Origin of the sequence: Mycobacterium intracellulare ATCC 13950, from assembly GCF_000277125.1 — a bacterium.
In the GTDB taxonomy this organism is placed as follows: Bacteria; Actinomycetota; Actinomycetes; order Mycobacteriales; family Mycobacteriaceae; genus Mycobacterium; species Mycobacterium intracellulare.
In genome coordinates this window covers 2512851-2628193 of record NC_016946.1, presented here as the reverse complement: position 1 = coordinate 2628193, position 115343 = coordinate 2512851, and the positions used below count along the sequence as shown (strand labels likewise).

Below are 115343 nucleotides of genomic sequence, written 5' to 3'. Positions count from 1 at the left end.
TACTGGGCAAGTGGTTCTGGTGGCCACAGCACGTGCGTCAACGGCCGGTCCCCTCGCCGTGGCCCAAACCCGCCCCCAAAGAGCGCGAATCCGTAACCGCGGACGCCTGACCCTCGAGAGTGCACCTGCCGACGGTCCCACCCGGGAACCCGTCGGCAGTTGCACTTTCGCGCAGAAGACTCCTACGTGACCCAGTCCGGCTGCGCGTCGGTCTCCACGTTGGCGAAGTCCTTATGCCCCAGCCCGGCGGTGGTGCCGCCGTCGACGACGAACTCCGAGCCGGTGGAGTAGCTGGACTCGTCGCTGGCCAGATAGACCACGAGGTTGGAGACCTCCACGGGTTGGGCGGCCCGGCCCAGCGCCGTTTGGAAGATGTCGTCGGGGACCCAATCGGTCATCGGGGTCTTGATGAGCCCGGGGTGAATGGAGTTCACCCGGATTCCGCTGGGCCCCAGTTCCAGTGCGGCCGACTTCGTCAGCCCGCGCACCGCGAATTTGGTTGCGGTGTAGCCGTGGCAGGCGATGGTGCCGGCCATGCCTTCGATCGAGGAGATGTTGATGATCGATCCCCGGCCCGCTTCCTTCATCGGCTTCACCACGGCGCGGATGCCGAGAAACACCCCCGTCAGGTTGATGTCGATAATGCGCTGCCACTCCGAGAGCGCGTAGTCCTCCAGCGTGCCGATGTTGATGATGCCCGCGTTGTTGACCAGCACGTCGATGCGGCCGAACTCGCCCAGGGCGGTGGCCACCGCCGCGTCCCAATCCTCGGGTTTGGTCACGTCGAGGTGCAGGTAGCGGACGGCTTGGAAATGGGGGTCGACCTCCGCGGCCACGGCCTTGCCCTCGTCGTCGAGGATGTCACCGAAGACCACCTTGGCTCCCTCGGCGACCAGCGACCGCACGTGCGATGCGCCCATCCCCCGGGCGCCGCCGCTGATGAGGGCGACCTTTCCCGCCAACCGTTCTGCCACTGCGCTTCTCCTGTCCTCTGAGTTCGTCTCTGCACCATACGTTCCGGAGGCAATGTATGGCCATAGCCAAACGCCGGGTCAGGAGTCGTAGGCGCGCAGCAGCGCCCGCGTGCGGGCCCGGCCCTCCGGTGACGGATCGAATGCCGCCGCAACATACTCGTCGACGCCCGCGGCGCGCAGCTCGTCGAGCCGGCCTCGCACGGTGTCCTCGTCGCCGATGATGGCGGCATCCTGCGGCCCCGCGTAGCCCTCGCGGTCGAGCATCGCACGGTACGACGGCAACTCGCCGTAGATGGCGAACTGTTCGGCCGCCTGCTTGCGGACGGCGTCGACATCGTCGGTGACGCTGACGGGCAACGACGCGGCGACACGCACCTCGTCCTCCCGCCCGGCATCGGCGGCCGCCCGCCGCAGCGTCGGGCCGACATGTTCGGCCAGCGTTTTGGGGCCGGTCATCCAGGTGCAGGTGCCCGACGTGCGCCGGCCGGCGATCTTGAGCAGCTGCGGACCCAGGGCCGCGATGTACACGTCGGGCTTCGGCGCCCCGGTGATCATCAGGGCACCGCGGGTGGTCACCGTCTCCCCCGCCGCGGCGGCGGGTTCACCGGCCAGCAGGGGCAACAACCCGTCGAGGTACTCGTTCAGCCTGCGCACCGGCTTGTCCCACGGTATGCCCCACATCCCCTCGGTCACCGCCTGATGGGTCATGCCGAGCCCGAGCGTGAACCGGCCACCCGAGGCGAGGCTCAGCGTGAGGGCACGCTGCGCCATGAGCATCGGATGCAGATTCTGGATCGGCACCACACCGCTGGCCACCTCGATCGTGTCGACCTCGTGCAGCGCGATGGCCAGAATCGTGAGAAGGTCTGGCTCATAGGGCAATTGGCTCATCCACACCCGCGTGAAGCCCTCGTCGCGCAGCATAGCGAGGTTGGCGATCGTCGCGTCGATCGGCGATTGACCGCCCGATCCGCTGAGTTGCCCGAACATGGAGATCTGCATGACCATCACGCTCCTTCGCGTCGCCTTCGGGAAGGTTATCGCCCTTCCCCGGGGCGCGCCCGAGCGGAGGTCGCCGAGCCCGGCTCAGCCGACGACGTCGAAGACCGCGGCAGCGGAGGTGACGGCCTTGTCGGCGTTGCCTTCGTCGTGCAGCAGCATGCGCACGCCGACGCGCCCGGGCCCGCCAGGATGCGCGGTGCCCTCGACCCGGAATGGACCCACCTTGCCGCGCGACATGAACATCACGTGCCAGCTCACGACCTGCAACTTTCTGGTTCCCGCGACCTCGGCGGCCAAATCGATTGCGGCGGTCTCGAGGACGACGTGCTGGGGCCCGATGTGCAACGCCGCATCCGGTGACGCGAGTTCGGTGCTGAGCTCTGGCAGGACCCAATGGCCGTCGCCGCGACGGCTGGCGCCGAAGGCCCGCCACAGCGGCGGCAGATCCGGAGAGTCCTCGATCACCAGCTCCGTGCCCGAAACATCCATCCTGTCCAGGCCTTCGGGCGGGATGCCGATGATCGCTCCCTGCCCCTCATTGAACGCGATCACCCGCTGCGGGTTATCGGCGTCGACGATCGTGCAGCGCCCGTAGCCCATGGTGCGGCCCTGGTGCACGATGCCAGACCCGACGATCTCCACCCGCGTCACGTCGTAGCCGGGGTCGACGATCTGTACCGACGCGATCACCGGGTTGGGCACGGCGACCATGTCGGTCTGACAACCCTCCGGGGAGGAAATGGCCAACGGCGCCACCATGATTCCGCCCGCCTCGTTGCGCATGTCGCGGCGGATGGTGACGGTGTCGTCGGTCTCGCCGAGATTCATCGACGAGTGTTTGCGGCCGATGTAGCGGTAGCTCAGCAGGCCCGTCCAGCGTCGGTACAGTTCGTCGCGGTAGGCGTCGGTGTCCCCCGCCAACTCTCGGATGTCACGAAGTTGGTCGCTCAATTCCGTTCTCCTCCCGGGCTTTTGCCGCGTCGCACCTGATTGAACGGCACGCCCCGGTCATCGGCGCGCTCGCGCGGAAAGTTCAGCACCCGCTCGCCGATCACGTTGCGCGCCATCTCGGTGGTGCCACCACCGATGCTGGCGGTCTGCCGGCCCAGATAGCGCGTCCCGATGTCGAGGAGTGCGCCGTCGTCCGCGACCACGGCCGACGTCCCGGACACGGCGAGGGCGGTGTCCGTTTCGACGTCGTGCACCGCGGCCATGGAGAGCCGGATGATCGATCCCGCGGTCGGCGGCAGGGCGCCGCCGGCGACGGCATGAAAGACGTGCTCGCTGAGCTGGCCGTGGACCGTGCGGTGAACCAGGGCCCGACCGATCATCTCCCGGACCCGCTCGCTGTCGTGCTGGTCGGTCTTGTCGACCAATGCCAGCAGGTCGACCGAAACATCTTCGGCCTCAGCGATTCCCGGCCCGCTGGTGTACTCCGAACCGTCGCCCATGCTGCGGCGCTCGTGGTAGAGCTGGCGCGACGCAACCTCCCAGCCCTTGCCCGGCTCGCCGACAACGGCGTCATCCCCCACGTCGACGTCGTCGAAGAACTCTTCGCAGAACTCGATCGACCCGTTGACCTGTTCAACGCGGTTGATCGTGATGCCGGGATGCCGAAGCGGCACCAGGAACATCGTGAGACCGTCGTGCTTGGGCACGTCCCAGTTGGTGCGGGCCAGGCACAGCCCGTAATCGGCGGCGAATGCCCAGGTGCTCCAGGTCTTGGCGCCGTTGATGATCCACCGGCCGTCGCGGTGTTCGGCGCGGGTGATGACGCCCGCCAGGTCCGATCCCCCGCTGGGCTCCGAGAGCAGCTGCACCAGTACCTCGTCGCCGCGCAGCGCGGCCGGGATGTGGGTTTGCTTTTGCTCCTCGCTGCCCATATCGAGGATCGTGGCGCAGCAGATGGCGAAGGACGGGACGTTGAGCAGAAGCGGCGTCTCATAGCCGAGCGACTCGGCGTCAAAGGCCTTCTTGTATTCGTAGCTCAGCCCGAGGCCGCCATACTCACGCGGGAAACAGATACCGGCGAATCCGCCCTCCCACAGGAGCTTCTGCAATTCGCGGGCCCGGTGCCAGGCCGGCAGCTGATCTCGCTGAAGCGACACCGCCTCGGCCGGATCGAGTCGCGGCATGTTCGCGGCGAGCCAGGCCCTGGCCCGGCGCCGAAATTCCTCGACCGACTCGGAAGTCACCGGCTGGCCTCTCACTCGACCGTCGTCCTTGTGCTGGGCGACTGTACAGCAACGGCGACGGCGCTGTACAGGTGGCGCCCTACGACCTGTTCAGGTCGACCGCGGCCCGAATGAGCGCCTTCAACGCGTTCTCGTCGATCGTGTCGCCCTCGTGGAAATCGATTGCGCGTCTGGTGTTGCCGTCGAGGCTCGAATTGAACAGACTCGCGGGATCCTGCAGCGACGCCCCCTTCGCGAACGTCATCTTCACGACGTTCTTGTACGTCTCGCCAGTGCAGATCATCCCGTCGTGATACCACACCGGAACGCCACGCCACTTCCACTCTTCAATTACGTCGGGGACGGCCTCCTTGATCAGTTGCCGGATCCGGGCGAGCGTCTCGCCGCGCCAATCCCCCAGTTCCTCGATCCTGGCATCGATCAACTCGGCGGGAGATTTGGCTGCGGCTTCGTGCTTGGAGTTGGTCATCGCGGTTCGCTTTCGTTCAGGCTGTCGCTCGCCGGACCGTATCAGGGGAGGTGAATCGCCGGTCGGGTGCAACGACCCCGTGTCCAGCGGCGAGTTCGACCGCAAGTAGTCTGCCGTCGACCAACATGACCGACACACATCCCTTCGACGAAGCCGTCCGCCTCGACACCGTCAGCGCGGACGTCCGACGCGGTAGCACGCACGCGGAGTGGGCCAACATGGTCGGGCCATTCGGCGGGATCACGGCCGCCGTCATGCTGGCCGCCGTCGAAGGGCAGCCCGACCGCATCGGCGAGCCGCTCGCCCTGACCGTCAACTTCGCCGCACCGATCGCCGACGGCGGCTTCGACATCGCGCTTCGGGCCGCGCGCACCAACCGCACCAACCAGCATTGGGTTGTCGAGCTCAGCCAGGATGGGGTGGTCAAGACCACGGCGACCGCGATCTTCGCGATCCGGCGCGAGAGCTGGGCCGACACGGAAGCGCACCCGCCGAGCGCGCCGGCCCCGGAGCAGTTGTCCGCCGTCGATCCGGGCCTCGTGCGATGGACCGGCCTCTACGACACGCGCTACGTCGAGGGGGCGATGCCCGGCAAAGGCGGGGACCCCAGGCCCTCTTCGACCACCACGCTGTGGGTGCGCGACCGCGCGCGCCGCCCGGTCGACTACGCGGCGCTCGCGGCGCTGTGCGACATCTTCTACCCGCGGGTGTTCCTGCGTCACGGCGGCTTCCTCCCGTCCGGAACGATCTCACTGACCGCGTACTTTCACGCCGATCAGCAGCAACTCGAGGCCGTCGGAGACGACTTCGTGCTGGCCACCGCCCACGCCAACCGCTTCGCAAACGGCTATTTCGATCAGAGCGCGCAGGTGTGGACCCGGGCGGGCGGACTGCTGGCCACCACACATCAGATCGTCTACTTCAAGGGCTGACAGGTTTACACTTCGCCAGTGAAACGTCACGCCGGGGCCCTTACGGGCAGAATCGAGCCGCAATGACAGAGCGCGCGGAAAACCTGGTCACCGACGGCTTGCCCGCGATCGAGTCCATCAAGCAGCTCAAAGCGCGCTACTGCCGCTACCTGGACACCAAGGATTGGGCGGCCTGGCGAACGATCTTCGCCGACGACTTCGTCAGTGACACCTCCGAAGCGGGCGGCAAGGTGATCGCCGGCGCCGACGACTTCGTCGCCTTCACCCGCCAGGCCCTGGGCCGACCCACCCAGGCCACCGCGCACCAGGTGCACACCCCCGAAATCGAGCTCACGTCGGCAACGACGGCGCGTGGGATATGGGCGCTGCAAGACGTCGTTCGGTTCAGGCCCGGGGCAACCTTGGTCGGCTACGGCCATTACCACGAAACCTATGAAAACGTCGCGGGCCGATGGCTTATCAAGAGCTCCAAGCTAACTCGGCTCCGCGAGGACATCGTGACCCCGCTATTCTCGATTTACGTGTCCCCCCGAATCCGCACGGCGATCGCCAAGATCGCCGGCCGGCTGATGGATCGGTGACGCGTCGTGGCTGTCGACACCGTTCTGGTCACGGGCGCATTCGGACAAGTCGGTAGGCGCTGCACGCAGCTCCTGCTCGACCGGGGGCACACCGTCGTTGCGATGGATCTGCGCAACGACAACACCGTGACCGTCGAGAAAGAACTGGCCGCCGCGGGCCAATCCGGGACGCTGATCCCCGCCTACACCGATCTATTGGACGCCGACGCGGTGCGTGATCTGGTTGCGGCCCACCGTCCCGGGGCCGTCGTCCACCTGGCCGCCATCGTCTCTCCGCCGTCGTATCGCAACCCCGCATTGGCCCGGCGCGTCAACGTCGGCGGCACCGAGAATCTCTTGGCCGCCTGCGCCACGCTCCCGCGCCCACCGCTGTTCCTCATGGCGTCCAGCGCAGCGGTGTACGGATCGCGAAATCCCTTCCGCCAGCCCGGGCGGATCACCCCGGATACCCCGGTGAATCCCATCGATCAATACGGCCAGGACAAGGTGCTTGCCGAGGCGGCGATCCGTGCCAGTGGCCTGCCCTACGCGCTCTACCGGCTCGCGGGTGTCATCTCGCCGGACACCCAGGCCGGTATCAACGGTGACTACCTCGTCCTGATGCGGTCGATGCCGAGCGATAACCGCATTCACGCGGTGGATGCGCGCGACGTGGCACTGGCGTTCGCCAACGGCGTCGACCGCGAAACGGCCATCTCCGGCAAGGTGTTGCTCATCGGCGGCAACGAGACGTATGTGATGCTGCAGCACCGGCTGCAAGACGACCTCATGACCGCGGCGGGGCTGGGCCCGCTCGGCCCCTCGGCCGGCCTGCCCGGCGACCCGGGCGACGATCGCGGCTGGAGTTTCACCGGCTGGTACGACACCACCGAAGCGCAGGCGCTGCTCGAGTTTCAAGAGCATGACTGGCAGCAGACGGTGGCCTGGCTCGCCGACTCGCAGGGCCCTGTGCGCAACGTGCTGCGGCTGCTTGGCCCGCTATTGCGGCCGATTCTGCGCGCCGTCTTCGTGGTGCAGCGCCGGCTGGAAGGGCGCGGCCCCTACGCCGACCCCTGGGGATTGATCGAAAAGAAGTACGGCACGGCGGCATTGGCCAGCGCCGACTAGCGCGACGCAAACCAGACGGCGGCCTTACGGATCGAGTCCTCGACGGGTTCGGGCGTCCATCCCAGTTCGCGGGTGGCCTTGGAGTGGTCCAGCGGCGACATCAGTTCGGCCATCCGGATTCCCGCGTAGGCGAACGGCAGGTCGCGGCCCAGCAGCCAAGCCGCCGCGTCGTCCACCCGCGCCCCGGCCCGCAGCACCGACATCGGGATGCCGATGCGCGGCGATCGCCTTCCGACGGCGGTGGCGGCGATCTCATGCAGCTCCCGGATGCTCATGTACCTGTCGGACACGATGTAGCGTTCGCCGTCGCGCGCGTGCTCGGCGGCGAGAAGCATTGCCCGGGCGGCGTCTTCGATGCCCACCACTTCGGACGAGTAATCGAAATAGAACGGAAAACGGCCCTTGGCGACCAGGGCGAGCAGCGCACCGTGCGGGGTCGGCGCCCAGTCGCCCGGCCCGTAGGTGGTGGAGATGCACATCGCCACGCCCGGCAGGCCCTTGTCCCGCGCGTACGACAGCAGCAGGTCTTCGCCGGCCACCCGCGCTTCGATGTAGGCGCCGCCCTGATCCCAGTTGTGCGGGTCCTCCTCGGTGACCGGCTTGCCGTCGCTGATCGCCAACGAGCCTGTGGTGCTGGTGTATACGAATCTCTTCAGGTCGGCGCCCAGGGCCGCGTCCAGAACATGGCGCAGGCCCTCGACATTGGTGCGGAACAGCGGCGCCGGATCACGCAGCCACATTCTGGCGTCGACGACGCAGTAGTAGACGACGTCGCAGCCCGCCATCGCGGCGCGCAGCGCGGCGTCGTCGAACACGTCGCCGTAGCAGCGCTCGACGTCGAGATCGTCGATGCCCGCGGTGGAGCTGGTGTGGCGCACCATGACTCGTACGTCTTCACCCGCCGCCACCAGTTGCCGTGTGACATGTGATCCCAGAAACCCGCTCGCGCCGATCACCAGCTTCTTGTCGGCCACTAGCGGTCTATCCATGCCATTTGCGCCTCGGCGTGATGCCCTCCCACGGGTGGGGTGAGGCGGTCGAGCCGCGCCAGTTGGTCCGGGGTCAGCTCTAGCGCGTCGGCCCCGACGTTTTCTTCCAGGCGGGTGACCCGTTTGGTGCCCGGGATGGGCACGATGTCGGGCCCTTTCGCGAGCAGCCACGCCAATGCGACCTGGGCCGCCGTGGCGCCGACGTCAGCGCCGATTTCGCGCACTTCGTCCGCGCATCGCAGGTTGTGCTGGAAGTTCTTGTCGAAGAACCGCGGATTGGTCTTGCGGTAGTCGCTGTCGGGGAGCTCCTCGGTGGAGCGGACCGTACCGGTGAGGAAGCCGCGGCCCAGCGGTGAGTAGGCGACGAAACCGATGCCCAGCTCGCGCAGCAACGGCAAGATCGCCGGTTCTTGGTCGCGCGTCCACAGCGAATACTCCGATTGGACGGCCGTGACGGGATGCACCGCGTGCGCGCGGCGGATGGTGTCGACGCCGACTTCGGAAAGGCCAATGTGCCGGATCTTCCCTTCGGAAACCAGCTCGGCCAGCGCGGACATCGTTTCTTCGATCGGGGTCTGGCGGTCGAGGCGATGCTGGTAGTACAGATCGATGTAATCGGTTTCCAGCCGCCGCAGCGAACCGTCCACGGCCAGGCGGATATTGGCGGGGCTGCTGTCGAGCCCGTCACGGCCGGTATGCGAGATGAGACCGAACTTGGTTGCCACCACCACCTGATCGCGACGGCCCCGCAGGGCACGCGCCAGAAGTTCCTCGTTGACGTAAGGGCCGTAAACCTCAGCGGTGTCGATCAGGGTGACACCCAGGTCGATGGCGCGATGGACGGTGCGGATCGATTCGGCGTCGTCGCTGCCGGCGCCGGCATAGGCGACCGACATTCCCATCGCGCCCAGTCCGAGGCGCCCGACCCGCAGCTCACCGAGTTGAGCCTGTTTCATGGCCCTTCTCCTGTTCTTGACGTGGTTCAGCGAGGCCTCGCTGAGCGCTGGACGGTACCGTGGCGCTGTGTCCCGCGTCGAGCTTCCCCCGATCTGATGGGCGGCGCAAACAGCCCGCGCCCGGCCCGCGATCTGGCGGTCGACTATTACCGCGTATCCGGAGTGGTGCTGATCGTGCTGGGACACTGGCTGGCCGGGTCGGTGACCTACCACGACGGACAGTTCGGCCGGCAGAACCCGCTCGTCGACATGCCCTGGACCCAGTGGCTGACCTGGCCCTTCCAAGCGGTTCCGACGTTCTTTTTGGTTGCGGGTTACGCCGGCGCGGTGTCGTGGACGCATCGGCGCGACACCGGCGGAGTCTCGCGCCAGACCTGGTTACAACACCGGCTGGCCCGGGTGCTCGGGCCGACCGCGGCGTACACCGCGTTGGTGTCGGTGGCGGTGGTTGTGCTGGACGCGTGCGGTGTCGCGGGCTCGGTGCTCGAGTACGCCGGCTGGGCGGTGGCGATGCACCTCTGGTTCCTGGCGGTGTATCTGGTGGTGGTGTCGTTGACGCCGGTTGGGATTGCCGCACACCGCCGTTGGGGCCTTCGGGCGCCCGCGGCGCTCGTGTTGGGGGTCGCGGTCGTCGATGCCGCCAGGCTCAGCACTCACGTGCATTACCTCGACTGGCTGAACTACCTGTTGGGCTGGGGAGCCCTGTATCAGCTCGGAATCGCCTGGCGCGGTGGGCTCTTGACGGGCCGCAGGCCCTGGTTGCTGGCCGGTGCCTCGGCGGCGGGCCTGGCGGGGTTGATCTGGCTGCGGGTCTATCCGGTCAGCATGATCGGCGTTCCCGGCCAGACCATCGACAACACGACACCGCCCACCGTGGCGCTGATGGCCTTCAGTGGCGCGCAAACGGGCATCGTCATGGCGCTCGCGCCCATGCTCAACCGCGCGCTGCGCGCGGCCCGCGTCGAACGGGCTCTGTCCATCGCCAACAACAACATCATGGCCCTCTATCTGTGGCACATGATTCCCGTCGTGATCGTGGCGATCGTCGGGTATCCGGCCGGACTCTTGCCGCAACCCCCGGAAGGAAGCGCCGCCTGGTGGCTGGCCCGGCTGGAATGGGTGGCCATCCTCAGCGTCGTGACGGCAGCCGAGATCGCGCTGTTATGGTGGGCGCGAAGGATTTTCGCCGCTCCCCTGCCACTGCTCGGTGTCCCGCTCAGCGAGCGCCGCGCCGAGCCCGTGATGCTCACCGGCGCCGCGATGACCGCCTACGCCCTGGCCGTGGTCGCCGCCGAGGGCTTCGCCCCAGACGGGCGGTTTCCGTGGGTGATCGCGGTGGTCTTCGCCGCCGGGACGCTCTTTGCGGCGTTGCGCCCCACGGCCCGCCGCACGAACGCTACATGACGACCCCGGCAGTCAGATCTGGCGGTGCTGCAGCCGCGCGATGATCCAGAACGGCAGCGCCACGAAAACCGTACCCCCGATGAGGTTGCCGACGGTGGTGATGCCGATGTTGGTGAGCAAGCCGTGCGCACCGAATCCCCAGCCGATCGCGCCGCGGTGCGCGCTCGGATGGAAGAGGTTGAGCAACAACGGAAGACCGAGGAATCCGACATTGGCGATCACGTGCTGGGTGCCGCCGATCACGAATGCGAACGGGCCATAGAACGCGAACGTCATCCTCGCGACGTCGCTGCGGGCCTTGAAGAACATGCACATCGAGGTCTGCAGGAACCACGTGCAGACGACGGCGAGCAGGAGCGCGGTCCAGAAGGGCTGGCCCGCCTTGAGGGTGCCGACGGTCGCGGCGCGCTCGGCAAAGGCGCCCAGGTAGGGACCGCCGGCCGCGGCGCAAATGGTGACGAATATCAGTGCGCCGGCGATGTTTCCGACGAGTCCGACGGTCACCAGGAGGGCGTAGTTACCGACGCTGAGTGTGCGTTTGAGCACGGCGAGGAAACCGGCGGCCATGTCCGCGGTGATCAGCGACATGCCCGACACCAGGATGAGGACGAAGGACATGCCGAACGCCAGGCCCATCAACAGGCTCGCCACCCCGGGTGTCTTGACGCCGGTACTGACCACCAGGGCCAGCAGTGCCCCGAACGCCACCATCACGCCACCGACCAGGGAGCGCATCAGAAAGGCCCACGGATGCGCGGCTTTTTCCACTGCCATGGCCGCTACCCGATCCACCATCGCTCCCACCGTCAGCGGCTCGAAGGGATCCTCGGGCGCGCGGTCGGTGGTGACGACGCCGGTGGGCAACGCGGTGACCGTGCCCGCCGTTGCCGAGCTCGGCAGCGGCTGCGCTGGAGCGTTGATGGTCATCCGTGTTCGCCTTTCCGTAAGGTGTTGATCGCGTGGAGGACTCCAGAGACGTGGTCCTCGGTGAGGCGCTCGCCGTCGAAGACGTGGCTGAGCAGGATCTTGAGGTCGAGCATCTGTTGCAGGTAGACCAGGCACGGGGGGCATTCGTCGAGGTGCTTGGCCACGATCGGTCCCCATTGCCGCGGGTCGGAGTCGACGAGATCGTCGACCAGGCGGACGAAGTCGACGCAATCGATGGCGGGGACGGTGTTGTCGTGAACGGTCATCGTTGATACCGCTTTTCCAGTTCGTTTCGGAGATTTCCGCGGGCGCGGTACAGCAGTGCCCGCTGCGCCTCGGCGGTCAGATCGAGGAGCTCGGCCGCCTCGTCGGCGGGGGCGCCGACGATGTCGCGCAGGATGACCAGTTGCCGTTGCCGCTCGGGCAAGGCGTCCAGCGCCGCACGGACGTACCCGACGAGTTCGCTTTGGACCGTGTGATCTTCCGGCAGAAAGCGCCGCGACGGCGGCTCGCGCCAGTGTCCGGCATCGGGATGGCCGTCGGGGTGCATGCGGCCCGATAGGGGGTCGGCATCCGCGGTCGCCAGCATCTCGTGATGGCGGATCCGCGATTCCCGGCGCCGGTGGCGCGACGCGGTGTGCTTGACAATCCCGAACAGCCAGGTGCTCACCGACGAGCGCCCCTGGAACGAATCCGGCGATTGCAGCACCTGCACCCACGCCTCCTGCACGGCTTCTTCGGCGACGGCCGGCGAATCCACCATGGTCCGGGCGAAATTCACCATGGGGCGGTGGTAGTCGCGCACCAGGCTGGCCAGCGGAACCCCGCCGACCAGCCGTTGTGATCGGGTGCCCTCCGGCGGCACCGCCACCGGGGTCACCATCGGTCCATGCTCAGGCGCATCGGGCCAACTCCCAGCGCAGCTGGCCCTCGGACGGCGACTGGACGGGGATGAACGCGGCCTCCCGGTAGCGGCGACTCACCGGGGTCCGGCTCGCATATCCCTTCCCACCAGCGGTTCGCATCTCCAAATCAGTGCTAGCGCTCGATAATTCGGCCGCGGTGAGCCTCAGCGACAGCAGCTTCTTCTTGGCCGGCGACCGGGGGCCGCCCACCGCGGCGGCCAAGTGGGCCAACGTCGCCTCGGCGTCGGTGAGCCTTTCGCAGACGCGGTCGACGTCGGTGCCGAACACCGCGTTGACACCGCCGAGCCCCAGCCTGGCCTGCTCGATTGCCGCCCTGGCCAGTCCCAGACACATCGCCGACTGCAGCACAAGGAAAGTCGGGCGGACCGCGGGCAAAAAGCCTTCGAAATCGCGCGACAGCACCTGGCCGTCGGGCACGTGAGCGGCGTCCAGGTTCAGATACGACGAGGCCGTGCTCCCCATAGCCAACAGATCGAAGTGCTCACCCAGGATCACCCCGGGTGTGTCCAACGTCAACGCGACGATCAATCTCTCGCCGGCATCGGTGCGCACCGCCGTCACCATGGTCGAGTCGGCGTAGAGGTTGCTGGCCCACCTGATCGGGCCGGACACCCGGTAGCCGCCGGCTACCGGTGTGGCGGTCAACTCCACGCTGCCACAGCCCGCGGCCTCTTTGAACGCCGCGGCCATGCCGGTGACTCCCAGCACGGTTCCCGAAAGCAGCCGGTCGGCGGCGGCCGCGCCGAACGGTGTTGCGGCCGTGAGCAAATACTCGACCGCCATGCGATGGGCCCACAGCGAAAAGCCTGTGCTCATGCACGTCCCCGAGATCAACCGGATCACCTCGGCCATCGCCGGGAGCCGGCCGTCGGCGTTGGCCGGGGCGCCGATGCCGAGCAGACCCGCCTCCCCCAGCGCGGTGAAGCTGCGACGGGACCGGTGCTCGCCGCCGTCCAATGCCGCGGCGTGGGCCCGAATGTCTTCCAACAGGCCGACATCCAGCCGGCCGGCCGCGGGATCCAGGGTCGCCGTCATTTCGCCACCTCCTGCGCCTGCTCGGCGGAGTGTTGCCACGCGTAATCGAGGAACTTGCCGTCGAATGTGACGACGACTCTGTCGCCCTGGGGGTGCGGACGGCGCTGCACGCTGAGCTGAAAGTTGATCGCGCTCATGATGCCGTCCCCGAATTCTTCATGGATGAGTTCTTTGATCGCCGGACCGTAGACCGCCAGCGCCTCGTGGAACCGGTAGATCGTCGGATCTTTCGCTATGGTCGCATCGGATCCCCGGTGCGGCATCATTTGCAGAACGGCCACCGCCTCCTCGTCGAGGCCGAGGAGCGATGCCACCGCCCGGGCGTCGCCGGCCGAGAGCGGATGCTGCCCGAGCAGCGCGGCGACGGTCCATGCCGGGTCCTTGCCGATGGTTTCGGCGATTTTCGCCCAGCTCAGTCCGTGCTTGACGCGGGCGAGCCTGATCGTCTCGGCAAGGTCGGATTTGGTCAATGTCTTTGCCATGGTTCTGGTTTGAGGTTGCGATGCTTATCCGGCGCGCAGCGTCGATTCGAGGCTCACCGGAGTGCGAAACGTGTTCACGACCGGCGACCACGCGATGGCGTTGTCGTGGATCTCCTTGAGCGTGGCTTCGTCGGCGTCGCCGGCGAGGCTCACCGTGCAACGGACCGCGCTGAACCCGAGGCGCTTTCGTTCGGGGGTGTCCCCCACGCCCCACACCGCGGAGATGTCGATGTCGCCTTCCATCTCGACCTCGATTTTGGTGAGGGTCACGCCACGATGTGTGGCGTTGGCCAACAGCCCCACGGACACGCACGAGCCCAGCGCGGCCAGGGCGGTTTCGGAGGGGTTGGGTGCCGAGTCGTCACCGAGCAGCGCGGGCGGCTCCCCCACCAGCATCGGCGCCAGGTCGCGGACGTAGGTCATGTTGCGAAATCCGGTCTCACACACCGTCTTGGCCTTGAGCGTTTTCTTGCCGGTCTCGGGGTTGGCCTTGGCGTTACACGACAGCCGGTCGAGGCCTTCGGCGTCGATGACGAGCGCGTCGGTCATGGGTGTTCTCCGTTTCTCGCTGATTGTGCGGTTTCACGGAGTTAGTGTTTGGCGGGCACCGATGCGTGACGGCGGGTGGGATTGATTTACCCGCGCGCCACGAAACGTCACATGGGTGAAACGCGGCGGCGCTCAGCGGCCGTCACGGCGCGGCGAAGTTTGCTCAGCGGAACAGGCTTTGCCCGATGTAGTGGCCTTCAGCGGGCGCGGGAGGAACCGCGAAGATAGCTGATCCGATGTGGCGGATGTATTCGTTGAGTAGGTCGTGGGCGCCCAGGCGGTTCTGCAGGCGGATAAAATCTTGCGGATCGTTTTGGTAGGAGATGAACAGCAGACCGGCGTTGAGTTGGCCGTTGGCGTCCAGACCGTCCGTGTAGTTGTAGGACCGCCGGCGGATCATGATGCCGTCGTTGTTTTCGCGGGCGGCCAGGCCGACGTGGGACATCGGATCGATGAGCGGGTTGCCGTCGGCGCCCTTGGCGGTGAAGTCGGGTGTATCGAATTCGGCCTTGCCGCTCAGCGGTGCGCCTTCGTCCTTGGTTCGGCCGAAGATCCTCTGCTGGTTGCCGATCCGGTCGACGTCCCATGTTTCGAGCAGCATTCGGATCTTGCGGACGACCTGGTAGGTCCCGCCGTTCATCCAGGGCTGGTCGCTGTTATCGACCCAGACGAATTTGTGGTATTCGGCGTCGGTGGCGACATTGCGGGTTCCGTCTTTGAATCCCAACAGGTTTCGCGGCGTGTGCTGGCCCGGCCCTGCTGAGGCGCGGCCGAATCCCAGCACCGCCCAGAACGGGGAGACGATGTTGCGTCCGAGCCGGGCCAGGTTGCGCACGGCGTGGTAGCAGACCTGGGGGTCGTCGGCGCACGCCTGCACGGACAGGTCGCCGCCGTGCAGGCGGGGATCGAGGTTGTCCCCGTTGAGCGGTGGCAGGTCGGTGAATCCGGTGGGGCGTCGCGCGGCCAGTCCGAAGCGGTCACCGAACAGTGCCGGGCCCAGGCCGATGGTGACGGTCAGGCTGGCCGGGCTCAGCCCGTGAGCCTCCCCCGTGTCGGCGGGTGGCTGCACATCGACCTGCGGCTGCACGGTACCGACCGGCTTCCCCTGCTGCAGGATTGCGGCCGCGGCCGACCATCGCGCCAAGAGGGTTTGCAGCTCGGCGCGGCCGGCGCCGGCGGCCAGGGAGAACGACATGAACATGGCGTAACGCTGTGGCGGGGTGTCGATTCCGCCCTGGTGCGCCTGCCCGTAGAACGGGTAACTGCGACGCAGGTCGACGGTGTCGTCGTCATCGCCGCGCTGTCCGGCCGCCATCGCGTGCCCGGCGAGGCCTCCCCCGACGGCGCCGAGGGCCGCGCCGCCGAGCCCGGCCAGCATGGCGCCGCCGAGCGCGCGCCGGCGCGACACCGCTGCCGAGTCCGGCTGTGCCCCAATGCCGTCCGGGCCGTCGTCGGCCAAACCGGTGCTGTCGTCGGTCACGATCAGCCGCCCGCGACGACTTTTTGGGCGACGGTGGACAGGCTCTGATGGAGCGGCTGGATGACCGCGGTCAGCTTGGGCGCATCGCTGGCCTTCAGCGCGGGGGTGTAGGTCCGGTAGCCGCCCAGGGCGGTGGGGTCGCGGTACCCGTCGAGCGTGGCGAGCACGTTGCGAAACTGCTGATCGATCTGCTTGACGAGATTGGCGTCGATCCTGTCCAGGCCCGGGCGCAGCGACGCGTACGCCTGCTGGGCGCCTTCGACGTTGCCCGAAAAGTCCATCAGGTCAATGTGACTGAACGCCTCTTCCTCGCCGGTGATCTTGGTGTTCTGGATCTCTTCGATCAGGTCGCTGGCGCCGTTGGCCAAGTCCTCGGGTTTATACGTCAGGGTGGTGATGATGCCGTTCAATTTGCCGACGTTGCCGACCAATTCCGTGCTGAACGCCTTCGTTGCGGGGGTGATCGCACCGCCCTGCCACAGGTCACGCTCGATGGCGTGGAAACCCCTCCACCCGACCCTGGCGTCGACCGGGGTGGACTCGCGCATGTCGATCAGATAGTCGAGGCTGCCGGCATTGTCACCGACCGCATAGCCTGGCAGCACGAAGCCGTCGACGGTGGACTCCGAACGCTCCCAGAACAACCGGGCTTTGGCGTAGGACGTCTTCGCGGCGTCGAGGTCGCCCGACTGCACCGCGGCGTCGAGGACCTTCACGCCGTCGTTGAGTTGGGCGATCTGATTGACGACGTAGGCCGCATAGTCCTTGGTGCCCTGGCTGAGGATGCTGGCCACGGTGCCCGTCGGCGTCGCCGGCGCGGTACCCGTCACCGTCAGGGTCTGGTATTCGGTGCTCGCCCCCGGGCAATAGAGCTGGTAGGCGCCGCCGTCCAGTGTGACGGTGAACGACACCGGGTCCAGGCCCGGCGCAAGGTTCTCCTTCTCGCCGATAATCCGCTGGTCCCTGAGCAACTCGACTTCGTTGATCCCGGGGGCGTTCGCGTTGGCCACCGTGAAGGTCACCGGGCCGGCGGGCACGGTGGCGGTGTCCAGCGCGCAGCCGTCCTTGCCGGCGTCGTTGGTCATGGTGACCTTGACGGCGCCGGTGCCACCCGGCCTCGGTTGCGCCGCGGGGCCCGAGTTAGTGCCCGGGTGGCTGCAGCCGGTCGTAGCCGACAGTATGCCTGCTACCAAAGCCATTGCCGCCAAACGCATCTCAAAGGTGTGGTGCCTCGCGGTACGCTTCACCATCAATCGTTCCCTCTCGTGTGGCCGGCGTGCCGGCGCCGCATCGAGGCTATAGCGCCGAGACCGCAGAGCAGGGCGAAACCGCCGAGCGCCAACGGAAGCCAGACATTCCAGAGCTGCCGGTCCGCGCGATTGCGTCCGCTGGTGGCGATCTCGGCCGCGGTCGAGTGGTCTTCGGCGCAGGACGTGGACCAGTCGGTCGCCAGCCCGCCCAGACTCACGGTCTTGGCGCCGGTCAGCCCGCCGCCGGTCAAGATCGCCGTGCGGTTGCTCGTCGCTTGCGCACTAACCACGACATCACCCCGGGCGAGCACGGTGTACACCGTGGTAGTCGACCATTGACCCTGAAACGGCCCTGGAGTGCGGCCGACCCCGAGACCGACGGGCAGCCGACCCCCCGTCATGCTCAGCAACTGATCCAGCGTGACCTCCGGCGCACCATCGGCACCGGCGGCCTCGGAAGCCTGCCATACCTGTACGGGCACGCCGTCCACGGTTTGGTGGTCCGCCGGGACGAGCACGACGCTGTGGACGGCCGCGGCGCCCGCGGGGGCCACGGTCAGCTCGCGTCCGTGCGGCCCGGTCCCCATCGACACCGCGGCGGTGTGGCCCGAACGGTCGGTGACGGTGCGCGGCCGCGTGTTCGGCGACGACCCACCGGCGGGCGCCATGATCGCCAGCCCCGCCGCCGCGACGAGCAGCAGCGTCGAGGCGGTCGCCAGCAGCCGGCTCCGGGCTCGCGGGGCGGCGGCGACGCCGGCGGGCCACAGGAACACGATGAGCACCGGCACGGTATACAGCAGCCAGCCCAGCACCTCGATCAGGCGCGGGTCGGCGGGGATGCCGAATACGCCGGCGGTCACCGCGCCCAGGACGGAATTGCTCGGTATCCACCCGGACAGGTCGAGCACCTGCTGCTGGCCGATGCTCACCCAGCCCGCCTCGTGTGCGGTGCGCAGGGCGCCCACCACCAGCCCGGCGGCGATCAGCACCAAGAACACCCCGGTCACCCGGAAGAATCGGCCGAGGTTGAGTCGCACGCCACCGAAGTACAGGCCCACGCCGAGCCCGATCGCCGCCGTGATGCCCGCGGCGCCGCCGAGCAGGGCGAACCACCGGTTGCCGTGCGACGTCTCGGCGGCGGCCAGCAGGAACACCGACGTCTCGAAGCCCTCCTTGAGGACGGCGAGAAACGCCATCGCCGCCAGCGCCAGCGCGCCGCCACGATGGACCGCCCGCCCGGCGTCGCGCTCGAGTTCGCCCTTGAGCTGCGCGGCGTTGCCGTTCATCCAAATGATCATCGACGTCACGAACACCACGGCGATGGCGTTGATGACGGTTTCCATCATCTCTTGCTGGACCTGCGGCAGGCTCGCGGCGAACAGGTCGAGGCCGACACCCACCGCGACGCTGAGCACCACGGCCGAGGCCACACCGGCGAACATCGGCCGGATCGTCTGGCCGTTGCGCTTGAGGAAGGCGGCGACGATGCTCACGATGAGCGAAGCCTCGAGGCCTTCGCGGAGGCCGATGAGGAACGTGCCTACAAATACGCCGAATACGCCCTGCATGCGCCCTGTTTCTGTCCCGCCGATCTGCGGCTTAGCGTAGCCGACCCGAAAGGCCCCTGGCGGCCTGGCCGTTCGGGCGCCGAGGTCAGCGGGCCGGATGCGTCACGAAGTCGATGAGTTCCTCGACCCGGCTGATCAGCGCCGGCTCCAGATCGTTCCAGTCGCGTACCCGCGAACGGATATGCCGCCACGCCCGGGCGATGTCGGCCTGATCGGCATGCGGCAGGCGCAGCGCCTGGCACGCACCGTGTTTCCAGTCCACCTGCCGCGGCACGTCCGGCCAGGCGGCCAGCCCCAGCCGCTGCGGCTTGACGGCCTGCCAGATGTCGACGTACGGGTGACCGACGACGAGGGTGTCGGCGCCACCCGGGCCCCGCCGCACCGCGTCGGCGATGCGGGCTTCCTTGGAGCCGGTGACAAGGTGGTCGACGAGCACTCCGAGACGCCGCCCCGGCCCGGGAGCGAATTCGGCGACGATGTCCACTAAATCGTCGACGCCGCCGAGTTGCTCGACGACGACACCTTCGATCTTCAAGTCCTCGCCCCACACCTGCGCGATGAGTTCGGCGTCGTGACGGCCCTCGACATAGATTCGGCTGGCGCGGGCGACCCGTGCCCGGGCACCGGGCACGGCGACCGAACCCGACGCCGTCCTGGTCGCGGTGGCGGGCGCCGCCCGTCGCGGCGCGGTGAGGATGACGGGCCGGCCTTCGAGCAAATACCCAGGGCCCAAAGGAAAGCCGCGCACATGACCTCGCCGGTCTTCCAGATCCACCCGACCGTATTCGACGCGCACCACCGCGCCCACATAGCCGGATTCGACGTCCTCGACGACCAGGCCCAGGTCGGCCGGGTGTTCGGTCGAGCGCGGCTTGCGTCGCCCCGCGGCCAGCACATCGGTCCCATAACGATCCACCACGCGGCAATCCTAGAAAGCCTTGCGGCCAAACAGTGTTACGGCGCGCCAGGGGGTGTGGCGATAGTCGGCAAGATCACTCTCGGCGCACCAGCGCGGGCGCCCCGCAAACCTGCGTTTAACTGTGTGGCGTTACCTGGCTGATCGCGTCGGCGATGGTACGTTGCTAGCTATGGCAAGCACTGCCGCTCATGCGCAACTTGCGGCGGTTAGCGAGGTGGACGTATGGACTTGTCGCATTGGGTGACAAGCATTGTCGCGTTTGTGCGGGCCGGCTACCCCACCGGCATGCCGGGCCCCGGTCACGTGCCGTTGGTGGCCCTGACGCGCCGACGACTCTGCGGCCACGACATCAGCGCCATCGCAAGCGATCTCATCGCGCGTCGCGTCTGGCCGACCAACCCGATCGACATCGGGGTGGAGATCACCCGGATCACCAACCAGCTGCCGACACCCGAGGACGTCGAGCGTGTCCAGCGTCGCGTTCATGTGATGCGATGCTCGCGCGGGTAGCCGCGTCCGAATTCAGCGCCCTCATGTTGATTTAGGCACCGGGCCGCCGCACGCGGCGAGATAGTCGGCGTAGTTCCAGGTCTGCAGAAACTGTTGGCCCGCTTGCAATCCTCGTTGGTAGAGGGCCTCACGCTGCTGCACGGTGATGTCGAAGTCGATCGGGCTGACTTCGTCGGCGGCCACGAAGACGGTGCGCCGGACGGTGCAGGGATCGTCGATGTAGGCGTTGTCCTGGTTACTCACCAGCGTCTCTATCGCGGCGAGCCCCAACGACACCGGGCCGTGGACGGGATGCGTGGGCGGGATGCCGGGACGTGCCGATAGCCGGATTCCGAATGTGGGCCAGCGTGGTTGGCCATCCGGCCGGTCAAACAACTGGACCGGAAAGTCCGACAGCAATCCGCCGTCCACCCATGTGGCGCCGGCGACCCGAACCGGTTCGAACACGTACGGGATGGCCGACGACGCGTGCACCGCGCGCGCGACCGAAAAGTCATCGGGGTCGATGCCATACGTGCTGAGGTCCCAGGGGATTCGCACCAGCCGGCGCCGTGACAGGTCGCTGGCCGTCACCACCAGGGACCACGCGAACTGTTCGGGCTGTTCGCCGGTGCGCAGGTCGCCGAACGTCCGCACGCCCAGATCACCGAGCAGCCCGGCGAGCAGCTGCTCGAGATAGGCCCCCCGATACACACCGTCCGACGTCAGCAGGGACAGGGCGCCGCCGATCAGCGGAACCCGCCCGATCAGGTTGCGGTCGAGGAACTTCCGGTAATCGATGGAGCGCATGATGTCGGCCAACCGGCTGATCGGCTCACCGGCGACCTGCAGGGCGGCCACCAGCGAGGCGACGATCGCGCCCGCGCTGCTTCCCGCGACCCGGGGAAACCGGTACCCGGCCTGGTCGAGCGCGTCCACCGCTCCCACCAGTCCGATCCCCCGGACACCGCCGCCTTCGCACACCAGGTCGGCACGCACGTCACTCACTGCCACCAGCCTAGCCGGACCGGGCGGAGCTGTCCCGGCGCGGCACGCCGAAAACCGCGAGCACGATCAACACAGTCGGCGACCATCCACGCCGAAGAAATGCACGTGTCCCGGCTCCGGGTGCAGGCGCACCCTGCTGCCCCTTGCCGGTGGATTGCGTCCGTCGGCGCGCGCCACGATCGGCGCATCGATTACCTTGCCGGAGCCGGTGATTCGCCCGTACAGGTAGGCGTCCGCACCCAGTTCTTCCACCACGTCGACCTCCATTTCGACACCGAGGCCGCCCACCTCGAAGTGTTCGGGACGGACCCCGACGACGACCTCCCCCGCGGCACCGGCGATCTCCCGCGGCACCGCGACGGGCCAATCACCTAGCGACACGGCGGAATCCACAAGCGGCAGGGTGAACAAATTCATTGCCGGCGACCCGATGAAACCCGCCACAAAGACGTTGGCCGGGTTTCGGTAGAGCTCCCGGGGTGGGGCGAACTGCTGCAGCACGCCGTCGCGCAGCACGGCGACGCGGTCACCCATGGTCATCGCCTCGACCTGATCGTGGGTGACGTAGACGGTGGTCGTACCCAGCCGCCGTTGCAATGCGGCGATCTGGTTGCGGGTCTGCACCCGCAGTTTCGCATCGAGATTGGACAGCGGTTCGTCCATCAGGAACACCTGCGGCCGGCGCACGATCGCGCGCCCCATCGCCACTCGCTGACGCTGGCCGCCGGACAGGTCCTTCGGTTTGCGATCGAGATACGGTTGCAGGTCAAGCAATTTCGCCGCGTCCAACACCCGTTCACGGATCTGCGCCTTCGGGGTTTTGGCGATCTTCATGGCAAAGCCCATGTTTTCGGCCACCGTCATGTGCGGGTAGAGCGCATAGTTCTGAAAGACCATCGCGACGTCGCGGTTCTTGGGATCGACACGGGTGACGTCCCGGTCACCGATCCGGATGCGTCCGGAGTCCACGGTTTCCAGCCCGGCCACCATCCGCAGCGAGGTGGTCTTGCCGCATCCGGATGGCCCCACCAGAACGACGAACTCGCCGTCGCCGACAACGAGATCCAGGTTGTCCAGCGCCGGGCGATCCGCTCCGGGATAGCGCCGCGTCGCCTGCTCGAAGCTCACCGAGGCCACGATCAGCCACCCATCCCGGTGACCGCGATGCCGCGGACAAACGAGCGTTGCGCGAACGCGTAGATGACGACCAACGGCAGCATGATGAGTATCGAGGTTGCCATCAGGACCGGCCACCGGGCAACGTATTCACCCTTCATCCGGACCAGCCCCAGCGTCAGCGTGGCCAGGCTGTTGCGCTGAATCATCAACAACGGCCAGAGAAAATCGTTCCAGACGTTGACCCAGGTGAGGACCGCGAGCACCATGACCGCCGGCCGGGCGTGGGGCAGCAGGATGCGCCAATAGACCTGCCATGGCGAACAACCGTCGAGTATCGCCGCCTCCTCCAGATCGGTCGGTAGGGTCCGGAAGAATTGCCGCATCAGGTACGTGCCGAACGCGCTACCGAAGAAGCCCGGCACGATCATCGCCCACGGAGTGTCGACCCATCCCAGGGTCCGCATGACGAGGAACTGCGGGATCACCGTCACCGTCAACGGCACCATCAACGTCCCCAAATACACCACAAACAGGGCGTCGCGGCCACGGAAATCCAGTCGCGCGAACGCATATCCGGCCAGCGAGCAAAAGAACACATGCCCCGCGGTGACGCACCCCGCGTACAGCACGGTGTTGAAGAACATCCGCCCGAACGGCAGCAGCGCGAACACTTCGGTGTAGTTGGACCACCGCGGGTGCGCCGGCAGCAGGGTGGGCTCGCTGACCTCGCCCTCGGTTTTCAGCGAGCCCGACACCGCCCACGCGATCGGGAACAGCGCGCACCAGGCGATGCCGAGCAGCGCGGCATAGACCATGCCGCCGCGCAAGGCGGTGCGCCTGATGACCCCCTCACTTAAGCCCACGCGAAGTCTCCAAAGAACGTCGATGGCTCACTTTCAACTGCACCACGGTCAGCACCAGCAGGACGGCGAACATCACCCACGCCAGCGCGGACGCGTATCCGAACTCGAGGAACGAAAACGCGTGCTGGAACAGCATGATGCCCAGGACGTAGGTCGCCGATTCCGGTCCGCCGTTGGCGCCGGTGAGGACGTAGACCATGTCGAACGCCTGAAAGGCGTGGATGACCGAGATGATGACCACAAAAGAGATCGATCCCCGGATCAACGGCACCGTGATCGAGACGAATTGCCTTATCTCGCTTGCTCCGTCGATTTTGGCCGCCTCGTACACCGTCCCCGGGACGCCCTGCATCGCGGCCAACAAGACGACGGCGGCGAACGGTACGCTGCGCCACACGCTGACGATGCACAGCGAGACCATGGCCCAGTGGGGCTCGACCAACCATGGGACGGGGCCGAGCCCCACCCAGCCGAGCATGATGTTCAGCAAGCCGTTGTCGGTGTTGAAAACGAACTGCCACACGACCGCCATGACCACCGACGAGATGGCCAATGGGAGGAAGACAATGGTGCGGAAAATGCCGATGCCCCTGGCTTTCTGGTTCAGCACACCGGCGACAACCAAACTGATGACGACCGTGGGCACCACCGTCCCCAGGGTGAAGATCACCGTGTTGCGGATCGCGATCAGGAACAGCGGATCCGCGGTGAACAGCTCCCCGAAGTTCTTCAGCCCCACGAATTTCGGCGGTGTGAACACGTCCCACCGCTGAAAGCTCATGTACAGCGAGAAGCCCAGCGGAAAGAGCATGAAGACGGCGACGGCCACCAAATTGGGAGCGACGAACAGCCGGCCCGCCCACGCGTGGCGGCGCCATGGGCTCGGGTTTTCCGGGACCGTTGCGCCCGCCTTCGGCGCAGGGGTGGCCGCGCCACCCGAATGAATCGCGGTCATGGGCTGCGCAGCACTTCGTCGACGGAGCGGGACAGGCCGGCCAAGGACGTCGCCGGTTGGCGTCCGCGCAGGACGGGGCCAAAGTTGCGGTCGATCAACGCGTTCACCTTCTCCCAGGCCGGGGTGATCGGCAGACCCTGCGAATACGCCGGGCCCTCGGTGAGCACGCTGAGATTGCCGATCCGCCGATGGGCGTTGGCGAATCCTTCCGAATTGAGCGCCGACCGCAGCACGGGAACGAACAGGCAGGATTCACCGATCAGCGCCTGGCCGACCGGACCCGTCGCGAATTTCACGAACTCCCAGGCCTGATCCTTGCGTGGACTGGTCGACGAGATGCCCAGCCCGGTGGCGCCGATGTCCGAACACGCCGCACGCCCGTTGGCGAGCGCCGGGCCGACCGGCAACGGCGCGACATCGAAATCGAGGTCCTCGGCGCGAAGGTAGGTCTGGTAGCGCCAATGCCCGCCCAGCGCGATCGCCGCCCGCCCCACCGCGAACAGGTTGGGGGTGGACATCGACTGCGTCTCCGATGCATTGGGCGCGACCCGGTGTTCGTTGGCCAGGTCGGCGTAGAACTGCACCGCCTCCTGGAAGGCGGCATCATCGAAATTGAGATGGGTCGGATTCAGCCGCGGGTTGGACCAGGGGACGCCGTTGTTCATCGCGAACAGTCCCGCCGAGTAGGTCGACACCCAGGTGTTGACGAAGCCATACTGCGCCGCCCGCCCGGAGGTGTCGCGCTTGGTCAGCGCTCGGGCGGTGTCCAGGAATCCGCTGAAATCCCAAGGCCGTTGCCACGTGGTGGGCGGGGCGGGCACCCCAGCGTCGGCGAACAGCCGCTTGTTGTAGAACAGGTAGTTTCCCGACCATTGTTCGGGAAGGGCGAACTGGCTTCCGTTGAACGCAAACGTCTCATACAGCGCCGGGATGCTGTCCGCCTTGAGCTGCTGGGCGAACGCTTTGTCCCGCGCCAACAGAGGATTCAGATCCAGCAGCACACCGCGGTCGGCGAGTTCGGCGTAGGACAGTTCCCACGTCATCAGCACGTCGGGGCATTTGCCGCCGACACAGAACGTCGAAAGCTGTTGCATGACGCCCGGCCCGGACAGCACCGCACGCACCTTGATGTCGGGATGGCGGCGCGCGAACTCGTCGATGATGCGCATCCTCGCCTCACGCTCGTCCGGATTGGCCGCGAAGAAGAAGGTCAGCGCGTCGTCGTCGGGAGCGCAGCCGGCGGACCACGGTGCCAGCGCGACGGCGGACAGCGCGCCGGCGCCCCGCAGCAGGCTGCGCCGTCCGAACGGCTTGTCGAGCATGGCTCTCCCGGTCTAGCCCCGTTCCCGGCCGCTGGCCGGTTGTATCTGACGTCCTTGGTACCCGACGAGCTTGTGATGTTCCTGGATCGGCCGGGCCGGCAGCGTAAGCGCCGCCCGGCGGATGCGCTCGGCATCGCCGGTGATGTCGATCGTGTGGATGCGGTCGTCGGCTCCGATGCCGATCACCAGCAGGACCTGAGCGCGCCCATGGGTGGCGATCACGATGCCCGGTGCCCCGTCGATGAGCATGACAGCGCCGGCGCGCGCCCGCCGGGCGAAGCGGCGGGTCTCCTCGGCGACCTGCCGGGCGCCGCGCACCGTGGTGGGCACGTCCGCGGGGACCAGGGAGCGGTCAACCGTGCGCACGACGTCGGGTGCGAGCAGCTCGAGCAGGCTGGCGATGTCGCCACCGCGGGAGGCCGCCAGGAACGCCTCCACCACCTCGAGGTGACCGGCCGTGCTGCGGGGCTGGGCGGCCGGGGCGGCCTGCAGCCGGCCGCGGGCCCGGCTGGCGAGTTTCTTCGCCGCGTCCGGCGACCGATGCAACAACTCGGCGATCGTCTCGAACGGCATGGCGAACACGTCGTGCAGCACGAAAGCGACGCGCTGTGCCGGTGAGAGGCGGTCGAGCACGACGAGCAGGGCGCTGCTCACCGACTCCGCCAGCAGCGCGTCCTCGTCGGCAGGCGCCGACGCCGCCTCGGCCAGCCGGTCCAGCTCGTCGGGTTCGGCGAGGGGTTGCTCGGCGCGGCGCTTGCGCGCCCGCAGCTGGTCCAGCGCCTCGCGCGCGGTGATCGTCGTGAACCAACCGGAGAGGTTGTCGACGGCCCGAAAGTCCGCGCGGCTGGCCTTCAGCCACGCCGACTGCACCGCATCGTCCGCGTCGGCCACCGAACCCAGGAGCTGGAACGCGACCGATCGCAGGTGCCGCCGATCCGCGTCGAAACGCTCCGCGAGAGCCACCAAATCCGTTGTTGCGCCCATGGGTCACCTTTTCTGCACGGGAATCGTCAAGGAGATGACCGCATCCACTGGACTTCCTGTTGCGAAGGAGACCAACACCATGACCCTACCGATTGTGCGCCGCGGCGCGCTCAGTAACCAGACAATTCGCCGCGGAACTCGCTGCGCGACAAGGGATTGATCCACATGAACACCGCACTTGTCGTGATCACCGTGTCGACCGCGGCCGTCACCGCCGCGATCGCCATCGCCGATCTCGTTCCGGCTCGATTCGTGCTGGCGAACTCCGCCCAAGTCGGGGTGCCGCGTTCGTGGTTACCGGCGTTGGGCGCCGTGAAGCTGGCCGGAGCCGCCGGGATCGTGGTCGGGCTGCTGGGCGCACGCGAACTGGGCATCGCCGCCGCCGCAGGCCTGGTCCTGTTTTTCGTCGGCGCGGTGTTGACGCATGTGAAGGCGCGCGTCCTGTACAACATCGCGTTCCCCGGGGCCTACTTGTGCCTGTCCGCAACGTCGCTGGCGCTGATGCTCGCCCGCTGAACATCGTCGGATCAGCAGGGAAAGTACCGGATCCGCTCGATCGTGTCGCCGCGCCGCGTCACATCGGCGAACATGATGGCGCGCCCGTGGCCCGAGTTGATGGAGACCGCGACCGTCGGGCCGGCGCTCTTGGTCTTGGTCGCGCCGGCCCCGTCCAGTTGTTCCACCAATTCGGCCAGCTCGAGCGGATCGCGATCACCCAAAGTTATTGCGGCCGTTGATGACAGCGCGCGTGCCGCGGCGAATGCGTCTCCTCGCGCGGAGGCGGCGAGGAAAGTCCGCACCAGCCGTTGGTGGCGCGCCCCCGCCCGACGGAATCCGGCCATGAATCCCGCGCTCCCCCGCCATCCCTGATTGGTCAGCAGGCCTTTGGACAGGTGCAGCGCCGGGCTCACCGCCCCCGGTCCGGTGCGCAGGAACTGCGCCATCATGGCGGGCAGTTCCCAATACGCCCGTAGTTGGCCGATCAGCCACTCGCCGTTGGCTTCTCGGAGGTCGTAGCGCAGGAATGCGGGGATGTACATGGTCACGGCGGGGCCCATGGCGACCTCGAGCTCGAGATCGCGCAAGACCGTCGTGCCGACGACGATGTCGAGATCGCGGTGGAATTTGATGTCACGCGGGCCGATGAACGTGTCGTAGAAACGGCCGATCTGTTCATGCCCCACGTGGGGACGCGAGCCCACCGGATCCTCGACGCGGCCGTCGCCGGTGAACAGCCCCACCCATCCGGCCCGATCGTGCGCGGCGGCCGCCTGCGGTGAGCGCTCCACCGCCGCGAGTAGACGTTCCCGGTCCAGCGGCACCACCATTACGATCCCCCCACCAATTCGACGCCGACGGATTCCAATTCCGCCAGCGCCTGGGCGGCCGCATCCGCTGTTGTGGCCGCGGTCAGGTCGACGAGCACCCGGGTCTTCAGGCCCGCCCGCGCCGCGTCGTCGGCGGTCCGCCGGACGCAATGGTCGGTGGCGATGCCGGCCACGTCGACGTCGTCAATGCCCCGCTGCCGCAACCACTCCAGGAGGGGGGTCCCGTTCTCGTCGGCACCTTCGAACCCGCTGTACCCCGCGGAGTACGCGCCTTTGCGAAAGACGGCATCGATGCGCGCGGTGTCCAAGTCGGGCCGAAATTCCGCGCCCGCGCTTCCGGCGACGCAGTGCGGCGGCCAGGTCGAGGAATAGTCCGGCCGGTCGGAGAAATGCCCGCCCGGGTCGATGTGGAAGTCCTGGGTGGCCACCACGTGGCGATAGCCCGGCGCGCTAGACAGGTAGGCGTTGATGGCGGGCGCCACCGCGGCGCCGCCGGCCACCGGCACGGCGCCGCCCTCGCAGAAATCGTTTTGCACGTCGACGATGATCAACGCTCGCACGGGCTCCACACTATCCCGCTGGGCCAGAGCGCCGCCCTAGCTGCGCAAATCGGCGTCACGGTTTGCTCGACAGGCAGTCGGGTAATACACCGGCCATGGTGATCAGGAGAATCGCGCGACCCCTGTTGTCAGTCGCATTCATCGGGCAAGGAGTCAATTCACTACTCAACCCCAAATCGGCGGCCCAGGCGGCGGCGCCGGCAGTGGACGGCTTGCAGGCATTGCCGGATTCGGTGAGCGCCAACATTCCGAGCGACCCCGAGACGGTCGCCCAAATCACCGCGGCCGTCCAGATCGGTGGTGGCCTGCTGCTCGCCAGCGGGAAGCTTCCGCGCATCGCTTCGGCCGCGCTGGCGGTGACGGTGTTACCGGCCAACATTGGGGCGCACTCGTTCTGGAACGAAAGCGATCCGGCGGTCAAAGCCCAGAAACGGCAGCAGTTTCTGACCGACCTGAGCCTGTTGGGCGGACTGTTGATCGCCTCCGCCGACACCGCGGGTAAGCCGTCGCTGGGGTGGCGTGGACGCCGCGCGGCCGAACGGCTCTCCGAGCGGGTGTCGTCGGCGTGGCCCGGATCCGACGATTCCGCCTTCGACAGCGACTTGTCGGAGCTGGGCGACCGGATCGCGCACGGCCTGCACGTCGGCGCCGAACGCGGCCGCGAGCTGGCCAGCACCGCGGCGGAACGGGGTGCGCCCTACGCCGAAGCCGCGCTGGAACGCGGCCGCGAATTGGCCAGCACGGCGGCGCAGCGCGGTGCGCCATATGCCGAGACCGCGCTGGAGCGCGGCCGCGAGTTGGCCAGCACCGCGGCCGAGCGCAGCAAGCCGCTGGCGAAGAAGGCCCGCAAGCGCGGGGAGGAATGGGCCGATGAGGCCGCCGACCGCGCGGCCTATCTGGCCGAGAAGGCGCGTAAGCGCGGCGAAGAGCTCGCCGATGAGGCCGCCGATCGGGCCGCACCGCTGGCGAAGAAGGCGCGCAAACGCAGCGAGAAGCTCGCCAAGAAGGCGCGCAAGCGCAGTGAGAAGCTGGCCGACACGGCGCGGGCGCGCTCCGAGGAACTCGCCGAGACCGCGCGCAAGCGCGGCAGCCACTTGGCCGACACCGCACGCGAGCGCGTCGGCGGGCAGGTCGAGACCCGTCGGCGCAAGCTGTCCTGGTGATTGCGTCGGGCTGGTGCAGCTAGTCCGGCCAGCGCGACCGCAAGATCTCCGGAGCCCACGCCGGCCAGTCCGGTGAACCGATCGTCATGCCGCCGCTGAGGCGGGCGACAATGCGCGGCCCGCGCAGCCGGCCGTTGTCGTAGACGGTGGCGACGTCGGAGAGCGCGATGGCGTCGGTGACCGGTGTCCACAAGCGACGATGGCGCTCGCGAACCTTGGTTTCCGGTACGTCGTGGCCGCCGGCCCGCACGCGGTGCCGGACACGTTCGACGGCAAGGTCTTCCGGGATGAGCATCGCGTGCAGGACGACGGTGAAGCCCGCTCGGTGGGCGGTGCGGACGAGGTCCAGCTTCGACGGGTGGGAAAACACGGTCTCCGCGATGAACGACCGCCCCAGGTCGATCAACTTCGCGCGCGTGGCGGCGGCGATTTGCGCGGCGTCGTAGGCGCGCCCCGCCGCCTCCCCCGGCCAGCGCTGCCTTGCGATCTCATCGGCGTTGACGACCGGGCTGCCGGGCAACAGCGGCGCCAGCGTGAACGCGATGAAGGTCGACTTGCCGGCACCGTTCGGCCCGACTACCAGGTCAAGTCGCTGCATCGGACCGCGCCGGCGAACGCCGGGTCAGCGCCCGCGCGCCAGCACCACGGCGGCGCCATCGGGCCGGTGCTCGACGATGTCGCCGTCCTCGTTGAGGGCGACCGTGGTGACGCCATGCCCGGCCAGCGTCGCCCCGTAGTCGGCGTGCACCAGGCTTTCTTCGATGGCGGCGAAGATCTCGGCGTTGAACACCACGCCTTCCTCGACGGTGAGTTCGCCGGTCGCCAGCTGGCCGGCCAGCGCGGCCTCGACCCGCCGCCGCGAGGCGGTGTGCTGGCTGGACACCGCGCGCCCGACACGCGCCCAGTGGTCGAGTTGCTGCTTGGCCGAACGGCTCTGGCGGGCGCCTTCGGAGGCCGCGCTGTCCATCAGGTCGGACGCCACGCGGGTCACACGATCGGGAGCGTCGGCCATGACTTCCTCCGTGATGCAGCACCCCGTTACAACTTGTAGCAAGATGCTACACGGGCGTCACCGGATCTGTCGCTGCCCGTACCACACCCCCTCCGGGGCGCCGATCGCGCCGGCTTTTTCGCGGGCTGTGGCCAGTTCCCGCGAGGTGGCGAATTCGCGTGCCTTGTCGAGGTCGTGCATGTCCATGACGACGATGACCGTCCTGGCATCGGCGGCATGAACGTAGGTCCCGGTGACCACCAAACCGTGATCGCGGCGCACGGCATCGAGCGCCGGATCGCGGAAGACGGCGCTCCATTGCTCGACGCTGGCAACTTGTTGTATGACGAGCATTACCCCGGCCATGACGAATCCTCCTGACAGCGTTGGCTTTTACGGCGTGGTTTTCGCTGCGGTGACCAGCCAGGCGCGGCTGGCCCCGTCGCGGCCGGATTCGAATGCGGGCGGCGCGTTGCGGCCGTAATCGGCGGCGACCTGACCGACGTCGCGGATGTCGCCGCGCCAACCATGTTGATTCAGCCAAGGGCCGAGATCACCCGACGGGCCGCCCCGCCACATCGAGACGAGCTCGGGTGAGATCGCCGCGCGCGCGGCGCGAAGGAGCTCGGAGTCCTCGTTGTGATCCAGCGCCAGGATGCTGCCGAGGATCGAGCAGGAGCTGATCCGACCGAGCAAGCCGTCCGCGGCATCGGCGTCAAGAGCGTAGAGGATCCCTTCGGCGAGCCAGGCCGTCCGCTTCGCGGGTTCGAACCCCGCTCCCACCAAGCGTGCCGGCCAATCGGTCCTCAAATCCGCCGGCACGACGACACGACGGCAGCGCGGCTGGGCGTGCATCTCTTGCAGCACATCGGATTTGAAGGCCAGAACCTCGGGCTGATCGATTTCGTAGACCGTGGTGCCGGCCCGCCAAGGCAGACGAAATGCCCTGCTATCCATGCCGCAGGCGAGCAGGACGACCTGGCCGATGCCGGTCGCCGCGCCATCGAGAAGCGCTTGATCGAAGAATCGGGTGCGCACCGCGACTTGCCCGGCCATGAGCCGGAAAAAGTCACGGGCCAGACCCGCGGCGTCCCACATAGATCCGTCAGGATCAGCGCGGTCGATGAATGCGCGCGCATACGGGTCGTTGAACAATCGGTCCGTGCGTGAGCTTTCCTCGGCCCGCAGCACCGCCACACCGAGGGAAGTCGCGCCGATGCCCGTTGGTCCTGAACCCGTTTGCGGACGCTCAGCCATACGGTCACCCGCCTTCGATGCCTGGCCGCCGGCCTGTCCGGCGGCAATGTCTACAAACGTAGACATTGCCAATGTTATGCCGCGCCGGCCCATCATGTCTACAGTTGTAGATAAATTTCTGAGGGAGCACGATGAAGCGCACGTCGACCGGCGTCGGCCCGGACGGGAGCCCGCCGCGGCGCGATGCCGCCGCCACAAAAGCGCGCCTGCTGACGGCGGCGCGCGAACAGTTCTTGCGACACGGTTATCGGGCCACCTCGCTGCGTGCGATCGCGGCCCAAGCCGGCGTCGACGTGATGCTCATCAGGCGCTACTTCGGTTCCAAGCAACAGCTATTCGACGAAGCCACGAACATTTCCGGCAACGTCGAAGCCATCCGCCGGGCCACCGACAGCGCGGTGGGCCAGACCCTGATCGAACGAGTGCTACAAGCCCGGCAAGACAGCGACGCCCCGCTGTTCGCGCTCCTGCGCTCGAGCGGGGACCCCGACGTCGTCGCACGCCTCAACGCCCAGCTCGAAAACGGCTTGACCCGCAACCTCTCCCGCCGGATCCGGGCCGACGAACCTCGACTCCGCGCCGATATGGTCGCCGCCCTGCTTCTGGGCATTGGCGTCTTGCGCGTCCTCCTGCACAAGGAGCCGATCGCCACCGCCAGCGACCGCGACATCGCCGCCCTGTTCACGGAGGCATTCGAGGCATTGACCGAACTGCCCCAGGACGCCGGGGGCGCCGGCCACTAGCGGCAGCGGACTATCGCCGCTAGTCAACGCGAATCGCTTTCACCGGTAGGTATTTCGATCGACCCCGTCGTCAGGGGTCCCGCTGACCTCAAGACGGCGTCGATGATCGCCTCGACGTCTTGGCCGGCGTCGACGGTCATGCCCGCCTCGTCCGGGCCGAGGGCCTCAAGGGTGTCCAGTTGCGAGCGCAGCAGCGCGGCCGGCATGAAGTGGTCGGTCCGGGCCGCCAGCCGGCCGGCGATCAGTTCCGCCGAACCGGACAGATGCAGGAACTCGACGCCCGGGCAGTGCGCCCGCAGCCGGTCGCGGTACTCCTTTTTCAGCGCCGAACAGCTCACCACCCCGCCGTCGCGGTGAGCCGCCAGCCATTCGCCGACCTTGTCCAGCCAGGGATAGCGGTCGTCGTCGTCGAGCGGTTCGCCGGCCGCCATTTTGGCGATGTTGGCGGCCGGGTGCAGCGTGTCGGCGTCAACGAACGGGACCCGCGTGCGTCGCGCGAGCGCCGCCCCGACCGTCGACTTGCCCGATCCGGATACGCCCATCACCACGACAGGGGCCGATCGGCTCACCCGGATTGTTCGCCGAGGTTGCGGTTCCATTCCAGCCAACCGACGCCGCTGCGCGCGTCGGCGGTGGTGATCGTGGCCCAGACGCGGGGAAACTGGCTGACCCGCCCGTCGGCGGCGACAAGCCGGACCGGCGCCTGGCCGCGGACGTCCACGTTGGCGGTGATCTCCCCCGGGTTGAGCGTCAGCGTCGCCTCCAGCGGTAACCCGTTGTCGTCGAAGGACTCTCGTGAGTCGACGGTCTGCAGCTCGGTGACCCGGCCGTCGGCGCGCTGGGTGTAGCCGATGCTGAATGCCGGTGCACCCGGGATGCGGATGTTGACGCCGTGCAGATGGGTGCCGTCGTTCAGGTGCAGTGCGCTCCAGAGCCAATCCATGCTCCACCAATCGCGCACACCCCAGGAGTGATCGCGCTGGCCGGGCACCGCGTCGAGGCGGTAGCTGGTGTCGCCGATCGTGACGGTGCCCGAGACGGTGCAGGGAATCTCATATCGCGTCGTGAGCCCGTACTTGTACGGGGTGCCGTCGGTGTCCCACACCAGGTTCATGGACATCGCGACGGGCGTGCCGGATTCCCCACGCAACAGCGCAGCCGGGTCGGGGTAAGCCTGAGCCCTCGCCCGCACATCGACGCGGTAGCTCTGCAACGGCGTACCGGCGGAATGCCCGAGCTCGAACTCGTCGGTGCGCACCGTCCACGGATCCGCCGGCAGCGGGACCTGCGCGTCGACCGCGACGGTCGGCATGTCGGGGCCGCACAGCAGCACGTGCACCCATGCGGTTTGCTCGTTGGCCACCAGGCCGAGGCGGAACCAGCCGCCCAATCCCTGTGCGGTGTCGGCGAAGTCGGCGTACCAGCTCTCGCTCCACAGCGGTTCGGCGGTCGGATCGTGGGCGAGCTCATCCTCGGGCACCGGTTGCAACGGCTCGGATGCCACCGCCGCCGGCAGCGTCGCCAGCGCGTCCGTGTCAAGGACGTGATCGCAGTGCCGGCGCAGCATCGTCATGAACATCTGGTCACCACGGTCGGTGCGCTCCACCAGCATCGAGGAGACGATCGCCATCATCACGCCGAAAAAGCTCTGCCGGCGCACGCCGTCGGCGACGTCGGCCAGGGTCAGGGGCGCGTCGGGTCCCAGCGCCTCGTGGTATGCCCGCAGCAGCGCGTCGTAGTGCTCGCGGCGGTCCTCGGTGGGCAGCGCGCACCCGAGGAAATAGGACAGGTCGGTCAGTGCCGGTCCCCACGACACCGTCTGCCAGTCGACCACCGTCAGCGCGCGGTCGGCGCCCGAGGTACCGAACAGCATGTTGTCCAACCGGTAGTCGCCGTGCACCAGGCCCTGTATCCCGGACGCCTGGGCCTCCTGGTCGAGGTAGGCGTCGAACGCGGCAACCAGGCGCTCGCACACCACGCGGTGCTCCGGTGCGATCTGGTCGCCGTAACGGTCGACGAACCCCGCGTACAGCGGGGTGATCATCGCCTGGTTCAGCGGCGCGTCACGGTTGAGCCACGGCGCTTCGGCCAGCGAGACATCGCCGAGCAGCGGGCCGTGCAGCCGTCCCAGCTCGACGGCGCCGAGGCGGGCCTGTTCGATGGTGGCGCCGGCGATTTCATCGCCGACCACGGCCGGGCCCGCGTCGCCCAGCAGCAGGTCGAACACGCCCGTGGAGGTGTCGACCGCCGCGTGATAGCAGGGCGCGATGGGCCCGCCCAGCCGCGGCGCGATGTCGCCGTAGAAGCGGACCTCCCGCTCGTAGAGTCCCAAAGCCAGCCCGGTCTGCCGGCTCACCGGGTCGGTGGCGGCGACCTTGAGCACCACCGACGCGGGCCCGCCATCGGCCTGCGCGTAGTTGAGCCGGATGCGGTAGCACTCGCTCATCTGCCCGGTGCCGATGCGCTCGACCGAGAAGTCGGCGATGGGTCCGGCGCCGATCACCGCGGCCAACCAGGAGGCGGTGAGGTCACTCGGGGTTTCGATGACTTGCTCGGTCTCGGCGTGCATGAGGGTTAGCGTGCCAGGTCAGTGCGCGAGTGAGAAGCCGTCCCAGGCCATCCGGCGGTGCGGGTGTGGATCGAACTCGATCCGCGATTTGCGGTCGAAGACCATCACGGCGCGGTCGGTGGCGTTGTAGCGGGGCCAATCCTCGCCCGGGACGCCGGTGCGGCTGAAGGCGCGCCACCGCCGTTGCACCTGGTTGCTGACCCGCAACGCGGCGCGCCGGTCGGCCGCCGCGGTCAGCAGGGCGCCGAATCTGGTGCGGTAGACGTCGAAGACGGCCAACAACTCGGTGGCATGGGTGGCGCCGAAACCCGACCAGCGCAACGTGCGCGGGGCGTAGTCATACCGGTAGAGGTAGGTCGGCGCGTGCGCGCTGTGGGCCTCGGCGATCTGCCAGGCCGCCGATCCGAACGCGAAGTCGCCGCCGAGCTGGATGCACGCCGCCCGCCCGGGGTAGTCCGGGTACGCGGCGGTAATGCGTTCGCGGATAGCGGGTTCCGCCTCGGCCAGCAGCTCTTCGACCATCGATTCGTTGGTCGGCAACATCGCCAGGAACCGGGTGAACAGCCGGCCCTCTTCGGCGTTGGTGCCGACGATCAGCGGTACCGGATGCGCGTCACCGCGCCGCATCGCCTCGACGGGATCCATCGGCAGCACGTCGTCCCCGACGACCGGGCCAATCGGGAAGGCGCCCAGCCTGTTCTGCATGCCCTCGTCGATCAATGCGTGCTGAGTTTTCACCAGTTGGGCGGCCGACGCCCGCATCAGAGCGTCGGCGGCGTCCTGCTTGCGCACGCCCAGCAGGCCGGCGAAGCGGTTCGCGAACTCGGCGGCAACCTCTTTGGATCGCGTCAGGCCCGATGCGGGACTCTCCGAAATGGCCCGGGCGAACAGGCCTTTGGCGGACGGCACGGCCAGCAGGGAGGCGGTGATGCACGCGCCGGCGCTCTCGCCGAAGATCGTCACATTGTCCGGGTCACCGCCGAATCCGGCGATGTTGTCGCGCACCCACTGCAACGCCAGCACCAGATCGCGCAGATACAGGTTGCTGTCAATGGTGATGTCGGGCGTCGACAGCGACGAGAAGTCCACACATCCCAGCGCGCCCAGCCGGTAGTTCACCGACACGTACACGCATCCCCGGCGTGCCAGGGCCGCGCCGTCGTAGAGCGGTGTCGCCGAGCTGCCCAGGAAGTACCCGCCGCCGTGGATGAAGACCATCACCGGCAGCGGCCCCTCCATGGCACCCTCGGGCGCTACGACGTTGAGGGTGAGGCAGTCCTCGCTCATCGGCTGATAGCGGCCGCCCAGCCCGGACAGGCCGAGCAGGGTGTAACGGCGCTGCTGGGGTGCGCAATTGGCGAAGCCGTGGCAGTGCCGCACTCCCGACCACGGTGCCGCCGGCTGCGGCGCCCGGAAGCGCAGGTTTCCCACCGGTGGACGGGCATACGGGATCGACCGCCACCGATTGACCCCGTCCCGGGTGAAGCCCTCGACGGTGCCGGTGGCCGTGTGTGCGCGGACAGTCCGGTGATGCATAAACCCGACGGTAACCGACATGACGGCGTTAACGCGCGCGCAGCGCCTTATTGCCCGGCGCGGCGGTTAGCCTGACTGGATGCGGATAGCTGCGATGATCGCCGCGTCGGTACTGGTCGCCGGCTGCTCACACACCACGGGCAACCATTCCGAGCCGACGCCGAGTTCCACCCAGACCTCCGTTGGGCCGTCCGGAAGCAAGACGCCAGGAGCATCCGCCGCGCCGGCCGCCGGCGCCGCGGTCTCCGACGTCATCGCGTGGATAGAGGCGGCCCACCCCGCCGATCCTGGCCGCTACCACACGGCGGCCCGCGACGGTGTGGCCACACCCCTGGGCAGCGACATCGCCCTGGCGGCGGTGGGCGGCAAAGTCTCCTGCATGACGGATGCCGCGCACACCGACGGCGCGCTGAATTGCCTGGTGAACCTGGCCACTCCGGCGCCGGCACCCGCGACCGCCTATGGCGAATGGCAGGGCGGTTGGGTCACCTTCGACGGGATGCACCTGCAGGTGGGAGCCGCGCGGGCCGACCCCGGCCCCTTCGTCAACGGCAACGGACCGGAGCTGGCGAATGGCGACTCGCTGTCGTTCGGCGACTATCGGTGCCGCGCCGACCAGGCCGGCCTGTATTGCGTGAACTACGCGCATCAGTCGGCGGCGCGTTTTGCGCCCGCCGGCATTCAGCCCTTCGGCTGCCTGAAGTCGGTGCCGCCGCCCGACGGGGTCGGCGCGGCGTTCAGCTGCTGAGGATTTCGCTGCCCAACGTCGAGTTGTTGCGTGAAATCGCGGCATTCGACACCAACAACTCCACGTTCGGCGGTTCACCAGGTGACCGGAAGCTCTTTCATGCCGTAAATGTCGGCCTCTTTGAACCGCAACTCCTCCGGCGGAACGGCCAGCTTCAGCCCGGGCAGCCGTCGCGCGAGGGTGGCGAACGCGACCTGCATTTCCACGCGGGCCAGGTTGGCCCCGATGCACTGGTGCACGCCGTACCCGAAACCCAAGTGTCCGCGCGTGTTTCGATGGATGTCGAAACTCTCTGGGTCGTCGACGAATTCGGTGTCCCAGTTTCCGGCGGGCAGGTTCATCATCACGAACTCCCCCGCCCGGATCAACTGGCCACCGATCACCAGATCTTCGGTCGCCACGCGGTCGACCTGGCTGTGCACGATGCTCAGATAGCGCATCAGCTCTTCGACGACGTTCGCGATGAGGGCGGGATCGTCGGTCTGGCCGAGCCGCTCGAAGGCGCTCGGATGTTGCAGCAGCGCAACCGTTCCCAGTGAGATCATATTGGCGGTGGTCTCGTGACCCGCCTGCATCATGATCACACTGTTCATCGCCGCGGTCGCGTGGTCGAGTTGACCCGTCGCGACGTACTCGGTGATCATGCGGCTGATCAGATCGTCGCCGGGCTCGCGCTCCTTGCGTTGCACCAACTCCTGTATGTAGGCGTACATCGCCCCGAAGGCCTGTCCCTTTTCCGCCTCGGACGTCTTCTGGTCGAGCCCGGCAGTGGTGTTGCGCTGGAAAAGCTCGAGATCTTCGGGCGGCACGCCCAGCAGCAGCGCAATCACCAATGATGGCACCGGCAAGGCGAATTCACGCACCAGATCGGCAGGCGGCCCCACCGCGATCATCTCGTCAAGAAAATGGTCGACCATCTCCTGGATCTGCGGCCGCATCGATTCGCAACGCCTGAAGGTGAAGTTGCCGGTCATCATCCGCCGGATCCGGTGATGCTCGGGATCGTCGGTGCGCGCAAACATCACCGGGACCTCGTTGTCGGCGTTGGTGGGCATGATGGAGTCCGGAATGGTCTTCGCGGACAGCCGCGGATCGACCAGCGCTGCCCTGATGTCGGAGTAGCGGCTCACCACCCAGACCGGATTGCCGTGGAACATCGCCTGTCGTAGCCCGGGCTCTTCCCGCCAGCTCGCGAACTCTACCGGCGTCGCGAGCGGACAGTGGGCGGGACGCGGCACGGGCAGTGCCGGAAGCTCCGCGTCCGAGCAGGAGTCGGACGCCTCGAAAGATATTGACATAAGCCGCGTTTCCCATTAAGTGTCAGTTACCTGCCAGTTGTAGAGAGTAAAGGGACCGTTGTCGGTAGTCAACTGTCGGTTACGCTGTCACGATGACCGCGGTGGAGGACCGGCCGTTGCGGGCGGACGCGGCGCGCAACGTCGAGCGCATACTGCGCGCGGCGCGCGAGGTCTACGGCGAGTTGGGCCCGGACGCCCCGGTGGAGGCGGTCGCTCGCCGGGCCGGCGTCGGCGAACGAACCCTCTACCGCAGGTTTCCCACCAAGGCGGATCTCGTCCTGGCGGCACTGGAACAGAGCATCGCCGAGGATCTCACGCCGGTGATCGACGGCGCCCGCCGTGCGAAGGATCCTCTGCGCGGTCTGACCCAATTGATCGAAGCGGCGATCTCGCTCGGCGCGCGCGAACACAGCCTGCTGGCCGCCGCCCGCCGGGCCGGGTCCCTCACGTCCGACATCTCCATGTCGCTCAATGCCGCGCTCGCCGAGCTTGCCCGCGAGGGCCAGCGTCTCGGCAGGATTCGCGCCGACCTGGTCAGCGACGACCTGCCTCGGCTGATCGCCATGCTCTTCAGCGTGCTCTCGACGATGGATTCCGACAGCGACGGCTGGCGACGCTACGTCGCCCTGGTCGTCGATGCCATATCGGTCGATGAGCGGCGGCCATTGCCCCCGGCGGCCGAACTGCGCTACACACTGCAGCCGGACGGCTGGCCGCTGTGAAGGAACGGCCGCTCAGCTAGCCGGCAGACCCGCCTTGACCGCGGCGTCCTGTTTGCGCGCGAGATCGAGCAGGATGTCGGCTGGCGTGGGATTGCCTATGACACAGTCGAATTCCATATCGACCATGGCCCTGCCCTCGACGAATACCGCCTCAGAGATCTCCATCGGATTGGCCGGGTCGGTGCTCTGCCCGATCACCATGAATCCGTTGGTGCCGACGTCGATGGGCTGCTGCTCGCCGCTGACCTTCTTGCCGACGACGTCGCGCATGTTCGCGGCCGTCTTGTCGGCCGTCGCCGCGTCGGGAAAGACCGCGATCGTGTCGATGATGGTGCGCTTGCCGTCGGGGTTCTTGAAGACCTGCCCCACGCCGACGATGCCGCCCGGATTCTGACTGGGCGGCCCGTCAGCGGTGGCGTGCGGGCCGACGTCGGCGGCCTGGATGAGCAAGGAGCTGTAGTTCGCCGGCGCCCCGGGTGAAGACGGGGCGCTCGACGAGACGGCCGCGCTCGACGACGCGGCCGGACCCGATGGCGCCGTCGAGTTCTTGTCCTCGCCGCAGCCGGCGATCGCGGCGCTGAGCAGCATCGCGGCGGCGGCCAGGCCGACCGCGGACGTCCGGACCTTGGTCATGAGCCCTCCTTTGTGAGGTCAGCTATTTGTAACCCGTACCCGGGCCAGCCGCAGCGTGAACACGCAAACTATGTGGGCCGGCGGGCAAATCGCCATCGGACGAGTTTCGCTTCAGTTGATGGTGACGCCCGCGTCGACCTTGAACTCCAGCCCGGTCACGTATCTGGACTCGTCGGAAAGCAGGAACAGCACTGCGCTGCTGACGTCGGCGGGCTCGACAGCCGGCGTGGGCATCGCATTGACGAAGATGGGAATGAGATCGGAACGCTGCTCTCCCAGGAGAGGCCCGAACGACGGCGGAACCATCCCGGTGGGCACGCCCGTGGGAAGCACGGTGTTGACACGCACGTTCTGCGCCGCCAGCTCGTTGGCCAAGGCCAGCGTCAAGCCGACGACGCCGTGCTTGGCCGCCGTGTAGGGCGTCTGCAGCGGGAATCCCTTGATGGCGCCGGCGGAGCTGATGTTGACCAGGCTGCCTCCACCTTGCTCGAGCAGGTGCGGTATCGCGGCCGCACAGGTGTTCCAGACGCCGATCAGGTTCACGTCGACCACCGTGCGCCACTGTTCGGCAGTGGTCTTGTCCCACGGCGCCACCGTGAGCACGCCGGCGTTGGCGACCGCGCCGTCCAGGCCGCCCAGCTCGCCGACTCCCTCGTCGACCGCGGAACACAGTTGCGCCTCGTCGCGGACATCGACAACGCGACTCACGCATCGGCGACCGAAATCCCGTATCAGCCTTACTGTCTCGGTGAGGTCATCCTCGGTGGCCAAGGGATATTCAATCTGCGGCATGGATTGGCAGATGTCGACGAGGATGAGGTCCGCGCCCTCCTGCGCAAGCCGCAGCGCATGGCCGCGCCCCATGCCGCGGGCGGCGCCGGTGATCAGAATGCGTTTACCGGCAACGCGTCCTGGAGCCGGGGTGGTCAGTTCAGTGCTCGTTCCACATCAATCCGCGCATCGTCGCTGACAATGGGATGTCCTCGACCCCGATCAGCCCTTGGGGCGCGCGGCACACCCAGTCGATCGCGTTGACCGCCCGGCCGGCGGTGGAGATGCAGCCGGCATCGGTGGAATCGTAAAGGGGGTGGGATACATGGGTGTTGATCTCCACCCGCGGCTCGCCCTCCACGACGACGCGGTGCACACCGGTGTGGCCATCGGGCGGCAATTCCCAGTCGGGCGCGGCGGCCGGGGTGAGCCTGGTGACGTGCTCGAGGGTGATGACCGGCTTGCCGTCGCGCACGCCCTCGGTGGCGAATCGGACCGCGGCCATCTGCCCCGGCTGGACGGTCATCATCGTGCATTCGATGCGTTCGGGCGTGTACCACGGCTCGCAGCGCTGGCGCACGTCGTCGAGCGTGATCCCGAGATGGTCGGCCAGACTGCGGACCTGACCGCCCCACATCGCCACGATCACCCCGGGCAAGAACATCATCGGCGAGTCGTCGTCGGGCGTGGTTCCGAACCCCATTGCCGCACCGGTGAACTCGGCATCGTCGTAGTTTCCGTAGTCGAAGATCTCCTGCACGGTGATCGACGAGATCCGCGTGGTCAGGCTGGCCGCCGAATGCACCAGCGTATCGCCGGAGAAGCCGGGGTCGATGCCGTTGACGTAGAGCGAGGCGTTGCCTGCCGCGCACGCGCGCTCCAACGGCTCGCGCAACCAATCGTCGGCATGGCGGGGTGTCACCAGCCAGACCATCGATGTGCCAACGACGTTGATGCCCGCCGCGAGGAACTTGGCCATCTGTTCGATGGCTTCCATGGGTCGCGTCTCACCCTGAGACGTGTAGACGACGCAATCGGCGCCAAGATTGAGCAGTGCGTCGATATCGTCGGTGGCGATGATGCCGGTCGGCTCGTCCAGCCCGCAGAGCTGCGCCGCGTCCTTGCCGATCTTGTCGGCGCTGGCGGCGTGCACGCCGACCAGTTCCAGATCCGGTCGGCCGATGATGGCCCGCAACGAGTGCCGGCCCACATTCCCGGTGGAAAACTGTATGACTCTGCGCACTTACCCTCATCCTTCCGACCGTGGGCGATGACCCATCATGGCGCGTTGCGTCGCGGTCCAAGTCAGTAATCGGGGATTGGAAGCGGCGAGTTGTTCGAGTCGATGCCGCCGTCGACGTGGAAGATCGCGTTCGTCGCGTAGCAGTCGCGCGTGCACAGGTACACCGTCAGCCGCCCGAGATCCTCGACGTCACCGAGCCGATGCAGCGGGGTGGCCTCCTGCATTTTCTCCAGCGATCCGGGCATCAAGTCCAGGCTGCCCCGCAGGCCGTCGGTGGCGAACGATCCCAACGCAATGGCGTTGACGCGGATCTTCGGCGCGAGTTCCTGTGCCATCGCGCGGGTGAGCGCCTCGAGGCCGCCCTTCGCGACGCAGTAGGCCGTCAACGCGCGGATACCGAACCGGGCGGAACCGGACGAGATGTTGACGATGGACCCGCGTCCCGCGCTGATCATGTGCGGGGCGACGAGCTGGCTCATGATGAACGCTGATGTCACGCACCAGTCGAAGGTGTGCCGGAAGTCTTCGTCGGTGATGTCCAGAAAGCGCGCATAGGTGGAGCCGCCGACGTTGTTGACGAGAATGTCGATGCGCCCGAAGCGTTCCATGGCCGTGTTCACGACGCGCTCGCCGTCCGGGCGGCTCATCGCGTCCGCGACGAGCGCCAGCCCCTTGCCGCCCGAGGCCTCGATGCCCTCAATCGTGCCAACGATATCCGCCTCGGTACGCGCGGTCCCGACAACCGTGGCGCCGGCCTCCCCCAACACCCGGGCAATGCCCGCCCCGACGCCTTTCCCGGCGCCCGTCACGATCGCGACCTGCCCATCAAGCTGGAACTGTTCCAACGCCATGCCGAGCTCCTTCGATCGCGCGTGGGGTGCGCCGTTCAATCTATGAACTGGGCTGACTAAAGTCAACGAATTCGCGTGATCGGCGTCCGCGGTACCGTTGAGTGTCTGAGAATGATCAAGTTATGCAAGCGTTTTTGGCGCGGACACGGCATAATGGGCCTTTGAGCCCCGCAACACTCGCATGAGTCGGGTCAACTGTGAGGAAACACATGGCTGTGACGGATCGGCTGTCGACCCGAGAAGCAAAGCGTCTGCAGACGAGGGAGCGTTTGATGGGGGCCGCGATCGCAGAGTTCGCCCGGGCCGGCATGGCCGAGGCGGACGTCAGTGCCATCGTGGCCGCCGCGGGCGTGGCGCACGGGACGTTCTTCTTCCATTTCCCCACCAAGGAGCATGTGCTGCTGGAGCTCGAGCGCCGCGAAGAGGACCGCATAGCCAAGCAGTTCGCCCAATTCCTGAAGTCCAAGCACGATCTCGCTTCCGCGTTGGGCGAGGCGGTCCGCCTCGTGGCCGGGTTGGAACGCCGGCTGGGCGATCGGCTCTTCAATGACTTTCTCGCGCTGCATTTCTCGCAGACCCGTCCGCAGACCGAGGACGGCCGCGATCACCCGTTGATCGTCTTGGTCGCCCAGGAAATCGCGCTTGCGCAGGAACGCGGTGAGACGGATCCGCACGTCAATCCCATGAACAGTGCGGTGTTCTTCTTGCTGGGTCTCTACGCCCTGTTGATCACCACCAACCACTGGCCGACCGGCCATGCGCTGCTGGAAGACTACGTCGCGAGGACGTTGCGAAGTTTGAAGCCCTGACCCGCCGCTAGGGGCGTATGACGCCGCGCAGCGGCATCAGGCCGAGTTCCTTGTGGGACATGAACCCCGGCGGAGCGTCGCAGACCGCGGGAATGGCGTTCGCGGGGCCCATCGCGGTCCAGGTGTATCCGGGCAGCGCGTAGCCGCCGTTGGGGTCCTGCGCGCCCTGCAGGATCAGCTCGGTGGAGGAATCGCCCTCGATCACAATGCGGTAGTGGTAGTGCTGGGGCCAATCCTCCTGCGGTTCAATGGCGTCGAAGGTGTCCATCGTGTAGATCTCGTGAAAGACGATGAGGGGTCTGCCGTCCACCCACGCCGTCCACTTGTGGTGCTGGCGAGCGACAGTCCCCTTTTTGATCACGCCCTTGAAGCCCGGCATGTCGCTGCTCTCCCCTCCCTCGAAGGGGATGTCGCGGGTGGCGCTCCCGAGCTCCACCTCGGTCGTGTATCGCTCGACTGTTTTGCCCAGTCCCTCGACGACCATCGCCATCGACTGGGCGAACAACGGCCATGCCTGTCCCAGCAGATTCGGGCCATCTTCGAACCCGGCCGGGTCGCTGCCCATCCCCATCTCGAACAGGTACTTCAGGGTGTCGCGCCCGAAATTCACCACCTCGTAGATGTGAATTGTGTCGATCTGACTGATGATTCGGGCCAGCGTCAGGACGAGCAGGTCTCCGGCGAACCCAGGGTTGACACCACCCGCATGAAACGACGTGCCGCCCTCGTGGCACGCGGCATCGATCTTGTCGATGTCCGCCTGACTGTGCTCGGTCCGATACCACCACGCCCCACCGGAAGCGACGACATTCTTGCCGCCGCGCAGTAGGCGGCACACCTCGTCGGGGTCGGACCATAGCGGCGCATAGAACACGCAATCGGCGTCGAGTGCCTCGATGGCATCCTTGTCGGTGGTCGCCCGCACGCCGGTCGGCGGTTTGCCGCAGAGCTCACCGGCGTCCTTGCCGACTTTCTCCGGTCGATTGCACAGGACGCCGACCAGTTCGTAGGCAGGGTTGTGCACAAAATGACGCAGCGCGATCGTTCCGACATTGCCGACGCCCCATTGGATTACACGATATTTCTTCTCGACCGGCGACTTGAGCGTCATCGCTACTCCTTTGCATGGCCAGAATGCCTGAGCGCTCGCTGAGCGTAGGCGTCTGGCAACGGGCGTGTCAACGAATACCAGCTGACTTTCGTCAGTGCTGTCGCTCCGCTGGTGGGGCGTGGACAGACGGCGTGAACTCCGCATTAGCCCTGTGGCACGCACGAACTGCGGGAATTGGGGCGAATCTCGCTGACGGTTCGTCGCCGACCCGGTGGGCGTCTTCTGCTGACTGTAGTCAGCCTGTTATAGTGCACTCGCCGATCCAATCAGTGTCGATGGCGGGGAGGGTTCGTGAATTTGCCGAAGCTGCATCAGCGCGACGCCGGGATAGGTGCAGCCACGCGCTCGCCCGGCTCTGCCCCATCGCCGGGTCTGGCCATCGACGAGCACATGGAACGCTCACGGCTCGCGCAGCAGCGGGCGGACAAATGGCTTATCTCCGGCAGCCTCCTGATCGGCACGGCGGCCCTGGGTGTTTTCGGGCTGCCGCTGTTCCTCTGGGGGGTGCGGTTGCTGCGCCGGGCGCAACGCGACGGCCTCTCGGTCCGGCCGATGCTGGTCACCCTGCTCGGCTATCTCGTCATCATCGACGCCGCCATCAACACCGTAGGGTGGGCGCTTGATCTGGTGGCGAACCACACCATCCTCGCGCGCGTGCTGCTCAACGGGTGGGGCAACATGTTCGACGCCGGCTACTTCTGGCACTACAACGAGCTGTGGGTCGGCGGCGCGGCGGGGCCCGGCGAGAAAGCCCTGGAGGTCGGGCTGATCCTGACCGTCTTCACCATGCGGATCGCCGCTGCCATCGGGTTTCTGCAGATGAAGCGGTGGGGCCACCAGTGGATGGTCATCACCTGCTGGATGGGCGTGGTCATTTGGATCACCTACGTGTTCAACATGACGATGTTCGCCGACGTGCGCTTCGCCGGCGTTGTGCTCCCGGTCGTCGGCTGGTGGCTCTACGACATCTTCTACATCACCCCGTTTTTGGCCATCCCCTATCTGCACACCGTCAACCGCGAACTCTTCTCCGACTGAAATGCCCGACGCGCCTTCGGTTCACGAGAGTTCTCGACATCTCAGCACGCATCAACTGACCACGGCACCGAGGAGGTCACATCGTGGGCTATCTGTGGGAGATCCTTCGCTATGTCGCCGCGTGGGGCGGCACCGGACTGATCATCTGGTTCTGGTACTGGCTGTTCTCCAACATCGGCACGTTCTGAGCCGGGGTTCGCGCAGCGCGGGATTGGGCTGATGACTGAGCATTCCGACGGCCATGCGATGGCGCTGGAACGCAGTTGCGCGGTGACGGCGGTCGCGCTGAGCGAGCAACGCCGAGAAGGGGTGCGGCTCGTCACCGGCGAGCGGCGGGGCTTCGGGTTGAACGCGGGGCTCACGTTCGTCCACGTCCCCTACCCCGCCCCCTCCGACTGGACACGCAGAACCCTGACCTGCGGCGTGGCCCTGCAATGCTCACCATCGAAGGAACGCGTCACCGAATTTCGGCTGAACGAGCTGTCCGCGCGCGAACTGCGCGCGCTCACGCTCGTCGAAGGCGGCGTCGCGCTCGGCTGGATCGCGTCGCGCTGGCCCGGCCTGCTTCCCGAGGTCCAACGGCTGCTCCCCGACGTCCACCCCGAGGCCGCGGACATGGACGGCGCCCAGATGCTCGACAGGGCAATCGGATTGGCGGCCACCGGCCGGGAGTTTGCGGTCCCACCGCTGCTGGGCGCTTTGCCGCTGGCCTACACGGCGCCGCAGGGATTGACCGATAGGTTGCGACGCAGCTTCGGGAGGATGCCGTGGACCACGACGCAGAAGCGTCTTCCGCGGCCGTACTCGGTTCCGGTCGGTGGTGACGGGGGCGTCCGCAACCCGAACCTGCCGCCGCCGAGCCGGCCGCAGGACAACGATCTCGACGTCACACCCCAACACCGGCCCGGGATTCCCTATCCCGAGTGGAACATGTGGACACAGCGATTCATGCACGACCACGTCGCTGTCGTCGAGCACGCCGACGGCCGGCGCCTGCGCCGTCCGGTGCCGGTGGCCGTCGACGTCCGCAAGTGGTTCGAAGAACACACCCACCGTGCAATGACCAGCCGACTCGAAGACGGCTCCGACCTCGACGTCGACCAATACGTCAGCCACTACATCGACCTGACGACGGGCGAGGCCAAGGAGCCGCTGGTGTTTCGCGACCTGCTGCCCAGCAGCCGCGACGTCACCACCGCATTGCTGCTCGACGGCAGCTCGTCGCTGGGGGTGCACGGGGGCCGGGTGTTCCAGCTCGAATTGGCCTGTGCCGACGCGCTTTCGCGTGCCATGACGCTGGCGCGCGAACGCCATGGCGTTTTCGTGTTCACCGGCAACACCCGGCACCGGGTCGAGGTGCGGTGCCTGAAGGACTTCGAAGACCGCCGGTTCGTGCCGCCGAGCGGGCTGGGCCTGTCCACCCGCGGCTACACCAGACTCGGTGCGCCGCTGCGCCATTTGACCAGCCGCCTGCTAGCCCAGGCCTCCGAGCGGCGCCTGCTGATCATCATCGGGGACGGGCTGATCTCCGATGAAGGCTACGAGGGCCGTTACGCCTGGGCCGATGCCGCGCACGCCGTCGAGGAGGCCAACGAGGCCGGGGTGTCGATGTATTACGTGGGCGTCGGGCCGACCCGGGTCGACCCCCTCCCGGAGGTGTTCGGGCCGCGCCGGTCGCAACGGATCCGGCGCATCGAGGAATTACCCCGGGTATTGGCCCATGTCCATCGCGAACTGGTCGCAGCGTGAATGCCGACCGATTGAGGAAGAGATGACCACCGACACATATTTCGCCAACGGCAACGAAGTTCAGCTGTTCGAACAGGCCTTTCAGCGGCGCCTGCCGGTGATGCTGACCGGCCCGACCGGGTGCGGCAAAACCCGGTTCGTCGAACACATGGGCTCGCTGCTGCAGCGACCGGTAGTCACGATCAGTTGCCACGACGACCTCACCAGCTCCGACCTCGTCGGCCGCTTCATGGTGACCGGCGGCGACGTCGTCTGGACCGACGGCCCGCTCACCCGGGCCGTCAAAGCCGGCGCGATCTGCTACCTCGACGAAGTCGTCGAGGCCCGCCACGACTCCTTGGCGATCCTGCACTCGCTCACCGATCACCGACGATCGTTGTACCTGGACCGCGCCGGCGAGGTGGTGAAAGCCCCCGAAGAGTTCATGCTGGTGTGTTCGTACAACCCGGCCTATCGCAGCTCACTCAAGGAGCTCAAACCCTCGTTCCGCCAACGGTTCGTCACGCTGGCGATGCACTATCTGCCGCCCGACCGCGAGGCCGACGTGATCGTCGCCGAATCCGGAATCCCGTTGGCCACCGCCCAGCGGCTGGTCGGGTGCGCGGTCGCGATCCGCACGGCCGACGATGCCTTCCACTTCGAGCCGCCGTCGACCAGGGTGCTGGTCACCGCCGCCCAGCTGATCGCGGCCGGCGCAACCGAATTGGACGCCGCCGACGCGTGCATACTCGCGCCGCTGAGCACCGATGGCGCGGTCACCGACGGTCTGCGTGAAGTCGCGGCAGCCAGCCTGGCCACCTCGAACAGTTCGCCCTAGGGAAAGGAGCAACCGGCATGGACCGACAGGAGGCGAAGCGCAAAAGGGCGCTCATCATCTTCCAGATCTTCATCTACGGCTATCTGCTCGCGATGTTCGGAGTCCAGCTTTACATGTCGTTCGCGCGGGGCTGGTGGGATCTGTGAATGTGCCGCTGCTGAAACGGAATTCGGGAGACGCGCCGGAACGTGCCGACGGGTCGCGCAGCCTTGAGGATCACCACGACGAATCACGCCAGGCCCAGCGCCACGCCGACAAGTGGATGATCGTCGGCGCCGCCCTGATGGGCATGTGGGCACCGGGCCTGATCGGATTTCCCATCTTCATGCGCGGGGTATGGCTGCAGCGCCAGGCCCTGCGCGCCGGGCTGTCGGTGCGGCCCATGATCGTGACCCTCATCGGCTATCTCGTCCTGATCGACGGGATGCTCAACAGTCTGGGCTGGGCACTTGACCTGGTCGCCAACCACACATTGATCAACAGGGTGCTGATGGTCGGGTGGGGCAACATGTTCGACGCCGGCTACTTCTGGCATTACAACGAGTTGTGGATCGGCGGCGCGGCGGGCCCGGGCGAAAAGGCCTATGTGGCAGGCCTGATCCTCACCGTATTCTCGATGCGGGTCGCGGCAGCCATCGGGTTTTTACAGATGAAGCGTTGGGGCCATCAGTGGATGGTCGTCACCTGCTGGATGGGCGTGGTGATCTGGTCGGCCTACGTCTTCAACATGACCATGTTCGCCGACGTGCGCTACGCCGGTGTCGTGTTCCCGGTCATCGGCTGGTGGCTCTACGACATCTTCTACATCACCCCGTTCCTCGCGATCCCGTACCTGCACACCGTCAATCGCGAAATCTTCTCCGACTAAAAGGAGCAGTGCCATGACTAGTCCGTCCGTACCGTCCCCCACCGAAGACAAGGACCCGGCAGCCGATCTCGAGCCCGGGACGACGCCGTACTACGCGCGCATGCACACCTGGATCAAGCGCGCCGTGTTGGTGTGCCTGGTAGCGCTCGTGATCGAGGGCGCCTTCACGCTGCCGTTCATGGCGGTCTACTACGGGTACCCGACGCTGAGCCTCACCCAAATCTGCAGTGAGCTGCTTAAGATCCGGTACTCCAACGACACCTTGGAGTGTAAGTACCCCTACCCGCCGTTCGGGCCCCCGGAGGGCGCCGAGGGCAAAGCCACCGCGCAGGACGTCTGGGGCATCCAACCGATACCGAAGTACCACCGGCTGGGGTTCCGCGAACTCGTCAAGATCCACGACGAACGACTCGCCCGCCAAGCGCAGGCGGCGACGCACCCATGACGGGGCCGGCACGGTGACCTATCGGGTCGTCCAATGGACGACCGGTAACGTCGGCAAGAGCTCGGTCCGGGCGATCGCCGCGAACGCGACGCTGGAGCTGGTCGGATGCTATGCCTTCTCGCCGGAGAAGGCAGGGCGCGACGTCGGCGAGCTGTGCGGGATCGAGCCACTGAATATCAAGGCCACCAACGACATCGAGGCGCTGCTCGCGCTCAAGCCGGACTGCGTGGTCTACAACCCGATGTTCGCCGACGTCGACGAGCTGGTCCGCATCCTCAAGGCCGGCATCAATGTGGTGGGCACCGCCGAGTTCATCACCGGCCACTTTCTCGGCGCGGGACGCGAGCGCATCGCCGAGGCCTGCGAGGCGGGCGGATCGAGCATCTTCGGCACCGGCATCAACCCAGGCTTCGTCCAACTGTTCACCATCGTGTCGGCGGGACTTTCGGAGCGGGTGGACAAGGTGTCGGTGCTGGAGTCCTTTGATACCACGATCTACAACTCGCCGGCGACCGAAATCCCTATGGGCTTCGGCTATCCCATCGACCGTCCGGACCTGCCGGCTGTCACCGAGAAAGGATCCGGCATCTTCCGCGACGGCGTGTTGCTGCTCGCCGACGCCCTCGGCGTCGAGCTCGACGAGGTCCGTTGTGAAGCCGAGTACGCCCAGACCACAGAGGATCTGCACCTGCCCGGGGACTGGACCATCGCGACGGGCTGCGTGGCGGGCATCCACGTTCGCTGGAAAGGGATTGTTGCCGGCCGAGAGGTCATCGAAATCGGCGGGCAATGGCGGAAGGGGCAAGCGCTGGAACCGGATTGGCCGCTGGACATGGGCTACACCGTCGAGGTGCAGGGCCGACCGACGATCAAGACCACGCTGAGCTTCCTGCCACCGCCGGACTTCGAGGGCACCACCTTGGACGACTACATCATGTTGGGCCTCACTATCACCGCCGTGCCGGCGATCACTGCGATACCCGCCGTCGTCGCCGCACCTCCCGGCATCGTCACCTACAACGACCTGCCCCTGCTACTTCCCCGCGGAGTCCTGACGACATGACGACAACACAAGAACCCTCGCTCCATCACGTCGTGTTCGCCGTGGCACCGGAACGACATGCGGCCGTGACCCAGATGTTCAGCGATCTGGGGTTCGTCTTCGAGCCGCTGCAGCTGGTGGAGCTCGGTCTGGACATTCACCTCGACTGGAATCGGGGCATCGAGCTGATCAGCCCGATCCCGGGATCGACCGGGGAGGTCGCCGTTTCGGTGACCGAGTTCCTCGAGCGCCACGGCGACGGCGTGTTCACCGTGGTCATCGGGGTCCCGGAAGCTTCCAGGGCCGACGCCGTCGCCGAGCGCTACGGTGCGACAACGCGTTTCCGGCAACGCATGGAGGGCGAGGGCACCTTTCTCGACGAAAACGACGTGTCGATCCTGGGACTGCCACTGACATTCCTGGCGACCAACATTCCGTGATTGGAGACGGCATGGCCCAACATCGTGAGCCGAACGGAGTTTGCGAGCTCGCCTCGGACGAGCTGCCCATGGCTCTGGGCCGCGGCGTCGTGACCGAGTGGTCAAGGGGGATACCCCATTCCAAGCTGCCACCGGGACCCGGGAACACGTGGCCGTCCCCGACGTGCACCCTGCCGCTATTGCCGCTGCGGATACTCGCCACGGAGAGGTCATGACCGAGCTCCGGTTCGACGGGCGGGTCGCGATCGTCACCGGGGCCGGCGGCCAGGAGCCGAGCCTGGGGCGCTCGCACGCCAAGCTGCTCGCCCAGCGAGGGGCCAAGGTCGTGGTCAACGACCTCGGCGTCGGGCCCGACGGCCGAAACATCCTGCGGGCCAATGCGGAACAGGTGGCCGACGAGATCTGCGCGGCCGGTGGTGAGGCGGTTGCCGACCTGCACAGCGTCGCCGACGAGGACGGCGCGCGCCGGGTCGTCCAGACCGCGATGGACGTGTGGGGCCGCGTTGACATCCTGGTGAACAATGCCGGTGTCTGCTTCATGGCGCACTTCGACGAGATCTCCGACGCCGACATTCGCAATGTCATCGACGTGCACCTGATGGGGACCGTGTGGATGTGCCGGGCGGCGTGGCCCCACATGCGCGATGCGGGTTACGGCCGCATTGTGAACACCACCTCCGGGGCGATGTTCGGACTGGAAAATCTTTCCATCTACGGTGCGGCAAAGGGCGGAATCTTCGGGCTGACACGCGGTCTCGCCATCGAAGGGGCACCGCTGGGCATCAAGGTCAATGCGTTGGGGCCTGCCGCCAACACCACCGCCGTGCGCCATTTCAACAACCCGTCCGCCTTCACCAGACTGATGGAGGATCACTTTCCGACCGGCCTGGTGTCACCCGCGGTGGCGTTCCTGGTTCACGAGAGTTGCCCGGTATCCGGAGCCAACCTCGAGGCGGGTGGGGGAAACGTGGGCATCCGGGTGTTCGGTCAGACGACGGGTATATACGACGCCGATCTCACCATCGAGAAGGTGCGGGACACCTTCGCGGCGATCACCGACACGTCGACGGCCAGGTTGATACCGGATTTGCCCGACTCCGGTCAGTTAGCCCCGGGCGAGGCCATTTCGGCGCCTATCGAGGTACTACCGAAGCGCTACCAACCGAGTTGATTTCGGCCAAGGAGACATCATGACCGTCGACACCGCAGCACCCAGCGTCTTCGACGCAGGCCTGCCTACACTGCACTACGACATCACCGACACCGTGCACCAGGTCGCCCCGCGGATCCACGAGGCGCGCAAGCGATCTCCGATCGCCCTCGGGCCGTTGGGACCCGAGGTGCTCGGCTACGAACTCGCCCGAGGGATACTTCGCGATCCCCGGTTCGTCTTCCCGCCCGGCATGCACATGACGGCTCGCGGGATAACCTCCGGCCCGCTCTATGACCGGGTGCTGGGCACCATCCTCGGCATGGAAGGCGAGGAACATCGGCGCCTGCGCGGTCTGGTGTCCAGGGCCTTCACGCCGCGGGCGTCCGCGCGCATGGAAGACACCATCGACAGGGTGATCAACGAGTTGATCGATCAGGTCGCCGGGGCCGGCCGCTGCGACTTCGTCGCCGACATCGCCCGGCCCTACCCGATCCCGATCATCTGCGCGTTGTTGGGCGCACCACCCGAGGACTGGGAGCAGTTTTCCCTATGGGCGGAGGACATTTTCAAGATCGTGCGGTTCGACTCCGACCTGGCGAACGAGCAGCACATCGTGATGCGGGCGTGGGACGAGTTCGACGCCTACATCGACGACATGATCGCCGAACGGCGGAGCCGGTTGACCGACGACTTGATCTCCGAACTGATCCGCGCGCAGGACGACGGCGACCGGCTGAGCAACGCGGAGATGCGCATGCTGGCGTTCAGCATCCTGTCCGCCGGCACCGACACCACCCGCAATCAGCTGGCCGCGTGCATGCACGCGCTGTGCGATCACCCCGAGCAACTGGCGATGCTCCGCAAAAACCCCAACCTCGCGATGCCGGCCGTCGAGGAATGCATGCGCCATTCGCCCGCGGTCTGTACCACCCTGCGCACCGTCCTCGACGACGTCACATTCGCCGATTACACCTTTCCGGCCGGCACCTTCATTTCAGTGAATACCTTTGCCGCCAACTGCGATCCGGAGGTCTATGCGCACCCGGGCCGGTTCGACATCACCCGCGAGGACCCGCCGCCCATTCTGACGTTCGGCGGCGGTGCCCACTATTGCCTGGGCGCGAACCTCGCCCGAACGGAACTCGCCGGAGCGCTCAAAGTCCTCGCCCGGCGCATGACCAACCCGCGGCGCGTGGCGACGGCGCAGTGGAAGCCGATGCTGGGACTGAGCGGGCCGGTCGGTCTGGAGATGGAATTCGACTAGCTCAGCGCGTCGTCCGCGGCGAGCTCCAGGACGTGGATTTCGCCCGTCGCGCCGTCGACCTCGACCAGGGCGCCCGGCGGCAACGACTTGGTCGCCCCCTGAACGTCGACGACACAGGGGAAGCCGAATTCGCGGGCCACCACCGCGGCGTGGGACATCGGGCCGCCCAGTTCGGTCACGACGGCGGCGGCGTAACAGAACGCCGCCGTGTATCCGACGTCGGTGACCTCGGCGACGAGGATCTCGCCGGGCTGCAGGTCGTCGATGGTGTCGGGGCGCACGATGCGTACCCGGCCGCGCACCCGCCCGCCGCACACCCCGACCCCGCGCAGGGTGTCCCCGCCGGCCAGGGCGGGAGACGAGGGCGCGGTTGGCTGCCAGCTTCCGCTGAACACCGTCGGCGGCGCCACCGCGACCAGCCGGCGTTGCTCGGCCCGGCGCCGGGCCACCAGCGCGCCCACGTCCGCCGGCAGGGCATCCAGTTCGTCGACGAGCAGATAGAAGACATCATCGGCGGCTTCGAAGACGCCCGACTCGACCGCCCTGCGCCCGTACTCGCGCAGCAGCGTGCGCAGAACCCAGTTGGCCCGCACCACCTTGTCGCGGCGGACCTCACGGTCGCGCAGTTGCTGGGTGGCCAGCACCGCAATTGGCTTGGCGTGCAACGGAATCTGGGGGCGCTGGGGTTGCTGCGCCGACGGCGCGCTCATCGCCCTGGTCACCATCCGGACCAGCAGCTCGGGGTCGTCGGCGTAGCTGGTTGACAGCATCTCGAGCTCGGCGGGCCCACGGTGGCCGATGAGCGCCAGCTCGGCCAGCAGCGCGGCATGGAATTCCGGTGCCTCGACGGCCAGCTTGTCCAGCCGGTCCCCCGGTTCTGCCAGTAGCGCCGTCACTTTCGGATCGCGCTGCGCGGCAACCACCAACCGCTGCATCGCCTCGACCGAACGCGCGCTGACCAATTCGGGCCCACCGGGGGCGGCGACGTCCCGCCCGCACAGACCACGCAGCAGCACGTTGAACGCCGCGCACAGCAGGAATGAGCCGGCGGCGAGCACCCAGCCGTGCACCACCTGGTCCCGCGCCAGCGAGATAAGGCTCAGCAGCCGGCGATCGTCGATTCCGGCGAGGTCCCCTTCGGTCAGGCGTTCCAGGCGATCGACGTCGGCAACGAATTCGCGGGTGTCCAGGGGCGCGCCGGCCGACAGGCCGATCAGGTTGACGCCGAATACCCCGATGTTGCGGACGGTGCGCAGTCGCTTGCGGATTCGATCGATGTCGGAGTGCGGATGTTCCTCACCGAAGATCGGCAGGGCGGCCATGCTGGGGCCGAAAAATCCGCTGTTGCTCACCACCGTCGTGGGCTTCACGAAAGGCACCGTCTCGGCCATGAAGTGCGCGGTCGTGATCGCGCCGTACAGGCGGTGGGCGAACACCGCGACCATGCGCATCGCGATTTCGCGCTGGATCTTGCCCCCCGGGCGCAACCGCTCGGCAACGCACACCGCGCTGGCCCGCAGTCCCCGGACCGTCGCCGACGCCGACGCCGGCGAGAACGGGCCGGGTAGTGCCTCCGACAGGTTCGTGGCCAAAAACGTCGGAAAGCGCGGGTCGATCGGTGTGTCGAATTCCCCGTTATCCCCCGCTGCGCCCGCCAAATTCGGCTTGACGCCGTCGTCGCTCGGCGCGTCGACCGAGGGTAGGTCCTGGATGGTGGCCAGGCGCCAGGGCAGCGATATCACCCGCTTGCCCACGGTGACCCGGCCGCGCACGGCCAGCGCGAAATCGTCGATGCATTCGGTGGATTCCCACGCGGGCCGAAATCCCCACTCGTGCTGCAATCGCGAGAGATCCATGAGCGGAGCGCCCTGCGCCCGTTGCAGTTCGCCCGGCTCGAAGCCCAGCCGCACGACCGGGCGCCCGAGAGCGGCGGCGATCTGCCGGAAGGTCACCTGTCCGGCAGCGGCGAGATTGACCGGGCCGCTGTCGATTTCACCGTCCACGATCGCCTGGTTGAACAGCCGAAGCGCGTCGTCGAGATGGACGACTTGCATGCGGTGATCGCTGGACCGGGCGGGAAACACCGGTAGCGCCAGCATCCGGCGCACCCAGTTGTCGACGCTTCGGCCGAGGATCAGCGCGGAGCGGATCGCGACCCATTCCGTGCCCGCTTCCGCGACCATGCGTTCGACCTGGGCGTTGAGTTGGCCGTCGACGGTGACCGGGGTCAAGGCATCGTGTTCGGCCTTGGGCGCACCGCCGCCGCCGCCGTAGACGTGCGCCGTCGACGCGAAAACGATTCTCCTGGACCCGGTCTCGACCATCGCGTCGAGCACGTTGCGGGCGCCGTCGATGTTGACCTCGTGACCGATCCGTTCGTCTGGTCCGGGAGTGTTCGCCCACGCGCAGTGCGCAACCACTTCCGCGCCCGCCAGGGCGCGCTTGACCGCGGCGGCATCACGGATGTCGGCGTCGACGAAGTCGGCTGCGCTCGGCCAGCTTTCGGGGCGGTTTCGGGCAAGGCCGACGACATCGTGGCCCTGGGTGAGCAGCCGCATGGCGAGTCCGCGGCCGAGCACTCCGCTGGCCCCGGTGACAGCAATTCTCACTGAATGCCTTTGGTGGTCATAGGTGGCTAGTCGTCGTCGTCCAGCAGCGCCGCGTTGACCAGGTCATCGAGGTCCATGTCGGCGATGTCCTTTTCGGTGGTCGCCGGCGCCGCGGACTGCGCGTTGCCGTTGGATTCGTCGGCCAGCGCCAGCAGCAGTTCCAAAACGCCGGCCTGTCGGAGCCGCTTGACCGGAATCGACCCGACGACGCGCTGGATCTCGGCTTCGCCCGGCGCCGCGCCCCCCGGGGTTTGTTCCGACGCCCCCACGAGTTCTCGGTGCATGTAGCCCGCCAGCGCCGCGGAGTTCGGATAGTCGAAGATGAGCGTGGGTGAAAGCGCCAGCCCGGTCGCGGCTTTGAGCCGGTTGCGCATCTCGACCGCGGTCAGGGAGTCGAAGCCAAGCTCCTGGAACGCCCGGTCCGGGTGGATCGCCTCCGGGCTGGAGCTGCCGAGCACGGTGGCGATGTGCGAACGCACCAAGTCCAGCAGTATCGCCTGCTGCTCGTCCTCGGGGAGCCCCTCGAGGCGTTGCAGCAGAGCGGATTTCGACTTGGCGGCGGTCAGCGAGTCGTCGACCTGGCGTCGCGTCGGCGCGTTGATCAGATCGACGAACATGGGCGGCAGCGTGCCCGAGTCGAACTTGACCCGCAGCGCCGCGAGGTCGATGTGGGCGGGCAGCATGAACGGCTCGTCGACGATGAGCGCGGTGTCCATCAGCTCCAGCGCCTGCTCCGAGGACATCGCGACGATCCCGTCCCGGCCGAACCGGGCGAGGTCGGCGGCGCCCAGCCCGCCGGTCATGGCGCTGGCCTGATCCCACAGCCCCCAGCCCAGCGAGATCGCCGGCAGGCCGTGGGCGCGTCGATGCGCGGCCAACCCGTCCAGGAACGAGTTGCCGGCGGCGTAGTTGGCCTGTCCCGAGGCGCCCGCCAGGCCGGCGATCGACGAAAACATCACGAAGGCCGACACATCCAGGTCGCGGGTCAACTCGTGCAAGTTCCATGCCGCATCGACCTTGGAACGCAGCACCGCGGCCATCCGCTCGGGATTCAGCGACGTCACCACCGCGTCGTCCAAGACGCCGGCGGCATGGATCACCCCCGTCAGCGGGCGTTGCATCGGGATGTCGGCGATCACCTTGGCCAAGGCCTCGCGGTCGGCGGCATCGCAGGCCACCGCCTCCGCGTGCGCGCCGGCCGCCCTCAGCTCGGCCACGAGCTCCGCCGCCCCCGGCGCATCAAGACCGCGCCGGCTGACCAACACCACGTTCCGCGCGCCGTGGCGGGTCACGACGTGCCGCGCGACCGCCGAACCGGCCATCCCGGTGGCGCCGGTGATCAACACGGTGCCCGCCGTCCACGCGTCCGGCATGGTCATGACGACCTTGCCGACGTGGCGGGCCTGGCTCAGATAGCGCAGCGCGGCGGGCGCACGGCGCACGTCGAATCGGGTCACCGGCAGCGGCCTCAGCACGTCTTCGGCGAACATGGCGGCCAGCTCGTCGAGCATCTGGGCGATGCGGTCCGGTCCGGCTTCGAAGAGATCGAAGGCGCGGTAACGCACCCCGGAGTGGTCGCGCGCGACGACCTCGGGGTCGCGGATGTCGGTCTTGCCCATCTCCAGGAACACCCCGCCCGGCGCGACCAGCCGCAGGGAGGCGTCCACGAATTCGCCGGACAGCGAGTCGAGCACGATATCCATCCCGGCCGTGCCGGTCCTGCCGGTGACCGCGCGGAACTTGTCCTCGAACTCAAGGCTGCGCGAATCGCCGATGTGGTCGTCGTCGAACCCCATGGCCCGCAGCGTGTCCCACTTGCCACGGCTTGCCGTCGCGAACACTTCCAGCCCGATCTGGCGGGCCAGCTGGACCGCGGCCATTCCTACCCCGCCGGCGGCGGCGTGCACCAGCACCCGCTGACCGGGCTTCGCGGCGGCCAGATCCACCAGGGCGTAGCGCGCCGTGGCGAACACCACCGAAGCAGTCGCCGCGGCGGTGTGTGACCATCCCGCCGGCACCTTGACAAGCAGGCGCTCGTCGGTTTTGGCGATCGTTCCGGTGCCGTCAGGGAACAGCCCCATGACGCGGTCGCCGACCTCGAAACGCCCGTCCTGCGAGGCGGTTTCGGTGATCACGCCGGCTGCCTCGATGCCCATGATCGCGTCCGGGTCGGGATAGAGGCCCAACGCGATCATGACGTCACGGAAGTTGGCGGCGATGGCCGACAGCGCCACCCGCACCTGCCCGGGTCCCAGCGGCGCGTCGGCGTCGGGAATCCGCTCTATCCGCAGATTCTCGATCGTGCCGTAGCTGCTCATGCCCAACCGCCACGGGCCCTGCTCGGGCGGCGTCAGCAGGCCGCCGACCGCGCGGCTGCCGAGCACCCGCGCGGTGTAGACCATCCCGTTGCGCCGCAACGCCTGCGGCTCGCCGACCGCCAACACGGCGGCGATCGCATCGGGATCCAGCGGCGCGTCCGTGTCGACGAGCACGATGCGGCCGGGGTGTTCGGTCTGCGCCGACCGCACCAGGCCCCACACCGCCGCGCCGGCCAAATCGGTGACGTCCTCCCCGGGCAACGTCATCGCGCCCCGGGTCGCCACCACCAGCGTCCCGGTGACGTCGCGGGACAACCAGGACTGCAGCACCGGCAGCACCGCTCGCGTCGCCGCGTACACCTCGGTGATCACGTCGCCCGACACCGGCTCCGATTCGAACAGCACCACGGATAGTCCGGCCTCGCCGTTGTCGTATTCCGCGGATTCCGGTGCACCCCAAGCGCTTACCGACACCGGCTGCACCGTCGATGTCGGCTGAGCGGACCAAATCAGCTCGAAGAGCCGGTCCGGTCCCGAGTTAGACACCGCGGCCAGGAGCTGCTGATCGGTCACCGGACGGGCCACCATCGATGCCACCGAGAGCACCGGCAGTCCGAGCCCATCGGCCAGTTCGATCGATACCGCCGAGGCGCCCACGGGCATGATCCGGGCGCGCACCGCCGCCGCCCCCGCGGCGTGCAACGACACCTGCTGCCAGGAGAACGGCACCAGTATCGAACCCGGGGCGAGCTCGTCGCTCTCGGACGACAAGATGACCGCGTGCAGCGCCGCGTCCAGCAGCACCGGGTGGACCCCGAACCCGCTCACCGACACCCCGGCGTCGGACGGCAGGGTCACTTCGGCGAAGATTTCGTCGCCACGGCGCCACATCGAGGTCAGGCCACGGAACGCGGGCCCGTACCCGTAACCACGCTCGGCCAGTTGCTCGTACCCGTCGCCGACCTCCACCGGGACCGCCCCCGCGGGTGGCCACGCGGACAGGTCCGCGCCCGGCTCCACCGACCCCGCGCGCAGCACGCCTTCGGCGTGCAACGACCAGCCCGAGCCCGCTTCGGCCCGTGAGAACACCGACACCGCGCGCGCACCCGAGTCGTCCGGGCCACCGACCACGACCTGAACCGCGACCGAGCCGCCGGCCGGGAGCACCAGCGGCGCGGCCAGATTCAACTCGTCGAGGATTCCGCAGCCCACCTCGTCGCCGGCGCGGATGGCCAACTCGACGAATCCCGCACCCGGGAACAGCACGACACCGCCGACGGCATGATCGGCCAGCCAGCCTTGCGTACCCGAGGACAACCGACCGGTCAACACCACCCCACCCGACGCCGGCAGTTCGACCACCGCGCCCAGCAGGGCGTGTTCGCCGGGGGCCAGGCCCAGGCCCGCGGCATCGGCGGGGGCATCGTCGCGCGAGAGCCAAAAGCGCCGCCGATCAAAGGCATACGTGGGCAGTTCGACGAGATTCGCCGTGCCGATGGCGCCGCGCCAGTCCACCGCCATGCCGGCGACGAACCCGTGCGCGACGGCGTTGACCAGGGCCGTCGGCTCCGGCCGGTCCTTGCGGAGCGCGGACATCGTCGTTACCGGGTTGTCGGCCAGCGTTTCCTCGATCGACGCCGTCAGACCGCTGCTCGGCCCAACTTCGAGGAATCGGTTGCCGCCGGCCGCATGGACGAATCGGACGCTGTCGGCGAATCGCACCGCCTCGCGGACGTGCCGCTTCCAGTACGCCGCGGTTCCGAAGTCATCGGTGGCCAGCCCGCCGGTCACGTTGGACACGATCGGGATGGTCGGCTTGCCGATGGTCAGTCCCGCCGCCACGGTGCCGAATTCGTCGATCATGGCGTCCATCAACGGGGAGTGGAACGCGTGCGAGACGGCGAGTTGATGGACGCGGCGGCCCTCGGCGCGGAGCTGGTCCGCGATCGCGGTCACCGCGCCTTGCGTTCCCGAAATCACCACGGAGGCAGGCCCGTTGACGGCAGCGATGCCCACGCTGTCTTGTTCGGAGGGCACGAGCAGCGGCCGCACCTCGTCTTCGGTGGCCTGCACGGCGACCATCGCCCCGCCCGCAGGCAGCGCCTGCATGAATCGGCCGCGGGCGGCGACGAGGACGGCGGCGTTCTTCAGCGACAGGACGCCGGCGGCGTGGGCGGCGGACAGCTCGCCGATCGAGTGGCCCATCACGAAGTCGGGGTGTATGCCCCAGGATTCGAGCAGCCGGAACAGCGCGACTTCCACCGCGAACAGCGCCGGCTGCGCGAATTCGGTGGTGTTCAGCAGGCTTTCGTCGCTGCCCCAGATGACGTCGCGCAGGGGGCGCAGCAGGTGCTGGTCCAGTTCGGCCAGGACGGCGTCGAAGGCCTCGGCGAACATCGGGTACGCGTCGTGCAATCCCCTACCCATGCCGAGTAGTTGGGAGCCCTGACCGGGGAAGACGAACACGGTCTTGCCGCCGGGCGCCGCCGTCCCGCGAATGATTGATTGGGCCAGTTCGTCTGCGGCCAGCTCGTCCAGCCCGGCCAGCAGGCGGTCACGGTCATCGGCGACGATGACGGCCCGCTGTTCGAAGGTCGACCGGCCCGCCAGCGTCCAGCCCACATCGACGGCGTCCAGATCCGGGTGGGCGCGCAGGTGGGTCGCCAGCCGGGCGGCCTGAGACCTCAACGCCGACGGCGATTTCGCCGACACCACCCACGGGAGGACCGGCACCTCGGGGCGCTCGGTGACCTGAACGGTTTCGGCGGGTGCGGCCTCGATGATCACGTGGGCGTTGGTGCCGCTGATGCCGAACGACGACACCCCGGCCCGGCGCGGACGCTCCGCACTCCAGGCCCGGGCCTCGGTGAGCAACGACACCGCACCCGCCGACCAGTCGACATGCGGGCTGGGCTCATCGACATGCAGTGTCGCGGGCAGCGTTTCATGGCGCATGGCCTGCACCATCTTGATCACACCGGCAACACCCGCGGCGGCCTGCGTGTGGCCCATGTTCGACTTGATCGACCCCAGCCACAACGGCCCGCCCGAACCACGGTCCTGCCCATAAGTCGCCAACAACGCCTGCGCCTCGATCGGATCACCCAACGTCGTCCCGGTGCCATGCCCCTCGACCACATCCACCTCGGCCGCCGACAACCCCGCATTGGCCAACGCCGCACGCACCACCCGCTGCTGCGAGGGACCATTGGGCGCAGTCAACCCATTGGAGGCACCATCCTGATTGACCGCCGAACCCCGCACCACCGCCAACACCGGATGACCCAACCGCTGCGCATCCGACAACCGCTCCACCACGAGCATGCCGCCGCCCTCGGAGAATCCGGTGCCGTCGGCCGCGCCGGCGTACGCCTTGCACCGGCCGTCGACGGACAACCCGCGCATGCGGCTGAACTCGACGAAGATGTCGGGCGTCGCGTTGACCGTGACGCCGCCGGCCAGCGCCAGATCGCACTCCCCCGAACGCAACGACTGCACCGCCATGTGCAACGCCACCAACGACGACGAGCACGCCGTGTCCACCGACACCGCCGGACCCTCCAGCCCCAGCACATACGACACCCGCCCCGAGGCCACACTCGAGGACTGACCGGTCAGCCGGAAGCCTTCCGCGGTGGGCGCGGCGTCGATGCCGTAGCCCTGCGTGTACACGCCGGCGAACATGCCGGTGGCACTGCCACGCAGCGCGCCGGGTTCAATTCCCGCCCGCTCCAAGGCTTCCCAGGAGAGCTCGAGGAACATGCGTTGCTGCGGATCCATCGCCAGGGCCTCACTCGGCGCGATGCCGAAGAAGGCCGGATCGAAATCCGCGACACCATCGACGAAACCGCCGGTCCGGGTGTAGCAGGTGCCCGGGACGTCGGGATCAGGGTTGTACACGCCGGCCAGATCCCAACCGCGGTCGGTCGGGAAATCGGAGAGGACGTCGCGGCGCTCGGTGAGCATCTGCCACAGATCCTCGGGCGAATTCACCCCGCCGGGATAGCGGCACGCCATGCCGACGATCACGATCGGATCGTCCTCGGTGGCGCGCGCGACCGGGGCGTGCTTGATCTCCTGCGGGGCCCCGGCGAGTTCGGTGCGGATGTAGCCGGCCAGGCCGTTGGGTGTCGGGTAGTCGAATATCAGCGTGGGCGAAAGCGCCAATCCCGTCGCGGTTTTGAGCCGGTTGCGCATTTCGACCGCGGTCAGCGAGTCAAAGCCCAACTCCTGGAACGCCTTGTCCGGGTCGATCGCCTCGGCGGAGGTGTTGCCCAGCACGGTGGCGATGTGGGAGCGCACCAGGTCCAGCAGCACGGCGTGCTGCTCGGCTTCGGACAGGCCGTCGAGGCGATGCGCCAGAGCCGATTTGGACTTCGCGGCCGCGAGCGAGTCGTCGACCCGGCGCCGCGTGGGCGCGTTGACCAGGTCGGCGAACATCGGCGGCACCGCGACCGCGTGGGCGCGCAGCGCGCCGAGATCGATGCGGGCGGGCGCCAGGAAGGGTTCGTCGACGATCAATGCCGTGTCGAACAGTTCCATGGCCTCGTCCGAGGACAGCGCCAGGATCCCGTCGCGGCCCAGCCGGGCGAGGTCGGCGGCGTCGAGCCCGCCGGTCATGGCGCTGGCCTGGTCCCACAGGCCCCAGCCCAGCGAGATCGCCGGCAGCCCGTGCGCGCGCCGATGCGCCGCGAGCGCGTCGAGGAACGAGTTCGCGGCGCCGTAGTTGCCCTGGCCCGACGAGCCCACCAGCCCGGCCATCGAGGAAAACATCACGAATGCCGACAGATTCAGGTCGCGGGTCAGTTCATGCAGGTTCCAGGCCGCGTCGATCTTGGACCGCAGCACCGCGTCGATCCGCTCGGGTGTCAGCGAGGTGAGCATCGCGTCGTCGAGCACGCCGGCCGCGTGGATCACGCCGGACAGAGGCCGAGTCGCCGAGAGTTCGGTGATCACCGCGGCCAGCGCCGTCCGGTCGGCCGCGTCGCAGGCGATCACTCGCGCCCGGGCGCCGGCCGCTTCCAGCTCGGCGATCAGCTCGGCGGCTCCCGGCGCGTCCGGTCCGCGCCGGCTCAGCAGCGCCAGGTCCTCGACGCCGTGGTGCGCCACCAGGTGACGCGCCAGCGTCGATCCCGCCATGCCGGTCCCGCCGGTGATCAGCACGGTGCCCGAGGCCAGGCCGGCACCCGGTCCGGTAGGCACAGTCATGACGACCTTGCCGATGTGGCGGGCCTGGCTCAGGTACCGCAAGGCCGCGCGACCGCGCCGCACGTCAAAGGTCGTCACCGGCAACGGTTCCAGGACCCCGGCGTCGAACAGGCCGGCGAGCTCGATCATCCACTGATGCATGCGAGGACGTCCGGGCTCGAACAGGTCGAAGGCGCGGTAGCGGACGTCCGGGTATTCCTGGGCCACCGCGCCCGGGTCGCGGATGTCGGTCTTGCCCATTTCCAGGAACATGCCGCCCGGGGCGACCAGGCGCAGGGAGGCGTCGACGAATTCGCCGGCCAGCGAGTCCAGCACCACGTCCATGCCGGCCCCGCCGGTGACCGAGCGGAACTTGTCCTCGAACTCGAGGCTGCGGGAGTCCGAGATGTGGTCGTCGTCGAAGCCCATGGCCCGCAACGTGTCCCATTTGCCGCGGCTCGCGGTGGCGAACACCTCCAGGCCGAGGTGCCGGGCGAGCTGGACGGCGGCCATCCCGACCCCACCCGCGGCGGCGTGCACCAACACTCGCTGCCCGGGCTGGACCTCGGCCAGGTGGATGAACGCCATGTAGGCGGTGGTGAAAACCGCTGAGATGCCGGCGGCTTCGGCGTAGGACCAGTCGGCCGGCTTGCGCTGCAGCAGACGGACGTCGCCGGGCACCAGGGTGCCGCTGCCGTCGGGGAAGAAGCCGTACACCGAATCGCCGACCTCGAATTCGGTGACACCCGGTCCGACCTCGACCACGACTCCGGCGCCTTCGCCGCCGAGCAGCGCCTCGTGGGTGAACATGCCCAGGGTGATCATGACATCGCGGAAGTTGGTGGCGATCGCGCGCAGGGCCACCCGAACCTGACCCGGCTCCAGTGGAGCGTCGGCGTTGGGAACCGGCTCGAGTTGCAGGTTTTCGAAGGTGCCCGCGCTGCTGATGCCCAGCCGCCAGGGGCCGCTTTCCGGCGGTGTCATGATGCCGCCGACCGCACGGCTGCCGCGCACCCGTGCGGTGTGGGCCTTGCCGTCGCGCAGCAGCACCTGCGGCTCGCCGACGGCGAGAGCGGTCGCTATCGCGCTATCGTCCAGCGCGACATCGGAATCCACCAGCACGATCCGGCCGGGATGCTCGGTCTGCGCCGACCGGACCAGCCCCCACACCGCCGCGCCGGCCAGGTCGGGGACGTCCTCCCCCGCCAGTCCCATCGCGCCGCGCGTCGCGACGACCAGCAGCCCGGAGTCGCGCTCGGACAGCCACGACCGCACGGCGGCCAGGGCCTCATGCGTGCGACGATACGATCCCGTGATCGGGTCTTCCTCGGCCGCAAGGGATTCGAAGACTTCGTGCGGGGGCGTCTCGCCCGCGCCGGCGGTCGCCGGCGACCACTCCACCTCGAAGAGCCGGTCGGGACCCGAGGCCGACACCGCCGCGCGCAGCTGCCGCTCGCTCACCGAGCGCGCCACCATCGCGCGCACCGACAGCACCGGCAATCCGAGGCCGTCGGCCAGTTCGATCGACACCGCACTGGCGCCCGCCGGCGCGATGCGTGCGCGCACCGCCGATGCGCCCGCGGCGTGCAGCGACACGCCCTGCCAGAAGAACGGCAACACCACTTCGTCGGTGTGGTCGGCCATTTGGTGGCCGATGACCAGCGCGTGCATGGCCGCGTCGAGCAGCGCCGGGTGCACGCCGAACCCATTGACGCTCCCGGCGGCGTCGGGCAGCCGCACCTCGGCGAAGATCTCGTCGCCGCGCACCCAGGCCGCGGTCAGGCCCTGGAACGCCGGGCCGTAACCGTAACCGCGGGCGGCCAATTGCTCGTAACCGTCGGCCGGGTCGACCGCGACGGCGCCCGCCGGCGGCCAGGCCGACAGGTCCGCGCCCGGCTCGACCGAGCCGGTGCTCAGTGTGCCCTCGGCGTGGCATACCCAGCCCGAGCCGGTGTCCGGCCGCGAGAAGATCGACACGACGCGCTGACCGGTTTCCGTGGCCGGGCCCACCACGACCTGTACGGCCACCGATCCCGCTCCGGAGCCCTTGGCGGGCAACATCAATGGCGCCTGCAGGGTCAGTTCGTCGACCGTCGAACACCCGACTTCGTCGCCGGCGCGGATCGCCAATTCCACAAAGCCGGCCCCGGGGAACACGACCGCACCGGACACGGCGTGGTCGGTCAGCCACCCCTGCAGGCTGGGCGACAGGCGGCCCGTCAGCACGACCCCGCCCGAGGACGGCAGTTCGACCACTGCGCTCAGCAGCGGGTGCTCGCTGGCTCCCAGGCCCAGGCCGGTGGCGTCGGCCGCGGCTCCTTCGCCGGACAGCCAAAACCGCCGGCGGTCAAAGGCATACGTGGGCAGCTCGACGAAGCCGGCCCCGTCCAGCACACCACGCCAACCCACGCTCACTCCCGCGACGAACGCGGTGGCAGCGGACGTCAGGAATCGGTCGAGCCCGCCGTCGTCGCGACCCAGGGTCGGAATGACCTTGGCTTCGGAGGCCTCGGCGTCGCGGCCGGCATGATGGTTGGCGGTGTCCTCGATGCCCGCGACCAGGGCCGGGTGCGGGCTGGATTCGATGAACGTCCGGTATCCGTGCTCGCTCGCGCTCCGCACGGCCTGGTCGAACTGCACGGTCTGCCGGATGTTGCGGTACCAGTAGTCGGCGTCCAAACCCGCTGTGTCCAGGCGGTTTCCGGTCACGGTGGAAAAGAACGCGATGCGCGAGGAACGCGGCTCGATGCCGGACAGCGCCTGGGCGAGGTCGTCGCGGATCGCCTCGACCTCCACCGAGTGCGAGGCGTAGTCCACGTCGATGCGCCGGGTCCGCAGTTCGAGGTCGGCGCAGAACCCGACGAGTTCGTCGAGCGCGGCCACGTCGCCCGACACCACGACCGCCGACCGGCCGTTGACGGCGGCGATGCTGACCCGACTACCATAGGGCGCCAACAACTCCCGGGCCCGCTCGGTGCTGCAGGCGATCGACAGCATGCCCCCGGGGCCGGCCAGCGAGCGCAGCAGCTTGCTGCGCAGCGTGACCACCCGGGCTGCGTCGCGCAACGACAAGGCTCCCGCGACGTAGGCCGCGGCGATTTCCCCTTGCGAGTGGCCGATCACCGCGTCCGGGCTCACCCCGACCGATTTCCACAGCTCGGCCAGCGACACCATCACCGCGAAGAGCACCGGCTGCACCACGTCGACGCGATCCATTCCGGGTGCGCCGGGTGCGCCGCGCAGCACGTCGATCAGCGACCAGTCGACGAATTCGGCGAACGCCTCTTCGCACGCCTGGATCTGTTGTGCGAATACAGGTGCGGTATCGAGCAGTTCGATGCCCATGCCCAGCCATTGGGAGCCCTGTCCGGGGAAGACGAACACGGTCTTGCCCGCCGGCGTCGCGATGCCCCGCAGGACGGACCCGGTCGGGTCATCGTTGGCCAGCTCGTCCAGCCCGGCCAGCAACCGGTCCCGGTCGTCGGCGACGATGACGGCCCGATGCTCGAACGTCGCGCGACCGGCCAGCGTCCATCCCACGTCCGCGACGTCCAATTCGTGGTGGGCACGCAGGTATTCGGCCAGCCGCGCCGCCTGGGCCGCCAGCGCCCTGGCCGACTTCGCCGACAACGCCCACGGCACCACGGGCACCTCGGGGCGCTCGGTGACCTCAACGGTTTCGGCGGGGGCGGCCTCGATGATCACGTGGGCGTTGGTGCCGCTGATGCCAAACGACGACACCCCCGCCCGCCGCGGACGATCCGCACCCCAGGGCTGGGCCTCGGTCAGCAACGACACCGCACCCGCCGACCAGTCGACATGCGGGCTGGGCTCATCGACATGCAGTGTCGCGGGCAGCGTTTCATGGCGCATGGCCTGCACCATCTTGATCACACCCGCCACACCCGCGGCGGCCTGCGTGTGACCCATGTTCGACTTGATCGACCCCAACCACAACGGCCCGCTAGGACCCCGATCCTGCCCGTACGTGGCCAACAACGCCTGCGCCTCGATCGGATCACCCAGCGTGGTCCCAGTGCCGTGCCCTTCCACGACGTCGACCTCCGACGCGGCCAGGCCCGCGTTGGCCAGCGCCGCACGCACCACCCGCTGCTGCGAGGGACCATTGGGCGCAGTCAACCCATTGGAGGCACCATCCTGATTGACCGCCGAACCCCGCACCACCGCCAACACCGGATGCCCCAACCGCTGCGCATCCGACAGCCGCTCGACGACCAGGATCGCCCCGCCCTCAGACCAGCCGACGCCGTCGGCCGCGCCGGCGTACGCCTTGCATCGCCCGTCGGGTGCCAGTCCCCGGTGCCGGCTGAATTCGACAAAGACCGTCGGCGTGGCGTTGACGGTCGCGCCGCCGGCCAGCGCCAGATCGCACTCCCCCGAACGCAGCGACTGCACCGCCATGTGCAAGGCCACCAACGACGACGAGCACGCCGTGTCCACCGACACCGCCGGACCCTCCAGCCCCAGCACATACGACACCCGCCCCGAGGCCACACTCGAGGTCATGCCGGTCAGCCGGTAACCCTCGATCTCCTCGGCGAGCATGCCGTAGCCCTGCACGATGAGCCCCGCGAACACCCCGGTGGCGCTGCCACGCAGGCCACTGGGGTCAATCCCGGCCCGCTCCAACGCTTCCCAGGACAGCTCCAGCAACATCCGGTGCTGGGGATCCATCGCCAGGGCTTCACTGGGCGCGATGCCGAAGAAGGCCGGATCGAAATCCGCGACACCGTCGACGAAACCGCCGGCGTTCACATAGCACTTGTGGCGGGCGTCGGGATCGGGGTCGTACAGCGCCCCGAGGTCCCATCCTCGGTCGGCGGGAAACTCCGAGATCACGTCGCGGCCGTCGGCCACCATTTGCCAGAGCGACTCGGGGCTGTCGACGCCGCCGGGAAAGCGGCAGGACATGCCGACGATCGCGATCGGCTCGCTTGACCGCTCCAGTAGCGCGCGATTGGTGCGCTTCAGGCGTTCAACCTGGACCAGCGCTTTCCGCAGCGCCTCGGTCGCATGCTGGAGTTGGTCCACCATCACTAAACCTCGCCCTAACCCTCACCTAATGTCTGGCCGTCTTGTCCCGCCGGCTGCGGTTGTCGCCGATTCACGGGATTCGCTGCACGAGGCGACGCCGTGTTTCGTTCGACCAGCGTCGTGCAGCTTTCCGACCCAAGAATGTTGCTGGTGAGTATGGCCAACTCCGACTGGATTTCAAAACGTCCGCTGCTCCCGATTGCTACAGGAGGACCGGCTTGGACAGGTGCGGCGCCCGCTCAGGCGAGGTGCGCCGCGCGCAGCCCGGTGAACTCGATGGACCACGGCCCGCTGCAGACGTGGCCCGTGGTCCATGGCGAGACTGTACCCGTCTAGCCATAGTCGGTGGTCAGGCGCAGTGTCAGACACCCGCTCGGCGCCAGCCGTCGGCGGCGCGGGCCGCGTGGATCAGCGCGTCGCACAACTGGCGCAGTTCGGTGGCCTCGGCGCCTTCCTCGAGGGCGGTGGCAACGTCCTCTGCGGCGCACCGCACCTGGTAGACGCGGTCGGAGAGGTCGGCCGCGTCGTCGGCCGACAGCACCACCGCGTCGTCGGGCACCGCCGCCGCGCCGTGCCGGTTCAACGAGGCACGTTGCTCGTAGGCCCGCTGCCGGCACGACTGCCGGCAGTACTGGCGGCGGCGGCCCATCCCCACGTCGGCGACGTCTCGACCGCACCAGCGGCAGGGCTGCGGGTGGGTACGGCGACTCACGCCTGCCGACTTTAGTCGGGGATCTCCTGCGATCCCGGTATCATTGAAGGTCGCGTCGCGTACGCCGGCTGTACGCCGGGAACTGCGCAGATCGCCACAGCGTTGCTAATCGAGAGAGAATTGCACCACAGGGGGCCGCAGGGCTCCGAAACGACTTAAAGGAGTAGCACCCATGGCTGATCGCGTACTGAGAGGCAGTCGCCTCGGAGCCGTGAGCTACGAGACCGACCGCAACCATGACCTGGCGCCGCGCCAGCTCGCGAAGTACCGCACCGAGAACGGCGAGGAGTTCGAGGTCCCCTTCGCCGACGACGCCGAAATCCCCGGCACCTGGCTGTGCCGCAACGGGCTGGAAGGCACCCTGATCGAGGGCGACCTGCCCGAGCCCAAGAAGGTGAAGCCGCCGCGCACGCACTGGGACATGCTGCTGGAGCGCCGCTCGGTCGAAGAACTCGAAGAGCTGCTCAAGGAGCGCCTCGAGATCATCAAGACCCGTCGACGAGGCTGACCGCGCGGTTTAGCTGCGGTTGTCCGCCCTGGTGGCCCGCGCGCCCGACCGGCGGCCCTGAATGCCCCATCGGGTCACTTTGACCAGGGCTTCGCGGATGTTGGATCCGCTCATCTTGGACACGCCGAGCTCGCGTTCGGTGAACGTGATGGGCGCCTCGACGATGGTGAACCCGTTGCAGATGGTCCGCCACGTCAGGTCGATCTGGAAGCAGTAGCCCTTGGAGTCGACGCCGTCGAGGTCGATCGCCTCGAGGACCTCGCGCCGGTAGGCGCGGTAGCCGGCGGTGATGTCGTGCACCCCGATGCCCAGCGCCAGCCGCGCGTAGGTGTTGGCGGTCCAGGACAGCGCCCACCGCCGCCAGGGCCAGTTGCGCACCGTACCGCCGTCGACGTAGCGCGAGCCGATGGCCAGATCGGCGCCGCCGTCGACCGCGTCCAGCAGGCGGTGCAGCTGTTCGGGGGCGTGGCTGCCGTCGGCATCCATTTCGACGAGCACCGAGTAGTCACGGCTCAGTCCCCAGGCGAAGCCCGCCAGGTACGCCGCGCCCAGGCCGTCCTTGGCGGTGCGGTGCATGACGTGCGTGCGACCGGCGTCGGCCGCGGCCAGTTCCTCGGCCAGCTGGCCGGTGCCGTCGGGGCTGCTGTCGTCCACGATGAGCAGGTGCACGTGCGGGCACGCGTCCTTGAGCCGCCGGTGGATCACCGGCAGGTTCTCCAGCTCGTTGTAGGTCGGGATGATCACCAAGACGCGCTGGCTGGGACGATTGCCCGGGGCGTGGGGCGCCGGCTGGCCGGTGGTCATGTAGCTCCTCTGTGTCGCCCGAATTGAAAGCAAGTCGGCCGTCCCCGGGTGGGACGGAGTGTCGTCACCCGCCGTTGTCTGCCGGCGTGCGATCCCCGCCCTCGTCGGGCGCGGTGTCTGAGTCGTGCTCGTCGGGCGGGGATGTGCCCGGGGTCGCACCGGCCGTTTTGGAAGAACGTGCCGATCGACCCGAGGACCTGGTCCTGAGACGACTCGGACGCGGGAACCATCCATTGTGCCGTATCCCTGCCAAAATGACCGCCCCGGCCGCTGCCGCCATGATCCACTGCAACAGCGGCGCCCAGCGGGTTGCCGGCGTCAACCTCGTCTTGAGGCGCACCGGCATGTCCAGGTAGGCGGGCTGGAAGAAGTCGGTACGCGCCAACTCGCCGCCGTCGGGGGCGATCACGGCGCTGATCCCCGTCGTGCCCGCGACCACCACGTATCGGTCGTGCTCGACGGCCCTGACCTTGGCGAACGCCAGCTGCTGTTCGCTCATCGTCTTGTTGAAGGTGGCGTTGTTGGCCGGCACCGTCAGCAGCTGGGCGCCGTCCAGGACCGCGTGCCGCGGGACGCGGTCGAAGATCACTTCCCAGCACGTCGCGACCCCGACGGGCACCCCCGCCATGTGCACGACGTCACTGCCCGGCCGGGGCACCATGCTCCCGGCGCGGCCGGCGTACCCGGACAGATGCTTGAACAGCCAGGGCATCGGCAGGTACTCGCCGAACGGCTGGACGATTTCCTTGTCGTGGCGTTCGGCCGGGCCGGTGGCCGGGTTCCACACGATCATCGTGTTCGTGTAGTGCGGATCCTCCGGGGGGCGTCCGGGGACTTCGAGCACGCTGCCGATCAGGATCGGGGCGCCGATCGCGGCCGCGGCCTGCGATATCTCCAGCGCGGCGTCCGGGTTCACCAGCGGGTCGATGTCGGATGAGTCCTCCGGCCAGATCACGAATTGCGGTTGCGGCGCGGCCCCGGCGCGCACGTCGTCGGCCAGCGCCAGCGTCTCGCGGACGTGGTTGTCCAGCACCGCCCGTCGCTGCTCGTTGAACTCGAAACCCAGCCGCGGCACATTGCCTTGCACCGCGGCGACGGTCACGGACGGCTCGCCTCCCGAGCCGGTGCCGGCGTGCCGCACCTGCGGCCAGACCATGGCCGACGCGAACAGCACCAGGCAGATGCAGACGCCGGGCAGCACCACCGCGGGCGGCGGCGGCTCGGTTTCCGCTCCCTCGGCCGCGCCGCGCACCGGGTGACCCGCGCGCCACCACTTCACGATCTCCCGCGCGATGGCGGTCGCGCTGAAACCCACCAGCATGATGGCCATGGACAGCAGCGCGACGCCGCCGAGCTGAACCAGCGGCAGGAACGGTCCGTGCGTCTGGCCGAACGCCACAGAGCCCCAGGGGAAGCCGCCGAAGGGGAAGACCGACTTCAGCCATTCCTGTGCGGCCCACAGCAGCGCGAACCAGATGGGCCAGGCGGGCAGCCGGCGCACGACGACGGCGCACAGACCGAAGGCGGCGGGAAACAGCGCCGACACGGCCGACAGGGCGACCCACGGCACGGAACCGACCAGGAGCCCGACCCACGGGAGCAGCGGCAGGTAGAAGGCCAGGCCGAACAGGAACGCGTAGCCCAGCCCGCCCGCCGGCGTCGTCGCGGGATGGGTCAGCACCCACGCCAGCAGCGCCGCGGCAATCACGGCAGCCCACCACCAGTTCAGAGTCGGGAAGCTGGCGCACAGCAGCAGGCCGCCCACCACGGCGCAGATCAGCCGGGTCAGCCGGGGCAGCAGTGCGGCCTGGGCGGCGGGCAGCCTCGCGATCACCGCGGTCACCAGCCCGGTCGCCGCCCGGCGGGCCACGGTCCCCAGTCGGTCGGTCAGCCGCGCGCGCTCGCGGGGCCGTTTCGGGTGCGCGTCGGCGGGCTCGTCGTCGCGCTCGGATTCGGCGTCGTTGCTGATCGGGTCGGGCCGTTCGTCCACCGGGTCGGCGGCGGCGGTTTGGTCCGGTTCGTCTTGGTCCGGGGGCTCCTCACCGCCCGACCAGTGCCTAGCCATGGATGACAGCGCCCCGATGCACGGTTCGCCGGCACCGCGGCAGGGCGTCGTCCGGGCCCAGGCGCGGCAACGCGGGCACGCGGGACCGCGGGTCGGTCGACCACCGCTGCACGGTGTCGCGCGGGGCGTGCACCTCCAGCGCACCGGCATCCCAGATGGCGTACGACGCCGGCGCACCCGGCGTCAGGGTGCCCGCCTTGCCGTCGCGGTCACCGGCCGCGCGCCAGCCACCGCGGGTGGCCGCAGCAAACGCGGCCCGCGCCGAGACTGCGCTGCCCGCGGTGCGATGGTTGACGGCCGCGCGCACGCTCATCCACGGGTCGAAAGCCGTCACCGGGGCGTCGGAACCTAGCGCGAGGGGCACGCCTTGGGATGCTAACAGCGCAAACGGGTTGAGCCGACTGCCCCGCTCGGCGCCGAGCCGGCGCGCGTACATGCCGTCGGCGCCGCCCCAAAGGGCGTCGAAATTGGGCTGCACGCTGGCGACGACGCCCCAGTGACCCAGTTTGGTGGCCTGCTCGGCGTCGATCATCTCGACGTGCTCGAGGCGGTGCCCGCAACGCGCGACGGCGACCGGCCCGAGGTCCGCGGCGACCCGCTCGAAGGCGTCCACGACGGTGGCGACGGCGGCGTCCCCGATGACGTGGAACCCGGCGGTGATCTCGGCCTCGGTGCACGCCCGCACGTGGGCCTCCACGGCGTCGGCGTCCAGGTAGCAGGTGCCCGCGCGGTCCGGCGCGTCGGCGTAGGGCTCGTGCAGCCAGGCGGTGCGCGACCCGATCGCGCCGTCGACGAACAGGTCACCGGCCAGGCCGCGCGCCCCGGTCGCGGCCATCAGCTCGCGGGCCTGCGCCGGGGTGCGCACCGCCTCGCCCCAGTAGCCGATCACCTCGACACCGTGCTCGAGAGACCGCAGCTGCAACCAGTCGTCGATCCCGCCGATCTGGGGACCGGCGCACTCATGCACCGCGACGATGCCGGCCGTTGCGGCGGCCTCAAGCGCCGCGGCGCGGGCCTCGGCGAGCTGCTCGGGGGTCAGCAGGGCGCGGGCGGCGGCGCGCACCAGATGGTGCGCGTCGCCGGTGAGGGGCCGCTGCTCACTGAAGCCGGGCGCCGAAGGAAGTTCCGCGACGAGGCGTCGCAGGCCCGTCGAGGCCGCCGCGGAGTGCACGTCCACGCGTGCCAGGTAGGCGGGTCGGTCGCCGAGAACGGCGTCGAGGTCGCTGGTGCCGGGCGGGGTGTTGTCCGGCCACGAGGTTTCATCCCACCCGTGCCCCCATACCGGTTGGCCGGGGTGGGCGGCGGCGTAGTCGGCGACCATCTGAATGCATTGCGCGCGCGAGCCGGCCCGGCGCAGGTCCAGCCCGCTCAGTGTCAGGCCGGTCGCGGTCAGGTGAATGTGGCTGTCGACGAATCCCGGCGCCACGAAACCGCCGTCGACGTCTTCGACAACGGCATCGGGGAACATGCTGCGCCCCACCTCGTCGCTGCCCAGCCAGGCGATGACGCCGCCGCGGACCGCCATCGCGGTCGCGTCGGGGTGCGAGGGGCTGTGCACCCGGCCGTTGACGAGCAGAGTCACCGGGCTATCAAGGGGACCATCAGCCACGTGCCCTGACGATGCAGGCCGTGAAACGGCCTGAGGAGGAAGGGGACCATCAGTCACGTGCCCTGACGATGCAGGCCGTGAAACGGCCTGAGGAGGAAGGGGACCATCAGCCACGTGCCGTGACGATGCAGGCCGTGAAACGGCCTGAGGAGGAAGGGGACCATCAGCCACAGCCCAAAGCTACGTGCAATGGCAACTGTGGTCGGCCCCGCCGGCTCAGCGCCCGTCGAAGCGCTGGGTTCGCACCGGTTCGACGTCCTTGACGTCGATGACCTCGCCATCGATGAAATCGCCCTCGCCGCGGGCGTCACCCGGGTAAGGACCGGACGGATAGGGATCGGCGCGGAAGGTGGTGGCGTAACTGATTCCAGGCACCCGGCGCCGCAGCGTGCGCACCGCCATGGCGCCCAGCCCGGGGCCGGCGGCCGACCGCACCGGCGGAATGAGCAGCAACAGGCCCAGCGCCGTGCTGACGAGCCCGGGCATGAGGACGAGCAGCGCGGCCAAACTGACCACCGCGCCGTCGCCGGCCGCGTCGCGTGAGCCGGCCGGCCCGGAGCGCAGTCTCCCGATTCGACGGATGAGGTGGGACCCTGCCATCGGAGCGACGATGCCCCACCCGAGCAGGAACGTCGCCAACAGCATCAGCAGGGTCCAACCCCATCCGATCGTCGACACCAGCGCGAAGATCACCGCCAGTTCGACGACGGCATAGACGAGCAACAGCCGCGACACCATGTCAGGCCAACGTCCGCGGACCGCGTTGGAGTTCCCGTGGTGCTCGCCGTCGCGATTGCAGTTAGATGACGCTATGACGACGATTCAGATCGATACCCCCGACGGACCGATCGATGCGTTACTGAGCACGCCGTCGGGACAGGGCCCGTGGCCGGGCGTGGTGGTGATCCACGATGCGTTCGGCTACGGCCGGGACAAGCAGTCGGCCAACGACCGCATCGCCCGGGCGGGATATCTGGCTCTCACCCCGAACATGTATGCCCGCGGTGGCCGGATCCGTTGCATCTCGCGGGTCATGAAGGAATTGCAGACGCAGCGCGGCCGGGCCCTCACCGACATCCTGGCCGCGCGCGATCACCTGAAAGCCATGCCGGAATGTTCCGGTCAGGTGGGCATCGCCGGTTTCTGCATGGGCGGCCAGTTCGCACTTGTGATGTCGCCCAAGGGTTTTGGTGCCGCCGCGCCCTTCTACAGCACTCCCCTGCCCCGCAACCTCGACAAGACGCTCGATGGGGCGTGCCCGATCGTGGCCAGCTTGGGCGGTCGTGACCCACTGGGACGGGGCGCGCCCGAGAAGCTGCGCAAGACGATCGCCGACAAGAACATCACCGCCGATGTGAAGGTCTACCCCGGCGCCGGGCACAGCTTCGCCAACGAACTTCCCGCCCAGGGTCTGCTTCGCATCACCGGCTTCGGCTACAACGAGGACGCCACAGAGGACGCCTGGCGCCGCGTGTTCGCGTTCTTCGGCGAACACCTGGCGGCCGGCGCGACGGCCTAGCGTTCACGCCACTTTCAGCTCGAGCCCCACATTGTTCTCCATGCCGCCGCGCAACTTGCTGAAGAAGTTGAACACCTTGCCCACGATGCCGTAGCGCTTGCCGATCGCGTCGTAGACCGCGGCGGTGTGCGACTTGTCGAGGATGACGGCGGTCCCCTCGACGGCGTCACTGGTGGGGCGTCCGTTCATCGTGCAGGTGGCCAGCGTGACGCGCGGGGTGTTGCGGATCCGCTTGACCTTCCACGACTGTTCCTGGGTGATGACCAGGAGCCGGCCTTGATCGGCGGCGACCCAGATCGGCGTCGGCTTGGGCCTGCCGTCCTTGGTGAACGTGGTCAACAGGATGTATTGCGCCTTGGCGAGATCGGCGAACGTCGGTGTCACGGTGCCAACCTACCGCTCGTGGCGATTCGACGTTGACATCCTTGCCGTCGACAACAACTTTCACCAGCACTGCGACGTCGGCCGTGCCGGCCTTCCCCGAGGTCGCCTTCATCACCGCCTACCGGACGGTGGATCGGATTGCATCTGACGGCTCCGCCGGCTCGTGCCCAGCGTGCCGCCAGCCGCACATTGAGTGCCGGGTGTGCTTCTCGCCGCATACTCGCGGGAGGGGTCAGCCCTCCAGGTCGCCCTCGGATTCCAACAGTGCCCGGCGCAGCCCGTCGAGGGTTTCCGGTTGCGGCTGCGCCCACATGCCGCGCCCGGCCGCCTCCAACAGCCGTTCGGCCATGCCGTGTAGCGCCCAGGGATTCGACTCGGCCATGAACTTCCGGTTCTCCGGGTCCAAAACGTAACGCTCGGTGAGCTGTTCGTACATCCAGTCGGCCATCACCTGAGCGGTCGCGTCGTAGCCGAACAGGTAGTCCACGGTCGCCGCCATCTCGAACGCGCCCTTGTATCCGTGCCGGCGCATCGCCGCCATCCAGCGCGGATTGATCACCCGGGCCCGGAACACGCGCGTGGTCTCCTCCGACAGGGTGCGGGTGCGGATCGCATCGGGGCGGGTGTTGTCGCCGATGTAGGCCGCGGGCGCTTGGCCGGTCAGCGCGCGCACGGTCGCCACCATGCCGCCGTGGTACTGGAAGTAATCGTCGGAGTCGGCGATGTCATGTTCACGGGTGTCGGTATTCTTGGCGGCCACCGCGATACGCCGATATTGCCGGTTCATGTCGTCGACTGCCTCGCGGCCGTCCAGGTCGCGTCCGTAGGCGAACCCGCCCCACGCGGTGTAGACCGCGGCGAGGTCAGCGTCATCACGCCAGTTGCGGCTGTCGATGAGCTGCAGCAGTCCGGCGCCGTAGGTTCCCGGCTTCGATCCGAAAATCCTTGTGGTCGAGCGGCGTTGATCGCCGTGCTGAGCCAGGTCGGCCTGGGCGTGGGCCCGCACGAAGTTGTCCTCGGCGGGTTCGTCGAGCCCGGCGACCAGCCGCACCGCGTCGTCGAGCATCGTCACCACGTGCGGGAAGGCGTCCCGGAAGAAGCCGGAGATCCGGACCGTCACGTCGATGCGGGGGCGCCCGAGCTCGGCCAGCGGTATCGGGGCGAGGTCGACGACACGGCGTGACGCGTCATCCCACACGGGCCGAACGCCCAGCAGCGCAAGCACTTCGGCGATGTCGTCGCCGGCGGTGCGCATCGCCGAGGTCCCCCACACCGACAGTCCCACCGATCGCGGCCACCGGCCGTGGTCGTCGCGGTAGCGGGCGAGCAGCGAATCCGCCAGCGCCACACCGGCTTCCCAGGCCAGCCGGGAGGGCACGGCCTTGGGGTCGACGGAGTAAAAGTTACGCCCGGTGGGCAACACGTTGACCAGGCCACGCAGCGGGGAGCCCGAGGGCCCGGCCGGGATGAATCGTCCGTCCAGGGCGCGCAGCACCTGCTCGATCTCGGCGGAGCTGCCGGCCAGCCGGGGCACCACTTCGGTGGCGGCGAACCGGAGGACCCGTGCCACCTCTGGGTTGTCGCTGAGCCCGTCGGCCGCATCGGGATCCCAGCCGGAGGCCTGCAGCGCCGCGACCAACTCCCGCGCCACCGTCTCGGTCGCGTCCACGCTGGTTCGTTCGTCGGTGCCGTCCTCGGCCAGACCCAACGCCTGGCGCAGGCCGGGAATGGCGTGCTCGCCGCCGAAGAGCTGGCGGGCACGCAGGATCGCCAGCACGAGGTCCAGTTCGGGCTCCCCCGTGGGCTTTTGGCCCAGGATGTGCAGGCCGTCGCGGATCTGGACATCCTTGATCTCGCACAGCCAGCCGTCGACGTGCAACAGCATGTCGTCGAACGAGTCCTCGGCGGGACGCTCGGTGAGCCCGAGATCGTGGTCCATCTTCGCGGCCCGGATGAGGGTCCAGATCTGCTGGCGGATCGCGGGCAGCTTGCCGGGATCCAGCGCGGCGACGTTGGCGTGCTCGTCAAGCAGCTGTTCCAAACGGGCTATGTCGCCGTAGGTTTCGGCGCGCGCCATCGGCGGGATGAGGTGGTCGACGAGCACCGCGTGCGCGCGCCGCTTGGCCTGGGTGCCCTCGCCGGGGTCATTGACCAGGAAGGGGTAGATCAGCGGCAGGTTGCCCAGCGCGGCATCGGGCGCGCAGCCCGCCGACATACCCAGGGTTTTGCCCGGCAGCCATTCCAGGTTGCCGTGTTTGCCCAGATGCACCACGGCGTGCGCCCCGAACCCGGTGTCCAGCCAGCGGTAGGCGGCCAGGTAGTGGTGGCTGGGCGGCAGGTCGGGATCGTGGTAGATGGCGACCGGGTTCTCGCCGAAGCCGCGGGGCGGCTGCACCATCAGCACCACGTTGTCCGATTTGATTGCGGCGATCACGATTTCACCGTCGGGATCGTTACTGCGGGCGACGAACAGCTCCCCCGGCGGCGGTCCCCAATGCTGGACGACGGCGTCGGTGAATTCGGCGGGCAGGGTCGCGAACCAGGCGCGGTAGTCGGTGGCGGACACGCGGATCGGGTTGCCGGCCAATTGGCCTTCGGTGAGCCAGTCGGGGTCTTGGCCGCCGCGTTCGATCAGCGCGTGAATCAAGGCGTCGCCGTCGTTTGCCTCGACGCCGGGCAAGTCACCGACGTGGTACCCGCGATCGCGCATCGCCCGCAGCAGCGCGACGGCGCTCGCGGGCGTGTCCAGGCCCACCGCGTTGCCGATGCGGGCGTGCTTGGTGGGATAGGCCGAAAACACCAGGGCGACCCGTTTGTCGGGCGGGGTGACGTGGCGCAGCTGCGCGTGCCGCACCGCCAGCCCGGCGACCCGGGCGCAGCGTTCCGCGTCCGCGACATAGGAGATCAGGCCGTCCTCGTCGATCTCTTTGAAGGAGAACGGGACCGTGATGATGCGGCCGTCGAACTCGGGCACCGCCACCTGACTGGCCACGTCGAGCGGACTAAGGCCGTCGTCGTTTTCGCACCACTGGGCGCGCGGGCTGGTCAGGCACAGCCCCTGCAGGATCGGAATATCCAGCGCGGCAAGGTGTTCGACGTTCCAGCTGTCGTCATCGCCGCCCGCGGACGCGGTGGCCGGTTTGAGTCCCCCGGCGGCCAGGACGGTCACGACCATCGCGTCGGCGGCGCTGAGCCGTTGCAGCAGTTCGGGTTCGGCGGTGCGCAGCGATGCGCAGTAGACGGGTAGCGGCCGTGCGCCGGCGTCCTCGATGGCCCCACACAGCGATTCGACGTAACCGGTGTTGCCGGCCAAGTGCTGAGCGCGGTAGTACAGCACGGCGATCGTCGGCCCATCGACATCCTTGGCATTCGGCCGCGCCAGCTCGCCCCAGGTCGGCGTCACGACCGGCGGGGTGAACCCGAACCCGGTCATCAGCACGGTGTCCGAGAGGAAGGCGTGCAGCTGGCGCAGGTTGTCCACGCCGCCGTGGGCCAGGTAGATGTGCGCCTGGACCGCGATGCCGGCCGCCAGCGTGGACAAGCCGGTCAGCTCGGCGTCGGCGGCCTGCTCGCCGCTGACCAGCACCGTGGGCACGCCGCTGGCGATCACCGTGTCGATCCCGCCCTGCCAGGCCCGGTAGCCGCCGAGGATCCGGACCACCACGATGGCGACGCCGGCCAGCAGGTCGGGCAGGTCGTCCTCCGAGAGCCGCGAGGGGTTGGCCCACCGGTAGTTTTTCCCGCTGGAACGGGCGCTGATCAGGTCCGTGTCGGATGTCGACAGCAGCAGGATGGTCGGTTCAGCCACCCGTCATTCGTACCGCAGCGGCTTCGGACGGCCGAATCGGCACGTAGGGTCCCTCTATGAGCAGAGGATTCGTCGTCACTTTCGCGGTTGGGCTGATCGTCGCGTTGTTCGGGGTGATCTGGGCACTGCAAGGGTTCGGGGTGCTTGGCGGCAGCCCGATGAGCAACACCACCACCTGGTCCGTCATCGGGCCGATCACAGCGCTCGTCGGCATAGCGATCGCGGTGATCAGTTGGCGGAAGCTCTCGTCGAAATAGTTGCTACGCCGGCACGACGGCGAAGTTCACCGTGTGCCAGCCGGTGGCGCCGTCGGGGACGGGATTGGCGCGCTCTTCGGTCTGGACGGCACCGGTGTTGTCGATGGCTCGCACGGTGATGGTTTCCCGCCCGGGGCTTTTCGCCTGCCACGGGAAGCGCCACAATCGCCATGTCTCATTGGAATAACTCGCGCCCAGTTCGGCCGGTTGCCAACCGCCGTCGCCAATGCGGACTTCGACCGCCCGCACGCCACGATTTTGGGCCCACGCAACGCCGCCGAACACCACCGGCCCCACCGGCACCGTCTGGCCGCCCCTGGGCACGTCGATCCGCGACTCCGTCTTGATGGGCGCCTGCGCCGCCCAGCCCTGCCGCGTCCAGTAGGCCTTGGCCCGATCGAACCGGGTCAGCTCCAAATCCACCACCCACTTGGTGGCCGAGACGTAGCCATAGAGTCCCGGCACCACCATGCGGGCCGGGTAGCCGTGCTCGGCCGGCAGCGGTTGACCGTTGAGGCCGACCGCCAGCAACGCGTCGCGACCGTCCGTGACCGCTTGCACAGGGGTGCCGACGGTGAATCCCTCGATCGACGTTGAGAGCACCATGTCGGCATCGAGGTGCACACCGGCCGTCGCCAGCAGCTCCGCCAGCCGGTAGCCGGTCCAGATGCCCGTTGAAATGAGATCTCCACCAACGGGATTGGATACACATGTCAACGTGGTCACCGTCTCGACGATGTCGAAGCGGGCGAGGTCGTCGAAGCTCAAGGTGATCTCGCGGTCCACCATCCCATGGATCCGCAGGCGCCAGTCGCCGCGGCTGAGCTGGGGAACGCTGAGCGCGGTGTCGACCCGGTAGAAGTCAGCACTTGAAGTGATAAAGCTCGGCAACGCAACGCCTTTCGGCTGCACTTCGGCCGGTATCGGACGCGCCGGGGATCGTGGCCGGGGTAGGGCGAACGTCTTACGGTCGGCTTCCACCGAATGCGCCAGCCGGGTACCGAACGCCCCCACTACCCCACTGACGACGCCCAGTCCGAGCAACCCGTACATGACCAGCCTGCGCCGGCTTGGATGTGCCAGCTCCTGGTCGTCTGCGTCGTCATCCGGCTCAGGCGAGAACCGCCGGGCGAGCACCCGCAGCACCCCTACGCCACACGCGGCACCGACGATGGTGGGGAGCGTGTCGAGCGCCGTCCCGCCTGGTCGCGACAGCACGGCGATGCAGCCGAGGACGCCCGCCGCGGCGATCACCACGCTGCCGAACGGGCGGCGCCGCGTCTCGAGGGTCCCGGCGATCGCCGCGATCGCCGCGATCACCACGAGCAAGACGACGGCCAGAAAGGGTTTGTCCAGCGGGCCAAGCGTTTGGATGGCCCACTCTTTGACGGGGCCCGGTGTCAGGTCGACGACCGCAGAACCCACGGCGGCGCGGGGTTCGGCCCGCGCACCGAACGGGATGCTGGCCAGTTGGGTGACACCGAGCGCGACGGAGGCAGCGGCGACCCCGGCGATCATCCGGTCATTCGACGAAGCCGCGGCCACCGACGTCACTTTACTCGCGCTTCCTCCCCTCCCGGAAAACTCTTGCGGCACAGCGCTGGTGGCGTCGAGCGGGGTGGCGTCTGAGCCTCGCGGGCGGGTGATTCGCGTCGGTCAGTGACCGATCAGGGCCGAAATCCGCGTGGCGACCTCCCCGGCGACGCGCAGCGCCTCCTCGCTCGTGCCGGGCCCGTAGCGATCCGCCACCGGGTCGTAGTCGGCGCCGGCGATGGAACCATGGTCGGCGTCGAGCTCCACCAACTCGACCGGCCAGCCGACGCGGCCCAGGGCGGCGGCGAACTCCCGGCTGGCACTCACGGGGACGGCGTCGTCGGCCAGCCCGTGCAGCAGCGTGAACGGCGTGCCGGCGCGGCCATCCGATAGCGCGTCGGTCGGCGCCTGACCGGAGAGCGGATCGGGCGCCATGAACGCGCCGGCCAGGCACACGGTGTGGACGAGGGCGGCGTCGAACCGCGCCGGGTTGAGCGTCAGACCCGCCGCGGCGCAACCGCCCATGGACCACCCGACGAGCACGATGCCGTTGCCGGGGCCCGCGAAGTCGCGGGTGAAGTCGAGCGATCCCAACAGATCCGCCCGGCCGCCGTCGTCGGCGTGGGAATTCCAGTCCGGCGCCACGACGGCCGCGCCGCGGTCGCTGAGCATGCCGGCCAGGGGTCCGAAGGCCGCGCGGGCATCGGTCTGCATGCCGTGCCACAGCAGGACGGTGGGACGTCGGGAGTCGCCGAAGACGTCGGCTAAGCGTCCGGGGGCGTATTCCACCGTGTCCACGGCCACGAGTGTGCCCCGGGGGCCGTGATCCCAAACGGCGAGCCGGGCGATGCCGTTGCGGTGGAGTTCGATTCGACGTCGCAAGGATCGGCCGGTTCTCGGTTCACGATTGCACACCTAGTCGATCCAGCAACTCGGCGCGATGCCGCTCGGTATGGGCACCGGGATGACCGGGTGTGCGGCGCGGCTCGTCGATCGTCACCGTGTGGATGATGCGCCCGTCCTCGAGCACCAGCACGCGGTCGGCCAACGCCACCGCCTCGTCGACGTCATGGGTGATCAGCAACACCCCGAACCCGTGCCGGCGCCACAGGTCCAGCAACAAGGCGTGCATCGTCAACCGGGTCAACGCGTCCAGCGCCCCGAACGGCTCGTCGAGCAGCAGCAGCCGCGGCTCGGCGACCAACGCCCGCGCGAGCGAAACCCGTTGCGCCTGCCCGCCGGACAGGGTCAACGGCCAGGACCCGGCGTGGTCGGTCAGCCCGACGTCGGCCAGCGCACGCTCGGCGCGCTGTCGCACCTGCGGCCGCGGGAGGCGGCTGCGGGTGAGGCCGTAGCCGACGTTGGTGCGCACGTCGCGCCACGGAAAGAGCCGCGGTTCCTGGAAGGCCAGGGCCGGGGCGCCGGCCACCACGCGCTCGCCGCTGTGGTCACGCGAGAGCCCGGCCAGCACCCGCAGCACCGTCGACTTGCCGGACCCGCTGCGCCCGACCAGCGCGACGATCTCGCCGCCGCGCACCCGCACCGAAACGTCTTTGAGGACATGGCGATTCCCGTACCACTTGTCGACGTGGCGCAGCTCCCCCGCGACCTCGGTCCGCACCCGCGGGTGGGCGTCGGATTCTGCGATGACTGTCAACCGTGAACCTTTCAGTGTCGGTAGCGCAGGGCGCGGCGCTCGATGAGGCGGACGATCGCGTCGGTGACGATGCCCAGCAGCGCATAGATGGTCAGTCCGAAGATGATGATGTCGATCCGCAGAAAATCTCGGGCGTTGTTGATCAGGAAGCCAATTCCCTTGTCGGCGTTGATCTGCTCGGCGACGATCAAGGTCAGCCACGCGATCGCCAGCGACTGCCGAAACCCGACGAGCACTTGCGGCGCCGCGCTGGGCACGAGAATGCGGGTGAACCGCTGCGCGAACGAAAAGCCCAGCACCTGAGCGGTTTCTACCATTTTGGGATCGACCTGGCGGATCGCCGAGAAGGTGTTCAGGTAGAGCGGGAAGACCACCCCCAGCGCCACCAGCAGGACCTTGGGCAGCTCGCCGATCCCGAACCACAGGATGAACAGGGGGATCAGGCCCAGGTGCGGCAGCGCGCGGATCATCTGCATGGGCGGGTCCACGGTGGCTTCGAGCCAACGGGACAGTCCGACCGCCGCGCCCGCGCCGACCCCGATCACCCCACCCAGGACCAGCCCCTCGACAACCCGGACGGAGGAGACCTGCAGCGCGGCGGCGAGCTGGCCGTCACGGATCAACTCGACTCCGGCCTCGACGATCAGCGACGGCGCGGGCAGCACATCTTGCGGGATGACACCGACCGCGCTGCCCAGCTGCCACAGGGCCAGCAACGCCAGCGGGGAAGCGATGCGCACGATTTCCCATTTGCGGCGCGCCCATAACCCGCCAGGTGCGCCGGTTTGGGCGCTCCTGGGCTGTTTCGGCGCAGCGTCGAGCGCGGTGGCAATGCTCACCGTGCCGACGGTAGGGCGCGACCGTTGCCGTGGGTAAGGGTTTACGTCTGTCTGAAGCCAATGTCGGCCGCCGTGTTCAGCCGGGGGCCGTACCGTGGACGGGTGGCCAGGACGCGTGACACCGACGCTTGCCCGGGTGCGCTGCAGGTGCACCAGGCCGCCGACGGCGCTTTGGCGCGGGTGCGGTTACCCGGGGGCATGCTCACGGCCGCGCAGCTGGCGGCGTTGAGCGCCGCCGCCACGCAGTCAGGGTCGGGAACGCTCGAACTCACCGCGCGGGGCAACGTGCAGTTGCGCGGGCTGACCGACGTCACCGCGGTGGCCGAGACGCTGGCGGCCGCAGGCCTGTTGCCGTCGACGACGCATGAGCGCGTCCGCAACATCGTCGCGTCGCCGCTGTCGGGGCGGGCCGGGGGCGACGTCGACGTGCGCGGCTGGGTCGGCGACCTGGACGCCGCGACCTGCGCGGCGCCACGCCTCGCGGACCTGGGCGGCCGGTTCTGGTTCAGCCTCGACGACGGGCGGGCCGACGTGTCCGGTCTGCGCGCCGACATCGGCGTGCATGCGTCGCCCGACGGTTGCGCGCTGCTGCTCGCCGGACGTGACACCGGCGTGCGGCTGGCCCCCGGTGAGGTGGTGGAGACGCTCGTCGCTCTCGCGACGCGCTTCGTCGAGATCCGCGAAACCGCCTGGCGCGTCCAGGAATTGGCTGACCTCCGTCGGCTACTACCCGACGCCGAGCCGGGTGGGACACCTTTTCCCGTCGTCACCAAGGCGCCGGTGGGCTGGATCGGTCAGGATGACGGCCGGGTGACGCTGGGGGCCGCGGTGCCGCTGGGTGTGCTGCCCGCGCGGGTCGCGGAGTACCTGGCCGCGATCGAGGCGCCGCTGGTGATCACCCCGTGGCGCTCGGTGCTGGTGTGCGATCTGCAGGAATCCGTCGCCGACACCGCGCTGCGCGTGCTGGCACCGTTGGGGCTGGTGTTCGACGAGAACTCCCCCTGGCTGACCGTGAGCGCCTGCACGGGCAGCCCCGGGTGTGCGCACTCGGCCGCCGACGTGCGGGCCGACGCCGCCCAGGCGTTGGACGCCGACGTCACGCAGCACCGGCACTTCGTGGGCTGCGAGCGCGCCTGCGGCAGCCCGCCGGCCGGTCAGGTGCTGGTCGCCACCGGCGACGGATACCGGATGCTGCGAACCTGACAAGCCTTAGGGTGAGCGGGTGCTCGACTACATCCGCGATGCCGCGGAGATCTATCGCCAGTCGTTCGCGACCATTCGCGCCGAGGCCGACCTGGCCCGATTCCCCGCCGACGTGGCCCGCGTCGTCGTCCGGTTGATCCACACGTGTGGCCAGGTCGACGTCGCCGAGCACGTCGCGTTCACCGACGACGTCGTCGAGCGCGTCGGCGCGGCCCTGCGCGGCGGCGCCCCGGTGTTGTGCGACTCGTCGATGGTGGCCGCGGGGATCACCACCGCACGGCTGCCCGCCGGCAACGAGGTTGTGTCGCTGGTGGCCGACCCGCGGGCGGCCGAGCTGGCCGCGCGCCGGCAGACCACCCGTTCGGCGGCCGGGGTCGAGCTGTGGGCCGAGCGGCTCGACGGCGCCGTGCTGGCCATCGGCAACGCACCGACGGCCCTGTTCCGGCTGCTCGAATTGATCGACGAGGGGCTTGCGCCGCCGGCCGGCGTGCTCGGTGGGCCGGTGGGATTCGTCGGGTCGGCGCAGTCCAAGCAGGAGCTCGTCGACCGTCCGCGCGGAATGTCGTATCTGGTGGTGCAGGGCCGCCGGGGCGGCAGCGCCATGGCCGCCGCGGCCGTCAACGCGATCGCGAGCGACGCCGAATGACCGCCCGGGGGACGCTGTGGGGCGTCGGGCTGGGGCCTGGCGACCCGGAACTGGTGACCGTCAAGGCCGCGCGGGTGATCGGCGAGGCCGACGTGGTCGCCTATCACAGCGCCCGGCACGGCCGCAGCATCGCGCGCGGCATCGCCGAACGGTATCTGCGGCCCGGCCAGATCGAGGAGCACCTGGTCTACCCGGTGACGACCGAGGTGACCGACCACCCGGGCGGCTATGCCGGCGCGCTCGAGGACTTCTACGCCGAGGCCACCGAACGCATCGCCGCCCACCTGGACGCCGGGCGCAACGTGGCCCTGCTGGCCGAGGGCGACCCGCTGTTCTACAGCTCCTACATGCATCTGCACACGCGGCTGACCGAGCGATTCGACGCGGTCATCGTTCCGGGCGTGACGTCGGTAAGCGCCGCGTCGGCGGCCATCGCCACGCCGCTGGTGGCCGGCGACGAGGTGCTGTCGGTGCTGCCGGGCACGTTGCCGGTGGCCGAACTGACCCGCCGGCTCGCCGACGCCGACGCCGCCGTGGTCCTCAAGTTGGGACGCTCGTACCACGCTGTGCGGGAAGCGCTTTCGGCGTCAGGGCAGCTTGACGACACGTTCTACGTCGAACGCGCCAGCAGCGCCGGTCAGCGCATCCTGCCCGCCGCGGAGGTCGACGAGACCAGCGTGCCGTACTTCTCGCTGGCCATGCTGCCGGGCGGCCGCCGGCTGCACCGGCGCGCCCCCGAGGGGCAGGCGACGGGCAGCGTCGCGGTGGTGGGCCTGGGCCCCGGCGATGCGGACTGGATGACGCCGCAGAGCCGGCGGGAGCTGGCCGCGGCGACCGACCTGATCGGCTACGGCGGTTACCTGGATCGCGTCCCGGTGCACGAGGGCCAGCAGCGGCACCCCAGCGACAATCGTGACGAGCCCGAGCGCGCGCGGCTGGCCTGCGCGCTGGCCGAGCAGGGCCGGGCCGTGGCGGTGGTGTCGTCGGGCGACCCGGGTGTCTTCGCGATGGCGACCGCGGTGCTGGAAGAGGCCAAACAATGGCCGGGCGTGCAGATCCGGGTGATCCCGGCGATGACTGCGGCCCAGGCGGTGGCCAGCCGGGTCGGCGCGCCCCTGGGCCACGACTACGCGGTGATCTCGCTGTCCGATCGGCTCAAGCCGTGGGAGGTGATCTCCGCGCGGCTTGAGGCCGCCGCGGCCGCCGACCTGGTGCTGGCGATCTACAACCCGGCGTCGAAGACGCGGACATTGCAGGTCGGGGCGATGCGTGACATTCTGCTCGCCCACCGCGAGCCGGGCACGCCGGTGGTGATCGGCCGCAACGTGTCGGGCGACGACGAAGACGTCCGCGTCGTCCGGCTGGCCGATCTCAACCCGGCCGAGATCGACATGCGCTGCCTGCTGATCGTCGGGTCATCGCAAACGCAGTGGTACTCAGCCGATTCCGCCGAGGACCGGGTCTTCACTCCCCGGCGCTATCAGCCGTAGGGCTCAGTCTGATTGCCCTACTCCTCCGCACCCCGCCACGCGGGCTGCATCGTCGTAGAGCTCAGTCCGATTGCCCTACTCCTCCGCACCCCGCTACGCGCGCTGCATCGTCGTAGAGCTAGTCGCGGTCCCAGGTGCTCGGCATCATCGGCACGCTGGGGCCGTCGCTGAACCCGTCGCGGGTCAGCGTCGCCAATCCGGCGGCCCGGGCCGCGTCGGGTTTGGCTGCGGCACCGGCGAATCCGAGCGGCCCCGCACTGTCCTCGGAGGGCCGTGCGGCGAATGGGTCCCCGCTATCGACGCCCGGGTCCCCATCCTGGTCCAGGTCCATGAATTCGTAGCGGTAGGCGCGTTCGGTGGCGGTTCCGCCGCGGCGCCGACGGGCCCGGGCCTTCTTCTTGGCCGCGGCGGCCGCGGCCGCACCCGCGGGCGCCTCGACGTCGTCCGACGACGGCTCCTCCGACTTGCGCCGTGACCGGCTGCTCGCGCTGCCGCGCGCCGACAGTCCCGACAACCCCACCGCATACAGGGCGTTGGAGAGGCCCGCGCCGATTCCGTCGGTCGCCGTCGGACCGAAGCCCACCCCGGGTCCGCCACCGACCGGTCCGCCGCCGGCCGACCCGGCGACCGTCGTCGCGGGGGCGGTGGACGGTGCCGACACGTGGCTGACACTAGCGGGCGCAGTGGCAATCGTCGGCGCCGGAGCAACCAACGGTGCGGGCGCCGCCGCGACGGCCGGCAGGGGCGGGGCAGACGCGAGCGGGATCCCGACGCTGATCGCGGTGACCGCCGCAGCCGCCCCACCGGCCGCGGCCGCACCGATGGCGGCAACGACGACCGGCGCCAGCACCACGGCCATCTGGATCGCCAGCTGGATGAACGGCCAGAAGATCATCAAGGTGTGGAAGATGGCCCAACCCAGCGCCGTCGACAGCGCCGGGGACAGTCCCAGCTGCCCGAAGAACGAGGCGAGACTGTTGACCCACGGCACCGGCGGGAACGGCCACCCACCGGGGTTGAGGTCCTTGGACACCGGCCACGCGAAATTCTGGGTGTACTGCTGCAGCCACTTGGTCAGCTGATCCATCCAGGACGGGTACTGCGTCGTGGTGGTGGCCTGCTGCTGGGCGCTCGAGGTGTCGGCGTTGTTGAGGTTGGAGCCGGAATCCGTCGCCGGCGCCACGGCGGCCGCTTGCATCGCCGCGGCGCCGGCGGTCCCCGCCTCGGCGCCCGGGACGACGATCGGCGGCGCGGGGGTGGTCGGCGGGACCGCGGCCAGCGCGGATTCGCTGACGGCCTGATAGGTGGTCATCGTCGTCGCGGCCTGCACCCACATGCGCGCGTAATCAGCTTCGTTGACGGCGATCGGGATGGTGTTGATGCCGAAGAAGTTCGTGGCGACCAGCGCCCCGTGCACCGCGTGGTTTGCCGTGAGTTCGCCCATCGTGGGCATGGCGGCTAACGCGGCGGTGTAGGCGGTGGCCGCGGTCTCGTGCAGGCTGGCCGCGGTTGCGCTCTTGGCCGCGCTCTCCACCAGCCAGGCCTGGTAGGGGACGTGCGCGGCCACGTACTGGTCGGCGCTGGGCCCGTCCCACGCGCCGGCCTGCACGGCGCCGAGCAACCCGCTGAGCTCGGCCGCGGCGGTGGCGTAGTCGGTGCTCATCGACGACCATGCCGTCGCCGCGGCCAGCAGCGGGGCGGGGCCGGGGCCGCTGCTGAGCAAGGTCGAGTGCACTTCGGGCGGAAACGCGGCAAAGATCGGGGCGGTCATCGTCTAGGGCCTTCAGGCAAGAACACGAATACCTCTTCGGAATCTCGTGGATGGGCTGGCGATGCGTACGACCAGAGGTCGGTTGCGGCGGCGGTTTAGTTCCCCGCCATTTCGTCCGGGTGCCAAAAAGCCGGGCTTCTTTGCGCGCGAACGGTCGTGCTGCAACGATGCAGGGATGCGGTGTGACGTTGCGCGTGAAGCGCTGTCGGCTCGATTGGATGGCGAGCGACCCCAGGTGCTCGCGCAACAGGTCGACGCCCACCTTGAATCGTGCCGCAGTTGCCGTTCCTGGCTTATCGGGGCGGCGGCGCAGACCCGTCGGTTCGCCTCGGTGGCGCCCGGCGAGGGACCCGACCTGGTCGACAAGATCATGGCCAGCATCGACGACCAAGCCTCCGGACACCCGAGGTGGATGCGCTGGTTGCGGTCGCACTACCGGCGCTGGGGTTTGATCGCGGTGGGCCTGTTCCAGGTGGCGATCGCCGCGGCCCAGATCAGTGGCGTCGATTTCGGCATGGTGTCCGGTCACATGCACGGCGCGATGTCGGGCGAGCACCTGATGCACGAGTCGACGGCGTGGTTGTTGGCGTTGGGCCTGGCGATGGTCGCCGCCGGCGTCTGGCCCGCCTCCGCGTCGGGCGTGGCGGCGATCACCGGCGTGTATTCCGTTGCGCTGCTTGGTTATGTGATTGTCGACGCCTTCGACGGACAGGTCACGGCCACCCGGATCGCCAGCCACATGCCGCTGTTGTTGGGCCTGGCATTCGCGTTGTTGGTGGCGCGCGAGCGCGTGGGCTCGCACCGGCGGCACGGCTCGGATGGCGCGGTCGACGCCGACTATCCCGCCTCGGCGGCCGGCCCGTCGAGCGGTCGGCGGCGCGGGCACCTGCGGCCGATCAACCACGCCGCCCCCGACCACGCCGCGCCCTCTACGACGACCCGTCGTAGGATCGGAAAACCCGCGCAACTAAGGTGGTTGAGCATGATCGCGCCGAGCGACGACGAGGCGGTAACCGAGCTCGCTTTGTCCGCCGCGCGCGGGAACGCGCGAGCGCTCGAGGCGTTCATCAAAGCCACCCAGCAAGACGTGTGGCGGTTCGTCGCCTACCTCTCCGATGCCGGCAACGCCGACGATCTGGCCCAAGAGACTTTCCTGCGCGCCATCGGCGCCATCGAGCGGTTCTCCGGACGCTCGAGCGCCCGGACGTGGCTGCTGTCCATCGCGCGCCGGGTCGTGGCCGATCACATCCGCCAGCTGCAGTCGCGGCCGCGTGCCGCGCTGGGCGCCGATCCCGAACACGTGGTGCGCGGCGACCGCAACGCCCGCGGGTTCGAAGACCTCGTTGAGGTTACGACGATGATCGCCGGCCTCAATCCCGAACAGCGGGAAGCGCTTTTGCTCACCCAGTTGCTCGGGCTGCCTTACGCCGACGCCGCCGCGGTGTGCGGTTGCCCGGTGGGCACCATCCGCTCCCGGGTCGCGCGCGCCCGCGATGCGCTGCTGGCCGACGGCGAGCGCAGCGACCTAACCGGCTAGCGCGCCAACCCATTCCGCGGCGTCGGCCACGGTGCCGACGGTGGTGACGCCCTCCGGTAGCGGCGGGCGCGCCACCATCACCACCGGCACCTCGAGCGCAGCGGCGGCATCCAGTTTGGCCCGCGTCATCTGCCCGCCGCTGTTCTTGGTGACGAGCGCGTCGATGCGGTGCTCGCGCAACAGCGCGACTTCCTCGTCGTAGCGGTACGGGCCACGCGAGAGCACCAGCCGGTGATGGCGCGGCAGCGAGGCGCTGTCGGGTTCGGTGACCGCCCGGATCAAAAACCACGCGTCGCTGCCGGCGAAGGCGTGGACGCCGGAGCGACCGGTGGTGAGGAAGATGCGTGAATAGCCCTGCCGGGCAACCGTTTGCGCCGCATGCCTGTCCGACCCGACGACAAGTGCCTCGCCGGGATCCCAGGCCGGGCGCGCCAGGATCAGATGAGGTATCCGCAATTGGCCGCATGCGGTGGCGGCGTGCGCCGTCATGGTGGCCGCGAACGGGTGGGTGGCGTCGACGACGGCGTCGATGCCCTCGTCGCGCAGCCAGCGCCGCAGGCCGTCCACGCCGCCGAAGCCGCCGATGCGCACGGGGCCGACGGGCAGCGCCGGGTCCGGCACCCGGCCCGCCAGGGAGCTGATGACGTCGACGCGGGGGTGCAGGGTTTTCGCCAGCGCGCGCGCCTCGCCGGTGCCGCCGAGCAGCAGGACTCGCATCAATGCCTGCTCCCCCGGGCCCGCCCGGTCGAATACAGATAGCTGTCGGTGAATTCCCCCGCGGTCAGCGCGTCGCCGACGAGGATGACCGCGGTCTTGGTGATGTTGGCCTCGTGCATCTGGGCGGCGATGTCGGCAAGCGTGCCGCGCAGCACCGTCTCCTGCGGCCAGCTCGCGAAAGCCACGACGGCGACGGGTGTTTCGGAGCGGTAGCCGCCGTCGAGCAGTTGCGGAACGATGGCGTCGATCTGGGCGGCCGCCAGATGCAGGACCAGGGTGGCGCCGGATCGGGCGAGCGTCGCCAGGTCTTCGCCGGGCGGCATCGCCGTCGACAGGGTCGCCACCCGGGTCAGCGTCACCGTCTGCGCGACGCCGGGGACGGTGAGCTCGCGCTTCAGGGCGGCCGCAGCGGCGGCGAAAGCCGGTACGCCCGGCACGATTTCGTAGTCGATGCCCAGCGCGTCGAGCCGGCGGCACTGTTCGGCCAGCGCGCTGTACAGCGACGGGTCGCCGGAGTGCAGCCGCGCCACGTCGTGTCCTGCGGCATGCGCCTCACGTAGTTCGGCGATGATCTGTTCCAGCGTGAGCGGGCCCGTGTCAACGATTTTCGCGTCCTGCGGGCAGAGCGCCAGCAGGTCGTCGGGCATGATCGACCCGGCGTACAGGCACACGGGGCAGGTTTGGAGGAGCCGTTGACCGCGGACGGTGATCAGGTCGGCGGCGCCCGGCCCGGCGCCGATGAAATATACCGTCATTTGGTCATCACCCACTGGGTGACCGGGTAGTGCGGCTGCCAGCCCGTGAAGGCGCCCAGGGCCTTGCCGTGATAGTGCTGGAAGCGTCGCAGCTCACCGCCGAGGCGCGTATATGCCTGTGTGACAGCGGCTTCCGATTCGGTGGTGACCACGTTGGCGACAAGCCGCCCGCCGGCGGGCAGGTGGTCGAGGCAGGCGTCGAGCAGGCCGGGCTGGGTCAGGCCGCCGCCGATGAAGATCGCCGACGGCGGCGCGGCGCCGTCAAAGGCCTCGGGGGCGTCGCCGCGCACCTCGATGCCGACGCCGAAAGCCGCGGCATTGCGCTCGAGGTTGTGACGGCGTTGTACGTCGCGTTCGAAGGCTATTGCGCCGCAACCCGGTCCGCTGAGGCACCACTCGACGCCGATGCTGCCCGAGGCCGCGCCGACGTCCCATAACCGCTCCCCCGGCCGCGGCGCCAGGGCGGCCAGCGTCACCGCGCGGATGCCCTGTTTGGTGATCTGGCCGTCGTGGGTGAATGCGTCGTCGGGTATTGGGGAGACGCGTTCGTCGGGCAGGTAGCGCACGGCGATCACGTTGAGGTCGTCGACGTGGCCGGGCGCGCCGCCGGCCCAGTCGCGGGCGGTGCCGTCGCGGCGGTGTTCGTCTGGGCCGCCGAGCCTTTCGAGCACGGTGAGCTGCGAATCACCGCGGCCGTGCGCGTTGAGCAGGGCGGCCAGCTCGGTGGGGGTGGATCTGCCTTGCGACAACACGATCGCCTGGCCGCCGCGGCGCACCGCGGTGTGCGGTTGCGCGGTGACGAGGCTGATCACCTCGGTGTCGTGGACGTTCCAGCCCATCCGCGCGCACGCCAGCGTCACCGAGGACACGTGCGGCAGCACCCGTACCTTCTCGGGGCCGTGCAGGCGGATCAGTGTGCCGCCGATGCCGTGCAGTAGCGGGTCGCCGCTGGCCACCACGTGGATGTCGTCGTCCACCGGCAGCGCTTCCAGGGCGGGCAGCATCGGCGAGGGCCACTCCCGGCGGCGCGCGGGCACCGTGTCGTCGAGCAGGTCAAGTTGGCGCTGGGAGCCGTAAATAACTGTGGCCCTTCGTAATTCGGCTCGCGATGCTTCGGCGAGACCGGCCATGCCGTCGGCGCCGATACCGACCACGACGATCACGAGCGCGACCCCTCATCGCCGCGGGCGCGCATCATCGCGGCATCCTGCGCCAGACGAACGCGGGCAGCAATCGCATTACGGCGGCCGCGGGTCCTAGCGCCCACGGGATCCACACGGTGCGGCGGCCTTTCGCCAGTGCCCGCGCGGTCGCGGCGGCCACCTGCGCGGGCGTGCTGGGCAGGGGCGCGGGCGTCATGCCTTCCGTCATACGCCCGATGACGAATCCCGGGCGGGCGATCAGCACCCGCACCCCGGTGCCGTGCAGCGCGTCGGCCAGACCGTTGGCGAAGCCGTCAAGGCCGGCTTTGGCCGAGGCGTAGACGTAGTTGGCGCGCCGCACCCGGGCACCTGCGATCGAGGAGAACACCACCAGTCGGCCTTTGCCGGCGTTGCGCATGGCGGTCGCCAGGTGGGTGAGCATGCTGACCTGGGCGACGTAATCGGTGTGCACGACGGCGACCGCGTGCGCGGCATCGGTCTCGGCGCGAGCCTGGTCGCCCAGGATTCCGAAGGCCAGCACCGCGGTGCCGATGGGCCCGTGGTCGGCGACGACCGAGGCGACCAGGGCGGCGTGCGAGGCCAGGTCGTCGGCGTCGAATTCCCTGGTGTCGACCGCGGCGGCGCCGGCCGCTTTGAGCGCGCTGACCTGGTCAGCGAGCTGATCGGCGCGGCGCGCGGCCAGCACCACCGTCGCCCCGGGGGCCAGGCGTCGCGCCAACTCGACCCCGATTTCGCTGCGTCCGCCCAGGATTAGTACTGGACCCGCGCCCGTGTCGTCCACGGCTGCGATTATTACCTGCGCTAGCGTGAGCGGTGATGGCGAATACCACGACCCGGCTCACCGACGAGGCCCTCGCGTTTCTGTCGGAACGCCATCTGGCCATGCTCACCACGTTGCGAGCCGACAATTCGCCGCACGTGGTGGCGGTCGGGTTCACCTTCGACCCCAGGACGCACATCGCGCGGGTCATCACCACCGGCGGGTCCCAGAAGGCGGTCAACGCCGATCGCGGCGGGCTGGCCGTGCTGAGCCAGGTCGACGGCGCGCGCTGGCTGTCGCTGGAGGGCCGGTCCAAGGTGAACAGCGACGCCGACGCGGTGCGCGACGCCGAGTTGCGCTACGCCCAGCGCTACCGCACGCCGCGCCCCAACCCGCGGCGCGTGGTCATCGAGGTTCAGGTGGAGCGGGTGCTCGGGTCGTCGGATCTTTTGGACCGGGGCGCGTAGCGCGCCGATCGCTTCGCCGCCACAACTCACTCATCCACAGCGTCAGCCGACCGGGACCACGATCAGTTCGTGCGGCCGGTTGTTGACGGCTAGGGCGCCGTCCTCGGTCACAACGACGATGTCCTCGATGCGCGCGCCCCAGCGGCCCGGGAAATAGATGCCCGGCTCGATGGAAAACGCCATGCCCGCGGTCAACGGCAGGTCGTTTCCGGCGACGATGTAGGGCTCTTCGTGCACCGACAAGCCGATGCCGTGCCCGGTACGGTGCACGAAATAGTCGGCGAGTCCTTCGGCCGCCAGCACATCGCGGGCGGCCGCGTCGACCTGCTCGGCCGTCACGCCCGGGCGTACCGCCTCATAAGCGGCGCGCTGGGCGCGCTGCAGCACCGAATACTGTTCAGCCACTTCTGGATTCGGCTCACCGATGCTGTAGGTGCGTGTCGAGTCGGAGTTGTACCCGGGTTCATAGGTGCCGCCGATGTCGACGACGACGATGTCACCGGCCTGCAGTTCGCGATCCGAATATCCGTGGTGCGGGTCGGCGCCGTGCGGCCCGGATCCGACGATGATGAACGCCACCTCCGAATGCCCTTCGGCCACAATGGCGTCCGCGATGTCGGCGGCGACGTCGGCCTCGGTGCGGCCCGGCACCAAAAACTCCGGCACCCGGGCGTGCACCCGATCGATGGCGGCACCGGCTTTGCGCAACGCGTCGACTTCGCACTCCTCCTTGACCATTCGCAGCATGCGCAACACCTCGGTGGCCAGCACCGGCAGGGCGCCGAGCACACCGGCCAGCGGGAGCAGATGTAGCGCCGGCATCGCATCGGTCACGGCGGTCGCGGCGGGGGCACCACCCAGCGCGGCGCCCACTAGATCGTAGGGATTGTCACCGTCGACCCAATCGCGCACCGCCAGGCCGAGTTCGGCGATGGCCGACCCCTTGAGCGAGGCCAGCTCCAGCCGCGGCACCACTACCGTCGGATCACCGGACGCGGGCAACACCAGCGCGGTGAGCCGCTCCAAGGTCTGGGCGCGCGACCCGACCAGGTAGCGCAGGTCATACCCCGGCGTGATCACCAGCCCGGCCAGACCGGCATCGGCGGCCGCGGCGGCGGCCGCGGCCAATCGACGGGCATACACGGCTGCGTCGAAGCGGTGTGACTCCATGGCAGTCAGGCTAACCCGCCCGCCGAACGTCGACTTGTTGCGCCGATTTCGCGCGTGGGCCGACAACAACTCGACGTTCGACGGGGTGGGGGGTTGGCCGGCCGACAACAAGTCGACGTTCGACGGGGTGGGGTTGGCCGGCCGACAACAACTCGACGTTCGACGGGGTGGGGGTTGGCCGCGGGGGCGTGAGACCATATTCGGCATGCCGGGACCACTAGTGCTGCTCGATGGCGCCAGCATGTGGTTCCGTTCGTATTTCGGGGTCCCGTCCTCGATCACCGCGCCAGACGGCCGGCCCGTCAACGCCGTTCGCGGATTCATCGATTCCGTCGCCTTCGTGATCACCCAACAGCGACCAAGCCGGCTGGTGGTCTGCCTGGACCTGGATTGGCGGCCGCAGTTCAGGGTCGACCTCGTGCCGTCCTACAAGGCCCATCGCGTGGCCGAGCCCGAGCCGCCGGGCGAACCGGACATCGAGGAGGTCCCCGACGACCTGACGCCCCAGATAGACATGATCGCCGAACTGCTTGACGCCTTCGGGATTCCGACGGCGGGCGCGGAGGGTTTCGAGGCCGACGACGTCCTGGGCACGTTGGCGGCGCGGGAACGCGACGACCCGGTCGTGGTGGTCAGCGGTGACCGCGACCTGATGCAGGTGGTGTCGGACGATCCGGTCCCGGTGCGGGTGCTCTACCTCGGCCGCGGGCTGAGCAAAGCCACGTTGTTCGGGCCCGCCGAGGTGGCCGAGCACTACGGCGTGCCGGTCGAGCGGGCCGGGCCCGCCTACGCCGAACTCGCGTTGCTGCGCGGCGACCCGTCCGACGGCCTACCGGGCGTTCCGGGCGTCGGCGAGAAGACCGCGGCCTCATTGCTGGCCCAGCACGGCTCGCTGGAACAGATCCTGGCCGCCGCCCACGATCCGAAGTCGAAGATGCCCAAGGGCCTGCGGGCGAAACTGCTGGGCGCGCTGGACTACATCGAGGCGGCCGGCGACGTGGTGCGGGTGGCCACCGACGCGCACGTCACGTTTTCGACGGCCGGCGACGAACTACCGCTGGTCGCGGCCGATCCGCAACGAACCGCCAAGCTGGCGACCGAACTGGGCGTCGGATCGTCGATCGCGCGCCTGCAGAAAGCGCTCGACGCGCTGCCGACCTGAGGGTCCGCTACTGCGGGCGGCCGACCTCGTAGGTGCCCTTGTTGTCCTGGAACGTCACCGTCACGTGCTTCGGCGCGCCGTCGATGCTGACATCGCAGTCGAACGTGGCGCCCTTCTTGACGGTCGGGTTTTGCCCGTGGTTGCACTTGACGTCCTTGACGTTCTTGGCGCCGTAGCCGTTCGTTTCGTCGCTGAGGACCTGCTGAACCCCGGCCTGCGCCTTGCTGACGTCGAGCTTTGTGGTGACGAAGAAGCCCGGCTGCCAGAATCCCAGCACCAGCACGACGACGACGAGCAGCAACGCGATGCCGCCGCCCACGCCGGCGATCAGCCCAACCGGTCGCTTCTTGCCGGGCTGCTCATAGGGCGGGTACTGCGGCGGGTACTGGCCCGGCTGGCCGTATTGACCGTACTGCCCGTATTGACCCGGCGGTGGGTATTGGCCCGGCTGCCCGTACTGGCCGGGCTGCGGGTACTGGCCCGGCTGCCCGTACTGACCCGGCTGGGCGTATTGACCCGGCTGCCCGTACTGCCCGGGCTGGGCATAGCCCGGCTGCTGGGGGTACTGCTGCGGATAGGCCTGTTCAGCCGGCTGCTGGTACTGCGGGTATTCGGCCGGCGGCGTGTAGGCGGGCGCCTGCCACGAGGCCTCCTGGGTCTGCTGGTCGTGCCAGGACGGCGCCACCTGGGTCGGGTCCGACGAGTGGTCGCTGCCTTGACCTTGGCCGGGCGGTTGCCACTGCTGGTCCGATCCCTGCGGTCCGCTCATCTTTCTCCTCAGCCCCTTGTGTCTCGGCATGAACTATCGGCGTTTAACGGTAGCTCCGGCCTAGCCTACCCGGCGTCAACTGCAACGACGCCGCGCCGAATGTCGTTGATGGCCCGCTTCGCGGTGGCCCGAACCTCGGCGTCCGGGGCGGCGTTGCGCACCTGATCCAGCAGGTCAAGCGCCTGCCGGCACCAGCGCACGAAATCGCCCGCCAGCAGGGGCGAGCCGCTGCCCGCCGGGTCGGCCGCCGCCAGCGCCGCGGCCAGATCGCCCGTCCGGGCCCAACGGTAGATGACGTTGACGAAGCCGTCGTCGGGTTCGCGGCTCGGGGCGATCCGGTGCGTCTGCTCGTCGGCGCGCAACGCCATCGACAGCCGCGATGTCTGCTGCAACGCCTGGCGTAGCGGCTGCGTGGGGGCGTCGGCGGCAAACGCCGCGCCCGGCCCGTCCCCGCCGCGGCTCTCGTACAGCACCGACGAGACCACCGCCGCCAGCTCGGCGGGCTTCAAACCGGACCACGCGCCGGTGCGCAGGCATTCGGCGACCAGCAGATCGCTTTCGCTATAGATGCGCGCCAGCAGCCGCCCGTCGTCGGTGACGCGGGGATCGCCGTCGCGGCCTTCGATGAAGCCACGCTCGGTGAGCAGCCCGACGATTCGATCGAAGGTCCGGGCCAGCGAATTGGTCGCTGCCGCAACCTTTTTCTCCAATTGCGCGTTGTCGCGTTCGATCCGCAGATAGCGCTCGGCCTGCCGGACCTGTTCTTCCCGGCCGGGCGTGTTGTGCGACGGGTGCCGGCGCAGCTGTTCGCGCAGCTTCGCCAGCTCGGGGTCATGAAATTCGCCGTCGGCGTCCCCGCGGCCGCGGCGCTTCGCCGGAATGGCCAGCCCGGCGGCGGCCGACCGCAGCGTCGACGCCAGATCGCGGCGGACGCGCGGCTGCCGGTGCTCGACCCGCTTCGGCAGGGGCATCGACCCGACCGGCGCCGACATGCCCGAATAGTCGGCCGAGGAAATCCTTCCCGCCCAACGGTTTTCGGTGAGCACCAGCGGCCGCGGGTCGGAGCTGTCGCGGGCGGATTCCAGCACCACGGCCAGCCCACCGCGCCGGCCGTGGGTGATGTTGATGATGTCGCCCCGGCGCAGCGCGGCCAGCGCGTCGCTGGCCGCCTGCCGGCGTTGTAGACGCGAGGCACGCGACTGGGCGCGCTCCATCTCGGAGATGCGCGCGCGCATCCGGGCGTATTCGAGGATCGGCGCCTTGGGGCCGCCCAGCTCGCCGGCGATCTCGCCCAGCATCGCGTCGCCCCGCTCGATGCCGCGCACCAGCCCGACGACGGAACGGTCGGCCTGATACTGCGCAAATGACTGCTCCAGCAACCGATGTGCTTGCTCGGGGCCCATCTGCTGCACGAGGTTGATCGTCATGTTGTACGACGGGGCGAACGAACTGCGCAGCGGGAAGGTGCGGGTGGAGGCCAGCCCGGCCACCGCGGAGGGTTCGGTGGTTTCTTCGGTGGGATTCCAGAGCACCACCGCGTGGCCCTCGACATCGATGCCGCGCCGGCCGGCGCGCCCGGTCAACTGCGTGTACTCCCCCGGCGTCAGCGCCACGTGCTGCTCGCCGTTGAACTTGACCAGCCGCTCGAGCACCACGGTGCGGGCAGGCATGTTGATCCCCAGCGCCAACGTCTCGGTGGCGAACACGGCCCGCACCAGCCCGGCGGTGAACAGCTCTTCGACCGTGTGCCGGAAGGCGGGCAACATGCCGGCGTGGTGGGCGGCCAGACCGCGCAGCAGCCCCTCGCGCCACTCGTAGTAGCCGAGCACGGCGAGGTCGGCGTCGGCGAGATCGCCGCAGCGATGCTCGATCACCTCCGCGATCTGCGCCCGCTCTTCCTGGGTGGTCAGCTGCAGGGGGGAACGCAGGCATTGCTGGACGGCGGCGTCACAGCCGGCCCGCGAGAACACGAACGTGATCGCCGGCAGCAGCCCTTCGGCATCCAGGCTCGCGATCACGTCCGGACGCGCCGGCGTGCGGTAGAGCCGGGGCCGGCCCGACCGCGCCGGCGGACGCCCGCGTCCGGCACTTCGCCGCGGCTGCCAATCCGACATCCGATCCGCCTCACGGCGATGGGTGATGTGCCGCAACAGATCCGGGTTGACGCGGGGCTCGCGCGGGGCGCCCGGCTGCTCGGGGGCGTCCGAATGCCGGTAATCGAAGAGGTCGAAAAGTCGCTTGCCCACCAACACGTGTTGCCAGAGCGGCACCGGCCGGTGTTCGTCGACGACGACCGTCGTATCGCCGCGCACGGTCTGGATCCAGCCGCCGAACTCCTCGGCGTTGCTCACCGTCGCCGACAGGCTGACCACGCGGACCTCGTCCGGAAGGTGCAGGATCACCTCTTCCCACACCGGGCCCCGCATCCGGTCGGCCAGGAAGTGCACTTCGTCCATTACCACGTAGGAAAGGCCCCGCAGCGCAGGCGAATCCGCGTAGAGCATGTTGCGCAGCACCTCGGTCGTCATGACCACGACGGGCGCATCGGCGTTTACCGACATGTCCCCGGTGAGCAGGCCGATGCGGTCGCGGCCGTAGCGCGCCGTCAGGTCGGTGTGCTTCTGGTTGCTCAGCGCTTTGAGCGGCGTGGTGTAGAAGCACTTGCCACCGGCCGCCAGCGCCAGGTGTACCGCGAATTCCCCGACGACGGTCTTGCCGGCGCCGGTCGGCGCGCAGACCAGCACGCCGTGGCCGCGTTCGAGCGCCGCACACGCCCGATGCTGAAAGCCGTCGAGCGCAAAGGGCAGATCCGTGGCGAATCGGGTGAGTTCGACCAGCTCCGCCACCTCGTGGGGCGCCGACGGTTCAGGTGACATCGTCGTGTTGCCCGGCGGTGACCGACGGCTCCGGTATCGCGGTGGGCCGATCGATGACCGATGCTTCGTCGTCGGGGATCTCCGTCTGGGCTTCGCGTTTGGCCTTGCGCTTGTCGTGGAGGCGGGCGATCTGGATGGCGAACTCGAGGAGGACGGACAGCGCCAAGCCGAGTGCGGTCATCGAAAACGGATCGGAGCCTGGTGTGAATACCGCCGCGAACACGAACATCGCGAAGATCAATCCGCGCCGCCACGACTTGAGCCGCTGGTAGGTCAGCAGGCCGACGGTGTTGAGCATGACGATCAGCAGCGGGAATTCGAAGCTGACGCCGAACACCACCAGCAGATTGATCAGGAACCCGAAATAGCGGTCACCGGACAGGGCGGTCACCTGGACGTCGCTGCCGACCGTCAGCAAAAAGCCCAGGGCCTTGGACAGCACGAAGTAGGCCAGCGCCGCGCCCGCACCGAACAGCACCACGGCCGGGACCACGAACGCGATCGCGAAGCGGCGCTCCTTCTGGTAGAGCCCTGGGGTGATGAACGCCCACAGCTGGTAGAACCAGACCGGGCAGGCCAGCACCACCCCGGCGGTCAGTCCCACCTTGAGCCGCAGCATGAACTGGTCGAACGGCGCGGTGGCCAGCAGCCGGCATTGCCCGTTGGCGCTGATGTCCGCGCGCGCCGACTGCGGCAGCGAGCAGTAGGGATGACGCAGCCACTCGCCGAGGCTTTCCAGCCCGAAGATCGGGTGCGAGTACCAGACGAACCCGAAAATCGTGGTCAGCACGATGGCCGCCAGGGAAATCAGCAGCCGCCTGCGCAGTTCGGTGAGGTGGTCGACCAGCGACATGGTCGCGTCCGGGTTGGTGCGACTGCGTCTGTTGCGTGGGTTGAGGCGCTTCAGCAGGCCAGAAGTGCGCGCTGAAACCTTGAGTGATTTCACGATGCTCGTCTAGGGCTCGGTCAGGGGCGCTCGGGCACCGCGACGATGACGGCGGCTACGCCGGGCGTGCTTCGCTGTGCCCCTGCTCGCTGGGCGCCGGAGGGTCGACCCGCTGCGACTGCACGGGCGTGGGGTTCGCCGCGGGGGCGTCGCTTTGGGTCCCCAAAGCCGAGTTCTCCGGCTTGTTCTCGCTCTGCATTTCCCGGATCTCGGACTTGAAGATCCGCATCGACTTGCCCAACGAACGCGCCGCGTCGGGGAGCTTCTTGGCACCAAACAGCAAGATCACCACGACCGCGAGGATCGCCCAGTGCCACGGACTCAGACTGCCCACTTTGATTACCTCCAGACGTTGACCCGATGCTACCGCAGCGGCGCCGCGTGGCGGTGGGCCCGCGCCGCGCCGAGGGGCCACGTTGCCTGGACTTTTATGAGCTCAGGGCGTCATACGACGCCACCGCGGCGGCCGCGGCGTCTCGCACCCGCTGCGCCAGCGACTCCGGTGCCAGCACCCGCACGGCCGGCCCCAGGCCCAGCACCAGCCGCGTCATCCAGTCCTCGGAGGCGTAGGTCATCACCGCCTCGCAGGATCCGTCGGGCAACTCGCGCACGTCGCGCATCGGGTAGTACTCGAACATCCAGGACGCCGTGGGCGCGACCCGTAGCTTGGCGAACGGCAGCGAGGGATCACCGTCGAACAGCGAGGTGTCGGGGGGCGCATGCAGCGCCGGCTCGGGCGGCGCGGCGGGCTCGTCGAGTTCGCTGGCCTCCACGATCCGGTCGAAGCGGAACAGCCGGACCCCTTCGGCCTCCCGCGACCAGGCCTCCAGGTAGCTGTGGCCGCCGATCAGCAGCACCCGGATGGGATCGACGACCCGGCTGGTGAGGGTGTCGTGCGAGGCGGAGTAGTAGTCGATGGCCAGTGCGTGCCGCGACTGCACGGCGGCGCGCACCGCGGCGGCGGCCTGGCTTTCCGCCGGCGCGGGCTCGTCGACGGCCGTCGCGGCGGGTGTGGTGTCGTGGCCGAGGGCTCCCGCGGCGTCCTCGATCTTGGCGATCGCACTGCGCGCGGCTTCGGGGTCGACGACGCCGGGGATGTCGGCCAGCGCCCGCAGCGCCACCAGCAGGCCGGTGGCCTCCGGCGAGGTGAGCTTGAGCGGTCGGTCGATGCCGGCGGAGAACGTCACCTCGATGGTGTCCCCGGAGAACTGGAAATCGATGAGGTCGCCCGGGAAGTAGCCGGGAAGGCCGCACATCCAGAGCTGGTTGAGGTCCTCTTCGAGTTGCTTGGCCGAGACCCCGAGGTCGGCGGCGGCCTTGGCCCGGGTGACCCGCGGGTTGGCCTGGAAGTACGGGACCATGTTCAGCAGCCGGACCAGGCGGGTGGAGATGGCGGTCATGCGGACACGCCCGCATGCGCCCGCAACCGGGCCAGCACGTCGTCGCGCAGCGATTGCGGCTCGAGCACCAGGGCGTCGGCGCCGTAGCCGGCGACGTCACGGGCGAGCTGGTCGGTGGATCGGATGTCGAGCTCGACCACCTCGCCGTCGCGCTCACCCAGCCGCCGTTCGCCGACGTGCCTGCCGGCCCGGCGCAGCGCGGTGGCCCGCCCGGCGGCCACCCATACCTGGGCCACCCCGCCGGCCGGTGTCGCTGCAACGTCGGTGACCGTCTGGGCCACGATCCGGCGCAGGTCAATGCCTTCCGGCACGGTGACCGCGCCCGCCGGGCCGATCGGCGTGACGTCGGGACCGATCCGGGAGAGCCGGAAAGTCCGGGTGGCGTCGCGGTCGCGGTCGTGGCCCACCAGATACCAGCGGCCCTTCTCGGTGACGACGCCCCAGGGCTCAACGGTGCGGGTGGCGTAGGGCTCGGCCCGCGACGGCCGGTGCGGAAACTGGACCGCCCGTCGGGAATCGATGGCCGACAACAGGATTCCGAGAACATCCTCCGAGCCACGCAGGCCCGGCACTCCGACCGGCGACGCGATGGCGACCGGCGCGTCGGGATCGACGTCGACGCCGGCGGCGCGCAGTTTGAGCAGCGCCCCCTGGGTGGCGGTGATGAGCTCGGGTGACTCCCACAGCTGGGTCGCGACGGCGACCGCGGCCGCCTCGTCCGGGGTCAGGTCGACGGGCGCGAGCGAATAGGCGTCGCGGTTGATCCGGTAGCCCTCGGTGGGGTCCCACGCCGACACCCTGCCGACCTCGAGCGGGATGCCGAGGTCGCGCAGCTCGTTCTTGTCGCGCTCGAACATGCGGGAGAACGCCTCGGCGCTCGCGCTCTCCGAGTAACCCGCCACACTCGACCTGATCTTTTCCGCCGTGATGTACCCGCGGGTGGACAGCAGGGCGATGACCAGGTTCACCAACCGTTCGACTTTTGACGTCGCCATTGGCACCAGATTATTCGATGGTCGCCGCCCGGCGCTTCCACCCACGCACCGCGTCGCGCACGCGCGTCGGAGCGGCTACATGCTGGCGATCAGCCGCTTGACCCGCTCGTCGACCGCACGGAAGGGGTCCTTGCACAGCACGGTCCGCTGCGCCTGGTCGTTGAGCTTGAGGTGCACCCAGTCGACGGTGAAGTCACGGCCGGCGGCCTGGGCGGCGCTGATGAACTCGCCACGCAGCCGCGCCCGGGTTGTCTGCGGCGGATTGTCGACCGCCTCGGCGATGTCCTCGTCGGTGGTGACGCGGGCCGCAAGTCCCTTGCGCTGCAGCAGATCAAAGACGCCGCGCCCGCGCTTGATGTCGTGGTAGGCCAGGTCGAGCTGGGCGATCTTCGGGTCGGACAGCTCCATGCTGTAGCGGTCCTGGTAGCGCTGGAACAGCTTGCGCTTGATCACCCAGTCGATCTCGGTGTCCACCTTGGCGAAGTCCTGGCTCTCGACGGCGTCGAGCTGGCGACCCCACAGGTCGACGATCTGCTCGATCTGGGCGTTGGGTTCGCGGGTCTGCAGGTGCTCGACCGCGCGACTGTAATACTCGCGCTGGATGTCCAGGGCGCTGGCCTGACGCCCGCCCGCCAGCCGCACCGGCCGCCGGCCGGTGATGTCGTGGCTGACCTCGCGGATGGCGCGGATGGGGTTGTCCAGCGAGAAATCCCGGAACGGCACGCCCGCTTCGATCATCTCGAGCACCAGCGCGGCGGTGCCCACCTTGAGCATGGTGGTGGTTTCGCACATGTTGGAGTCGCCGACGATCACGTGCAGGCGCCGGTACTTCTCGGCGTCGGCGTGCGGCTCGTCGCGGGTGTTGATGATCGGCCGGCTGCGGGTGGTGGCCGACGAGACGCCCTCCCAAATGTGCTCGGCGCGTTGGGAAAGGCAGAACGTCGCGGCCTTCGGGGTCTGCAGCACCTTGCCGGCCCCGCAGATCAACTGGCGCGTGACCAGGAACGGCAGCAGGACGTCGGAGATCCGGGAGAATTCGCCGGCCCGCACGATCAGGTAGTTCTCGTGGCACCCGTAGGAGTTGCCCGCCGAATCGGTGTTGTTCTTGAACAGGTAGATGTCGCCGCCGATGCCCTCGTCGGCGAGGCGCTGCTCGGCGTCGACGAGCAGGTCTTCGAGCACCCATTCCCCGGCGCGGTCGTGGGTGACCAGCTGCACCAGGCTGTCGCACTCGGCGGTGGCGTACTCGGGGTGGCTGCCCACGTCGAGGTAGAGGCGGGCGCCGTTACGCAGGAAGACGTTGGAGCTGCGCCCCCACGACACGACCCGCCGGAACAGGTAGCGGGCCACCTCGTCCGGGCTGAGCCGGCGATGGCCGTGGAATGTGCAGGTGACCCCGAACTCGGTCTCGATGCCCATGATTCGTCGCTGCACGTAATCGAGCGTACTGGTTGTCCGAGCATGACGGTGAGCAAGCCGCGCGTATCGATCGACGAAGTTTTGCGCGGGCGGGTTCCAGAGCCGCGCCGCGCCCGCTCGTGATGACGCGGCCGCGGCGCGCACGCCGGGGAGATGCGAAGCCTCATCGGCACCTTGAGCACCGGCAGCCACACCAGCACCACCGCGTCAGACGCCATGCCCGACGGTGGTCTAGCCGGGCGAGCCGCCGTTCGACTCCGACTCGTCGCCGTCGCCGTCGCCGTCGGAGGATCCGTTCGAATCCAGTTCGCGCAGCAAATTCTCCAGGGTGGCGCGGTTGATCCGCCGGAACGCCCGCCGCGGGCGGTCGACGTCCAAGATGGCGACCTCCAGGCTGGCCACGTCCAGGGTGGACTGGTCGCCGTTGGAGGATTCGCTGCCGGCCCGCAACGCTTTCACCGCGATGCGGGTGGCCTCGCGCAGGTTGGCGTTTTCGGCGTACGAGTCCTTGAGCGCGGTGGTGATCGGTTCGGTGGTGCCACCCATCACCACGAAATGCGGCTCGTCGGCGATCGATCCGTCATAGGTAATGCGGTACAACTCAGGCGGTTTCGACTCGCCGTAGTGCGCCACCTCGGCGACGCACAATTCCACCTCGTAGGGCTTGGCCTGTTCGGTGAAGATGGTGCCCAGCGTCTGCGCGTAGACGTTGGCCAGCTGGCGGCCGGTGACGTCGCGGCGGTCGTAGGCGTAGCCGCGGGTGTCGGCGAATTGGATTCCGCCACGGCGCAAATTGTCGAATTCGTTGAACTTGCCGGCGGCGGCGAAGCCCACGCGATCGTAGAGCTCGCTGATCTTCTGCAGCGACCGCGACGGGTTCTCCGCGACGAAAAGAACCCCGCCGGCATAGACCAGGGCGACCACGCTCTTGCCCCGCGCGATGCCCTTGCGCGCGAGCTCGCTGCGCTCGCGCATCGCCTGTTCGGGCGAGATGAAATACGGGAAGCTCACTTCTCACCACCATCGGGGCCGAAAGTGTCAGCGCGCGAACGGCTTTGGATCACCTCGCGAGCCAGCTCGGCGATGCGGCCCTCCGGCACTTCCAGCGCCCCCTCGGGACCGATGGTGACCGCCGTGGGATAGATGCCGCGGACCAGATCCGGCCCGCCGGTCGCGGAGTCGTCGTCGGCCGCATCGTAGAGCGCCTCAATCGCGACCCGCACCGCGGAGTCGGCGTCGGTGACCTGCGAGTACAACTTCTTCATCGACGACTTGGCGAAAATGGAGCCCGAGCCCACCGACTGGTAGCCCTCCTCCTCCAGGTTCCAGCCGCCGGCGGCGTCGAACGACACGATGCGGCCGGCGCCTTCCGGATCGGGCGCGTCGATGTCGTAACCCACCAGCAGCGGCAACGCCACCAGCCCCTGCATGGCGGCGGCCAGGTTGCCGCGCACCATGATCGCCAGCCGGTTCACCTTGCCGGCAAACGTCAGCGGCACGCCTTCGAGTTTCTCGTAGTGCTCGAGTTCCACGGCGTAAAGGCGGGCGAACTCCACGGCGATGGCGGCGGTTCCGGCGATGCCGGTCGCGGTGTAGTCGTCGGTGATGTACACCTTCTTGACGTCGCGCCCGGCGATCATATTGCCCTGCGTCGAGCGCCGGTCACCGGCGAGCACCACACCGCCGGGGTACTTCAGCGCGACGATGGTGGTCCCGTGGGGCAGCTGCGCCCCGGCGCTTTCCGACTGGACGGCCCCGAAGGAGGCCGGCAGCAACTCCGGCGCCTGACGGCGCAGGAAGTCGGCGAACGACGAAAGGTCTACGGCTGGGTTTCCCGGAAGTGCGGAGTTGATGGGTAGGCGATCAGAGAACTGCCAGGTCACTGGCCGCCCTTTTGGACGTATGCCCGCACGAAGTCCTCGGCGTTCTCCTCGAGAACGTCATCAATCTCGTCGAGCAAATCGTCAGTCTCCTCGGCCAGCTTCTCCCGGCGCTCTTGGCCCGCGGCCGTGCTGCCGGCGAAGTCGTCCTCGTCACCGCCACCGCCGCCACGCTTGGTCTGCTCCTGAGCCATCGCCGCCTCCTGCGTTGTCTGGGCTTGTTGAATGGCCTTTCAATTGTCCAGCCACGCCGCCCGTTGGTCTTTCCTACCCTACCGGTCAACCCCGACGTTCCCCGGCCGAACCGGCGGCTAGCTGGTGAGTTGTTCGACCAGTTCCGCCGCGCTGTGCACCGAGTCCAGCAGCGCTCCCACGTGCGCTTTGCTGCCCCGCAGCGGCTCCAGCGTGGGAATGCGGACCAGGGAATCGCCCCCCAGGTCGAAGATCACCGAGTCCCAACTGGCCGCCGCGATGTCGGCGCCGAACCGGCGCAGGCATTCACCGCGGAAGTACGCGCGGGTGTCCGTCGGCGGGCTGTCCACCGCTTCGAGCACCTGGTGCTCGGACACCAGGCGCTTCATCGAGCCCCGCGCGACCAGCCGGTTGTACAGGCCCTTGTCCAGCCGCACGTCGGAGTATTGCAGGTCGACCAGGTGCAACCGCGGCGCCGACCAGCTCAGGTTTTCCCGCTGCCGGAACCCTTCGAGCAGGCGCAGCTTGGCGGGCCAGTCCAGCAGCTCGGCGCATTCCATCGGATCGCGCTCGAGTTGGTCGAGCACGTGCGCCCAGGTTTCGACGATGTCGGCCGCCCGCGGATCGGGGTCGCGGCTGTCGACGAGCTTCGCCACCCGATCGAGGTAAACCCGTTGCAGCGCAAGCCCGGTCAGCTCTCGACCGTCGGCCAGGGCCACCGCGGCGCGCAGCGACGGGTCGCGGCTGATCGCGTGGACCGCGTGCACCGGCCGCGCCAGGGCCAGATCGCTCAGGTCAATTCCGTGCGCCGGGCCCTCTTCGATCAAGTCCAGCACCAGCGACGTGGTGCCCAGCTTCAGATAGGTCGACGTCTCCGCCAGGTTGGCGTCGCCGATGATGACATGCAGCCGCCGGTACCGGTCGGCGTCGGCGTGCGGCTCGTCGCGGGTGTTGATGATGCCGCGCTTGAGGGTGGTCTCCAGGCCGACCTCGACCTCGATGTAGTCCGAGCGCTGCGACAGCTGAAAGCCGGGCTCGTCGCCGGAGGGCCCGATGCCCACGCGTCCCGAGCCGGTGACCACCTGCCGCGAGACCAGGAAGGGGGTCAGCCCGGCGATGATCGCCGAGAACGGCGTCTGCCGCGACATCAGATAGTTTTCGTGCGACCCGTAGGAGGCGCCCTTGCCGTCGACGTTGTTCTTGTAGAGCTGCAACTTCGCGGCCCCGGGCACGCTGGCGACGTGTCGGGCGGCGGCCTCCATCACCCGTTCGCCGGCCTTGTCCCAGATCACGGCGTCGAGCGGGTCGGTGCATTCGGGCGCGGAGTATTCGGGGTGCGCGTGGTCGACGTAGAGCCGTGCCCCGTTGGTCAGGATCATGTTGGCCGCGCCGACCTCGTCGGCGTCGACCACCGGCGGCGGGCCGGCCGAGCGGCTCAGGTCGAACCCGCGCGCGTCGCGCAGCGGAGATTCCACCTCGTAGTCCCACCGGGTCCGCTTGGCGCGCTGAATGCCCGCCGCGGCCGCATAAGCCAAGACCGCCTGCGTCGACGTGAGGATCGGGTTCGCCGTCGGGTCCGATGGCGAGGAAATGCCGTATTCGACCTCCGTCCCGATAATCCTTTGCATGCTTCAAAGACTAGGCGAGGTGCGGAATTGACCTTCTCCCGGGCGTCGGCGCCCTGGCGCCGCTGGTCATCGGTGATCGCGTTTGCTGTTGACGCCGCCGACGACGGTGATTAGCTTCACGGGATGACCGACCTATCCGGGAAGCGTTACGGCGAAGTGCTTCTCGTGACCCCCGGGGAGGCGGGACCGCAGGCCACGGTGTACAACAGCTTCCCGCTCAACGACTGTCCGGCCGAGCTGTGGTCGAAGCTCGACGCCCAGGCCATCGCCAAGGAGCACGGGGCGGCCACGGCGCTGCTCAACGGTCCGCGCTACTGGCTGATGAACGCCATCGAGAAGCAACGGCAAGGTCCGCAGATCACCAAGACCTTCGGCGGGATCGAAATGATTCAGCAGGCCACGGTCCTGCTGTCGTCGATGAACCCCGCGCCCTATACCGCCAATCAGGTCAACCGCCACACGGTCTTCGTCTTCAACCCGGGTGAAGAGGTCTACGAACTGCTCGATCCCGGCGGGCAGCGCTGGGTCATGCAGACCTGGAGCCAGGTCGCCGACCCCACCTTGTCGCGCGCCGACCTGCCCGGCTTGGCCGCCCGGCTCAACCTGCCGCACGGGTGGGCCTATCAGCCGCGCGTGCTGACCGAGGAGTTGCGGGTGGACACCCGCACCCGTTCCGCGCATGTCACGCAGGACGATCTGACGAACAGCTACTCGCTCCAGTTGGACTGACGCCGCGTCACAGGCGGTTTGCCATCCAACTCTGGTGCCGCACTGCCGCTTTGCGCGCAGCCTTGGCCAGTGCTCGGTCCGGCAGGTGACGGCCGAGCGCGTCGAGGACGAGCGCGGTCTCCGGCGCCGGATGACGCCAGATGTCGTCCAGCAACTGGGACGGGTCGGATAAACCGGCGAAGAGGCTGCACAACTCCTCGGGCGACTCCAAGGACTCCGCGAGGACGTCGACGAGCACGGCAACGTCGACGAAGCTCGCGAGCGTCTCGGCGTCGGCGCGGTCCCGCTGGATCAGCCAGAGCGCGGCGTGGCCGGCGACCGGGCTGTCCAGCAGCTGACGAACGAAGGGTTCGGCGACGTCGATGTCGAACTCGTTCAGGGCGACGAAGCCCATCGTCCGGCCGGCCGCGGTCTCCATGGCCGCGGCCGCCTCGGTGACCATCTGCACCCGCTCGGCGGCCGGCCGGTCGGACCGCCAGTTTGCTATCAACGGCACATGAGTGTCCTTGCCCACCAACAACATTGCGCCGATCAGGTCCGTCGCATCCCAGTCGTTGATTCGGTCGAGACGGCGCAGCGCGAATCCGGCGTCCTCCAGGTATTCCGGCACGACGTGACGCCCCAGCGCGGTCAGCGCCACAGTCCCACCGGTCCAATTGCTAGGCCCAAGCGGCTGCGGCCGTTCGAGGGCGTCGGTCCAGCGCACCACACCGGCCTGCCGCAGCACGTCGAGGAGTCGGCCCATGTCGTCCTCGACGTATGCCTCCAGCGTGTCCTCCTCGTCGGCATACCAGCGCGGCGACGGCCGTTGCGCGGCAACCAGCGCGTGCACCCACTCCAGCAAGGATTCGAAGGGAAGTTTCGCGCCGTCTTGCAGCAGCGGCGCCAGCCAACACGCGATCCCGTCGTCGAGCAGGTCGTGCATGACGTGCTGCTCGGGATAGAGCTGCGCCGAATGCAACGACCGCAACGGACGTGACAAGAGGATCGCCGCGAACAGCGACTCCACCCGCTCCACGGGCGAGCGCGTCCCCCACTCCTGCCCCGGCAGCACCCGGTGGCGATGCACGTCCACCGCGCCCGCCTCGATAGCCACTTGGACGAGGAAATTCAGACGCCGCAGCGCCGCCGTCGACCGCGCCGGATATTTCAGCTCGCCCAACTCGAAATCCAACACGTCGCCGGTGTCGAGGCGTTCCACCAGCGCGCGACCATCAGCCAGTTCGAGTTCGCCCTTGTCGGTGAGCGGCTTGCCGTCCGGCCCGAGATAGTCGCGCAAGGCATCGAGTTTGGCGAGCAGCGGGACCGCCGTCGCGGCGGCCGCCAGATCGGTCGCGGACGGCGGAACGTAGAGGAACGGCAGTTCGAAGGGCTCCGGCGCGTCGCCCGGGACCGGAAGATCCTCGACAACGGTAGGGTCGCGTGCTTCGGCCAGCAGGGTCGGCGCAAGGTCGTCGGCCAGCCTGCGCAACCTGGCGGCGCGGTCGGCACCGCCGACCAGACGCCCCGTCGCCTCCATGAAGTCGACGTATACGCCGACCGCGAAGCACAGACTGGCGGCGTCGTCCGGCCGGCCTTCGAACCGCCGCGGACACCACTCCAGCAAAAATTCCGCGATATCGGCGGGCGCGAAATCGTCGAGCACACCGGTGGAGTCGAAGTAACGCCAGTCCAGAAAGACGGCGACGTCGGAGACGACGGCTTCCCGATCCGAGTCGACTCCGGACCACCAACCGTCGAGCTCGTCCAGCAGCACGCCACGAACCTGGTCGTAGGCGTCGTCGTCACCCGGAGCCTCAAAGCGGAGCCGCACGGGTGCGACGCTAGCCGGTGGCGCCGACAAATGTTTACAAGTACTGACCCAGGTTCGACTCGGTGTCGATGGCCCGCGACGCGCTCGAGCTCTTGCCGGTGACCAGCGTGCGGATGTAAACGATCCGCTCGCCCTTCTTGCCCGAAATCCGCGCCCAGTCATCGGGGTTGGTGGTGTTGGGCAGGTCCTCGTTCTCGGCGAACTCGTCGACGATCGAGTCGAGCAGATGCTGGATGCGCAGGCCCGGTTGACCGGTTTCCAGCACCGACTTGATCGCGTTCTTCTTCGCCCGGTCGACGACGTTCTGGATCATCGCCCCGGAGTTGAAGTCCTTGAAGTACATGACTTCCTTGTCACCGTTGGCGTAGGTGACCTCCAGGAACCGGTTGTCGTCGATCTCGGCGTACATCCGCTCGACGACCTTCTCGATCATCGCCTTGATGCAGGCCGTGCGGTCGCCGCCGAACTCGGCGAGGTCGTCGGCGTGCAGCGGCAACTCCTCGGTCAGGTACTTCGAGAAGATGTCTTGCGCCGCTTCGGCATCCGGGCGCTCGATCTTGATCTTCACGTCGAGCCGGCCCGGCCGCAGGATCGCGGGGTCGATCATGTCCTCGCGGTTGGACGCGCCGATCACGATGACGTTCTCGAGCCCCTCGACGCCGTCGATCTCGCTGAGCAGCTGCGGGACCACGGTCGTCTCGACGTCCGAGGACACCCCCGTGCCACGGGTGCGGAAGATCGAGTCCATCTCGTCGAAGAACACGATCACCGGGGTGCCTTCCGACGCCTTCTCGCGGGCGCGCTGGAAGATCAGCCGGATGTGGCGCTCGGTCTCGCCGACGAACTTGTTCAGCAGCTCGGGGCCCTTGATGTTGAGGAAGTACGACTTGGCCTCGCGCGCGTCGTCGCCGCGGACCTCGGCCATCTTCTTGGCCAACGAGTTCGCCACCGCCTTGGCGATCAGCGTCTTACCGCAGCCGGGCGGACCGTAGAGCAGCACACCTTTGGGCGGCCGCAGCGCGTACTCCCGGTAGAGCTCCTTGTGCAGGAACGGCAGCTCCACGGCGTCGCGGATCTGTTCGATCTGGCGGGTCAGGCCGCCGATGTCCAGGTAGCTGACATCGGGCACCTCTTCCAGCACCAGGTCCTCGACCTCGGCCTTGGGGATGCGCTCGAACGCGTAGCCGGCCTTGGTGTCGACCAGCAGCGAGTCGCCGGGCCGCAGCTTGCGGGGCCGGGTGTCGTCGTTGAGGGCGTCGGGATGACCGTCCGGCAGGTTCTCGGCGACCAGCGGCTCGGCGAGCCAGACGATGCGTTCCTCGTCGGCGTGCCCGACCACGAGCGCCCGGTGCCCGTCGGCCAAGAGCTCACGGAGTGTGGAGATCTCGCCGACCGACTCGAAGGTGCCCGCTTCCACGACCGTCAGCGCCTCGTTGAGGCGAACGGTCTGGCCCTTACGCAGCAACGCGACTTCGATGTTCGGCGAGCACGTCAGGCGCATCTTGCGGCCGGACGTGAACACGTCGACGGTGTCGTCCTCGTGCGTGCCGAGCAGGACGCCGTAGCCGCTGGGCGGCTGCCCCAACCGGTCGACTTCCTCCCGCAACGCCAGCAGTTGCTGGCGGGCCTCTTTGAGGGTCTCCATCAACTTCGAGTTACGGGACGCGAGGGAGTCGATGCGCGCTTCGAGCTGATGCACGTCGCGGGCAGAGCGGGCGCCGCCTTGCGCACCGACCGTGTGCTCGAGCTGCTCGCGCAACATCGCCGCCTCGCGGCGTAGCTGCTCCAACTCGGCCTCGTCGCCGCTGGACATGTCTGATTCGTGGGGGGTTCCGAAAGCTTCAGAACGCTCTGAGCTACCCATCTTGCGCTCCTTTCCCACACCGAATTGGCGCGGCGGATACTTCAAAGCTACCGGCGATTGACGATTGATGTGCGTAGTCAAATACCCACGAAAAGTTAAGATTTTCGTCATGCTGGTAATCTCGGCCACTAATCGTGATGATCGAAACGGCCTCGGGAGGTGGCACAGTGACCGCAAAAAGCCTCGCCACCGGCTCGGCTCGCGTCGCAGTCACCGCCGGTGTGACTTCAGTTGCACCCATCGGCCCGACCTTAGCGACATCGCTCCCACCCGAAGCGGCCAGAGCCGTTTAGCCGGCCGACCCACTGGATGCATCGACCACTGTCCGTAGCGCTCAGCACCGCCATCGCCCTGGCGGTGGTCGGTCTTGCGGCGTGTTCGTCGAAGCACCCCGCAAGCGAGTCGTCGACCGTCTCGTCGCTGCCACCGGCCACGTCCAGCCAAGTTGCTGCGCCCGTCACGGCTCCCCTGCCACCGCCCGAAGCCCTCACCGATGTCCTGGCCCGCCTGGCCGATCCGAACGTCACCGGCGACGCCAAGGTGAGTCTGGTGGAGGGCGCCACCCCGGAGAGCGCGGCCACGTTGGACAAGTTCACCAACGCGTTGCGGGACAACGGCTACCTGCCGATGACCTTCGCCGCGAACGACATCGCGTGGTCGGACAAGAACCCGTCCAATGTGAAGGCCAGCGTCGCCGTGCACACCGCCCAGGCCGACAACGCGAACTTCACCTTCCCGATGGAATTCGCTCCCTTCCAAGGCGGTTGGCAGCTTTCCCGGCACACCGCCGAAACGCTGTTGGCCCTGGGCAAGTCGCCGGCGGCCCCGTCCTCCGGCGCCCCCGCGAGCCCGCCCGAACCCGCGCCGCCGCCGCCACCGCCGGCTCCCGAACCCGGTCCGTCCCAAAACCCGCCGGGCTGACGCGCCGGATGTGGATCGGCTGGCTCGAGTTCGACGTGTTGCTGGGCGACGTTCGCTCGCTCAAACAGAAGCGATCGGTCGTCCGTCCCGTCGTCGCCGAACTGCAGCGCAAGTTCAGCGTCTCGGCGGCCGAGACGGGTTCGCACGAGTTGTATCGACGGGCCGGCATCGGGGTCGCCCTGGTTTCGGGTGACCGCGGCCACGCGGTCGACGTGCTGGACGCGGCCGAGCGGCTGGTGGCCGCGCACCCCGAGTTCGAGCTGCTGTCGGTGCGACGCTCGCTGGTGCGCCCCGAAGATCTGGCCTAGTCGACGGCAACGCCGCGCTTGCGATCGCCACTAAGTCGACGGTGGCGACCCGCTGCGCCCGGCAACGCCGCGCTTGCGATCGCCACTAACCGTCGCGGCCTTCGCGCTTGCGGCCCAGCGGCGCGGGCGCAACCACCCCGGGGGCGAGCCGTCGCGTGAAGATCAGGAAGGCCGTGTGCCCGCGCATCGAATGCTGCGGACGCACCGCGAGCCCGACGACATTCCACCCGCGTTGCAACGTCTCCCACGACCGCGGCTCGGTCC

103 protein-coding genes and 2 pseudogenes (2 of these 105 cut by a window edge) are annotated in these 115343 nt (G+C 68.5%); 35 read left to right on the top strand and 70 right to left on the bottom strand.

What is annotated here, in order from left to right; genetic code table 11:
• Positions 1-110: the end of an MMPL/RND family transporter gene (locus OCU_RS37140; protein ID WP_014380089.1), read on the top strand. 2794 nt of this gene lie to the left of the window's left edge; only the last 110 of its 2904 coding nucleotides appear in the window; the start codon falls outside the window, past its left edge; its stop codon occupies positions 108-110.
• Positions 111-182: 72 nt separating this feature from the next.
• Here the strand turns inward: OCU_RS37140 and OCU_RS37135 are convergent, their stop codons facing one another.
• From OCU_RS37135 to OCU_RS37115, 5 genes are all read right to left on the bottom strand, one after another.
• On the bottom strand, positions 183-974 hold the full coding sequence (locus tag OCU_RS37135) for an SDR family oxidoreductase (RefSeq protein WP_014380088.1): 792 nt from the start codon (positions 972-974) through the stop codon (positions 183-185).
• Between the two features lie 78 nt (positions 975-1052).
• Positions 1053-1982: a TIGR03564 family F420-dependent LLM class oxidoreductase gene (locus tag OCU_RS37130; protein ID WP_179300640.1), complete on the bottom strand. Its 930-nt coding sequence runs from the start codon at positions 1980-1982 to the stop codon at positions 1053-1055.
• Between the two features lie 78 nt (positions 1983-2060).
• Positions 2061-2927 (bottom strand): hypothetical protein, encoded by an 867-nt coding sequence (locus tag OCU_RS37125; protein ID WP_014380086.1) that lies wholly within the window; start codon positions 2925-2927, stop codon positions 2061-2063.
• Positions 2924-4171 carry an acyl-CoA dehydrogenase family protein gene (locus tag OCU_RS37120; protein WP_014380085.1) on the bottom strand — a complete coding sequence of 416 codons (1248 nt, stop codon included), beginning with the start codon at positions 4169-4171 and terminating at the stop codon, positions 2924-2926. Before OCU_RS37120 ends, OCU_RS37125 begins: the two co-directional genes overlap by 4 nt.
• A 79-nt stretch (positions 4172-4250) precedes the next feature.
• Positions 4251-4640 carry a DUF1801 domain-containing protein gene (locus OCU_RS37115; RefSeq protein ID WP_009954529.1) on the bottom strand — a complete coding sequence of 130 codons (390 nt, stop codon included), beginning with the start codon at positions 4638-4640 and terminating at the stop codon, positions 4251-4253.
• 125 nt (positions 4641-4765) lie between these two features.
• Between OCU_RS37115 and OCU_RS37110 the strand changes: the two genes are divergently transcribed.
• The 3 genes from OCU_RS37110 to OCU_RS37100 all read left to right on the top strand — a co-directional run bounded on the left by OCU_RS37110 (position 4766) and on the right by OCU_RS37100 (position 7260).
• Positions 4766-5572, top strand: a complete 807-nt coding sequence (locus tag OCU_RS37110; RefSeq protein ID WP_009954528.1) for an acyl-CoA thioesterase — start codon at positions 4766-4768, stop codon at positions 5570-5572.
• A gap of 62 nt (positions 5573-5634) precedes the next feature.
• Positions 5635-6153 (top strand): nuclear transport factor 2 family protein, encoded by a 519-nt coding sequence (locus OCU_RS37105; RefSeq protein WP_009954527.1) that lies wholly within the window; start codon positions 5635-5637, stop codon positions 6151-6153.
• Positions 6154-6159: 6 nt separating this feature from the next.
• Complete coding sequence (locus OCU_RS37100; protein ID WP_014380084.1) at positions 6160-7260, top strand: NAD-dependent epimerase/dehydratase family protein; 1101 nt, start codon at positions 6160-6162, stop codon at positions 7258-7260.
• Here OCU_RS37100 and OCU_RS37095 read toward each other — a convergent pair.
• Complete coding sequence (locus OCU_RS37095) at positions 7257-8234, bottom strand: NAD-dependent epimerase/dehydratase family protein (protein ID WP_014380083.1); 978 nt, start codon at positions 8232-8234, stop codon at positions 7257-7259. The genes OCU_RS37100 and OCU_RS37095 overlap by 4 nt on opposite strands.
• The gene (locus tag OCU_RS37090; RefSeq protein ID WP_014380082.1) at positions 8234-9205 is read right to left on the bottom strand and encodes an aldo/keto reductase; all 972 of its coding nucleotides are present in this window, start codon (positions 9203-9205) and stop codon (positions 8234-8236) included. The genes OCU_RS37095 and OCU_RS37090 overlap by 1 nt, the downstream gene beginning before the upstream one ends.
• Before the next feature lie 96 nt (positions 9206-9301).
• On the opposite strand from OCU_RS37090, the gene OCU_RS37085 reads away from it, so the two are divergent.
• A complete protein-coding gene (locus OCU_RS37085; RefSeq protein WP_014380081.1) occupies positions 9302-10609 on the top strand; it encodes an acyltransferase family protein in 1308 nt (435 codons plus the stop codon).
• Between the two features lie 12 nt (positions 10610-10621).
• On the opposite strand, the gene OCU_RS37080 is transcribed toward OCU_RS37085, so the two are convergent.
• From OCU_RS37080 to OCU_RS37035, 10 genes are all read right to left on the bottom strand, one after another.
• Entirely contained in the window at positions 10622-11536 is a 915-nt protein-coding gene (locus tag OCU_RS37080; RefSeq protein WP_014380080.1) for a formate/nitrite transporter family protein, read from the bottom strand.
• On the bottom strand, positions 11533-11802 hold the full coding sequence (locus tag OCU_RS37075) for a hypothetical protein (protein WP_008256475.1): 270 nt from the start codon (positions 11800-11802) through the stop codon (positions 11533-11535). The genes OCU_RS37080 and OCU_RS37075 overlap by 4 nt, the downstream gene beginning before the upstream one ends.
• Complete coding sequence (locus OCU_RS37070) at positions 11799-12419, bottom strand: RNA polymerase sigma factor (RefSeq protein WP_009954520.1); 621 nt, start codon at positions 12417-12419, stop codon at positions 11799-11801. The genes OCU_RS37075 and OCU_RS37070 overlap by 4 nt, the downstream gene beginning before the upstream one ends.
• 10 nt (positions 12420-12429) lie before the next feature.
• Positions 12430-13497 carry an acyl-CoA dehydrogenase family protein gene (locus OCU_RS37065; RefSeq protein ID WP_014380079.1) on the bottom strand — a complete coding sequence of 356 codons (1068 nt, stop codon included), beginning with the start codon at positions 13495-13497 and terminating at the stop codon, positions 12430-12432.
• A complete protein-coding gene (gene cynS, locus OCU_RS37060) occupies positions 13494-13979 on the bottom strand; it encodes a cyanase (protein WP_014380078.1) in 486 nt (161 codons plus the stop codon). Before cynS ends, OCU_RS37065 begins: the two co-directional genes overlap by 4 nt.
• 24 nt (positions 13980-14003) lie before the next feature.
• Positions 14004-14528, bottom strand: a complete 525-nt coding sequence (locus OCU_RS37055; protein ID WP_014380077.1) for an OsmC family protein — start codon at positions 14526-14528, stop codon at positions 14004-14006.
• A 163-nt stretch (positions 14529-14691) separates the two neighbouring features.
• On the bottom strand, positions 14692-16008 hold the full coding sequence (gene efeB, locus OCU_RS37050; RefSeq protein WP_014380076.1) for an iron uptake transporter deferrochelatase/peroxidase subunit: 1317 nt from the start codon (positions 16006-16008) through the stop codon (positions 14692-14694).
• Between the two features lie 2 nt (positions 16009-16010).
• Positions 16011-17093 (bottom strand): iron uptake system protein EfeO, encoded by a 1083-nt coding sequence (efeO, locus tag OCU_RS37045; protein ID WP_014380075.1) that lies wholly within the window; start codon positions 17091-17093, stop codon positions 16011-16013.
• 164 nt (positions 17094-17257) lie between these two features.
• Entirely contained in the window at positions 17258-18826 is a 1569-nt protein-coding gene (gene efeU, locus OCU_RS37040; protein WP_014380074.1) for an iron uptake transporter permease EfeU, read from the bottom strand.
• An 85-nt stretch (positions 18827-18911) separates the two neighbouring features.
• Entirely contained in the window at positions 18912-19745 is an 834-nt protein-coding gene (locus tag OCU_RS37035) for a DUF3097 family protein (RefSeq protein WP_014380073.1), read from the bottom strand.
• Between the two features lie 222 nt (positions 19746-19967).
• Here OCU_RS37035 and OCU_RS37030 point away from each other — a divergent pair, with 222 nt between their 5' ends.
• Complete coding sequence (locus OCU_RS37030) at positions 19968-20255, top strand: DUF3349 domain-containing protein (RefSeq protein ID WP_014380072.1); 288 nt, start codon at positions 19968-19970, stop codon at positions 20253-20255.
• Between the two features lie 21 nt (positions 20256-20276).
• On the opposite strand, the gene OCU_RS37025 is transcribed toward OCU_RS37030, so the two are convergent.
• The 6 genes from OCU_RS37025 to OCU_RS37000 form a co-directional block, all read right to left on the bottom strand.
• Entirely contained in the window at positions 20277-21242 is a 966-nt protein-coding gene (locus tag OCU_RS37025; RefSeq protein WP_009956368.1) for a patatin-like phospholipase family protein, read from the bottom strand.
• Positions 21243-21308: 66 nt separating this feature from the next.
• On the bottom strand, positions 21309-22379 hold the full coding sequence (locus tag OCU_RS37020) for an ABC transporter ATP-binding protein (RefSeq protein ID WP_008256437.1): 1071 nt from the start codon (positions 22377-22379) through the stop codon (positions 21309-21311).
• A gap of 2 nt (positions 22380-22381) precedes the next feature.
• Positions 22382-23176, bottom strand: a complete 795-nt coding sequence (locus OCU_RS37015) for a carbohydrate ABC transporter permease (protein WP_014384650.1) — start codon at positions 23174-23176, stop codon at positions 22382-22384.
• A 34-nt stretch (positions 23177-23210) separates the two neighbouring features.
• The gene (locus OCU_RS37010) at positions 23211-24179 is read right to left on the bottom strand and encodes a carbohydrate ABC transporter permease (RefSeq protein ID WP_014380071.1); all 969 of its coding nucleotides are present in this window, start codon (positions 24177-24179) and stop codon (positions 23211-23213) included.
• Complete coding sequence (locus OCU_RS37005; RefSeq protein WP_014380070.1) at positions 24176-25501, bottom strand: ABC transporter substrate-binding protein; 1326 nt, start codon at positions 25499-25501, stop codon at positions 24176-24178. The genes OCU_RS37010 and OCU_RS37005 overlap by 4 nt, the downstream gene beginning before the upstream one ends.
• Positions 25502-25513: 12 nt before the next feature.
• Positions 25514-26485: a sigma-70 family RNA polymerase sigma factor gene (locus OCU_RS37000; RefSeq protein WP_014380069.1), complete on the bottom strand. Its 972-nt coding sequence runs from the start codon at positions 26483-26485 to the stop codon at positions 25514-25516.
• A gap of 165 nt (positions 26486-26650) precedes the next feature.
• Here OCU_RS37000 and OCU_RS36995 point away from each other — a divergent pair, with 165 nt between their 5' ends.
• Entirely contained in the window at positions 26651-27001 is a 351-nt protein-coding gene (locus tag OCU_RS36995) for a DoxX family protein (RefSeq protein ID WP_041787061.1), read from the top strand.
• A gap of 11 nt (positions 27002-27012) precedes the next feature.
• On the opposite strand, the gene OCU_RS36990 is transcribed toward OCU_RS36995, so the two are convergent.
• Together OCU_RS36990 and pncA are read right to left on the bottom strand one after the other, a co-directional pair.
• Complete coding sequence (locus OCU_RS36990; protein WP_014380066.1) at positions 27013-27813, bottom strand: ketosteroid isomerase family protein; 801 nt, start codon at positions 27811-27813, stop codon at positions 27013-27015.
• Positions 27813-28373: a pyrazinamidase PncA gene (gene pncA, locus OCU_RS36985; protein WP_014380065.1), complete on the bottom strand. Its 561-nt coding sequence runs from the start codon at positions 28371-28373 to the stop codon at positions 27813-27815. Before pncA ends, OCU_RS36990 begins: the two co-directional genes overlap by 1 nt.
• 95 nt (positions 28374-28468) lie before the next feature.
• Between pncA and OCU_RS36980 the strand changes: the two genes are divergently transcribed.
• Complete coding sequence (locus tag OCU_RS36980) at positions 28469-29536, top strand: DoxX family protein (protein ID WP_014380064.1); 1068 nt, start codon at positions 28469-28471, stop codon at positions 29534-29536.
• A 19-nt stretch (positions 29537-29555) separates the two neighbouring features.
• Here OCU_RS36980 and OCU_RS36975 read toward each other — a convergent pair whose 3' ends face one another.
• The 4 genes from OCU_RS36975 to OCU_RS36960 are packed head-to-tail and all read right to left on the bottom strand — an operon-like array spanning position 29556 to position 31880.
• Positions 29556-30134 (bottom strand): zeta toxin family protein, encoded by a 579-nt coding sequence (locus tag OCU_RS36975; RefSeq protein WP_014380063.1) that lies wholly within the window; start codon positions 30132-30134, stop codon positions 29556-29558.
• 24 nt (positions 30135-30158) lie between these two features.
• Entirely contained in the window at positions 30159-30548 is a 390-nt protein-coding gene (locus tag OCU_RS36970; protein ID WP_014380062.1) for a TA system antitoxin ParD family protein, read from the bottom strand.
• Positions 30549-30605: 57 nt separating this feature from the next.
• The gene (locus OCU_RS36965) at positions 30606-30893 is read right to left on the bottom strand and encodes a hypothetical protein (protein WP_233425196.1); all 288 of its coding nucleotides are present in this window, start codon (positions 30891-30893) and stop codon (positions 30606-30608) included.
• Between the two features lie 27 nt (positions 30894-30920).
• Positions 30921-31880: an SAM-dependent methyltransferase gene (locus OCU_RS36960; protein ID WP_225331100.1), complete on the bottom strand. Its 960-nt coding sequence runs from the start codon at positions 31878-31880 to the stop codon at positions 30921-30923.
• A 35-nt stretch (positions 31881-31915) separates the two neighbouring features.
• On the opposite strand from OCU_RS36960, the gene OCU_RS36955 reads away from it, so the two are divergent.
• Positions 31916-32527 (top strand): TetR/AcrR family transcriptional regulator, encoded by a 612-nt coding sequence (locus tag OCU_RS36955; protein ID WP_009956383.1) that lies wholly within the window; start codon positions 31916-31918, stop codon positions 32525-32527.
• 23 nt (positions 32528-32550) lie between these two features.
• On the opposite strand, the gene OCU_RS36950 is transcribed toward OCU_RS36955, so the two are convergent.
• The 3 genes from OCU_RS36950 to OCU_RS36940 are packed head-to-tail and all read right to left on the bottom strand — an operon-like array spanning position 32551 to position 36632.
• A complete protein-coding gene (locus OCU_RS36950) occupies positions 32551-33096 on the bottom strand; it encodes a gluconokinase (protein WP_044059213.1) in 546 nt (181 codons plus the stop codon).
• A complete protein-coding gene (locus OCU_RS36945) occupies positions 33093-35096 on the bottom strand; it encodes a DUF7064 domain-containing protein (RefSeq protein WP_009956386.1) in 2004 nt (667 codons plus the stop codon). Before OCU_RS36945 ends, OCU_RS36950 begins: the two co-directional genes overlap by 4 nt.
• An 18-nt stretch (positions 35097-35114) precedes the next feature.
• Positions 35115-36632 carry a carboxylesterase/lipase family protein gene (locus OCU_RS36940; RefSeq protein WP_041787059.1) on the bottom strand — a complete coding sequence of 506 codons (1518 nt, stop codon included), beginning with the start codon at positions 36630-36632 and terminating at the stop codon, positions 35115-35117.
• Positions 36633-36711: 79 nt separating this feature from the next.
• On the opposite strand from OCU_RS36940, the gene OCU_RS36935 reads away from it, so the two are divergent.
• Entirely contained in the window at positions 36712-37380 is a 669-nt protein-coding gene (locus OCU_RS36935; protein WP_026071600.1) for a hypothetical protein, read from the top strand.
• A 74-nt stretch (positions 37381-37454) separates the two neighbouring features.
• On the opposite strand, the gene OCU_RS36930 is transcribed toward OCU_RS36935, so the two are convergent.
• Positions 37455-38678, bottom strand: coding sequence for a cytochrome P450 (locus OCU_RS36930; protein WP_026071599.1), 1224 nt, complete (start codon positions 38676-38678; stop codon positions 37455-37457).
• A gap of 92 nt (positions 38679-38770) precedes the next feature.
• Here OCU_RS36930 and OCU_RS36925 point away from each other — a divergent pair, with 92 nt between their 5' ends.
• Complete coding sequence (locus OCU_RS36925; protein ID WP_009956390.1) at positions 38771-39400, top strand: TetR/AcrR family transcriptional regulator; 630 nt, start codon at positions 38771-38773, stop codon at positions 39398-39400.
• A gap of 12 nt (positions 39401-39412) precedes the next feature.
• On the opposite strand, the gene OCU_RS36920 is transcribed toward OCU_RS36925, so the two are convergent.
• From OCU_RS36920 to OCU_RS36905, 4 genes are all read right to left on the bottom strand, one after another.
• Entirely contained in the window at positions 39413-40033 is a 621-nt protein-coding gene (locus OCU_RS36920) for a hypothetical protein (RefSeq protein ID WP_009956392.1), read from the bottom strand.
• A 111-nt stretch (positions 40034-40144) separates the two neighbouring features.
• A complete protein-coding gene (locus OCU_RS36915; RefSeq protein ID WP_009956394.1) occupies positions 40145-40897 on the bottom strand; it encodes a mycofactocin-coupled SDR family oxidoreductase in 753 nt (250 codons plus the stop codon).
• A gap of 67 nt (positions 40898-40964) precedes the next feature.
• A complete protein-coding gene (locus tag OCU_RS36910) occupies positions 40965-42047 on the bottom strand; it encodes an NAD(P)H-dependent amine dehydrogenase family protein (RefSeq protein WP_009956395.1) in 1083 nt (360 codons plus the stop codon).
• A gap of 62 nt (positions 42048-42109) precedes the next feature.
• Positions 42110-42898 (bottom strand): SDR family NAD(P)-dependent oxidoreductase, encoded by a 789-nt coding sequence (locus OCU_RS36905; protein WP_009956396.1) that lies wholly within the window; start codon positions 42896-42898, stop codon positions 42110-42112.
• A gap of 209 nt (positions 42899-43107) precedes the next feature.
• On the opposite strand from OCU_RS36905, the gene OCU_RS36900 reads away from it, so the two are divergent.
• Positions 43108-43707, top strand: coding sequence for a TetR/AcrR family transcriptional regulator (locus tag OCU_RS36900; protein ID WP_026071596.1), 600 nt, complete (start codon positions 43108-43110; stop codon positions 43705-43707).
• A 7-nt stretch (positions 43708-43714) separates the two neighbouring features.
• Here the strand turns inward: OCU_RS36900 and OCU_RS36895 are convergent, their stop codons facing one another.
• Positions 43715-44818 (bottom strand): NAD(P)H-dependent amine dehydrogenase family protein, encoded by a 1104-nt coding sequence (locus OCU_RS36895; RefSeq protein ID WP_009956399.1) that lies wholly within the window; start codon positions 44816-44818, stop codon positions 43715-43717.
• Between the two features lie 390 nt (positions 44819-45208).
• Between OCU_RS36895 and OCU_RS36890 the strand changes: the two genes are divergently transcribed.
• From OCU_RS36890 to OCU_RS36845, 10 genes are all read left to right on the top strand, one after another.
• Complete coding sequence (locus OCU_RS36890; RefSeq protein ID WP_009956400.1) at positions 45209-45856, top strand: hypothetical protein; 648 nt, start codon at positions 45209-45211, stop codon at positions 45854-45856.
• Positions 45857-46075: 219 nt separating this feature from the next.
• Positions 46076-47605 carry a nitric oxide reductase activation protein NorD gene (locus OCU_RS36885; protein ID WP_009956402.1) on the top strand — a complete coding sequence of 510 codons (1530 nt, stop codon included), beginning with the start codon at positions 46076-46078 and terminating at the stop codon, positions 47603-47605.
• A 22-nt stretch (positions 47606-47627) separates the two neighbouring features.
• Positions 47628-48422, top strand: a complete 795-nt coding sequence (locus OCU_RS36880; protein WP_009956403.1) for a CbbQ/NirQ/NorQ/GpvN family protein — start codon at positions 47628-47630, stop codon at positions 48420-48422.
• Positions 48423-48439: 17 nt separating this feature from the next.
• A complete protein-coding gene (locus OCU_RS51780) occupies positions 48440-48568 on the top strand; it encodes a hypothetical protein (protein ID WP_009956405.1) in 129 nt (42 codons plus the stop codon).
• Positions 48565-49290: a hypothetical protein gene (locus OCU_RS36870; RefSeq protein ID WP_009956407.1), complete on the top strand. Its 726-nt coding sequence runs from the start codon at positions 48565-48567 to the stop codon at positions 49288-49290. Before OCU_RS51780 ends, OCU_RS36870 begins: the two co-directional genes overlap by 4 nt.
• A gap of 13 nt (positions 49291-49303) precedes the next feature.
• Positions 49304-49735, top strand: a complete 432-nt coding sequence (locus tag OCU_RS36865; RefSeq protein ID WP_014380057.1) for a hypothetical protein — start codon at positions 49304-49306, stop codon at positions 49733-49735.
• A gap of 13 nt (positions 49736-49748) precedes the next feature.
• Entirely contained in the window at positions 49749-50798 is a 1050-nt protein-coding gene (locus OCU_RS36860; RefSeq protein ID WP_009956409.1) for an NAD(P)H-dependent amine dehydrogenase family protein, read from the top strand.
• Positions 50795-51217, top strand: coding sequence for a VOC family protein (locus OCU_RS36855; protein WP_020188917.1), 423 nt, complete (start codon positions 50795-50797; stop codon positions 51215-51217). The genes OCU_RS36860 and OCU_RS36855 overlap by 4 nt, the downstream gene beginning before the upstream one ends.
• A gap of 211 nt (positions 51218-51428) precedes the next feature.
• Positions 51429-52388: an SDR family NAD(P)-dependent oxidoreductase gene (locus OCU_RS36850; protein ID WP_014380055.1), complete on the top strand. Its 960-nt coding sequence runs from the start codon at positions 51429-51431 to the stop codon at positions 52386-52388.
• Between the two features lie 19 nt (positions 52389-52407).
• The gene (locus OCU_RS36845; protein WP_009956412.1) at positions 52408-53634 is read left to right on the top strand and encodes a cytochrome P450; all 1227 of its coding nucleotides are present in this window, start codon (positions 52408-52410) and stop codon (positions 53632-53634) included.
• Here the strand turns inward: OCU_RS36845 and OCU_RS36840 are convergent.
• From OCU_RS36840 to OCU_RS51515, 3 genes are all read right to left on the bottom strand, one after another.
• The gene (locus OCU_RS36840) at positions 53631-56243 is read right to left on the bottom strand and encodes a sugar epimerase family protein (protein WP_029385277.1); all 2613 of its coding nucleotides are present in this window, start codon (positions 56241-56243) and stop codon (positions 53631-53633) included. The two genes, OCU_RS36845 and OCU_RS36840, sit on opposite strands and share 4 nt — an antisense overlap.
• Positions 56244-56269: 26 nt before the next feature.
• Positions 56270-68803 carry a type I polyketide synthase gene (locus OCU_RS36835; RefSeq protein WP_041787193.1) on the bottom strand — a complete coding sequence of 4178 codons (12534 nt, stop codon included), beginning with the start codon at positions 68801-68803 and terminating at the stop codon, positions 56270-56272.
• Positions 68804-69164: 361 nt separating this feature from the next.
• Complete coding sequence (locus OCU_RS51515) at positions 69165-69515, bottom strand: hypothetical protein (protein ID WP_026071594.1); 351 nt, start codon at positions 69513-69515, stop codon at positions 69165-69167.
• Between the two features lie 172 nt (positions 69516-69687).
• Here OCU_RS51515 and OCU_RS36825 point away from each other — a divergent pair, with 172 nt between their 5' ends.
• On the top strand, positions 69688-70023 hold the full coding sequence (locus tag OCU_RS36825) for an RNA polymerase-binding protein RbpA (RefSeq protein ID WP_007770897.1): 336 nt from the start codon (positions 69688-69690) through the stop codon (positions 70021-70023).
• Positions 70024-70032: 9 nt separating this feature from the next.
• Here OCU_RS36825 and lnt read toward each other — a convergent pair.
• From lnt to OCU_RS36805, 3 genes and pseudogenes are all read right to left on the bottom strand, one after another.
• A pseudogene (gene lnt, locus OCU_RS36815) lies at positions 70033-72892 on the bottom strand (apolipoprotein N-acyltransferase).
• Complete coding sequence (locus OCU_RS36810; protein WP_085981106.1) at positions 72885-74417, bottom strand: amidohydrolase; 1533 nt, start codon at positions 74415-74417, stop codon at positions 72885-72887. Before OCU_RS36810 ends, lnt begins: the two are co-directional and overlap by 8 nt.
• 300 nt (positions 74418-74717) lie before the next feature.
• Complete coding sequence (locus tag OCU_RS36805) at positions 74718-75239, bottom strand: FxsA family protein (RefSeq protein WP_014380050.1); 522 nt, start codon at positions 75237-75239, stop codon at positions 74718-74720.
• Between the two features lie 73 nt (positions 75240-75312).
• Here OCU_RS36805 and OCU_RS36800 point away from each other — a divergent pair, with 73 nt between their 5' ends.
• Positions 75313-76020 (top strand): dienelactone hydrolase family protein, encoded by a 708-nt coding sequence (locus OCU_RS36800; RefSeq protein WP_008256373.1) that lies wholly within the window; start codon positions 75313-75315, stop codon positions 76018-76020.
• 3 nt (positions 76021-76023) lie between these two features.
• On the opposite strand, the gene OCU_RS36795 is transcribed toward OCU_RS36800, so the two are convergent.
• Together OCU_RS36795 and cobN are read right to left on the bottom strand one after the other, a co-directional pair.
• Entirely contained in the window at positions 76024-76404 is a 381-nt protein-coding gene (locus tag OCU_RS36795) for a PPOX class F420-dependent oxidoreductase (RefSeq protein ID WP_014380049.1), read from the bottom strand.
• 232 nt (positions 76405-76636) lie between these two features.
• Positions 76637-80212 carry a cobaltochelatase subunit CobN gene (cobN, locus tag OCU_RS36790; protein WP_014380048.1) on the bottom strand — a complete coding sequence of 1192 codons (3576 nt, stop codon included), beginning with the start codon at positions 80210-80212 and terminating at the stop codon, positions 76637-76639.
• A gap of 56 nt (positions 80213-80268) precedes the next feature.
• Here cobN and OCU_RS36785 point away from each other — a divergent pair, with 56 nt between their 5' ends.
• On the top strand, positions 80269-80469 hold the full coding sequence (locus OCU_RS36785; RefSeq protein ID WP_009953345.1) for a hypothetical protein: 201 nt from the start codon (positions 80269-80271) through the stop codon (positions 80467-80469).
• 3 nt (positions 80470-80472) lie between these two features.
• Here the strand turns inward: OCU_RS36785 and OCU_RS36780 are convergent, their stop codons facing one another.
• From OCU_RS36780 to OCU_RS36765, 4 genes are all read right to left on the bottom strand, one after another.
• Positions 80473-81987, bottom strand: coding sequence for a molybdopterin-dependent oxidoreductase (locus OCU_RS36780; protein WP_373368551.1), 1515 nt, complete (start codon positions 81985-81987; stop codon positions 80473-80475).
• 138 nt (positions 81988-82125) lie between these two features.
• Positions 82126-82800: an alpha/beta hydrolase family protein gene (locus OCU_RS36775; RefSeq protein ID WP_026071593.1), complete on the bottom strand. Its 675-nt coding sequence runs from the start codon at positions 82798-82800 to the stop codon at positions 82126-82128.
• A 103-nt stretch (positions 82801-82903) separates the two neighbouring features.
• Positions 82904-83659 (bottom strand): ABC transporter ATP-binding protein, encoded by a 756-nt coding sequence (locus tag OCU_RS36770; RefSeq protein ID WP_014380045.1) that lies wholly within the window; start codon positions 83657-83659, stop codon positions 82904-82906.
• Between the two features lie 11 nt (positions 83660-83670).
• A complete protein-coding gene (locus tag OCU_RS36765; RefSeq protein WP_014382470.1) occupies positions 83671-84498 on the bottom strand; it encodes an ABC transporter permease in 828 nt (275 codons plus the stop codon).
• 102 nt (positions 84499-84600) lie between these two features.
• Here OCU_RS36765 and cobG point away from each other — a divergent pair, with 102 nt between their 5' ends.
• Genes cobG through OCU_RS36750 form a run of 3 tightly spaced genes read left to right on the top strand, consistent with a single transcriptional unit; the run spans position 84601 to position 87837 of the window.
• Complete coding sequence (gene cobG, locus OCU_RS36760) at positions 84601-85701, top strand: precorrin-3B synthase (RefSeq protein WP_014380043.1); 1101 nt, start codon at positions 84601-84603, stop codon at positions 85699-85701.
• A gap of 19 nt (positions 85702-85720) precedes the next feature.
• Positions 85721-86347 (top strand): precorrin-8X methylmutase, encoded by a 627-nt coding sequence (locus OCU_RS36755; RefSeq protein WP_008256356.1) that lies wholly within the window; start codon positions 85721-85723, stop codon positions 86345-86347.
• A complete protein-coding gene (locus OCU_RS36750) occupies positions 86344-87837 on the top strand; it encodes a precorrin-2 C(20)-methyltransferase (RefSeq protein ID WP_014380042.1) in 1494 nt (497 codons plus the stop codon). The genes OCU_RS36755 and OCU_RS36750 overlap by 4 nt, the downstream gene beginning before the upstream one ends.
• A gap of 118 nt (positions 87838-87955) precedes the next feature.
• Here the strand turns inward: OCU_RS36750 and OCU_RS36745 are convergent, their stop codons facing one another.
• Positions 87956-89608, bottom strand: coding sequence for a PPE domain-containing protein (locus OCU_RS36745; RefSeq protein WP_009953353.1), 1653 nt, complete (start codon positions 89606-89608; stop codon positions 87956-87958).
• A gap of 61 nt (positions 89609-89669) precedes the next feature.
• On the opposite strand from OCU_RS36745, the pseudogene OCU_RS51830 reads away from it, so the two are divergent.
• A pseudogene (locus OCU_RS51830) lies at positions 89670-90428 on the top strand (DUF2275 domain-containing protein); the annotation flags it as partial.
• A gap of 162 nt (positions 90429-90590) precedes the next feature.
• Positions 90591-91145 (top strand): RNA polymerase sigma factor SigC, encoded by a 555-nt coding sequence (sigC, locus tag OCU_RS51675; RefSeq protein ID WP_225324108.1) that lies wholly within the window; start codon positions 90591-90593, stop codon positions 91143-91145.
• Here sigC and OCU_RS36735 read toward each other — a convergent pair.
• The 4 genes from OCU_RS36735 to OCU_RS36720 are packed head-to-tail and all read right to left on the bottom strand — an operon-like array spanning position 91134 to position 94561.
• Positions 91134-91862 carry a cobalt-precorrin-6A reductase gene (locus OCU_RS36735; protein ID WP_009953355.1) on the bottom strand — a complete coding sequence of 243 codons (729 nt, stop codon included), beginning with the start codon at positions 91860-91862 and terminating at the stop codon, positions 91134-91136. The genes sigC and OCU_RS36735 overlap by 12 nt on opposite strands.
• Positions 91862-92617, bottom strand: a complete 756-nt coding sequence (gene cobM / locus OCU_RS36730; RefSeq protein WP_009953356.1) for a precorrin-4 C(11)-methyltransferase — start codon at positions 92615-92617, stop codon at positions 91862-91864. The genes OCU_RS36735 and cobM overlap by 1 nt, the downstream gene beginning before the upstream one ends.
• Positions 92614-93780 (bottom strand): bifunctional cobalt-precorrin-7 (C(5))-methyltransferase/cobalt-precorrin-6B (C(15))-methyltransferase, encoded by a 1167-nt coding sequence (locus tag OCU_RS36725; RefSeq protein WP_014380040.1) that lies wholly within the window; start codon positions 93778-93780, stop codon positions 92614-92616. The genes cobM and OCU_RS36725 overlap by 4 nt, the downstream gene beginning before the upstream one ends.
• Before the next feature lie 31 nt (positions 93781-93811).
• Positions 93812-94561 carry an SDR family NAD(P)-dependent oxidoreductase gene (locus OCU_RS36720; RefSeq protein ID WP_014380039.1) on the bottom strand — a complete coding sequence of 250 codons (750 nt, stop codon included), beginning with the start codon at positions 94559-94561 and terminating at the stop codon, positions 93812-93814.
• A 35-nt stretch (positions 94562-94596) separates the two neighbouring features.
• On the opposite strand from OCU_RS36720, the gene OCU_RS36715 reads away from it, so the two are divergent.
• Positions 94597-95007, top strand: a complete 411-nt coding sequence (locus OCU_RS36715) for a F420-dependent biliverdin reductase (protein ID WP_008256343.1) — start codon at positions 94597-94599, stop codon at positions 95005-95007.
• A 42-nt stretch (positions 95008-95049) separates the two neighbouring features.
• On the opposite strand, the gene OCU_RS36710 is transcribed toward OCU_RS36715, so the two are convergent.
• Complete coding sequence (locus tag OCU_RS36710; protein WP_009953361.1) at positions 95050-96177, bottom strand: M24 family metallopeptidase; 1128 nt, start codon at positions 96175-96177, stop codon at positions 95050-95052.
• 205 nt (positions 96178-96382) lie between these two features.
• On the opposite strand from OCU_RS36710, the gene OCU_RS36705 reads away from it, so the two are divergent.
• On the top strand, positions 96383-97339 hold the full coding sequence (locus tag OCU_RS36705; RefSeq protein WP_009953362.1) for a 5'-3' exonuclease: 957 nt from the start codon (positions 96383-96385) through the stop codon (positions 97337-97339).
• Positions 97340-97346: 7 nt separating this feature from the next.
• On the opposite strand, the gene OCU_RS36700 is transcribed toward OCU_RS36705, so the two are convergent.
• The 11 genes from OCU_RS36700 to dop all read right to left on the bottom strand — a co-directional run bounded on the left by OCU_RS36700 (position 97347) and on the right by dop (position 109444).
• A complete protein-coding gene (locus tag OCU_RS36700; RefSeq protein ID WP_009953366.1) occupies positions 97347-98108 on the bottom strand; it encodes a DUF4333 domain-containing protein in 762 nt (253 codons plus the stop codon).
• 65 nt (positions 98109-98173) lie between these two features.
• Entirely contained in the window at positions 98174-100954 is a 2781-nt protein-coding gene (locus OCU_RS36695) for a DEAD/DEAH box helicase (protein ID WP_009953367.1), read from the bottom strand.
• A 19-nt stretch (positions 100955-100973) separates the two neighbouring features.
• Positions 100974-101930 carry a twin-arginine translocase subunit TatC gene (tatC, locus tag OCU_RS36690; protein WP_008256322.1) on the bottom strand — a complete coding sequence of 319 codons (957 nt, stop codon included), beginning with the start codon at positions 101928-101930 and terminating at the stop codon, positions 100974-100976.
• A 55-nt stretch (positions 101931-101985) separates the two neighbouring features.
• Complete coding sequence (tatA, locus tag OCU_RS36685; RefSeq protein WP_009953370.1) at positions 101986-102264, bottom strand: Sec-independent protein translocase subunit TatA; 279 nt, start codon at positions 102262-102264, stop codon at positions 101986-101988.
• A 94-nt stretch (positions 102265-102358) separates the two neighbouring features.
• Positions 102359-103330, bottom strand: a complete 972-nt coding sequence (locus tag OCU_RS36680; RefSeq protein WP_009953371.1) for a helix-turn-helix transcriptional regulator — start codon at positions 103328-103330, stop codon at positions 102359-102361.
• Positions 103327-104325, bottom strand: a complete 999-nt coding sequence (locus OCU_RS36675; RefSeq protein ID WP_009953373.1) for a helix-turn-helix transcriptional regulator — start codon at positions 104323-104325, stop codon at positions 103327-103329. Before OCU_RS36675 ends, OCU_RS36680 begins: the two co-directional genes overlap by 4 nt.
• Before the next feature lie 75 nt (positions 104326-104400).
• On the bottom strand, positions 104401-105759 hold the full coding sequence (gene pafA, locus OCU_RS36670; RefSeq protein WP_008256314.1) for a Pup--protein ligase: 1359 nt from the start codon (positions 105757-105759) through the stop codon (positions 104401-104403).
• 216 nt (positions 105760-105975) lie between these two features.
• Positions 105976-106755 carry a proteasome subunit alpha gene (gene prcA, locus OCU_RS36665; RefSeq protein WP_014380036.1) on the bottom strand — a complete coding sequence of 260 codons (780 nt, stop codon included), beginning with the start codon at positions 106753-106755 and terminating at the stop codon, positions 105976-105978.
• On the bottom strand, positions 106752-107627 hold the full coding sequence (gene prcB, locus OCU_RS36660) for a proteasome subunit beta (protein ID WP_014380035.1): 876 nt from the start codon (positions 107625-107627) through the stop codon (positions 106752-106754). Before prcB ends, prcA begins: the two co-directional genes overlap by 4 nt.
• Positions 107624-107818: a ubiquitin-like protein Pup gene (locus OCU_RS36655; protein ID WP_009953377.1), complete on the bottom strand. Its 195-nt coding sequence runs from the start codon at positions 107816-107818 to the stop codon at positions 107624-107626. The genes prcB and OCU_RS36655 overlap by 4 nt, the downstream gene beginning before the upstream one ends.
• Before the next feature lie 117 nt (positions 107819-107935).
• Entirely contained in the window at positions 107936-109444 is a 1509-nt protein-coding gene (dop, locus tag OCU_RS36650; RefSeq protein WP_008256308.1) for a pup deamidase/depupylase, read from the bottom strand.
• A 123-nt stretch (positions 109445-109567) separates the two neighbouring features.
• On the opposite strand from dop, the gene OCU_RS36645 reads away from it, so the two are divergent.
• Positions 109568-110173 carry a hypothetical protein gene (locus OCU_RS36645; protein WP_009953378.1) on the top strand — a complete coding sequence of 202 codons (606 nt, stop codon included), beginning with the start codon at positions 109568-109570 and terminating at the stop codon, positions 110171-110173.
• 7 nt (positions 110174-110180) lie between these two features.
• Here the strand turns inward: OCU_RS36645 and OCU_RS36640 are convergent, their stop codons facing one another.
• Positions 110181-111986: a hypothetical protein gene (locus OCU_RS36640; RefSeq protein WP_009953380.1), complete on the bottom strand. Its 1806-nt coding sequence runs from the start codon at positions 111984-111986 to the stop codon at positions 110181-110183.
• 34 nt (positions 111987-112020) lie between these two features.
• The gene (gene arc / locus OCU_RS36635) at positions 112021-113850 is read right to left on the bottom strand and encodes a proteasome ATPase (protein ID WP_008256304.1); all 1830 of its coding nucleotides are present in this window, start codon (positions 113848-113850) and stop codon (positions 112021-112023) included.
• A 309-nt stretch (positions 113851-114159) separates the two neighbouring features.
• On the opposite strand from arc, the gene OCU_RS36630 reads away from it, so the two are divergent.
• Both OCU_RS36630 and OCU_RS36625 read left to right on the top strand, forming a co-directional pair.
• Entirely contained in the window at positions 114160-114771 is a 612-nt protein-coding gene (locus OCU_RS36630; RefSeq protein ID WP_009953381.1) for a hypothetical protein, read from the top strand.
• An 8-nt stretch (positions 114772-114779) separates the two neighbouring features.
• Positions 114780-115079, top strand: a complete 300-nt coding sequence (locus OCU_RS36625) for a DUF503 domain-containing protein (RefSeq protein WP_008256301.1) — start codon at positions 114780-114782, stop codon at positions 115077-115079.
• Positions 115080-115164: 85 nt separating this feature from the next.
• On the opposite strand, the gene trmI is transcribed toward OCU_RS36625, so the two are convergent.
• On the bottom strand, positions 115165-115343 hold the 3' portion of the coding sequence (gene trmI / locus OCU_RS36620) for a tRNA (adenine(58)-N(1))-methyltransferase TrmI (RefSeq protein ID WP_009953383.1). 667 nt of this gene lie beyond the right edge of the window; 179 of the gene's 846 nt are visible here — the last part of the coding sequence; its start codon lies beyond the right edge, outside the window; it ends in the stop codon at positions 115165-115167.

What these genes read in the sequence shown, in the direction of transcription:
- OCU_RS36710 (WP_009953361.1), bottom strand. Translation starts at nt 96,177, where the DNA reads ATGGAGTCACACCGCTTCGACGCAGCCGTGTATGCCCGTCGATTGGCC.
- OCU_RS36680 (WP_009953371.1), bottom strand. Translation starts at nt 103,330, where the DNA reads ATGACCGCCATCTCCACCCGCCTGGTCCGGCTGCTGAACATGGTCCCG.
- OCU_RS36780 (WP_373368551.1), bottom strand. Translation starts at nt 81,987, where the DNA reads ATGATCGCCGGGGTCGCCGCTGCCTCCGTCGCGCTCGGTGTCACCCAA.
- OCU_RS36630 (WP_009953381.1), top strand. Translation starts at nt 114,160, where the DNA reads ATGCATCGACCACTGTCCGTAGCGCTCAGCACCGCCATCGCCCTGGCG.
- OCU_RS37105 (WP_009954527.1), top strand. Translation starts at nt 5,635, where the DNA reads ATGACAGAGCGCGCGGAAAACCTGGTCACCGACGGCTTGCCCGCGATC.
- OCU_RS37015 (WP_014384650.1), bottom strand. Translation starts at nt 23,176, where the DNA reads ATGGTCTATGCCGCGCTGCTCGGCATCGCCTGGTGCGCGCTGTTCCCG.
- OCU_RS36880 (WP_009956403.1), top strand. Translation starts at nt 47,628, where the DNA reads ATGACCACCGACACATATTTCGCCAACGGCAACGAAGTTCAGCTGTTC.
- OCU_RS36885 (WP_009956402.1), top strand. Translation starts at nt 46,076, where the DNA reads ATGACTGAGCATTCCGACGGCCATGCGATGGCGCTGGAACGCAGTTGC.
- OCU_RS36995 (WP_041787061.1), top strand. Translation starts at nt 26,651, where the DNA reads ATGAACACCGCACTTGTCGTGATCACCGTGTCGACCGCGGCCGTCACC.
- OCU_RS37110 (WP_009954528.1), top strand. Translation starts at nt 4,766, where the DNA reads ATGACCGACACACATCCCTTCGACGAAGCCGTCCGCCTCGACACCGTC.
- OCU_RS36700 (WP_009953366.1), bottom strand. Translation starts at nt 98,108, where the DNA reads ATGAGCGGACCGCAGGGATCGGACCAGCAGTGGCAACCGCCCGGCCAA.
- OCU_RS36915 (WP_009956394.1), bottom strand. Translation starts at nt 40,897, where the DNA reads ATGGGGCGCGGCCATGCGCTGCGGCTTGCGCAGGAGGGCGCGGACCTC.
- OCU_RS36750 (WP_014380042.1), top strand. Translation starts at nt 86,344, where the DNA reads ATGACCGCCCGGGGGACGCTGTGGGGCGTCGGGCTGGGGCCTGGCGAC.
- OCU_RS37055 (WP_014380077.1), bottom strand. Translation starts at nt 14,528, where the DNA reads ATGACCGACGCGCTCGTCATCGACGCCGAAGGCCTCGACCGGCTGTCG.
- OCU_RS36945 (WP_009956386.1), bottom strand. Translation starts at nt 35,096, where the DNA reads ATGCACGCCGAGACCGAGCAAGTCATCGAAACCCCGAGTGACCTCACC.
- OCU_RS36715 (WP_008256343.1), top strand. Translation starts at nt 94,597, where the DNA reads ATGGCGAATACCACGACCCGGCTCACCGACGAGGCCCTCGCGTTTCTG.
- OCU_RS36625 (WP_008256301.1), top strand. Translation starts at nt 114,780, where the DNA reads ATGTGGATCGGCTGGCTCGAGTTCGACGTGTTGCTGGGCGACGTTCGC.
- OCU_RS37070 (WP_009954520.1), bottom strand. Translation starts at nt 12,419, where the DNA reads ATGGTGACCCCGGTGGCGGTGCCGCCGGAGGGCACCCGATCACAACGG.
- OCU_RS36825 (WP_007770897.1), top strand. Translation starts at nt 69,688, where the DNA reads ATGGCTGATCGCGTACTGAGAGGCAGTCGCCTCGGAGCCGTGAGCTAC.
- OCU_RS36785 (WP_009953345.1), top strand. Translation starts at nt 80,269, where the DNA reads ATGAGCAGAGGATTCGTCGTCACTTTCGCGGTTGGGCTGATCGTCGCG.
- OCU_RS36850 (WP_014380055.1), top strand. Translation starts at nt 51,429, where the DNA reads ATGACCGAGCTCCGGTTCGACGGGCGGGTCGCGATCGTCACCGGGGCC.
- OCU_RS37080 (WP_014380080.1), bottom strand. Translation starts at nt 11,536, where the DNA reads ATGACCATCAACGCTCCAGCGCAGCCGCTGCCGAGCTCGGCAACGGCG.
- OCU_RS36705 (WP_009953362.1), top strand. Translation starts at nt 96,383, where the DNA reads ATGCCGGGACCACTAGTGCTGCTCGATGGCGCCAGCATGTGGTTCCGT.
- OCU_RS36855 (WP_020188917.1), top strand. Translation starts at nt 50,795, where the DNA reads ATGACGACAACACAAGAACCCTCGCTCCATCACGTCGTGTTCGCCGTG.
- OCU_RS36905 (WP_009956396.1), bottom strand. Translation starts at nt 42,898, where the DNA reads ATGGCGTTGGAACAGTTCCAGCTTGATGGGCAGGTCGCGATCGTGACG.
- OCU_RS51780 (WP_009956405.1), top strand. Translation starts at nt 48,440, where the DNA reads ATGGACCGACAGGAGGCGAAGCGCAAAAGGGCGCTCATCATCTTCCAG.
- OCU_RS36845 (WP_009956412.1), top strand. Translation starts at nt 52,408, where the DNA reads ATGACCGTCGACACCGCAGCACCCAGCGTCTTCGACGCAGGCCTGCCT.
- OCU_RS36865 (WP_014380057.1), top strand. Translation starts at nt 49,304, where the DNA reads ATGACTAGTCCGTCCGTACCGTCCCCCACCGAAGACAAGGACCCGGCA.
- cobM (WP_009953356.1), bottom strand. Translation starts at nt 92,617, where the DNA reads ATGACGGTATATTTCATCGGCGCCGGGCCGGGCGCCGCCGACCTGATC.
- OCU_RS36955 (WP_009956383.1), top strand. Translation starts at nt 31,916, where the DNA reads ATGAAGCGCACGTCGACCGGCGTCGGCCCGGACGGGAGCCCGCCGCGG.
- OCU_RS36980 (WP_014380064.1), top strand. Translation starts at nt 28,469, where the DNA reads ATGGTGATCAGGAGAATCGCGCGACCCCTGTTGTCAGTCGCATTCATC.
- dop (WP_008256308.1), bottom strand. Translation starts at nt 109,444, where the DNA reads ATGCAAAGGATTATCGGGACGGAGGTCGAATACGGCATTTCCTCGCCA.
- OCU_RS36735 (WP_009953355.1), bottom strand. Translation starts at nt 91,862, where the DNA reads ATGCGAGTCCTGCTGCTCGGCGGCACCGGCGAGGCGCGCGCGCTGGCG.
- OCU_RS36925 (WP_009956390.1), top strand. Translation starts at nt 38,771, where the DNA reads ATGACCGCGGTGGAGGACCGGCCGTTGCGGGCGGACGCGGCGCGCAAC.
- arc (WP_008256304.1), bottom strand. Translation starts at nt 113,850, where the DNA reads ATGGGTAGCTCAGAGCGTTCTGAAGCTTTCGGAACCCCCCACGAATCA.
- OCU_RS37000 (WP_014380069.1), bottom strand. Translation starts at nt 26,485, where the DNA reads ATGGGCGCAACAACGGATTTGGTGGCTCTCGCGGAGCGTTTCGACGCG.
- OCU_RS36895 (WP_009956399.1), bottom strand. Translation starts at nt 44,818, where the DNA reads ATGACGCTCAAGTCGCCGGTCGAGAAGAAATATCGTGTAATCCAATGG.
- OCU_RS36655 (WP_009953377.1), bottom strand. Translation starts at nt 107,818, where the DNA reads ATGGCTCAGGAGCAGACCAAGCGTGGCGGCGGTGGCGGTGACGAGGAC.
- OCU_RS36645 (WP_009953378.1), top strand. Translation starts at nt 109,568, where the DNA reads ATGACCGACCTATCCGGGAAGCGTTACGGCGAAGTGCTTCTCGTGACC.
- OCU_RS37005 (WP_014380070.1), bottom strand. Translation starts at nt 25,501, where the DNA reads ATGCTCGACAAGCCGTTCGGACGGCGCAGCCTGCTGCGGGGCGCCGGC.
- OCU_RS37130 (WP_179300640.1), bottom strand. Translation starts at nt 1,982, where the DNA reads ATGGTCATGCAGATCTCCATGTTCGGGCAACTCAGCGGATCGGGCGGT.
- OCU_RS36805 (WP_014380050.1), bottom strand. Translation starts at nt 75,239, where the DNA reads ATGGTGTCGCGGCTGTTGCTCGTCTATGCCGTCGTCGAACTGGCGGTG.
- OCU_RS37075 (WP_008256475.1), bottom strand. Translation starts at nt 11,802, where the DNA reads ATGACCGTTCACGACAACACCGTCCCCGCCATCGATTGCGTCGACTTC.
- OCU_RS36940 (WP_041787059.1), bottom strand. Translation starts at nt 36,632, where the DNA reads ATGCATCACCGGACTGTCCGCGCACACACGGCCACCGGCACCGTCGAG.
- sigC (WP_225324108.1), top strand. Translation starts at nt 90,591, where the DNA reads ATGATCGCGCCGAGCGACGACGAGGCGGTAACCGAGCTCGCTTTGTCC.
- OCU_RS36900 (WP_026071596.1), top strand. Translation starts at nt 43,108, where the DNA reads ATGGCTGTGACGGATCGGCTGTCGACCCGAGAAGCAAAGCGTCTGCAG.
- OCU_RS37065 (WP_014380079.1), bottom strand. Translation starts at nt 13,497, where the DNA reads ATGACGGCGACCCTGGATCCCGCGGCCGGCCGGCTGGATGTCGGCCTG.
- OCU_RS36745 (WP_009953353.1), bottom strand. Translation starts at nt 89,608, where the DNA reads ATGACCGCCCCGATCTTTGCCGCGTTTCCGCCCGAAGTGCACTCGACC.
- OCU_RS36970 (WP_014380062.1), bottom strand. Translation starts at nt 30,548, where the DNA reads ATGGCCGACGCTCCCGATCGTGTGACCCGCGTGGCGTCCGACCTGATG.
- OCU_RS36920 (WP_009956392.1), bottom strand. Translation starts at nt 40,033, where the DNA reads ATGACCAAGGTCCGGACGTCCGCGGTCGGCCTGGCCGCCGCCGCGATG.
- OCU_RS36990 (WP_014380066.1), bottom strand. Translation starts at nt 27,813, where the DNA reads ATGGTGGTGCCGCTGGACCGGGAACGTCTACTCGCGGCGGTGGAGCGC.
- OCU_RS37030 (WP_014380072.1), top strand. Translation starts at nt 19,968, where the DNA reads ATGGACTTGTCGCATTGGGTGACAAGCATTGTCGCGTTTGTGCGGGCC.
- OCU_RS36675 (WP_009953373.1), bottom strand. Translation starts at nt 104,325, where the DNA reads ATGGCGACGTCAAAAGTCGAACGGTTGGTGAACCTGGTCATCGCCCTG.
- efeU (WP_014380074.1), bottom strand. Translation starts at nt 18,826, where the DNA reads ATGCAGGGCGTATTCGGCGTATTTGTAGGCACGTTCCTCATCGGCCTC.
- OCU_RS36960 (WP_225331100.1), bottom strand. Translation starts at nt 31,880, where the DNA reads ATGATGGGCCGGCGCGGCATAACATTGGCAATGTCTACGTTTGTAGAC.
- OCU_RS36965 (WP_233425196.1), bottom strand. Translation starts at nt 30,893, where the DNA reads ATGGCCGGGGTAATGCTCGTCATACAACAAGTTGCCAGCGTCGAGCAA.
- efeO (WP_014380075.1), bottom strand. Translation starts at nt 17,093, where the DNA reads ATGACCAACGACGCCGGCAAGGACGGCTGCGCGCTGGACACCGCCACC.
- OCU_RS37115 (WP_009954529.1), bottom strand. Translation starts at nt 4,640, where the DNA reads ATGACCAACTCCAAGCACGAAGCCGCAGCCAAATCTCCCGCCGAGTTG.
- OCU_RS36975 (WP_014380063.1), bottom strand. Translation starts at nt 30,134, where the DNA reads ATGCAGCGACTTGACCTGGTAGTCGGGCCGAACGGTGCCGGCAAGTCG.
- OCU_RS36935 (WP_026071600.1), top strand. Translation starts at nt 36,712, where the DNA reads ATGCGGATAGCTGCGATGATCGCCGCGTCGGTACTGGTCGCCGGCTGC.
- OCU_RS36835 (WP_041787193.1), bottom strand. Translation starts at nt 68,803, where the DNA reads ATGGTGGACCAACTCCAGCATGCGACCGAGGCGCTGCGGAAAGCGCTG.
- OCU_RS37010 (WP_014380071.1), bottom strand. Translation starts at nt 24,179, where the DNA reads ATGACCGCGATTCATTCGGGTGGCGCGGCCACCCCTGCGCCGAAGGCG.
- OCU_RS36800 (WP_008256373.1), top strand. Translation starts at nt 75,313, where the DNA reads ATGACGACGATTCAGATCGATACCCCCGACGGACCGATCGATGCGTTA.
- OCU_RS37085 (WP_014380081.1), top strand. Translation starts at nt 9,302, where the DNA reads ATGGGCGGCGCAAACAGCCCGCGCCCGGCCCGCGATCTGGCGGTCGAC.
- cynS (WP_014380078.1), bottom strand. Translation starts at nt 13,979, where the DNA reads ATGGCAAAGACATTGACCAAATCCGACCTTGCCGAGACGATCAGGCTC.
- OCU_RS36930 (WP_026071599.1), bottom strand. Translation starts at nt 38,678, where the DNA reads ATGTCAATATCTTTCGAGGCGTCCGACTCCTGCTCGGACGCGGAGCTT.
- OCU_RS36810 (WP_085981106.1), bottom strand. Translation starts at nt 74,417, where the DNA reads ATGGCGGTCCGCGGCGGCGTCATCGCCTGGCTGGGCAGCGACGAGGTG.
- OCU_RS36890 (WP_009956400.1), top strand. Translation starts at nt 45,209, where the DNA reads ATGGAACGCTCACGGCTCGCGCAGCAGCGGGCGGACAAATGGCTTATC.
- OCU_RS37090 (WP_014380082.1), bottom strand. Translation starts at nt 9,205, where the DNA reads ATGAAACAGGCTCAACTCGGTGAGCTGCGGGTCGGGCGCCTCGGACTG.